This is a genomic window from Exiguobacterium aurantiacum, from assembly GCF_001766415.1.
GTDB lineage: Bacteria > Bacillota > Bacilli > Exiguobacteriales > Exiguobacteriaceae > Exiguobacterium > Exiguobacterium aurantiacum_A.
The window spans coordinates 171,345-284,472 of the sequence record NZ_MKXO01000001.1 but is presented as its reverse complement, the minus strand read 5'-3'; the positions used below and the strand labels follow the sequence as shown (position 1 = coordinate 284,472).

121 protein-coding genes and 1 pseudogene (2 of these 122 only partly in view) are annotated in these 113,128 nt (G+C 53.6%); 25 read left to right on the top strand and 97 right to left on the bottom strand.

Annotation, left to right across the window (positions count from 1 at the left end; translation table 11 throughout):
* The 3 genes in view from BJU60_RS01465 to BJU60_RS01455 are tightly spaced (at most 57 nt apart) and all read left to right on the top strand, a layout consistent with a single transcriptional unit that may run on beyond the window.
* Window positions 1-1,121, top strand: the 3' portion of a protein-coding gene (locus tag BJU60_RS01465; RefSeq protein ID WP_070327166.1) for an ABC transporter ATP-binding protein. It extends 613 nt beyond the left edge of the window; the window shows 1,121 of its 1,734 coding nt (coding positions 614-1,734); its start codon lies beyond the left edge, outside the window; it ends in the stop codon at window positions 1,119-1,121.
* Complete coding sequence (locus BJU60_RS01460; protein ID WP_070327165.1) at window positions 1,118-1,990, top strand: NAD(P)-dependent oxidoreductase; 873 nt, start codon at window positions 1,118-1,120, stop codon at window positions 1,988-1,990. Before BJU60_RS01465 ends, BJU60_RS01460 begins: the two co-directional genes overlap by 4 nt.
* Before the next feature lie 57 nt (window positions 1,991-2,047).
* On the top strand, window positions 2,048-2,269 hold the full coding sequence (locus tag BJU60_RS01455; RefSeq protein WP_370250775.1) for a hypothetical protein: 222 nt from the start codon (window positions 2,048-2,050) through the stop codon (window positions 2,267-2,269).
* Window positions 2,270-2,291: 22 nt separating this feature from the next.
* Here the strand turns inward: BJU60_RS01455 and BJU60_RS01450 are convergent, their stop codons facing one another.
* From BJU60_RS01450 to BJU60_RS01395, 12 genes are all read right to left on the bottom strand, one after another.
* The gene (locus BJU60_RS01450; protein ID WP_070327163.1) at window positions 2,292-2,939 is read right to left on the bottom strand and encodes a DUF975 family protein; all 648 of its coding nucleotides are present in this window, start codon (window positions 2,937-2,939) and stop codon (window positions 2,292-2,294) included.
* A 59-nt stretch (window positions 2,940-2,998) separates the two neighbouring features.
* Window positions 2,999-3,661, bottom strand: coding sequence for a copper homeostasis protein CutC (locus BJU60_RS01445; RefSeq protein WP_070327162.1), 663 nt, complete (start codon window positions 3,659-3,661; stop codon window positions 2,999-3,001).
* A gap of 18 nt (window positions 3,662-3,679) precedes the next feature.
* Window positions 3,680-4,450 carry a DeoR/GlpR family DNA-binding transcription regulator gene (locus tag BJU60_RS01440; RefSeq protein WP_070327161.1) on the bottom strand — a complete coding sequence of 257 codons (771 nt, stop codon included), beginning with the start codon at window positions 4,448-4,450 and terminating at the stop codon, window positions 3,680-3,682.
* A 225-nt stretch (window positions 4,451-4,675) separates the two neighbouring features.
* Window positions 4,676-5,290 carry a glycerol-3-phosphate 1-O-acyltransferase PlsY gene (gene plsY, locus BJU60_RS01435; RefSeq protein ID WP_370251742.1) on the bottom strand — a complete coding sequence of 205 codons (615 nt, stop codon included), beginning with the start codon at window positions 5,288-5,290 and terminating at the stop codon, window positions 4,676-4,678.
* Window positions 5,291-5,301: 11 nt separating this feature from the next.
* Window positions 5,302-6,186, bottom strand: coding sequence for a M15 family metallopeptidase (locus BJU60_RS01430; RefSeq protein WP_254281615.1), 885 nt, complete (start codon window positions 6,184-6,186; stop codon window positions 5,302-5,304).
* Window positions 6,187-6,262: 76 nt separating this feature from the next.
* Window positions 6,263-6,682: an acyl-CoA thioesterase gene (locus BJU60_RS01425; protein WP_070327159.1), complete on the bottom strand. Its 420-nt coding sequence runs from the start codon at window positions 6,680-6,682 to the stop codon at window positions 6,263-6,265.
* Between the two features lie 30 nt (window positions 6,683-6,712).
* Complete coding sequence (locus BJU60_RS01420; RefSeq protein ID WP_070327158.1) at window positions 6,713-8,974, bottom strand: AAA family ATPase; 2,262 nt, start codon at window positions 8,972-8,974, stop codon at window positions 6,713-6,715.
* A 57-nt stretch (window positions 8,975-9,031) separates the two neighbouring features.
* Window positions 9,032-9,718, bottom strand: coding sequence for a hypothetical protein (locus BJU60_RS01415; RefSeq protein ID WP_070327157.1), 687 nt, complete (start codon window positions 9,716-9,718; stop codon window positions 9,032-9,034).
* Window positions 9,719-9,821: 103 nt separating this feature from the next.
* A complete protein-coding gene (locus tag BJU60_RS01410; RefSeq protein ID WP_070327156.1) occupies window positions 9,822-11,387 on the bottom strand; it encodes a BCCT family transporter in 1,566 nt (521 codons plus the stop codon).
* 127 nt (window positions 11,388-11,514) lie between these two features.
* Window positions 11,515-12,003, bottom strand: a complete 489-nt coding sequence (locus tag BJU60_RS01405; RefSeq protein ID WP_083273944.1) for a DUF3939 domain-containing protein — start codon at window positions 12,001-12,003, stop codon at window positions 11,515-11,517.
* A gap of 106 nt (window positions 12,004-12,109) precedes the next feature.
* Window positions 12,110-14,824 carry an aconitate hydratase AcnA gene (acnA, locus tag BJU60_RS01400; protein WP_070327155.1) on the bottom strand — a complete coding sequence of 905 codons (2,715 nt, stop codon included), beginning with the start codon at window positions 14,822-14,824 and terminating at the stop codon, window positions 12,110-12,112.
* A gap of 200 nt (window positions 14,825-15,024) precedes the next feature.
* On the bottom strand, window positions 15,025-16,620 hold the full coding sequence (locus tag BJU60_RS01395) for a peptide chain release factor 3 (protein ID WP_070327154.1): 1,596 nt from the start codon (window positions 16,618-16,620) through the stop codon (window positions 15,025-15,027).
* 180 nt (window positions 16,621-16,800) lie between these two features.
* On the opposite strand from BJU60_RS01395, the gene BJU60_RS01390 reads away from it, so the two are divergent.
* The 3 genes from BJU60_RS01390 to BJU60_RS01380 all read left to right on the top strand — a co-directional run bounded on the left by BJU60_RS01390 (window position 16,801) and on the right by BJU60_RS01380 (window position 19,388).
* A complete protein-coding gene (locus BJU60_RS01390) occupies window positions 16,801-17,232 on the top strand; it encodes a DUF2621 family protein (protein ID WP_070327153.1) in 432 nt (143 codons plus the stop codon).
* 264 nt (window positions 17,233-17,496) lie between these two features.
* Window positions 17,497-17,829, top strand: a complete 333-nt coding sequence (locus BJU60_RS01385; RefSeq protein WP_070327152.1) for a DUF485 domain-containing protein — start codon at window positions 17,497-17,499, stop codon at window positions 17,827-17,829.
* Window positions 17,826-19,388 carry a solute symporter family protein gene (locus BJU60_RS01380; RefSeq protein ID WP_070327151.1) on the top strand — a complete coding sequence of 521 codons (1,563 nt, stop codon included), beginning with the start codon at window positions 17,826-17,828 and terminating at the stop codon, window positions 19,386-19,388. Before BJU60_RS01385 ends, BJU60_RS01380 begins: the two co-directional genes overlap by 4 nt.
* Window positions 19,389-19,424: 36 nt before the next feature.
* Here the strand turns inward: BJU60_RS01380 and BJU60_RS01375 are convergent, their stop codons facing one another.
* Together BJU60_RS01375 and BJU60_RS01370 are read right to left on the bottom strand one after the other, a co-directional pair.
* Entirely contained in the window at window positions 19,425-19,883 is a 459-nt protein-coding gene (locus tag BJU60_RS01375; protein WP_174545499.1) for a CcdC family protein, read from the bottom strand.
* A gap of 13 nt (window positions 19,884-19,896) precedes the next feature.
* Window positions 19,897-20,595, bottom strand: a complete 699-nt coding sequence (locus tag BJU60_RS01370) for a cytochrome c biogenesis CcdA family protein (RefSeq protein ID WP_016510637.1) — start codon at window positions 20,593-20,595, stop codon at window positions 19,897-19,899.
* A 189-nt stretch (window positions 20,596-20,784) separates the two neighbouring features.
* On the opposite strand from BJU60_RS01370, the gene BJU60_RS01365 reads away from it, so the two are divergent.
* Window positions 20,785-20,964 carry an aspartyl-phosphate phosphatase Spo0E family protein gene (locus BJU60_RS01365; protein ID WP_070327150.1) on the top strand — a complete coding sequence of 60 codons (180 nt, stop codon included), beginning with the start codon at window positions 20,785-20,787 and terminating at the stop codon, window positions 20,962-20,964.
* An 80-nt stretch (window positions 20,965-21,044) separates the two neighbouring features.
* Here BJU60_RS01365 and BJU60_RS01360 read toward each other — a convergent pair whose 3' ends face one another.
* The 7 genes from BJU60_RS01360 to BJU60_RS01330 form a co-directional block, all read right to left on the bottom strand.
* Window positions 21,045-22,808 (bottom strand): ABC transporter ATP-binding protein, encoded by a 1,764-nt coding sequence (locus tag BJU60_RS01360; protein ID WP_070327149.1) that lies wholly within the window; start codon window positions 22,806-22,808, stop codon window positions 21,045-21,047.
* Entirely contained in the window at window positions 22,798-24,552 is a 1,755-nt protein-coding gene (locus BJU60_RS01355; RefSeq protein WP_070327148.1) for an ABC transporter transmembrane domain-containing protein, read from the bottom strand. The genes BJU60_RS01360 and BJU60_RS01355 overlap by 11 nt, the downstream gene beginning before the upstream one ends.
* Window positions 24,553-24,675: 123 nt before the next feature.
* Entirely contained in the window at window positions 24,676-24,909 is a 234-nt protein-coding gene (locus tag BJU60_RS01350) for a YneF family protein (RefSeq protein ID WP_070327147.1), read from the bottom strand.
* Between the two features lie 129 nt (window positions 24,910-25,038).
* Complete coding sequence (tkt, locus tag BJU60_RS01345) at window positions 25,039-27,030, bottom strand: transketolase (RefSeq protein WP_070327146.1); 1,992 nt, start codon at window positions 27,028-27,030, stop codon at window positions 25,039-25,041.
* Window positions 27,031-27,229: 199 nt separating this feature from the next.
* Complete coding sequence (locus tag BJU60_RS01340) at window positions 27,230-27,463, bottom strand: DUF896 domain-containing protein (protein ID WP_070327145.1); 234 nt, start codon at window positions 27,461-27,463, stop codon at window positions 27,230-27,232.
* Between the two features lie 60 nt (window positions 27,464-27,523).
* The gene (locus BJU60_RS01335; RefSeq protein ID WP_035386380.1) at window positions 27,524-28,168 is read right to left on the bottom strand and encodes a YneB family resolvase-like protein; all 645 of its coding nucleotides are present in this window, start codon (window positions 28,166-28,168) and stop codon (window positions 27,524-27,526) included.
* A gap of 73 nt (window positions 28,169-28,241) precedes the next feature.
* Window positions 28,242-28,478, bottom strand: a complete 237-nt coding sequence (locus BJU60_RS01330) for a hypothetical protein (protein ID WP_070327144.1) — start codon at window positions 28,476-28,478, stop codon at window positions 28,242-28,244.
* 200 nt (window positions 28,479-28,678) lie between these two features.
* On the opposite strand from BJU60_RS01330, the gene lexA reads away from it, so the two are divergent.
* Window positions 28,679-29,299 (top strand): transcriptional repressor LexA, encoded by a 621-nt coding sequence (gene lexA, locus BJU60_RS01325; protein ID WP_070327143.1) that lies wholly within the window; start codon window positions 28,679-28,681, stop codon window positions 29,297-29,299.
* Complete coding sequence (locus BJU60_RS01320; protein ID WP_070327142.1) at window positions 29,299-29,739, top strand: metal-binding protein; 441 nt, start codon at window positions 29,299-29,301, stop codon at window positions 29,737-29,739. Before lexA ends, BJU60_RS01320 begins: the two co-directional genes overlap by 1 nt.
* 103 nt (window positions 29,740-29,842) lie before the next feature.
* Here BJU60_RS01320 and glnA read toward each other — a convergent pair whose 3' ends face one another.
* The 4 genes from glnA to hflX form a co-directional block, all read right to left on the bottom strand.
* Window positions 29,843-31,183, bottom strand: coding sequence for a type I glutamate--ammonia ligase (gene glnA / locus BJU60_RS01315; protein WP_016509758.1), 1,341 nt, complete (start codon window positions 31,181-31,183; stop codon window positions 29,843-29,845).
* Window positions 31,184-31,228: 45 nt separating this feature from the next.
* A complete protein-coding gene (locus tag BJU60_RS01310) occupies window positions 31,229-31,633 on the bottom strand; it encodes a MerR family transcriptional regulator (RefSeq protein ID WP_070327141.1) in 405 nt (134 codons plus the stop codon).
* Window positions 31,634-31,726: 93 nt separating this feature from the next.
* Window positions 31,727-33,022 (bottom strand): aminotransferase class I/II-fold pyridoxal phosphate-dependent enzyme, encoded by a 1,296-nt coding sequence (locus tag BJU60_RS01305; RefSeq protein WP_070327912.1) that lies wholly within the window; start codon window positions 33,020-33,022, stop codon window positions 31,727-31,729.
* A gap of 3 nt (window positions 33,023-33,025) precedes the next feature.
* A complete protein-coding gene (gene hflX / locus BJU60_RS01300) occupies window positions 33,026-34,270 on the bottom strand; it encodes a GTPase HflX (protein ID WP_070327140.1) in 1,245 nt (414 codons plus the stop codon).
* Window positions 34,271-34,374: 104 nt separating this feature from the next.
* On the opposite strand from hflX, the gene BJU60_RS01295 reads away from it, so the two are divergent.
* On the top strand, window positions 34,375-35,370 hold the full coding sequence (locus BJU60_RS01295; protein WP_070327139.1) for a tyrosine-type recombinase/integrase: 996 nt from the start codon (window positions 34,375-34,377) through the stop codon (window positions 35,368-35,370).
* Between the two features lie 38 nt (window positions 35,371-35,408).
* Here the strand turns inward: BJU60_RS01295 and BJU60_RS01290 are convergent, their stop codons facing one another.
* Entirely contained in the window at window positions 35,409-35,957 is a 549-nt protein-coding gene (locus tag BJU60_RS01290) for a GNAT family N-acetyltransferase (RefSeq protein ID WP_070327138.1), read from the bottom strand.
* Between the two features lie 147 nt (window positions 35,958-36,104).
* Here BJU60_RS01290 and BJU60_RS01285 point away from each other — a divergent pair, with 147 nt between their 5' ends.
* On the top strand, window positions 36,105-37,262 hold the full coding sequence (locus tag BJU60_RS01285) for an MFS transporter (protein ID WP_070327137.1): 1,158 nt from the start codon (window positions 36,105-36,107) through the stop codon (window positions 37,260-37,262).
* A 64-nt stretch (window positions 37,263-37,326) separates the two neighbouring features.
* Here the strand turns inward: BJU60_RS01285 and BJU60_RS01280 are convergent, their stop codons facing one another.
* Complete coding sequence (locus BJU60_RS01280) at window positions 37,327-37,854, bottom strand: hypothetical protein (RefSeq protein ID WP_070327136.1); 528 nt, start codon at window positions 37,852-37,854, stop codon at window positions 37,327-37,329.
* On the bottom strand, window positions 37,844-38,659 hold the full coding sequence (locus tag BJU60_RS01275) for a hypothetical protein (protein WP_070327135.1): 816 nt from the start codon (window positions 38,657-38,659) through the stop codon (window positions 37,844-37,846). The genes BJU60_RS01280 and BJU60_RS01275 overlap by 11 nt, the downstream gene beginning before the upstream one ends.
* Window positions 38,660-38,746: 87 nt before the next feature.
* On the opposite strand from BJU60_RS01275, the pseudogene BJU60_RS01270 reads away from it, so the two are divergent.
* Window positions 38,747-39,292 (top strand): annotated as a pseudogene (locus tag BJU60_RS01270) (DUF4256 domain-containing protein); the annotation flags it as partial.
* 508 nt (window positions 39,293-39,800) lie between these two features.
* Here BJU60_RS01270 and BJU60_RS01265 read toward each other — a convergent pair.
* The 23 genes from BJU60_RS01265 to BJU60_RS01155 form a co-directional block, all read right to left on the bottom strand.
* Window positions 39,801-40,082, bottom strand: a complete 282-nt coding sequence (locus tag BJU60_RS01265; RefSeq protein WP_070327134.1) for a hypothetical protein — start codon at window positions 40,080-40,082, stop codon at window positions 39,801-39,803.
* Window positions 40,083-40,333: 251 nt separating this feature from the next.
* Window positions 40,334-41,515 (bottom strand): glycine C-acetyltransferase, encoded by a 1,182-nt coding sequence (locus BJU60_RS01260; RefSeq protein WP_070327133.1) that lies wholly within the window; start codon window positions 41,513-41,515, stop codon window positions 40,334-40,336.
* Window positions 41,516-41,530: 15 nt separating this feature from the next.
* Complete coding sequence (gene tdh, locus BJU60_RS01255) at window positions 41,531-42,607, bottom strand: L-threonine 3-dehydrogenase (protein ID WP_070327132.1); 1,077 nt, start codon at window positions 42,605-42,607, stop codon at window positions 41,531-41,533.
* A gap of 169 nt (window positions 42,608-42,776) precedes the next feature.
* Window positions 42,777-43,037: a stage V sporulation protein S gene (locus BJU60_RS01250; protein ID WP_016509762.1), complete on the bottom strand. Its 261-nt coding sequence runs from the start codon at window positions 43,035-43,037 to the stop codon at window positions 42,777-42,779.
* Between the two features lie 26 nt (window positions 43,038-43,063).
* Window positions 43,064-43,858, bottom strand: a complete 795-nt coding sequence (locus tag BJU60_RS01245; RefSeq protein ID WP_035386387.1) for a TIGR00282 family metallophosphoesterase — start codon at window positions 43,856-43,858, stop codon at window positions 43,064-43,066.
* Between the two features lie 48 nt (window positions 43,859-43,906).
* Complete coding sequence (gene rny / locus BJU60_RS01240; protein ID WP_370246299.1) at window positions 43,907-45,469, bottom strand: ribonuclease Y; 1,563 nt, start codon at window positions 45,467-45,469, stop codon at window positions 43,907-43,909.
* Between the two features lie 188 nt (window positions 45,470-45,657).
* On the bottom strand, window positions 45,658-46,707 hold the full coding sequence (gene recA / locus BJU60_RS01235) for a recombinase RecA (RefSeq protein WP_070327130.1): 1,050 nt from the start codon (window positions 46,705-46,707) through the stop codon (window positions 45,658-45,660).
* Between the two features lie 76 nt (window positions 46,708-46,783).
* The gene (locus BJU60_RS01230) at window positions 46,784-48,010 is read right to left on the bottom strand and encodes a competence/damage-inducible protein A (protein ID WP_070327129.1); all 1,227 of its coding nucleotides are present in this window, start codon (window positions 48,008-48,010) and stop codon (window positions 46,784-46,786) included.
* Between the two features lie 63 nt (window positions 48,011-48,073).
* The gene (pgsA, locus tag BJU60_RS01225) at window positions 48,074-48,652 is read right to left on the bottom strand and encodes a CDP-diacylglycerol--glycerol-3-phosphate 3-phosphatidyltransferase (protein ID WP_070327128.1); all 579 of its coding nucleotides are present in this window, start codon (window positions 48,650-48,652) and stop codon (window positions 48,074-48,076) included.
* Between the two features lie 29 nt (window positions 48,653-48,681).
* The gene (locus BJU60_RS01220; protein ID WP_233589550.1) at window positions 48,682-49,536 is read right to left on the bottom strand and encodes a helix-turn-helix domain-containing protein; all 855 of its coding nucleotides are present in this window, start codon (window positions 49,534-49,536) and stop codon (window positions 48,682-48,684) included.
* A gap of 48 nt (window positions 49,537-49,584) precedes the next feature.
* A complete protein-coding gene (locus tag BJU60_RS01215) occupies window positions 49,585-50,361 on the bottom strand; it encodes a DUF3388 domain-containing protein (protein ID WP_070327126.1) in 777 nt (258 codons plus the stop codon).
* A gap of 99 nt (window positions 50,362-50,460) precedes the next feature.
* Complete coding sequence (gene ymfI / locus BJU60_RS01210; protein ID WP_070327125.1) at window positions 50,461-51,156, bottom strand: elongation factor P 5-aminopentanone reductase; 696 nt, start codon at window positions 51,154-51,156, stop codon at window positions 50,461-50,463.
* The gene (yfmH, locus tag BJU60_RS01205) at window positions 51,153-52,412 is read right to left on the bottom strand and encodes an EF-P 5-aminopentanol modification-associated protein YfmH (RefSeq protein ID WP_070327124.1); all 1,260 of its coding nucleotides are present in this window, start codon (window positions 52,410-52,412) and stop codon (window positions 51,153-51,155) included. The genes ymfI and yfmH overlap by 4 nt, the downstream gene beginning before the upstream one ends.
* Complete coding sequence (gene yfmF, locus BJU60_RS01200) at window positions 52,409-53,647, bottom strand: EF-P 5-aminopentanol modification-associated protein YfmF (RefSeq protein ID WP_070327123.1); 1,239 nt, start codon at window positions 53,645-53,647, stop codon at window positions 52,409-52,411. Before yfmF ends, yfmH begins: the two co-directional genes overlap by 4 nt.
* 7 nt (window positions 53,648-53,654) lie before the next feature.
* A complete protein-coding gene (locus BJU60_RS01195) occupies window positions 53,655-54,206 on the bottom strand; it encodes a cob(I)yrinic acid a,c-diamide adenosyltransferase (protein WP_070327122.1) in 552 nt (183 codons plus the stop codon).
* A gap of 53 nt (window positions 54,207-54,259) precedes the next feature.
* On the bottom strand, window positions 54,260-55,963 hold the full coding sequence (locus BJU60_RS01190) for a HAMP domain-containing sensor histidine kinase (protein ID WP_070327121.1): 1,704 nt from the start codon (window positions 55,961-55,963) through the stop codon (window positions 54,260-54,262).
* Window positions 55,963-56,679, bottom strand: coding sequence for a response regulator transcription factor (locus tag BJU60_RS01185; protein WP_070327120.1), 717 nt, complete (start codon window positions 56,677-56,679; stop codon window positions 55,963-55,965). Before BJU60_RS01185 ends, BJU60_RS01190 begins: the two co-directional genes overlap by 1 nt.
* A gap of 160 nt (window positions 56,680-56,839) precedes the next feature.
* Window positions 56,840-58,024, bottom strand: coding sequence for a c-type cytochrome biogenesis protein CcsB (gene ccsB / locus BJU60_RS01180; RefSeq protein ID WP_070327119.1), 1,185 nt, complete (start codon window positions 58,022-58,024; stop codon window positions 56,840-56,842).
* Complete coding sequence (gene resB / locus BJU60_RS01175) at window positions 58,024-59,571, bottom strand: cytochrome c biogenesis protein ResB (RefSeq protein WP_070327118.1); 1,548 nt, start codon at window positions 59,569-59,571, stop codon at window positions 58,024-58,026. The genes ccsB and resB overlap by 1 nt, the downstream gene beginning before the upstream one ends.
* A 19-nt stretch (window positions 59,572-59,590) precedes the next feature.
* Window positions 59,591-60,172 carry a redoxin domain-containing protein gene (locus BJU60_RS01170; protein ID WP_070327117.1) on the bottom strand — a complete coding sequence of 194 codons (582 nt, stop codon included), beginning with the start codon at window positions 60,170-60,172 and terminating at the stop codon, window positions 59,591-59,593.
* A gap of 136 nt (window positions 60,173-60,308) precedes the next feature.
* The gene (locus BJU60_RS01165) at window positions 60,309-61,067 is read right to left on the bottom strand and encodes a pseudouridine synthase (RefSeq protein WP_070327116.1); all 759 of its coding nucleotides are present in this window, start codon (window positions 61,065-61,067) and stop codon (window positions 60,309-60,311) included.
* Window positions 61,068-61,661 carry an SMC-Scp complex subunit ScpB gene (scpB, locus tag BJU60_RS01160; RefSeq protein ID WP_016509366.1) on the bottom strand — a complete coding sequence of 198 codons (594 nt, stop codon included), beginning with the start codon at window positions 61,659-61,661 and terminating at the stop codon, window positions 61,068-61,070.
* On the bottom strand, window positions 61,639-62,406 hold the full coding sequence (locus tag BJU60_RS01155; protein WP_070327115.1) for a segregation and condensation protein A: 768 nt from the start codon (window positions 62,404-62,406) through the stop codon (window positions 61,639-61,641). The genes scpB and BJU60_RS01155 overlap by 23 nt, the downstream gene beginning before the upstream one ends.
* 79 nt (window positions 62,407-62,485) lie before the next feature.
* Here BJU60_RS01155 and BJU60_RS01150 point away from each other — a divergent pair, with 79 nt between their 5' ends.
* Window positions 62,486-62,956, top strand: coding sequence for a DUF309 domain-containing protein (locus BJU60_RS01150; RefSeq protein WP_070327114.1), 471 nt, complete (start codon window positions 62,486-62,488; stop codon window positions 62,954-62,956).
* A gap of 10 nt (window positions 62,957-62,966) precedes the next feature.
* Here BJU60_RS01150 and BJU60_RS01145 read toward each other — a convergent pair whose 3' ends face one another.
* The 6 genes from BJU60_RS01145 to xerD all read right to left on the bottom strand — a co-directional run bounded on the left by BJU60_RS01145 (window position 62,967) and on the right by xerD (window position 68,185).
* Window positions 62,967-63,323, bottom strand: a complete 357-nt coding sequence (locus tag BJU60_RS01145) for a GCN5 family acetyltransferase (RefSeq protein ID WP_070327113.1) — start codon at window positions 63,321-63,323, stop codon at window positions 62,967-62,969.
* Between the two features lie 89 nt (window positions 63,324-63,412).
* Window positions 63,413-63,853 carry a peptidylprolyl isomerase gene (locus tag BJU60_RS01140; RefSeq protein ID WP_035386247.1) on the bottom strand — a complete coding sequence of 147 codons (441 nt, stop codon included), beginning with the start codon at window positions 63,851-63,853 and terminating at the stop codon, window positions 63,413-63,415.
* Window positions 63,854-63,959: 106 nt separating this feature from the next.
* On the bottom strand, window positions 63,960-65,261 hold the full coding sequence (locus BJU60_RS01135) for a pyrimidine-nucleoside phosphorylase (RefSeq protein WP_070327112.1): 1,302 nt from the start codon (window positions 65,259-65,261) through the stop codon (window positions 63,960-63,962).
* A gap of 28 nt (window positions 65,262-65,289) precedes the next feature.
* On the bottom strand, window positions 65,290-66,099 hold the full coding sequence (locus BJU60_RS01130) for a purine-nucleoside phosphorylase (protein WP_016509380.1): 810 nt from the start codon (window positions 66,097-66,099) through the stop codon (window positions 65,290-65,292).
* A 13-nt stretch (window positions 66,100-66,112) separates the two neighbouring features.
* Window positions 66,113-67,279, bottom strand: a complete 1,167-nt coding sequence (deoB, locus tag BJU60_RS01125; protein ID WP_070327111.1) for a phosphopentomutase — start codon at window positions 67,277-67,279, stop codon at window positions 66,113-66,115.
* Window positions 67,280-67,300: 21 nt separating this feature from the next.
* Entirely contained in the window at window positions 67,301-68,185 is an 885-nt protein-coding gene (gene xerD, locus BJU60_RS01120; RefSeq protein WP_070327110.1) for a site-specific tyrosine recombinase XerD, read from the bottom strand.
* Window positions 68,186-68,392: 207 nt separating this feature from the next.
* Between xerD and BJU60_RS01115 the strand changes: the two genes are divergently transcribed.
* On the top strand, window positions 68,393-68,773 hold the full coding sequence (locus BJU60_RS01115; RefSeq protein ID WP_070327109.1) for a VOC family protein: 381 nt from the start codon (window positions 68,393-68,395) through the stop codon (window positions 68,771-68,773).
* 55 nt (window positions 68,774-68,828) lie between these two features.
* On the opposite strand, the gene fur is transcribed toward BJU60_RS01115, so the two are convergent.
* A complete protein-coding gene (fur, locus tag BJU60_RS01110) occupies window positions 68,829-69,308 on the bottom strand; it encodes a ferric iron uptake transcriptional regulator (RefSeq protein ID WP_016509373.1) in 480 nt (159 codons plus the stop codon).
* Window positions 69,309-69,420: 112 nt separating this feature from the next.
* Window positions 69,421-69,951, bottom strand: a complete 531-nt coding sequence (locus BJU60_RS01105) for an NUDIX domain-containing protein (RefSeq protein ID WP_070327108.1) — start codon at window positions 69,949-69,951, stop codon at window positions 69,421-69,423.
* A 77-nt stretch (window positions 69,952-70,028) separates the two neighbouring features.
* Here BJU60_RS01105 and BJU60_RS01100 point away from each other — a divergent pair, with 77 nt between their 5' ends.
* Window positions 70,029-70,859 carry an aldo/keto reductase gene (locus tag BJU60_RS01100; RefSeq protein ID WP_254281614.1) on the top strand — a complete coding sequence of 277 codons (831 nt, stop codon included), beginning with the start codon at window positions 70,029-70,031 and terminating at the stop codon, window positions 70,857-70,859.
* A 3-nt stretch (window positions 70,860-70,862) separates the two neighbouring features.
* On the opposite strand, the gene BJU60_RS01095 is transcribed toward BJU60_RS01100, so the two are convergent.
* Complete coding sequence (locus BJU60_RS01095) at window positions 70,863-71,402, bottom strand: PadR family transcriptional regulator (protein WP_070327911.1); 540 nt, start codon at window positions 71,400-71,402, stop codon at window positions 70,863-70,865.
* Window positions 71,403-71,528: 126 nt separating this feature from the next.
* Here BJU60_RS01095 and BJU60_RS01090 point away from each other — a divergent pair, with 126 nt between their 5' ends.
* Window positions 71,529-71,843 (top strand): thioredoxin family protein, encoded by a 315-nt coding sequence (locus BJU60_RS01090; protein ID WP_070327106.1) that lies wholly within the window; start codon window positions 71,529-71,531, stop codon window positions 71,841-71,843.
* Window positions 71,844-71,868: 25 nt separating this feature from the next.
* On the opposite strand, the gene BJU60_RS01085 is transcribed toward BJU60_RS01090, so the two are convergent.
* The 9 genes from BJU60_RS01085 to BJU60_RS01045 all read right to left on the bottom strand — a co-directional run bounded on the left by BJU60_RS01085 (window position 71,869) and on the right by BJU60_RS01045 (window position 80,174).
* The gene (locus BJU60_RS01085) at window positions 71,869-72,804 is read right to left on the bottom strand and encodes an FAD-dependent oxidoreductase (protein ID WP_070327105.1); all 936 of its coding nucleotides are present in this window, start codon (window positions 72,802-72,804) and stop codon (window positions 71,869-71,871) included.
* Window positions 72,801-73,382, bottom strand: coding sequence for a CDP-alcohol phosphatidyltransferase family protein (locus BJU60_RS01080; RefSeq protein ID WP_070327104.1), 582 nt, complete (start codon window positions 73,380-73,382; stop codon window positions 72,801-72,803). Before BJU60_RS01080 ends, BJU60_RS01085 begins: the two co-directional genes overlap by 4 nt.
* Entirely contained in the window at window positions 73,382-74,266 is an 885-nt protein-coding gene (locus tag BJU60_RS01075; RefSeq protein ID WP_070327103.1) for an ABC transporter ATP-binding protein, read from the bottom strand. Before BJU60_RS01075 ends, BJU60_RS01080 begins: the two co-directional genes overlap by 1 nt.
* On the bottom strand, window positions 74,263-74,964 hold the full coding sequence (locus BJU60_RS01070) for an ABC transporter permease (protein ID WP_070327102.1): 702 nt from the start codon (window positions 74,962-74,964) through the stop codon (window positions 74,263-74,265). Before BJU60_RS01070 ends, BJU60_RS01075 begins: the two co-directional genes overlap by 4 nt.
* Window positions 74,961-75,737: an ABC transporter permease gene (locus tag BJU60_RS01065; RefSeq protein WP_070327101.1), complete on the bottom strand. Its 777-nt coding sequence runs from the start codon at window positions 75,735-75,737 to the stop codon at window positions 74,961-74,963. Before BJU60_RS01065 ends, BJU60_RS01070 begins: the two co-directional genes overlap by 4 nt.
* A complete protein-coding gene (locus tag BJU60_RS01060) occupies window positions 75,724-76,896 on the bottom strand; it encodes an ABC transporter substrate-binding protein (protein WP_070327100.1) in 1,173 nt (390 codons plus the stop codon). The genes BJU60_RS01065 and BJU60_RS01060 overlap by 14 nt, the downstream gene beginning before the upstream one ends.
* A gap of 19 nt (window positions 76,897-76,915) precedes the next feature.
* On the bottom strand, window positions 76,916-77,662 hold the full coding sequence (locus BJU60_RS01055) for an SDR family NAD(P)-dependent oxidoreductase (protein ID WP_070327099.1): 747 nt from the start codon (window positions 77,660-77,662) through the stop codon (window positions 76,916-76,918).
* The gene (locus BJU60_RS01050) at window positions 77,659-78,636 is read right to left on the bottom strand and encodes an MBL fold metallo-hydrolase (protein WP_236637548.1); all 978 of its coding nucleotides are present in this window, start codon (window positions 78,634-78,636) and stop codon (window positions 77,659-77,661) included. Before BJU60_RS01050 ends, BJU60_RS01055 begins: the two co-directional genes overlap by 4 nt.
* 101 nt (window positions 78,637-78,737) lie before the next feature.
* Window positions 78,738-80,174, bottom strand: coding sequence for an NADP-dependent glyceraldehyde-3-phosphate dehydrogenase (locus BJU60_RS01045; RefSeq protein WP_070327910.1), 1,437 nt, complete (start codon window positions 80,172-80,174; stop codon window positions 78,738-78,740).
* A gap of 228 nt (window positions 80,175-80,402) precedes the next feature.
* Here BJU60_RS01045 and BJU60_RS01040 point away from each other — a divergent pair, with 228 nt between their 5' ends.
* Window positions 80,403-81,281: a chemotaxis protein gene (locus tag BJU60_RS01040; RefSeq protein WP_083273941.1), complete on the top strand. Its 879-nt coding sequence runs from the start codon at window positions 80,403-80,405 to the stop codon at window positions 81,279-81,281.
* Window positions 81,282-81,318: 37 nt separating this feature from the next.
* On the opposite strand, the gene BJU60_RS01035 is transcribed toward BJU60_RS01040, so the two are convergent.
* On the bottom strand, window positions 81,319-81,723 hold the full coding sequence (locus BJU60_RS01035; RefSeq protein WP_254281613.1) for an Hpt domain-containing protein: 405 nt from the start codon (window positions 81,721-81,723) through the stop codon (window positions 81,319-81,321).
* Between the two features lie 112 nt (window positions 81,724-81,835).
* On the opposite strand from BJU60_RS01035, the gene BJU60_RS01030 reads away from it, so the two are divergent.
* Window positions 81,836-82,771, top strand: coding sequence for a magnesium transporter CorA family protein (locus tag BJU60_RS01030; RefSeq protein ID WP_070327095.1), 936 nt, complete (start codon window positions 81,836-81,838; stop codon window positions 82,769-82,771).
* Between the two features lie 47 nt (window positions 82,772-82,818).
* Here the strand turns inward: BJU60_RS01030 and BJU60_RS01025 are convergent, their stop codons facing one another.
* Window positions 82,819-83,931 (bottom strand): PP2C family protein-serine/threonine phosphatase, encoded by a 1,113-nt coding sequence (locus BJU60_RS01025; RefSeq protein WP_070327094.1) that lies wholly within the window; start codon window positions 83,929-83,931, stop codon window positions 82,819-82,821.
* A gap of 161 nt (window positions 83,932-84,092) precedes the next feature.
* On the opposite strand from BJU60_RS01025, the gene ytzI reads away from it, so the two are divergent.
* Window positions 84,093-84,263, top strand: coding sequence for a YtzI protein (gene ytzI / locus BJU60_RS15130; RefSeq protein WP_141737204.1), 171 nt, complete (start codon window positions 84,093-84,095; stop codon window positions 84,261-84,263).
* Between the two features lie 27 nt (window positions 84,264-84,290).
* On the opposite strand, the gene BJU60_RS01020 is transcribed toward ytzI, so the two are convergent.
* A complete protein-coding gene (locus BJU60_RS01020; RefSeq protein WP_070327093.1) occupies window positions 84,291-86,417 on the bottom strand; it encodes a DNA topoisomerase III in 2,127 nt (708 codons plus the stop codon).
* 127 nt (window positions 86,418-86,544) lie between these two features.
* Here BJU60_RS01020 and BJU60_RS01015 point away from each other — a divergent pair, with 127 nt between their 5' ends.
* Window positions 86,545-87,414, top strand: coding sequence for a DMT family transporter (locus tag BJU60_RS01015; RefSeq protein WP_236633681.1), 870 nt, complete (start codon window positions 86,545-86,547; stop codon window positions 87,412-87,414).
* Here BJU60_RS01015 and BJU60_RS01010 read toward each other — a convergent pair.
* From BJU60_RS01010 to BJU60_RS01000, 3 genes are all read right to left on the bottom strand, one after another.
* Window positions 87,409-88,791, bottom strand: coding sequence for an MATE family efflux transporter (locus BJU60_RS01010; RefSeq protein ID WP_070327091.1), 1,383 nt, complete (start codon window positions 88,789-88,791; stop codon window positions 87,409-87,411). The two genes, BJU60_RS01015 and BJU60_RS01010, sit on opposite strands and share 6 nt — an antisense overlap.
* Before the next feature lie 81 nt (window positions 88,792-88,872).
* The gene (locus BJU60_RS01005; protein WP_070327090.1) at window positions 88,873-90,126 is read right to left on the bottom strand and encodes a peptidase U32 family protein; all 1,254 of its coding nucleotides are present in this window, start codon (window positions 90,124-90,126) and stop codon (window positions 88,873-88,875) included.
* A 10-nt stretch (window positions 90,127-90,136) separates the two neighbouring features.
* Window positions 90,137-91,039: a peptidase U32 family protein gene (locus tag BJU60_RS01000; protein WP_083273940.1), complete on the bottom strand. Its 903-nt coding sequence runs from the start codon at window positions 91,037-91,039 to the stop codon at window positions 90,137-90,139.
* Window positions 91,040-91,187: 148 nt separating this feature from the next.
* On the opposite strand from BJU60_RS01000, the gene BJU60_RS00995 reads away from it, so the two are divergent.
* The gene (locus tag BJU60_RS00995; protein WP_236633370.1) at window positions 91,188-91,982 is read left to right on the top strand and encodes an SDR family NAD(P)-dependent oxidoreductase; all 795 of its coding nucleotides are present in this window, start codon (window positions 91,188-91,190) and stop codon (window positions 91,980-91,982) included.
* Between the two features lie 60 nt (window positions 91,983-92,042).
* Here BJU60_RS00995 and BJU60_RS00990 read toward each other — a convergent pair whose 3' ends face one another.
* Genes BJU60_RS00990 through rnz form a run of 7 tightly spaced genes read right to left on the bottom strand, consistent with a single transcriptional unit; the run spans window position 92,043 to window position 96,704 of the window.
* A complete protein-coding gene (locus BJU60_RS00990) occupies window positions 92,043-92,384 on the bottom strand; it encodes a hypothetical protein (protein WP_254281612.1) in 342 nt (113 codons plus the stop codon).
* Window positions 92,385-92,401: 17 nt separating this feature from the next.
* Window positions 92,402-92,947 carry a hypothetical protein gene (locus tag BJU60_RS00985; protein WP_070327088.1) on the bottom strand — a complete coding sequence of 182 codons (546 nt, stop codon included), beginning with the start codon at window positions 92,945-92,947 and terminating at the stop codon, window positions 92,402-92,404.
* Window positions 92,920-93,882 (bottom strand): ATP-binding cassette domain-containing protein, encoded by a 963-nt coding sequence (locus tag BJU60_RS00980; protein WP_070327087.1) that lies wholly within the window; start codon window positions 93,880-93,882, stop codon window positions 92,920-92,922. Before BJU60_RS00980 ends, BJU60_RS00985 begins: the two co-directional genes overlap by 28 nt.
* Window positions 93,842-94,519, bottom strand: a complete 678-nt coding sequence (locus BJU60_RS00975; RefSeq protein ID WP_070327086.1) for a hypothetical protein — start codon at window positions 94,517-94,519, stop codon at window positions 93,842-93,844. Before BJU60_RS00975 ends, BJU60_RS00980 begins: the two co-directional genes overlap by 41 nt.
* Window positions 94,497-94,910, bottom strand: coding sequence for a DUF4430 domain-containing protein (locus tag BJU60_RS00970; protein ID WP_070327085.1), 414 nt, complete (start codon window positions 94,908-94,910; stop codon window positions 94,497-94,499). The genes BJU60_RS00975 and BJU60_RS00970 overlap by 23 nt, the downstream gene beginning before the upstream one ends.
* On the bottom strand, window positions 94,907-95,797 hold the full coding sequence (locus tag BJU60_RS00965; RefSeq protein WP_070327084.1) for a hypothetical protein: 891 nt from the start codon (window positions 95,795-95,797) through the stop codon (window positions 94,907-94,909). Before BJU60_RS00965 ends, BJU60_RS00970 begins: the two co-directional genes overlap by 4 nt.
* 1 nt (window position 95,798) lies before the next feature.
* Complete coding sequence (gene rnz, locus BJU60_RS00960; protein WP_070327083.1) at window positions 95,799-96,704, bottom strand: ribonuclease Z; 906 nt, start codon at window positions 96,702-96,704, stop codon at window positions 95,799-95,801.
* Between the two features lie 74 nt (window positions 96,705-96,778).
* Here rnz and BJU60_RS15200 point away from each other — a divergent pair, with 74 nt between their 5' ends.
* The gene (locus BJU60_RS15200) at window positions 96,779-96,952 is read left to right on the top strand and encodes a hypothetical protein (RefSeq protein WP_167615642.1); all 174 of its coding nucleotides are present in this window, start codon (window positions 96,779-96,781) and stop codon (window positions 96,950-96,952) included.
* Between the two features lie 46 nt (window positions 96,953-96,998).
* Here the strand turns inward: BJU60_RS15200 and BJU60_RS00955 are convergent, their stop codons facing one another.
* Window positions 96,999-98,129, bottom strand: coding sequence for a M20/M25/M40 family metallo-hydrolase (locus BJU60_RS00955; protein ID WP_070327082.1), 1,131 nt, complete (start codon window positions 98,127-98,129; stop codon window positions 96,999-97,001).
* A gap of 171 nt (window positions 98,130-98,300) precedes the next feature.
* Complete coding sequence (locus BJU60_RS00950; RefSeq protein ID WP_070327081.1) at window positions 98,301-99,299, bottom strand: aromatic acid exporter family protein; 999 nt, start codon at window positions 99,297-99,299, stop codon at window positions 98,301-98,303.
* 67 nt (window positions 99,300-99,366) lie between these two features.
* On the opposite strand from BJU60_RS00950, the gene BJU60_RS00945 reads away from it, so the two are divergent.
* Both BJU60_RS00945 and fadH read left to right on the top strand, forming a co-directional pair.
* Window positions 99,367-100,449, top strand: a complete 1,083-nt coding sequence (locus BJU60_RS00945; protein ID WP_236633717.1) for an N-acetylglucosaminidase — start codon at window positions 99,367-99,369, stop codon at window positions 100,447-100,449.
* Between the two features lie 88 nt (window positions 100,450-100,537).
* Complete coding sequence (fadH, locus tag BJU60_RS00940) at window positions 100,538-101,308, top strand: 2,4-dienoyl-CoA reductase (RefSeq protein WP_174545509.1); 771 nt, start codon at window positions 100,538-100,540, stop codon at window positions 101,306-101,308.
* A gap of 33 nt (window positions 101,309-101,341) precedes the next feature.
* Here fadH and BJU60_RS00935 read toward each other — a convergent pair whose 3' ends face one another.
* The 8 genes from BJU60_RS00935 to BJU60_RS00900 all read right to left on the bottom strand — a co-directional run bounded on the left by BJU60_RS00935 (window position 101,342) and on the right by BJU60_RS00900 (window position 107,104).
* Window positions 101,342-101,935, bottom strand: coding sequence for an HD domain-containing protein (locus tag BJU60_RS00935; RefSeq protein ID WP_070327078.1), 594 nt, complete (start codon window positions 101,933-101,935; stop codon window positions 101,342-101,344).
* Window positions 101,935-102,609, bottom strand: a complete 675-nt coding sequence (locus tag BJU60_RS00930) for a metal-dependent hydrolase (protein WP_070327077.1) — start codon at window positions 102,607-102,609, stop codon at window positions 101,935-101,937. Before BJU60_RS00930 ends, BJU60_RS00935 begins: the two co-directional genes overlap by 1 nt.
* Window positions 102,610-102,647: 38 nt before the next feature.
* Window positions 102,648-103,370: an amino acid ABC transporter ATP-binding protein gene (locus tag BJU60_RS00925; RefSeq protein ID WP_070327076.1), complete on the bottom strand. Its 723-nt coding sequence runs from the start codon at window positions 103,368-103,370 to the stop codon at window positions 102,648-102,650.
* Entirely contained in the window at window positions 103,367-104,026 is a 660-nt protein-coding gene (locus BJU60_RS00920) for an amino acid ABC transporter permease (RefSeq protein ID WP_070327075.1), read from the bottom strand. The genes BJU60_RS00925 and BJU60_RS00920 overlap by 4 nt, the downstream gene beginning before the upstream one ends.
* A 56-nt stretch (window positions 104,027-104,082) precedes the next feature.
* Window positions 104,083-104,874: a transporter substrate-binding domain-containing protein gene (locus BJU60_RS00915; protein ID WP_070327074.1), complete on the bottom strand. Its 792-nt coding sequence runs from the start codon at window positions 104,872-104,874 to the stop codon at window positions 104,083-104,085.
* Between the two features lie 181 nt (window positions 104,875-105,055).
* Window positions 105,056-105,397, bottom strand: coding sequence for a DUF952 domain-containing protein (locus tag BJU60_RS00910; RefSeq protein WP_070327073.1), 342 nt, complete (start codon window positions 105,395-105,397; stop codon window positions 105,056-105,058).
* 59 nt (window positions 105,398-105,456) lie between these two features.
* Window positions 105,457-105,885, bottom strand: coding sequence for a BrxA/BrxB family bacilliredoxin (locus BJU60_RS00905; RefSeq protein WP_070327072.1), 429 nt, complete (start codon window positions 105,883-105,885; stop codon window positions 105,457-105,459).
* Between the two features lie 34 nt (window positions 105,886-105,919).
* Window positions 105,920-107,104 carry a class I SAM-dependent methyltransferase gene (locus BJU60_RS00900; protein ID WP_070327071.1) on the bottom strand — a complete coding sequence of 395 codons (1,185 nt, stop codon included), beginning with the start codon at window positions 107,102-107,104 and terminating at the stop codon, window positions 105,920-105,922.
* 99 nt (window positions 107,105-107,203) lie between these two features.
* Between BJU60_RS00900 and BJU60_RS00895 the strand changes: the two genes are divergently transcribed.
* Window positions 107,204-107,980 (top strand): sporulation protein, encoded by a 777-nt coding sequence (locus BJU60_RS00895; RefSeq protein WP_070327070.1) that lies wholly within the window; start codon window positions 107,204-107,206, stop codon window positions 107,978-107,980.
* Between the two features lie 41 nt (window positions 107,981-108,021).
* Here BJU60_RS00895 and BJU60_RS00890 read toward each other — a convergent pair whose 3' ends face one another.
* The 5 genes in view from BJU60_RS00890 to buk are tightly spaced (at most 23 nt apart) and all read right to left on the bottom strand, a layout consistent with a single transcriptional unit that may run on beyond the window.
* A complete protein-coding gene (locus tag BJU60_RS00890) occupies window positions 108,022-109,335 on the bottom strand; it encodes a dihydrolipoamide acetyltransferase family protein (RefSeq protein WP_070327069.1) in 1,314 nt (437 codons plus the stop codon).
* A gap of 11 nt (window positions 109,336-109,346) precedes the next feature.
* Window positions 109,347-110,324: an alpha-ketoacid dehydrogenase subunit beta gene (locus tag BJU60_RS00885; RefSeq protein ID WP_070327068.1), complete on the bottom strand. Its 978-nt coding sequence runs from the start codon at window positions 110,322-110,324 to the stop codon at window positions 109,347-109,349.
* On the bottom strand, window positions 110,324-111,322 hold the full coding sequence (locus tag BJU60_RS00880) for a thiamine pyrophosphate-dependent dehydrogenase E1 component subunit alpha (RefSeq protein ID WP_070327907.1): 999 nt from the start codon (window positions 111,320-111,322) through the stop codon (window positions 110,324-110,326). The genes BJU60_RS00885 and BJU60_RS00880 overlap by 1 nt, the downstream gene beginning before the upstream one ends.
* A 23-nt stretch (window positions 111,323-111,345) precedes the next feature.
* Window positions 111,346-112,755 (bottom strand): dihydrolipoyl dehydrogenase, encoded by a 1,410-nt coding sequence (gene lpdA, locus BJU60_RS00875; RefSeq protein WP_070327067.1) that lies wholly within the window; start codon window positions 112,753-112,755, stop codon window positions 111,346-111,348.
* Window positions 112,739-113,128: the end of a butyrate kinase gene (gene buk / locus BJU60_RS00870; RefSeq protein WP_070327066.1), read on the bottom strand. Its footprint extends 702 nt past the window's final position; only the last 390 of its 1,092 coding nucleotides appear in the window; its start codon lies beyond the right edge, outside the window; the stop codon is at window positions 112,739-112,741. The genes lpdA and buk overlap by 17 nt, the downstream gene beginning before the upstream one ends.

Sequence of the window (113,128 nt, the reverse complement as noted above, 5' to 3'; positions counted from 1 at the left end):
TCGGTGAGATCCGGCTCGTCAAATCACAGGCGACCGAACGTGAGGAAGTCGCCGAAGGGAGCCGGCGGATTGAACGCTTGTTCGATTACGGTGTGAAAGAAGGACGGATCCAAGCGATCTTGATCCCGCTCTTGAACGTCACACTGACGGCGATGCTGATCGCCATCCTCGGTTTCGGGGCGTACCGTGTCTCGACAGGGGCGTTATCGACCGGGGCGCTGCTCGCTTTCATGCTCTACTTGTTCCAAATCATCACCCCGCTCATCACGATGACAGAATTTATCACCCGCCTGCAAAAGGCTCGCGGCGCGACCGAGCGCATCTCTGAACTGCTCGCGGTCGAACCGGAACGTTACGCCGCTGCCACGGAACACATCCAACAGTCGACACTGACGTTCGAGGACGTCACGTTCTGCTATGATGAGCAACCAGTCATCGACGCCATCTCGATGACCGTTCCGTTCGGGGCGACGACCGCGATCGTCGGACGGAGCGGTGCCGGCAAGACGACGCTGTTCGCGCTCGTCGAACAGTTTTACGTTCCATCGTCGGGGCGCATCCTTTATGGCGACCGCGACATCGATTCGTACGGTCGCGACAATTGGCGGCAAGTCATCGGCTACGTCGCCCAAGACTCGCCCGTCCTCTCGGGAACGGTCCGCCAGAACATCTTGTACGGCCTGAAGCGTGACGCGACCGAGACCGAGATTAAAAACGCCTGTGAGATGGCGAACGCTTGGTCGTTCATCGAGGTGATGCCGAACGGGCTCGAGACCGAGATCGGTGAACGCGGTGTCCGTTTATCGGGTGGCCAACGGCAACGGCTCGCCATCGCCCGGGCGCTGCTCCGCGACCCCCAAATCTTGTTGCTCGATGAAGCGACGTCGAGCCTTGATTCAGAGTCCGAGCGTGTCGTCCAAGAGGCGCTCGACCGGCTCATGCGAGGACGGACGACGCTCGTCATCGCCCACCGCCTCTCGACCGTCCAACACGCCGATCAAATTATCGTCCTCGAGAACGGAGGAATCAGCGGACTCGGTACGCACAAGACGCTGCTTCAAGACAACGAATTATATGAACGGCTCGTTAAACAGCAGCTACTAGGAGGAAATCAACCATGAAGACAATCGGATTTATCGGACTCGGCGTCATGGGTCAATCGATGGTCAGAAACTTAATGAAGGCAGGCTATACCGTCCAAGCGTACACGCGGACGAAAGACAAGGCCGCCGACCTGCTCGCGGAAGGTGTGACGTGGTGTGACTCCATCGAAGCGGCGTGTCAAAACGCCGATGCGGTCATCACGATCGTCGGCTATCCGTCAGACGTCGAAAGCATCTATTTCGGTAAAGGGATGATTCTCGACTCCGCCGAACCCGGCACACTCGTCATCGACATGACGACGTCGTCACCGAAGCTCGCCGAACGAATCGCTGAGGCCGCGATCGACCGCAGCCTACTCCCGCTCGACGCCCCGGTCACGGGCGGCGATGTCGGCGCCAAGAACGGGACGCTATCGATTCTCGTCGGTGGTGGCGAATTCGCGTTCACGAAAGCAATGCCGCTGTTTGAAGCGATGGGGCAAGCGATCGAGCGGATGGGATACGCCGGGAGCGGCCAGTACGCCAAACTCGCCAACCAGATCGCGATCGCCGGCATCATGATGGGCAACGCCGAACTGCTCGCCTTCACGAAGCGTGCCGGGCTCGACCCCGATCAATTGCGCCAGACGATCCGTGGCGGCGCGGCCGGCAGTTGGACGCTCGAAAACCTGGTACCTCGCATGATCGTCGAAGATTATTCCCCAGGCTTCTTCATCAAACACTTCATCAAGGACATGGCGCTCGCCCTCGAGAGCGCGCAAGAGTTAGGTGTCAAACTGCCGAGCCTCGAGCTCGCATACCGACTCTATTCGATTTTAGAAGAGAACGGATATGGTGAGAACGGGACGCAGGCGCTCATCGAATACTACATGCACCAGGACGTTTGAATCGACGTTGTTGTGGAATTAGTAGTACAGAAGGGAGTGATCATGATGCCTTGGAATATGAAAGATTATCCAGAGTCACTGAAAAACTTCGACCCGCTCGTCAAAAAGAAAGCGATCGATATCGCCAATGCCCTCATAGCTCAAGGGTATTCCGATCAAAAAGCGATACCGATCGCGACAGAACAGGCTAAAAAGTGGCATGAACATGCGACGAATGAAGAGAGACAAGACTTTAAGGACGCGCCCGATCCACAGAAGTCGGATCGGCACGGATCATAAAAAAACCACGGCCGGCTGAGATTCAGCCGGCCGTGGTTTCGTTTGCTTGTCTTTCTGCTTTGATTTCGAGGTAGAGCCCGCCGAGCGCCGTATGAAGATACGGCTGGACGAAGATATAGGCGATCCCGCCTGTCATGAGGACAAGCACGTACCAACCGATAAAGCTTGCATACAGCCTGAGCATGATCTGTTTTTTCCCGCGCATGAGGCGTCGGCTCTCACGCATCGCCGTGAACGCCGTCAGTTCGGGCTGATCGCGCAGGATGAACGGGACCATTCGATACGTCAAGTAAAACCAAACGCCCGGGACGATCAAGAAGAGCATGAGCACGTTCAGTCCAAGATAGAACACGGCGTAATACGTGACGGCACGGACGTAGTCTTTAACGGACCCGAACGACTCGAGCAAAAGACCGAACCTTGGTTTTTCCGCTTTGGCGATGTCGAGGAAGATCCAGTTTCGTCCCATCTCGAGCGGGGCGAGCAAGACGGTCGCACCGTACAAGAGACCGATCGAGACGAGCATGACGGACGGGTCCGTCGATGACAAATCGAGTTGCGTCGTGATCATCGCTTGAACGAGCATCGTCGAGAGCACGGCAAGGAGTGAGATTCCCCAGTTTCCGGACAACATCCGGAGCGCAAATTGTTTATAGACTGCTGATTGCATGACGTCACCTTCATTATCGTTTTTTTCATTATAGCAAAAAAACAGTCATCCGACTGTTTTTAGCGTTTCATTTGCTCGAGCAGGTTTTGAAATTTCGCCTCGTCGAGTCTCCCGTCCGTCCGAACACCGTTGCCGACATGGACGAAAGGAACATCGAGCCGGGCGACGATTTGAGCGACGTTGTCCGCCGTGATCCCGGCTCCAGGCAGTATCGTCATCGTCGCCGCGTCCCGCATCGCTTCGAGACGTTCGATCCCTTCAACGGCCGTCACCGCTCCCCCGGACGTCAAAATTTGATCGACTTCCGGAAATCCGTTCAACACGTCCACCGCTTGAATGAGATCAGCCGCCTCGTCGATCGCCCGGTGGAACGTGAGCGCCATGTCACCTTTATGCTTGATGACCTCGCCGAGCAGCCGTTCATCGATTCGTCCGTCTTCCGTCAATGCGCCGAAGACGATCCCGTCGGCCCCGAGCTCACGGCACAGCCCGACATCCGCCAAAATCGTCTCACTATCATCTTCGCTGTAGACGAACGAGTCGGTATGCGGCCGGATCATGACGTGGACAGGGATCGTGACGTGCTCCAATACGTTACGGATCGTCCCGAAGCTCGGGGTCGTTCCACCGGCGCGCATATCGGCAATCAGTTCGAGCCGATTCGCCCCGTACCGTGCCGCCGCTTTCGCTTCGTTTAACGTCGTGACGATGACTTCGATCATAAATGATTCCTCCTTGATTTATGGTGCGAAACGCCATTCGACCTCGTGTTCGGCCAGCGCCCGCTTCCAATCGGTCGGTTCCGGAAAATCCGAGATGATCGTCGTCACCGTCGAGAAGTCGGAGACACGATATCGTTTCTGTTGATTGAACTGGGTGTGGTCGGCGAGTAGATAACACATACGGCTCTGCGTCATGACGGCTTGCGTCACAGTCGACAGCCCATGGGCGTCACACGTCAGCCCGAGCGTCGCGTCGACCCCTTCGACAGACAAAATCGCCATATCGAACACGTACGCTTTCAGTTGTTGAAGCACTTGTTCGCCGACGGTAACGAGATGTTTCGGGTCAATCGTACCTCCGAGCAATTGAATATCGCCCGTGAACACACCTTTGGCCCGCTGCTCGAATAGCGCTTTCGCGACCATGAGTGAAGGCGTGACGACCGTCAAGTTTCGCCCGCGGAGCCTTGACGCGACTTGCTCGGGGGCGACACCATGCCCGATGTAGAGTAGCATGTCGTCTTCGACAAGTTGAAACGCCGTATAGGCGATGCGACGAATCCCGTCCATGTTCGAAATCGTCATCGGTTGGAACGAGACGCTTTGATGCAAGACGGCCCCCCCGTATACCCGTTTGATGCGATGTTCTTTCTCAAGCTCTTCTAAGTAGCGGCGAATCGACTCCCCCGAGACGTTCAACCGTTCAATCAGTTCACTCGTCTTCACTTTACCTTCCCGCTCGATCCACTCGACAATCTTTTGTTTACGTTCTTCTCCAATTAACGACACAAGCCTGCCTCCTCCGCAAAAATCGCTTCCTTTCCCATTTTAGCGAACGGATGTAAATTTAACGTAAACTGAAAGTAAAGAACGGGCAAATCCAACACTTTTTTCATTCTTTTTAGCAAAAATCCACGGAAATCCACAACAATTGGTCGGTCGTTCGAAATCGTTTCGTCGCAAACGACAAAAACCGAACGGAACCTGATAGACAGGTCCCGTTCGGCAACATCTTTATTTTTTCTTTTGGAACAGCGGCACTTTCGGTTCGGTGCCCGCGCGGATCCGTTGCCAGTTCGTACGGTGCTTGATGATGATGAACAAGGCGAGCGGCACGATGACGATGAGCGGCAACCAATCTTTCGTGATGACGCTATACGTCACGACCGTCACGAGTCCGACGGCTGACGCCGCCATCGACGAGAGCGACACCATCTTCGAGATGAGGAGCGCCACGATAAACGTCCCGACGACGACGAAGAAGAACCATGGGAACGCCGCGAGTAAGATCCCGGCGCTCGTCGCGACCGATTTTCCGCCTTTGAACTTGGCGAAGATCGGGTACGAGTGGCCGATGATGGCTGGAATCCCTGCGAGCAAGAGACTCATGTCGCTCCCGAACAGGAGCGGCAACAGCGCCGCGACCAACCCTTTCCCCATATCTCCTAACAATACGAGCGTCCCCGCTTTTTTTCCGAGCACGCGGAACGTGTTTGTCGTCCCTAAGTTCCCGCTCCCATGCTCCCGCACATCGACTCGATAGCCGAGCTTTCCGACGATGAGCGCGAACGGGATCGAGCCGAGCAAATAGCTGACGATGATGATCATTACTTCTGTCATGTAAGGCATCGCAATTCCCCTTAGTCCATTAATTGCTCGAGGTAGCGCTCGAACGGAACGTTCGCTTTATGAACGTTCGTCGCATGGTCTACCCCGATATATCGTAAGTGCCACGGTTCATACATATAACCGGTTTCCGCTTCGTAAGCACGTTGGTAACGGACGATAAACCCGTACTTGTGTGCATTGTCGGCAAGCCACTTGCCCTCTGTCGTCTGTTCAAGCTCTTGCGTCAGTTGATAGCCGACTGATGCGCTCGAGACGTCGATCGCGAGCCCTGTCTGATGCTCTGAGTGTCCCGGAGGCGCCGAGTACTTCATGGCCTGCTCCTTGCCGTCACGCGCGACGTAGGCGTTGAACAACTGCACTTGATACGCATACGTCCGAAACGCGCTCGTCCCTTTCAAATCAATCCCGGTCGCTTTCGCGTCCTTCATGAGTGACTCGATGGCACGGGCCGCTTCTTTACGCAACATTCTACGCTCACCGGTCGCCGAATCGACGAAATCGATGTTCGCCGGCACCAAATCGGCCGGTTGATAATCACTTGGCAAGGCAATCTGTTTATTGACGAGGACGAGTGCGTCCAACTCAAGGTTTGCTTGCCCGTTCAATTCGATCGGTTGACTCGGGTCGTCCGGTTCGGACACTGGTTCTTCCTCGACCGACGGCTCTGGTTCGGTCGCCGGTTGTTCGTCCTTGTCCGTTTCGGCCGGTTCCTCTGCTTCCGGAGCTGGCTCTGCCGGTGCCGTCTCGTTATCAGTCGGCGTTTCCGCCGGCTTCTCCGTGTCAGACACGGTCGGTTGTTCTATCGGTTCGTTCGGATCAGCTTGTTCGCTTGTCGTACATCCCACTAACGTGAGCGTCAAGGCGCAGCACACCATCAACATAGATGGTTTTCGCATGCAATCTTCCCCTTTCTTCATACAAAAAAATACCGTCAAGATATGATACCACACTGACGGTACAAAGGAACGACTGTTATTGAACCGGGCTCAGGACTTTCAAATACATATCGTGCCATGCCGGAAATTCCCGGTCGAGCCGGATCGGCTTGAAATCGCCGCGCTTCACGACGACATGCGTCGTCTTCGCCGTCCCGACCAAATCATTGTTTTGGTCGGTCAACTCGTACCCGTAGACGGTACGGATCTTCGAATAACTGTCGACCCAGACGCGCACGTTGACCGTGTCCCCGAACGTGACGCTCTTCTTATAGTCGACCGTCACGTTCGTCACCGGCGACACGAATCCGGCCTGTTCCATGTCTTTATATTCCACTCCGAGTTGTCGTAACAACTCGGTTCTCGCGATCTCAAGGTAGACTAAATAATTCGCATGATAGACGATCCCCATCATGTCCGTCTCTTGGTATCGTACAGGAATCTGAATCGTATGCATCAAATCGCCCTCTTTTCAGTCTACAGTATATTATAACTTACTCTTAATATCTACTACTAAAATCTGATTTAACTCGCTATTCTCGGCGTTCTCGGCGATGAGCCGGTACGATTGCCGGGCGATCGCCTCATCGATGAGCGACAGCGCCGTCCGTGCGTTCGGTTTATCTGCATGCTTCAGTCGTTCGGCCAGTGCCGCTTCGACACCTTCCCCGAACGCATAACCGAACTTCTCGGCATAGCTGTTCGCGATTTGGGAAAGTTGGGCGAGTGAATAGTCGTCGAACTGAATCGTTCGTTTGATCCTACTGCTCAGTCCTGGGTTCGAATCGATCAACCGGCGCATCGGCGCCTCATAGCCCGCCAAAATGACGACGAGGTTCTCCCCGTGCTTCGGCATCTCGTCGACGAGCGTATCGATCGCTTCGCGTCCGTAGTCGTTCGGACCGCCGTTCAAACTGTACGCCTCATCGATCAGCAATACCCCGCCGAGCGCGTCGCGGATGGCTGCTTTCGTCTTTTGAGCCGTCTGTCCGACGTAGCCGCTGACGAGGTCGGCACGGCTGACGACTTTCAAATGTCCCCGTTTCAAGTAGCCAGTCTTCTTCAACAACTGAGCGTACACGTGCGCAAACGTCGTCTTGCCGGTACCGCTGTTGCCGACAAGCGCGGCGTGAAGTTGGACCGGAGCCGTCTTCAGCCCGAGCTCGCGCCGCCGTCTTTGAATCGTGATCAACGCCTCGATCTCCTGAAGCTGTCGTTTCGCTTCTTCCATCCCGATCATGTCATCAAGCGTCGGAGCCGTGCCATCTTCGCTCGTTGCCTCTTCAAAGTCGAGCTCTGTCAACAAAGCCATCTCATCGAGCGGGGCGTCGGCACCGAAACGAGATCCTTTTTTGAACATCGCATCGAGCAAGATGTTATGGACGGTCCGGGCGTTCCCGAACGTCGCATCGACTCGTTCCCGGTCAATCCGGGCGATGAGGGCGCGCTTGGCATCGGTCGTCAGCACATAGTTGTTCTCCTCGGCCACTTTCTCACCGATCGCGACGAGCTCTTCGTCGCTGTAGTTCGGCAGCTCGTAATGGTTCGATTCAGGGAACCGCGACCTGAGTCCTGGATTCGCGAGTAAGAAGTGGCGCATCTCTTCCGGATAACCGGCCAGGATGACGACGAACTTTCCGGCATATTCCCCGCTCGTCATAGCGGCGACGAGTGTGTCGATTGCCGCTTGTCCATAATCGCTCCCGCTCGCATCTTGCCGTTTGAGCGCGTATGCCTCATCGATGAACAAGACGCCCCCTTCGGCTTCCTTGACTTTATTCATGACTTGTTCTTCCGTCTGGCCGACGAAAGCACCGACAAGGCTCGAACGGTCTGCCTCGATAACATCGGGCCGTCCGAGAAGACCGAGCTCGAAATAGATCTCGGCCATGAGCCGGGCGAGCGTCGTTTTGCCGGTACCGGGGTTCCCTGTGAAGACGAGATGGAGCGATGGTTGATGTTTCGACGAGAAACCGGCCTTGTCCCGTTCTTTTTGGAACAACAAGAACCGATACCACGCTTTTACCCGCTGCTTCACTTCCGTTAGACCGATCATCGACTCGAGCGACTCGATCGCACTCGAACGGACCTCCCGTGGGCGTTCCGGCAACAGCTCGCAAATCGCATCGATCCGTTGTTTGACGAGACCGACCCGCTCACCGAAACGACGGAACGCCTCCCGGCTGAAGTAGTTGCCTTGCATCGACGCGAGCAGTGACGCGGTGTCATCTTCGAGTGACGCGACTTCTTGCATCGCTTCGATGACGACCTCGAACAAACGCTCCAATTGATCTTTGAACTCGGAGTCCCGCAGATCTGACTTGGCTCGTTCGATTTCGTCGTGTAACCGATCGAGCTGATCGAGCAGTTCGGACGTCTTCGCTTCGTACTCGGTCAAAATTTGGACTTTCATCGAGGCGTAGTCGGCTTCGCGAAGAGTCGGCCAGTCGACATGGAGCGATTGTCTGAAGCGGCGCAACTTCTCATTCAGTTGGCTGACCCTCAGTTCGGCCGGTAAAGCGCCGAGCGACTCGAGTTCCTTCACCCAGCGATTGAGGAGCGGATCGATCGTTTGGTTGTGCTGCAACCGTCTCGTCGAAAGCAGTGTCAACGTCCGGATCAACTCGTCGTTATGCTCTGTCGCACGCGACCAGTGGGCATAGGACAAGAGCGCCGCTTCATCGACCTTGTCGCCTTGTTCCCACCGTTCCAAGTCATGTTGAACTTGTTCCAAATGGATCTGTTTCATAAAGTTCTCCCTTTCAGACGACAAAGGAGCCGACGTCTCAGTCTGCTCCTCGTCGGGTTATAGTGCTTCAAAAGAAGTCATGCGAATTGAGTGGAACAAGTTCCCGTTGTTGCGTGACTCAGCAGCGAGCAGGATCCGTTCGTTCACATCGACGTAATACGTCACCGCTTCCTCATTTTCGTCTTCGTCGAAGATCGATGGGTATTTCTCGACCCACTCCGCAGGTACCGCCTCGGCGGATTCCGTTTTGACGAACGCCTGAGCTGTCCGACCGATGATATTGACGTCACCTTCACCCGTACCTAGCGTCCCGTCATCAAGCCACTTGCGAATCTGTTCGTTCGTCGCCCGCGACAAGAACGGATGGGGGGCAACTGCACCCGAACTCGTCTCTTGACTGTTCGTTTCGTCGCCTTCCGGATTGAACTCACGGTACATCGTGCCATCCCATTCGGCCCGGGCACCGGCGTTCGGTCCCGATACGACCTCGGATACGAAATGTCCGTTCTCATCGTACGTGACGAGGTAGTTGCGAACTTCGAGTGTCTCCCCGGCTGCCGGCAACTTCTTCTCTTCATAGCCGATTTCGACGGACGTGTAGAACGGTTCGGTCCGATTCTCACGACTGTTGTCGTCATCATTCAAGTTGGTGACCAAATAAAAATTATAAGCGAGCAGAGCGCCGACGATGAGGATGCCGGCAAAAATGATCCAACTGAGCCGCTTTTTCACTTCTCGTTTCATAACATGCCCTCCCAATATTCTTCACTTACTATCCTACACTAGCGAGGGTGCCATGCAAAACATTTACAACTAAAAAAAGGGCCTCGACTGAGACCCCTTAATTTTATCCAAGTTTATCTTCATCACGCTTATAGCTTTCAATCCACTTATCCCGTTCGTCCGGTTCATCGGCCAAGTCCTTGAACAAGGCGACAATCATCAGAATCAGCACGAAGATGAACGGGAAGGCGACAAGGATCGCGACGGCTTGAAGCGCGCCGAGACCACCCGCATACAAGAGCACGGCTGCGATCGATGATTGGATGAAGCCCCAAATCAACTTGATCCGCATCGGCGGGATGAGTTTCCCTCCCGTCGTCAGCATCCCGAGCACATATGTCGCCGAGTCGGCTGAAGTGATGAAGAACGTCGAGATCAAGAAGATGGCGACGATGCTGAGCACCGTCCCGAATCCACCGAACGTCTCGAACAAGGCAAACAGTCCGACTTCCGTTCCGATCTCGTTGACCGTGTCGATCAAGTTCGCTCCACCGAACAAGTCAGCCCAAATGGCCGATCCGCCGAAGACAGAGAACCAAAGCAGTCCGAACGACGTTGGCACGAGCAAGATTCCGATGATGAACTCGCGGATCGTCCGACCTTTTGAGACACGGGCGATAAACGTCCCGACGAACGGTGACCATGAGATCCACCACGCCCAGTAGAAGATCGTCCAGCCGTTGATCCACTCGCGCTCGACCGGTTCAAAAGCACCCGTACGGAAGCTCGTCGTCGGCAATTGTTGCAAGTACGTCCCGATCGTCTGCGTGAACAAGTCGAGAATGAACGCGCTCGGTCCGGCGATGAGCGTCGCGACGAGCAAGACAATGGCTAGGAAGATGTTCGTGTTACTGAGAATGCGAATCCCTTTATCTAATCCGGTCGAGGCACTGAACATATACAGCACCGTCACGACGGCGATGATGATCAACTGCGTCGAGAACGCGTTCGGTACGCCGGGAATTAAGTAGTGAAGCCCACCGGCAATCTGCTGGGCACCGAATCCGAGCGACGTCGCGACCCCGAACGCTGTTGCGACGACGGCCAAAATGTCGACCGTCTGTTTGACCGGACGTTCATAGCGGTTGTTGACGAGTGAACCGATCGTCTCCCCGATCGTCGCCGGACGCCCTTTACGGAACGTCGAGTAGGCGATGGCGAGAGCGATCATCGCGTAAATCGCCCACGGGTGGAAGCCCCAATGGAAGAAGGCGTAACGCATCGCCGTGCGCGCGTCCCCTTCCGGCGTCGGCGATTCGAATGGTGGCGCGTGGAAGTGAAGCAACGGTTCCGCCGCTCCCCAGAAGATGAGACCAATTCCCATCCCGGCACTGAACAGCATGGCGAACCATGTCAAATATCCGAAATCCGGTCGGTCTGTATCTTTTCCGAGTCGGATCGACCCGAAGCGCGAAAAGATTAAAAAAATCGCGACGAGTAAAATGCCGGTCGCGCTGAGCAGGTAGAACCAGCCCATCCCGTTCGAGAGCAAACCTTGCAGTTTCGTCGTCACGTTGATCAAGCTTGCGTTTCCGAGCAAGCGTTCAGGGAAGATTCCCCAAATCGTAAAGAGGACCGTAATGATGGCTGATACGATAAATACGGTCGTCACTCGACTTTCTCTTTCCATAATCTCACTCCTATTTAATTCTCTTATTTTCATATACGTTTTCCACCCTAACACAGTTTACAATCTCGGCACAACCCGAAAACGCGTTCGCTCGTGTCACGATGAAAAAAGTGACGATGCAATCTCGTCACTCAGTCGGCTTCGGTTCTAACGATACGATCAACGTCTCATCGACGACATAATAGGGGCGTTTAGGCAACACTTTCAAATAGCCGCCTTCACGCAGACGCGTCAAATCAAGTTGCGCCGACTGTTGGAATTTGCGTAACGGCAACTTTTTTTCTTGCTCGAAATATAAGTCGAGCGCCCGCTGCACCTGGTCCATCTCATAGACGACGTCGCGCTCGTCCTCTGGGGCGATGTGGAACGTCTCTTTTGACATGTAAAACCGCTGTCTTGGCTTGCCTGGCAAGTGACGTTTCAAGCGTCCGAGATCGATTTCTTGAGACTCGTCCAACAGCACCGTCCGGTTGACCCCTTTCGGCAATGTCTGTTCGTACTCATGGATGGCTTCCCGCAGTTGCGGCAACGTGATATCGACTTCTTGCTCCACTACTTCTTCTTTTTGCGTCAGACGCTGCCACCAATTTTTTCCTGACCGTGTTTGTCGTTCCATACACTCCCCCCTCTCCCCGTTCCTTTCCCGTTATCTGTGACCATCTCACCTTATATTCGCATATTCACGAAAAAAACCTTCCTTTTTTCAAAGGAAGGTCTGACGCTTACTTCAATTTGTTACGGAGGACCATCTGGAGGATCCCGCCGTGACGGTAGTAGTCGATCTCAATTTCCGAGTCGAAGCGGGCGACGACTTTGAACGATGTCACCGTGCCGTTTTCATGCGTGGCCGTGACGTTCAAGATGTCGCGCGGACGTACCGACTCATCGACTTGGATGTCGAGTGCCTCTTCGCCTGTCAGTCCGAGTGATTCCGCAGACTCACCGTCCATGAACTGGAGCGGTAACACACCCATCATGACGAGGTTTGAACGGTGAATCCGTTCGAAACTTTGGGCGATGACGGCACGAATACCGAGCAGGTTCGTACCTTTGGCTGCCCAGTCACGCGACGAGCCCATGCCATAGTCGTTTCCGGCGAGCACGATCAAGCCTGTGCCTTGCTCTTTATATTTCATAGCCGCATCATACATCGGCATGATCTCACCTGTCGGCCAGTACGTCGTGTATCCGCCTTCTGTGCCAGGCGCGACTTGGTTACGGATACGGATGTTCGCGAACGTACCGCGCATCATCACTTCGTGGTTACCACGACGCGACCCGTATGAGTTGAAGTCGAGCGGCGCGACGCCTTTCGACTGCAGGTATTGCCCAGCTGGTGTCGTCTTCGAGAACGCTCCTGCCGGCGAGATGTGGTCAGTCGTAACCGAATCGGCGAACTTACCGATGACACGAAGACCATTAAGTGGGAGCACAACGCCCGCTTCCGGTTCGAGGTTTTCGAAGAACGGCGGGTTTTGGATGTACGTCGAGTCGTCCGAGAAGTCGTACAAGTTACCTTCTGGGACGGCGAGTGCGTTCCAACGTTCGTTGCCCGTGAACACCGTATCGTACTCTTTGCGGAACGCTTCCGGCGAGACGACGTCTTGGACGACCATCTTGATCTCATCGTTTGACGGCCAGATGTCTTTGAAGAAGACTTCGTTGCCGTCTTTATCCGTCCCGAATGATTCGTTCATGATGTCGAAGTTGACCGACCCTGCGAGCGCGTAAGCGACGACGAGTGGCGGTGACGCCAAGAAGTTCGCTTTGACGAGCGGATGGACGCGGCCCTCGAAGTTACGGTTACCCGAGAGCACGGACGACACGAGAAGATCGTTCGACGTGATCGTCTCTTCGACTTCGCGGTCGAGCGGCCCAGAGTTCCCGATACATGTCGTACAGCCGTAACCGACCGTGTTGAACCCGAGCTGGTCGAGGTACGTCGTGAGTCCGGCTTTATCGAGGTAGTCAGTAACGACTTTCGAGCCCGGGGCGAGCGACGTCTTCACGTATTTCGGTACCGTGAGTCCACGTTCGACGGCTTTCTTGGCCACGAGGCCAGCGCCGACCATGACGTAAGGGTTCGACGTGTTCGTACAGCTCGTGATCGCCGCGATCGCGACGTCACCCGTCTGCATGTCGACCGATCCATCCTCATAATGGATGGCAGCTTTCTTGTCGAGCTCGGCACGGTCGAGACCGAAGCCGCTGTGTCCGGCCGGTGCGCTCAAGCTGTCGATGAACGCCGTATGCAAGTCAGACAAGTTGATGCGGTCTTGCGGACGTTTCGGGCCTGCGAGTGAAGGTTCTACTTTAGACAAGTCGAGTGTGAGCGTCTTTGTGAACGCCGGATCGGCTTGATCAGGTGTGTAGAACATGTCGTTCGCTTTCGAGTACGCCTCGACGAGGTCGATCAACTCTTCAGAGCGACCTGTCGTACGCATGTAGTTCAACGTTTCCGTATCGACCGGGAAGAAGCCACATGTCGCCCCGTACTCAGGCGCCATGTTGGCGATCGTCGCCCGGTCAGAGAGCGGCATCGTGTGGAGCGACGGTCCGAAGAACTCGACGAACTTGCCGACGACTTTCTCGTTACGAAGCATCTCGGTCACGACGAGCGCGACGTCTGTCGCTGTGACACCTGGGTTGACCTCACCGATGATCTTGACGCCGACGACGTCTGGTACCGGGAAGTATGACGGTTGGCCGAGCATGCTCGCTTCGGCTTCGATTCCGCCGACGCCCCAGCCGAGGACACCGAGTCCGTTGATCATGGTTGTGTGCGAATCCGTTCCGACGAGTGAATCTGGATACGCGACATTACCTATCCCATCATTCTTTTCAAGCACGACCGACGCCAAGTACTCGAGGTTGACTTGGTGGACGATTCCCGTTGCCGGTGGTACGGCACGGTAGTTGTCAAACGCAGTCTGAGCCCAACGCAAGAATTTGTAACGCTCTTCGTTCCGCTCGAACTCGATGTCCATGTTTTTCATGAGCGCGCCGGCGAATCCGTAGGCATCGACTTGGACCGAGTGGTCGACGACGAGATCGACCGGGATTTCCGGGTTGATCTTGTTCGGGTCGCCACCAAGGTCAGCCATCGCTTTACGAAGTGAAGCGAGGTCGACGACCGTCGGGACACCCGTGAAATCTTGCAAGACGACGCGAGCCGGTTTGAACGGTACGTCAATGTCTTTCGAGACGCCGGCAGTACCCCATTTTGCCAAGTTCTCGACATGTTCTTTCGTGATGGCACGGCCGTCTTGTTGACGCAAAACCGACTCGAGCAAGACACGAATCGAGTACGGGAGGCGACTGAGTTCCGTCACCCCTTCTTCCTCTAACTTTTTAAGCCGGTAATAATCGTACGCTTGTCCGTTGACCTCGAACTGTGTCCGAGATGAAAAAGCGTCTACTACGTTCGTCTGTTCCATACAATTTCCCCCTTTTTGAAAGCGACGACCACAGCAGTTGCCGTAATCGCTTACTTATCACATGTTTATCATAATACAACTATAGCGTGACGTAAAATACATTCCGTCACAAATTAGTCATAAGTAAAACTTATCAATTGCCCCGATCGTCTCAAAACACGAAAAAAGACGGCCATCTAAGGCCGTCTTTACAATCTAGCTTATTCGGCACCGATCTCGACATTGACATCGAGTGCGTCGACGAGCGTCAACTCATCTTCATAGCGTTCTTTGAAACGGTCAAACGTGAACTCGTTGGCGAACAAGAACACAGGGCGTTCCCAACGGTCGGTCACGAGCATGTTTCGTGAGTCTTGGAACGGCTTGAGCGCCTTCAATTCTTTGTCTTTCACCCAGCGAGCGACACTGTACGATACCGGCTCCATCCGGATGTCGACCCCGTACTCGTTATTGAGACGATATTCGAACACCTCGAACTGGAGTTGACCGACCGCGCCGAGATAAATCTCGTTATACTCGTTGCGGTACACTTGGATCGCTCCTTCTTGGGCGAGTTGCTCGACACCTTTGTGGAAGTGTTTCGACTTGAGCGAGTTGATCGGCGAGACGCGCATGAACAATTCCGGCGGGAACGTCGGCAACGCCTCGAACGCGATCTTTTGCTTCGACGTCGTGATCGTGTCACCGATCTGGTACGTCCCAGAATCGTAGATCCCGATGACGTCACCGGCAAACGCCTTATCGACAGTCTCCCGGTCGTTGGCCATCAACTGCGTCGATTGACTCAGTTTGATTTTCTTGCCGGTCCGCGTCAACGTGACGTCCATTCCCCGTTCGAACACACCCGAACAGATGCGGACGAAGGCGATGCGGTCACGGTGGGCCGGGTTCATGTTCGCTTGAATCTTGAAGACGAAACCACTGAAGTCTTCAGACGTCGGGTCGATCGGACCGACGTTCGATTTACGGGCCTCTGGGGCCGGCGACATATCGAGGTAGTGGTCTAAGAATGACGTCACCCCGAAGTCGACGAGCGCCGTACCGAAGAAGACAGGTGTCAGCTTACCTGATTGGATCGTCTCGACGTCGATGTCGTTGCCGGCACCGTCTAACAGGTCGATCTCGTCGCGCAAGTTCGTCAAGTTTTCTTCTGTCAAGTAGTCGGCGAGCACAGGATCGTTGACCCCGTCCTCGTTCAACGTGAGCTTGCCTTTCTCGCCACGGAACAAGTGGATCTCGTTCTTGATACGATCGAACACACCTTCGAACTGCATCCCACTGCCGATTGGCCATGTGACGGCGACCGAAGGCATACCGAGCACTTCTTCAAGTTCTTCCATGAGCTCGAGCGGATCTTTCGCCTGACGGTCCAACTTGTTCATGAACGTGAAGATCGGGATACCACGCATACGACAGACTTGGAATAATTTCTTCGTCTGTGTCTCGATCCCTTTGGCGGCATCGATGACCATGACCGCACTGTCGACAGACGTCAAGACGCGGTACGTGTCTTCTCCGAAGTCGTTGTGACCCGGCGTGTCCATGATCGAGACGACCTTGTCGCGATAGACGAACTGCATGACAGACGACGTGACAGAGATGCCCCGTTGCTTCTCGATCTCCATCCAATCGGACTTGGCGTGTTTTGAGTTTTTGCGGGCTTTGACCGTCCCCGCCTCGCGGATCGCTCCCCCGTGTAAGAGCAATTTCTCCGTGAGTGTCGTCTTACCGGCATCCGGGTGGGAGATGATGCCGAAAATGCGGCGTTTCTCTACTTCTTGTTTTAATTGATTCATATAGAGTCCTTTCCTTTCCAGACTTTCAAATTCATTCTCATTTCTGACTGCAACGCTCTCTATTCTAACGAAACGGCGTCGTTTCGTCCATCATTATGGGATGCTCATGCTTTTGTATTCGCGGTCTTTTTTGTATACTAAGCTTGAATGATTGTGAAATGAAAGAACGGGGGAAAGACGATGCCAGAAAACTTGATGATGTATTTCATTGTCTTCTGGGGATTTGTGATGATCGGGTTGATGACGATCGGCGGATACTTCATGTTCCGTAAGTTTTTAAAACGGATGCCGAAAGAAGACGGCCGCTCTCTCCTAGATATCGAGGACGATTACATCGCGAAGACACGCCACCTGTGGACACCCGAGACACGGACGCTACTCGATCGGCTCGTCACGCCAGTGCCTGAGCTGTTCCGCGATGTCGCCATTCGCAAGATCGCCGGCAAGATCGGACAGTTCGCGCTCGAATCGAGAGCGAAAGTGATGACGACAGAACTCGTCGTCAAAGGATATATCGCCGCCACACCGAAGCGGGACCACAAGTTTTTGAAGAAAGCGCTCGAAGAAGAGCAGATTGATTGGATGACTTATAAACGTTATTTCCAACAGTGAGCCCCTGGATTCCACGGGGCTCATTTTTTGATGCACGTTCGCCAATATGTGACATACGGTTACTAGGTCTAAAGTACCTTTTTGTCTTCTTTTTAGTATTCTTGTATAGAGTTCAAATTATAGACAATATTGAAAACGCTTACATTTAATTGGTATGACCAATATTAGTATAATAAATGGATAATAACGAATAAAAAATGGATAGCTTTTCCTTTAGTACCGTTTCTATAATGTAGCTATCTTGATTACCGAGGAGGTCCACCGATGCATGACGTCACGCAAGCCACGCGTACGGAAAGTACACGTTCTGCCGAATCAATCGTCGAAAGTGCCACATTCCACCAACTGATGCGAGAAAAAAACCGTTTCATTCTTCCGTCCATCATCTTTTCCCTTATCTTCTATTTCACGCTCCCCATCTCTACGAGCTATTTCACGTTCCTCAACATCCCTGTGGCTGGGGATATCACTTGGGCCTGGGTCCTTGCTTTCGCCCAGTTCTTCATGACGTGGACGTTTTGCGTTTTGTATAGCCGCCGTGCTCGTCGCTTTGACAAGTTCGTCGAGAAAATCAAGCAAGAGGAGGACGGACGATGAACTGGACAGCCATTCTCTTGTTCCTCGCCATTGTCGGCTTGACGCTCGTGATCACGTTCTTCGCCGCCCGCAAGACGAAGACGGCGAGTGACTTCTATACGGCCGACGGCGGCTTGACCGGTTTTCAAAACGGGCTCGCCATTGCCGGGGACTACATGTCGGCCGCCTCATTCCTCGGCATCGCCGGGATGATCGCACTCGCCGGGTTTGACGGTTTCTTTTATTCGATCGGTTTCCTCGTCGCTTATCTGGTCGTCTTATACCTCGTCGCCGAACCGCTTCGTAACCTCGGCAAGTACACGATGGCCGACATGATCGCTGCCCGATTCAACAAGCCGCGGGTCCGCGGGGTCGCGGCGATGAACGCGATCGTCATTTCGATTTTCTACATGATTGCCCAGCTCGTTGGCGCCGGTGCGCTCATCGAGCTCCTGCTCGGCATCCCTTACACGACGAGTGTCGTCGTTGTCGGCTTGTTGATGACCGTTTACGTCGTCTTCGGCGGCATGACGGCGACGTCTTGGGTCCAGATAACGAAAGCGGTGCTCTTGATGATCGGGACGGCGATCATCTCGTTTCTCGTGTTCGCGAGATTTGATTTCTCAGTGCTCAACATGTTCTCCGAAGTCAGCAAAGCGACACCCCTCGGGGAAAGCTTCTTGAATCCGGGTAACAAGTTCAAACTTCCGCTCGATACGATCTCGTTGAACTTGGCGCTCGTCCTCGGGACGGCCGGGCTGCCGCATATTCTCATCCGTTTCTTCACGGTCAAGGACGCACCGACCGCGCGTCAATCCGTCGTCTACGCGACTTGGATCATCGGAGCGTTTTACATCCTCACGATCTTCCTCGGTTTCGGCGCTGCCGCCTTCGTCGGGTCAGACGCCATCATCGCGGCGAACCCAGCTGGTAACATGGCCGCACCGCTCCTCGCGCAAGTACTCGGCGGCGACTTATTGTTTGCCTTCGTGGCAGCGATCGCATTCGCGACGATTCTTGCCGTCGTCGCCGGACTCGTCTTGTCGGCGGCATCGGCTTTTGCCCACGACTTTTACGGGCAGATCGTCAGAAAAGGTGAAGCAACGGAGCAAGAACAAGTCTTGGCCGCACGGATCGCCTCGATCGCCGTCGCGATCGTCTCGATGGGACTCGCTTTCTTCGCCCAATCGATGAACGTCGCGTTTCTCGTCTCGCTCGCTTTCGCGGTCGCGGCGAGCGCGAACTTGCCGGTCATTTTGTTCACGATCTACTGGCGACGCTTCAATACGGGCGGAGCCATCTTCGGGATGGTCGTCGGGTTGTTCTCGTCGCTCTTCCTCGTCGCAATCAGTCCGAACCTATGGGCACCGGACGGCTCAGCCATCTTCGTCGGCGAAGCGTTGTTCCCGCTGACGAACCCGGGCATCGTGTCGATCCCGCTCGGTTTCCTTGCCGCCATCGTCGGGACATATTTGACGAAGTCGGACGAGGCCGCCGGAAACTTCGAACGGATTCTTGTGAAAGCGAACACCGGGATCGATGCCAAGACCGAAGTCGCCATGGCCAAACGCTCCAACTGAAAATAACGGCGTACCTCGCTCGAGGTACGCCGTTGTTTATGTCGTCGCGATGCGCTTATATTTTTGATACATGGCGATCCGCCACGGCACGATCATGCCCCAGGCGATCAAATAGAACAAGCCGCCCGTCGCGAAAATGTTGACCTCATCGCCGAGGAACGCTTTCATGACCGTCCTGATCGCGAGTAAGGCGAAGACGACGATGAAAAACGCTTTCGAGCGGGATAAATAAACCTCACCATCACGTTTTTCAAAATTGGACGTCTTGATCAAAAAGATACTAAAAATCAAGCCTACGACAAGCGCCTCACCGACTTCGAGCCATGTCAGACGAAAAGCCGGCACTAAAAATTGAAGCATGCCCGTCGACATCGCTAGCGGTGGAATCAAGATTTTTTTCGCATTCGTCGGTCGGGCTGATGCCTTCACGCGAACGAAACTCGCGATGACCCCCATCAGCAGTGCGACGAGAGTCGATCCCCAAAATATCGACATATGGTCAGCCCCTTTAGAATCCGGTGAATCCCACTAGTTCGCTCATCCAGGCAGCGAAGCGGTTCATTCCATCAAAATATAATACGACTCCGAAAGCCATCATCAAATAGCCTCCGAACTTTGTTACTTTCGCGCTGTTGCGCGCCAAATATTTGATTTTGCCGACGAAACCGGCCATGACGAGAAATGGGATCGAGAACCCGATGACGTAAGCGAGCATATACCCCATGCCTTGGCTCGGGTTAGACGCAGCCAGTGCGATCACCCCGGCGAGAATCGGTCCTGTGCACGGCGTCCATCCGGCTGCGAACCCGATTCCGATCAACACGGTCCCAAAATACCCGCTCTTCCGTTCTCCAAGTGCGAGTTTCTTTTCGCGCATCATGAAGCGCGGTTGCCACAGCCCCGCTAAAAAGACCCCGAACACAAAAATAAGGATTGCCCCGAACATGCGTAGACTATCTTTAAATTGAATGAAGAAGTCGGCGATCAACGAAGTTGATAAACCGAGGACGAGAAAGACGATCGAGAATCCGAATAAGAATGAGAACGTATGAAACCAAGCCGTCCGTTGCCGGAGCCCTTCGCTTTTCAAGTCAGAGACAGATACCCCTGTGATATACGACAAAAAGACCGGATAGAGCGGCAGCGTACACGGTGATAAAAAAGACAAGACGCCCGCCCCAAAAGCGAGCCATAAAGTGACTTCCATGCGTTTTTCCACCTTTCAGCCCCATTATAGCGAAAACCATTTCAAAATGCTCGCATCTTTTCTCCGTCCACTTCTTCCGATTTTGTAATCATTGAAATGGAAATGTAACTTGTGATGTGTAGTGTTGAATGCTAAGATTTGGATATTCTACTTCACCAGGTTCTATTTTAATATGATGGGGGAAATACCGTGGCGGTCATCACAGCTGAAACCTTACACTATGCCATTGAACAAAAACGCGATGAACTGTATGAAATCGCCTCGCAGTACAGTTGGACGTCTCCAGAAGTGATTCATGTCAGCCAAGAGCTAGACACGTTAATCACGTCTCACGTCCTCTCGAAACACCTAGCAGACAACTTAAATTGATCATCAACTCCAGCTCGTCACTTTCTAGTGACGAGCTTTTTCCATGGAAAAAGGACACCCCCACGGGTGTCCTTTGTAAATTATGACATCAGACGTTGTCCTGATTGTAACTCGTACATTTTTTTGTACAATCCATCATGCTTCAATAAGGCCTGATGATTGCCCCGTTCGACGATCTCGCCGCGATGTAAGACAAGAATCAAGTCGGCATCCTGTATCGTCGACAAGCGGTGGGCGATTGCGATCGTCGTTCGTCCACGACGCATCCGGTCGAGGGCGAACTGTACCCGCTCCTCCGTCTCCGTGTCGATCGAGCTCGTCGCCTCGTCCAAGATCAGGATTTTCGGATCACGGGCGACCGTTCGGGCGAAGGCGAGCAACTGCCGTTCCCCGCTCGAGAACGTCGCTCCCCGTTCGCCGACTGTGTGACCATACCCCGTCTCGAGTTTTTCGATGAACGTATTGGCTTGGACAAACTCCGCCGACTGGCGTACTTTATCGGAATCAACTGTCGGGTTGAACAATTTTAAATTATCTTCGATCGTGCCACTGAACAGGAACGGGTCTTGTAAGACGAGACCGATCTTATCGCGAAGTTCCACTTCTTCGAACTGTTCGAGTGGGTGTCCGTCGATGGTGATCTGTCCCCCTTCATACGGATAAAACCGAGTGAGCAAGTTGATGATCGAGCTTTTTCCGCTCCCCGTGTGACCGACGAGCGCGACCGTCTCACCCGGCTTGGCGACGAATGAGATGTTCTTCAAAACATCGACTTCCCCGTCATAACTGAACGTGACATCGTCAAACCGAACTTCTCCTGCCCCGATTGTTGCCTCGCCAGAGAGACTTTTTCCTGGCGCCGGTTCATCGGTGTCGAGCACTTTGAAGACGCGGTCTGCCGAGACGACCGCTTGTTGGAACTCACTCAGCCGTTGCATGATATCGAGCACGGGGCGGAAAATGCGCTCGATGTAACTGATGAACGCATAGACGACCCCGACTTGAACTTGTTCCGTCATCGACAGGAAGCCATAGTAGCCGAGCAAACCGATGATCGAGAACGCAAGCAACAGCTCGATGATCGGGCGGAGCAACATACTATCGAGCTTCAAGTTCTTGAAGCGTGCTTCTTGATGCGCCTCGTTCGTCGCTTCGAATTGACGGACGAGACGCTCTTCTTGACGGAATTGTTGAACGATACCCATCCCGTTGATCGACTCGCTCAACTGCGCGTTCAGTTGCGATAACAAATCACGGACTTGGGCAAAGTATTTAGTCGAGTACCGGCGATACGCCCAAATGATGAGCCAAAACAACGGGAGGAGGACGAGCCCGATCGTGGCGAGCGTCGGCTCTAAAATGTACAGGAAGATGTACGTCCCGAGCAATTGAACGCCCGACTGGACGAACGTGCTCATCACGCCGACGTACAACTCTTTCACCGCTTCCGTGTCGTTCGTGATCCGGGAGACGAGCACACCCGCCGGCGTCCGGTCGAAATAGGCGAGACGCAGCCCCATCACATGACGGAAGATGTCCATTCGAATATTTTGGACGATTTTAAGGGCGATCTTCTGAAACGCAATCGATTGTAAATAGTCGAAGATGACGGCCGAGATGTGTAACACCATATAGACGACGAGCAGCGTGACGACCCAATTCGTCGGATAGACGCCCGGTGTCACGAACTCATCGATGAACACTTTGATTAAAAACGGTCCGGCAAGCTTCGCTCCCGTCGCAAGAAGCAAAAAGACGAAGGCGAGGCTGAGCGGACGGCCGTATCGTTTCGTATAGGCCAATAACCGCTTGATGACCGCCCATTCTTGAATATCATGCTTCATGGTGGCCCCCTCCTTCCACGATCGCCTCAAGTTGTTGGCGGTCGTACGTTTCTTTGTACCAGCCCGGTTCTCGGATGAGATCGTTGTGTCGGCCTCGCTGAATGACTTGGCCATCAGCGAGTACGAGAATCTCATCGGCATGCTCCACTGCCGACAGACGGTGGGCGACGATCAATCGAGATTGCTCCGGATTGCCGACACGGAAATGTTCGATGATGGCTTCTTCCGTCTTCGCATCGACGGCGGACAACGCGTCATCAAGGATTAATAGATCGGCCTCGATCATAAGCGCCCGGGCAATCGAGATACGTTGCTTCTGCCCCCCCGAGAGCGTTACGCCGCGTTCACCGACGAGCGTGGCATACCCTTCCGGCAACCGTAAGATGTCGTCATGCACTTCGGCGATCTTGGCAGCCTCCATGATCTCATCCATTTTTGCTTCCGGTTTTCCGAAGGCGATATTGCTCGCAATCGAATCCGAGAACAGGAAGTGGTCTTGCGGGACGAGGGCGACTTTATCTAGTAGAAGTGATTTTTTGACTTGACGAACATTGACGCCGCCGATTTTGATTTTACCGTCGGTCACGTCATATTCCCGGGTCAACAATCGAACGATCGTCGTCTTACCAGAACCGGTCCGACCGACAATCCCGAGTGTCTTGCCACGCTCGATCCGGAACGTGACATCACGCAGCACGGTCGTATCGTCATAACGGAACGAACCGATATCCGCCTCGAGCTCGGAATGATCCAGTTTCGTCGCCGCCATCGGATCGTCTTGGATCTCCGGCTTGATGGCGAGCATGCGCTCGATCCGGTCGTACGAAGCCCGACCACGTTCGACGATATTGAACAACCAACCGAAGGCGAGCATCGGCCAAGTGAGCAGACTAAGATAAGCGGTAAAACTGACGATTTGACCGATCGTGAGCTCGCCTTGTTCAATCAAGTAGGCCCCGTAGCCAATCGACAATATGTAAGATAATCCGACGATCCCGAAGATTGTCGGGTCGTACAAGGCGTCAATTTTAGCGACACGGACGTTTTTTGCCATGACTTCATCTGACAACTTCTCGAACGATTCGACGTCGTGGTCGACTTCCCCGGTCGATTTCAAGACGCGAACCCCACTCACACTCTCCTGAACCTTGTCATTCAATTCGGAAAATGCCGCTTGGGCGACACCGAACCGGCTATGGAGCATCTTTCCATATCGTGTCGTCAAAATGACCATGATCGGCAGCGGTAGTAAAGCGACGACCGTCAGCTTCCAGCTGATCGTCGTCACCATCGTGATGATGACGAACGTACCCATCGTCACACTGTCGACGAGCGTCAAAATACCCGCCCCCGCCGTCGTCGAGACAGCCTGGACATCGTTCGTCGCGTGCGCCATCAAATCGCCGACACGCGACTTTTTATAAAACCGTTGATCCAAATCCGTGAAGTGACGATACAGTTGGCTCCGGAGCAGGCGTCCGAGCCGGATCGAGGCCCCGAAAATGAAATAGCGCCAAAAAAAGCGCGCCACATAGTTTCCGATCCCGACAGCCGCAAGGCCTCCTAACAGCATCCACAGCAAGTCCGCTTCGAGCGAACCTTGGTTCATCCCATCGATGACTCGGCCGATGATGCGCGGCGGTATGAGCTCGAGTGCGGCGACAAACATGAGCAAGACGATACCGACTGCATACGTCCGCCATTCGAGCCTGAAGAACCAAGCTAATTGTTTAAATACACGAATCTGAAACGCCCCCTATATCTTGAAATAAGACTATTCATTTATGGTAGCGAAAGTTTGTTCGATTGTCGAACAAAAGATGAATAAAAAAAGCACTTCGCGGGTGCGAAGTGCTTCGGTGACTCATTATGATTTTTTTTCGTTCTTCGCTTGAACGTTCATGGCACGCATCACTTGGTTGACTTTTTTCTGTGACGGCTTTTGACCCATCTGCATCATTAACGTACGAATCATGTCTTCGTTGATTGGTGGGTTCTGTTCAAGGTAGTTCATCATGTATTTACGAGCGATGAAGAACCCGATCGCGATACCCCCGATAAGTGCTGCCACGACAAGAAGAATCCAAATAAATGTACTCAAGGTTTTACCTCCTCTACCATATGAAACATCGTTTTTTACTATACACTATATTGCGCTAATTCGCTAGTCGTCAGAAAAAAAAGTGATGACCTAGACATCGTCTAGGCCATCACACGTTTTTAATGAAAATTATAGTGATTTGACAGCGTCGACGACGTTCTCGACCGACATGCCGTACTCTTTCATGAGGAGGTCCCCAGGAGCCGAGGCACCGAACTTGTCGATTCCAAGCACTTTACCGCCGAATCCGACGTATTTGTACCATCCGAGCGTCGAACCTGCTTCAAGCGAGACGCGTTTCGTGATCGACGAAGGAAGAACTGATTCCTTGTACTCTGCCGATTGGGCTTCGAACAGTTCCCATGACGGCATTGAGACGACAGCAGCGTTCACGCCTTCAGCAGCGAGTTGCTCGCGTGCTTCGACGAGGACGTGGACTTCTGAGCCTGTACCGAGAAGAAGGACGTCCGCTTCGCTAGACTTACCTGCGACGACGTAGGCACCTTTCGCCGCGTCTTCGACAGATGTTCCTACGAGTTCTGGCAACGCTTGACGTGTCAAGACGAGAAGTGACGGAGCTGACGTCGTCGTGATCGCTTGTTTCCAAGCGGCGATCGTCTCTTTACCGTCTGCCGGACGGAGAACTGACAAGTTCGGCATCGCCCGGAAGCTCATCAAGTGCTCGACCGGTTCGTGCGTCGGACCGTCTTCACCGACTGCGATCGAGTCATGCGTCAAAACGAATGTCGACGGAATTCCCATGAGTGCAGCGAGACGGACCGCTGGACGGAGGTAATCCGAGAAGACGAAGAACGTCGCGCCGTAAGGAAGTACGCCACCGTGAAGTGCCATCCCGTTGACAGCTGCCGCCATTGCGAATTCACGGACACCGAACCAGATGTTACGGCCAGCCGGATCTTCGTCGAAGTCAGCCGCGCCTTTAATCATCGTGTTGTTCGAGCCGGCGAGGTCAGCCGATCCACCGAACAATGTCGGTACCGCTTTCGCGATCGCGTTCAAGACTTCTCCGCTCGTTTGGCGCGTCGCTTTTTTCGAACCGACTTCAAACGTCGGCAACTCGCTATCCCAACCTTCAGGAAGTTCGTTGTTCATCGCACGTTCGAACTGAGCACCGAGTTCAGGATGAGCCGATTTGTAGGCTGCGACGAGCTCGTTCCAATCCGACTCAGCTTTAGCGCCCGGCTCAACGACTTTATCGTTGAACAAGTCGTACACTTCGTTCGGGACGTAGAAGTTCTCGCCTTCCCATTTATAGAACTGTTTCGTGAGCTCGATCTCTGCTTCTCCAAGTGGAGCGCCGTGTGATGCCGATTTACCTGATTTATTCGGTGAACCGAAACCAATGACCGTCTTCACTTCAATCATCGTCGGTTTAGACGTCTCAGCTTTCGCCTCGTCGATCGCTTTGGCGATCGTATCGATGTCCGTTCCATCCTCGACGCGAATGACTTGCCATCCGTAAGCGTTGAATCGATCTTCTACGCTTTCAGAGAACGACTTATGAAGGTCGCCATCAAGCGAGATGTCGTTTGAATCATACAAGACGACGAGTTTCCCGAGTTTCAAGTGACCGGCGAGTGAGGCAGCCTCAGCCGACACACCTTCCATCAAGTCACCGTCTCCACAAATTCCGAACGTATAGTGGTCAACCACGTTGAACTCATCGCGGTTGTATGTTGCTTCCAAATGTTTTTCAGCCATCGCCATACCTACAGCCATCGCAATCCCTTGGCCGAGTGGTCCCGTCGTCGCGTCTACACCTGCAGTGTGACGATACTCAGGGTGTCCTGGTGTCTTCGAGTCTTTTTGACGGAACGACTTGAGGTCGTCAAGTGAAAGGTCGTAACCAGACAAGTGAAGCAGCGAGTACAACAGCATCGAACCGTGTCCCGCTGAAAGGACGAACCGATCGCGGTTGAACCAGTTCGGGTTTTTCGGGTTGTGACGCATTTTGTCCGTCCAAAGCGTGAACGCCATCGGGGCCGCACCCATCGGCATACCTGGGTGACCTGAGTTCGCTTGCTGGACAGCATCAATCGAGAGCGTCCGAATCGAGTTAATCGCTAATAATTCTTTAGTAGTTGTTTCCACTAATTTCATCCTCTCTGTTGTTAAGAAAGTTTCTACCCGTCATATTTTAGCACACTCAATCGTGTGTCACAACTAATTAAATAGTATGTCACATTGATTGGAATCGTTTACTTCCATACGTCTGTTTTCGAGGGAATGGTCGAACCTTATCGAGCTTCGTGTATAACAAACATGCACATCCTATACGAAATAGGATGTGCATTCGAGTTCATTCAGAACGGTGTCGGTTCTGTTCGTCTTTTAGTTTTTCTGGTGTCACGTCGTTGCCTTCCGGATCGACGACTTTCATGCCCATCATCTGGGATTTGAACGATTGACGGAACGCTTTCAAATATTGTTGACGCAATGCTTGTTGCTCATCCATCTCTTGTTGTGACAAGCCGTCTGTCTTTGCCTTGTTGGCGAGGAAGTTAATCCGCTCCAATTGTTCGGGTGCTAACATGAGGTTCGCCCCCTCTCTACTGAATTTGTAGTTCTACTGTACAAAATCAGGGCGCAGGAATCAAGTTTCTGGCACTGCCACATGTTCCAAATAGCGACGGTTCACAGTCGCTTTCGAGACTTCGTAGCCGAATCCGCGGAGCGTGGCCGCGATTTCAGCGAAGGTGAGCCCCCGCTCCCGAAGTTGGACGATCTCCTCGATCGGCACTTCGATCCGGCTCCTCCCACCTTGGTCATGGTGCTGAATGTTGCGTTGCGGGTTGAAGCCGTTCGCGACCGCCCGGCGCATACCGCGCGATATCTTGGCGTTATGAATCTTCCGTTGATACTCCTCGACGACGCTGACAATCTCAAGCACCATCTTCTCGGCGTCAGAGACGACGTATTCGTCGGACGACTGCATCGTCAACAGCCGGACGTTATGCTTCATGAGCGTATGCAAGATGGCGATTTTTGCATTCCCTCGGCCGAGGCGACTGTCATCGCTCACGAGCACGGCATCGAGCTTTGACGCCGACACATGCTCTAACAGATCGAGCAGACCCGTCCGATTGACCTCGAAACCGCTCTCTTGTTCGGTGATCACATCGATCACTTCCGCATCGAGACGTTTGGCCATCTGTAACAATTCCGCTTCTTGCCTCGTGAGCGAGGTTTCCTGAGTTGACTTGTTCGTCGATACGCGACAATAAATGACGACTCGCATCTCGTCACTCCCTTTCTTTCCAGTCATCCTTTTACGATACACAGGATGAGCGGGTGTTCGCAATCCAAATCGATCATTCAGCGGCGAACCACGTCGTTTTCCGTTCTTCTTTTTCCGCACGTTCCGCTAACAGCTGGGCTTCGAGCGTTTCCGCTTCGTTGAACGCAACTTCTTGTTCGATACTTCTTTCGACCGTCATCACTGTCGGCTCGACAACTTCGCCTTGGCGAAACTCGCCGACTAAGTAAAAGGCGAACATCCCGAGCACTACCATTCCGACCAATATGAATCCGTTGATTGTATCTTTCATTTGAACCGCCTCCAAATATGAGAATATGCGTTCTTAGGAACGTCTGTTCGTTTATCTGTTCTCATCATAAAACAAGAACTTCTGTTCGGTCAAGAAAAAACGAACGAATGTTTGTACGCTCATATGTTCTTGTGTTAAAATAAATCCATAAAGAATAGGATGCGTTCGCAGGTTATTCGACATAAACGAGGTGAAATCCATTGAAAAAAATGTCAGCAAGACAGCAACAGATTCTTGATTTTATAAAAGCTGAAGTTCGGACGAAAGGTTATCCGCCGTCAGTCCGAGAAATTGGTGAAGCCGTCGGTCTCGCATCGAGCTCGACCGTGCACGGTCACTTGGACCGTCTTGAAAAACGTGGATTGATTCGGCGCGATAAGACAAAACCGCGTGCGCTCGAAGTGTTGAGCGAGGACGCCCCGTCTATCGAGGAGCGTGAGACGGTCATGTACGTCCCGGTCATCGGGAAAGTTACGGCCGGAACACCGATCACGGCGATCGAGAACGTGGAAGAACACTTCCCGCTCCCGGCCCATATCGTCGGTTCGGATAACGTGTATATGCTCTCCGTCTCTGGCGATTCGATGATCAACGCCGGAATCCTCGACGGAGACCGCGTACTCGTGAGACAACAGAACACGGCAGACAATGGAGAGATTGTCGTCGCGATGACGGACGAGGGTGAGGCGACCGTCAAACGGATCTACAAAGAGGCGTCGAAAGTCCGACTCCAGCCGGAGAACGATGAACTTGAGGCGATGTATTTCGATAACGTATCCATTTTAGGGAAGGTCATCGGTGTATACCGGACGATCCATTAATGGCTAGCGGCAAGACACATACGCGTACGAACCTCGTGGCAATCGGTGCTTTAGCGATTGCCACGCCTTTTATTGATGTCGATATCCCGACTACCCTTTTCCTCGGTGCGCTTATCGGGACGTTCTGGCTCTCCCCGGACCTCGATTTGAAATCGGATGCATACTATCGGTGGGGACCGCTGCGTGGCTTTTGGCTCCCTTACGTGAAGCTGATGCCGCACCGGTCTCCGCTGTCGCACTTGCCGGTGTTGAGCGATCTCATTCGTGTCATCTACCTTGGCTTCCCGCTCGCGCTCATCCTTACGTTCACTCCGTATGAAGCGGCTGTGAAGACGTGGCTCGACTTGAACGGCATCCCGTTCTTCCTCGGTCTCGTGTTCGCGACGACGCTCCATACGGCGCTCGACTACGCGTCCACATTTTTCAAGCGTGCGTTCTAATCGCAAAACAAGCGACCACTCAATTTCGAGTGGTCGCTTGTTTTGACTAAAAAAACGCCCGATCCAAGAAACTGGATCGAGCGTTTTTTCAAGTTCATTCGACTTAGTAGAGCGTCATGTACTGATCGCGTTCCCACTCCGTCACTTGCGTGCGGAACATGTCCCACTCGATCTCTTTCAACTCGAGGAAGTGTTCGCCGATGTGGTCACCGAGCGAATCCATGACGATTTTGTCGGCGCGGAGTACTTCGAGTGCGTCGAAGAGTGTCGCCGGAAGATCGTCGATGCCGTTCGCAACACGCTCTGGCTTGTCCATCACGTAGATGTTGCTGTCGATCGGTTTCGGTGCTTTCAAATCTTTCTCGATGCCGTCAAGACCAGAAGCCAAGAGGGCCGAGAGCGCGAGGTACGGGTTCGCCGCCGGGTCGACCGAACGTACTTCGATACGTGTCGAGAGGCCGCGGGCAGCCGGTACACGGACGAGCGGTGAACGGTTACGAGCGCTCCATGCGACGTAGCATGGTGCTTCGTATCCAGGCACGAGACGCTTGTACGAGTTGACCGTTGGGTTACAGATCGCCGTGAACGCACGTGCGTGCTCGAGGATACCAGCTGTGAAGGCGCGTGCCGTATCCGAGAGCTCCATGTCACCGTTCGGGTCGTAGAACACGTTCGTGTCGCCTTTAAAGAGTGACATGTTCGCATGCATCCCTGAACCGTTGACACCATAGAGTGGTTTCGGCATGAACGTCGCGTGAAGACCATACTTCGCCGCGATCGTCTTGACGACGAGTTTGAACGTTTGGATGTTGTCGGCAGTCGTTACCGCATCCGCGTATTTGAAGTCGATCTCATGCTGTCCTGGTGCGACTTCGTGGTGTGACGCTTCGATCTCGAAGCCCATGTTTTCGAGCTCGATGACGATTTCTTTACGGCAGTTCTCACCAGAATCGACCGGTGCCAAGTCGAAGTAACCGCCTTGGTCGTTCAATTCGAGTGTCGGCTGTCCGTTCAAGTCTTTCTTGAAGAGGAAGAATTCTGGCTCTGGTCCGACGTTGAACGCTGTGAAGCCGAGCTTTTGCATGTGCTCGAGGTTGCGTTTCAAAATACCGCGCGGGTCACCGCTGAACGGCGTGCCGTCCGGATTATAAATATCACAAATTAAGCGAGCGACTTTACCGCTGCCGTCTGTCCATGGGAAGACAACCCACGTGTTAAGGTCTGGATAGAGGTACATGTCTGATTCCTCGATGCGTACGAACCCTTCGATTGAAGAGCCATCGAACATCATCTTGTTATCAAGTGCTTTGTCCAATTGGCTGATCGGCACCTCGACGTTTTTAATCGTACCGAGGATATCCGTGAATTGAAGACGAATAAAGCGTACGTCCTCTTCTTGTGCGATCCGTTTGATGTCTTCTTTTGTGAACGTTTTTCTGGCCATGGTAAAAGTCCCCTCTCACATTGTGTAATGGTTTGTGTACTGGCGTCATCGATAAAAACGTGACAACTCTCCTTGGATGAGCGACGTTTTATTGAAACGACCAGCTTCTTGAAGCTGTGTTTTCAATAATTGATGTAACTCTTTCTCGGAAATCTTTGGCGGTTCGCTTGGCGGAGCCGCAGAAGCAGATTGTTCTGTCTCTTTGGCACCGTCGTTGTCGAGCATATGGCGAATCGCCGCCAAGTTGAAGCCTTGGTCAATGAAATCTTTGATTGCGAGCAAACGTTCGACATCATTAAAGGAATAAAGTCGTCGTTTCGATTCCGTCCGACTAGGCGAAACCAGACCCTGTTCTTCGTAATATCGAATCTGCCTGCCTGTCAGTTGCGTCAGATCTTGGACGATCCCAATCGGAAACAACGGGTTGGAGCGACGAAATTGATCGGCCATCCCTTACCCCTCCTTTTCTGTCTCACAATGTGAGAATAATACATGACAACTTTCCTGTCAATAGATGTTAAGAAAGTTAACATGACATTTCGGTTACAACGTTTGAGTTGAATTTTCACGGTCAAATGTGACGAGCCCTTTCGTCCGCAATTGGCTCAAGGCGAGCATTAACGCGACTTTCACGTGTGCATAGGTCAAGCCACCTTGGACGTATGCCGTGTACGGCGCCCGGAGTGGTCCGTCCGCTGAAAGTTCGATCGACGAGCCTTGGATGAACGTCCCGGCCGCCATGATGACGTCGTCCTCATAGCCTGGCATATAGGCCGGTACCGGCAGCGCGTGGGCGTTGACCGGGGACGCCATCTGGATGCTCTGACAGAACGCGATCATCTTGTCGCGGTCGCGGAACGTGACCGATTGAATCAAATCGGTCCGCCGTGACGTATAATGCGGATCGGTCTCGAAGCCGAGCAAGCCGAGCAGGCTCGCCGTCAAATGGGCCCCTTTCAACGCTTGGGCGACCGTGTGCGGCGCCATATAAAAGCCTTGATACATCTCCTGCAGCGAATAGAGCGACGGACCGGCCTCGCTGCCGATGCCTGGCGTCGTCATCCGGAACGAGCATCGTTCGATCAATGCTTTCGTCCCGGCGATATAGCCACCCGTCTTCGCCAAGCCACCGCCCGGGTTTTTAATGAGCGAACCGGCCATGAGGTCGGCCCCGACATGTGTCGGCTCAATCGTCTCGACAAATTCGCCGTAGCAGTTGTCGACGAAGACGAACACGTGCGGGTGCGCTGCTTTGATCGCCGCGATCGCCTCGCCGATTTCACGCACCGGGATGCTGCGTCGATTGGCGTACCCTTTCGAACGTTGGATGCCGACGAGCTTCGTCTCGGGGCGGATCCGTTCGATCGCAGCCGCGACATCGATTTGATCGTCTTTCAACTCGACCGTATCGTAGCCGACACCGAGTTCTTTCAATGAACCGCGGCCGTCGCCACGGATGCCGACGATCTCTTCGAGCGTATCGTACGGTTTACCCGTGATATACAAGAGTTCATCTCCCGGTAACAACACACCGAACAAGGCAATCCCGATCGCGTGTGTCCCCGAGATGATTTGCGGACGACAGAGGGCGAGTTCGGCCCCGAACACGTCCGCATAGATCGACTCGAGCGTGTCGCGCCCGATATCGTCATAGCCGTACCCGGTCGTCGGATTGAAATGAAAGTCCGACACTTTATGCTTCTTGAACGATTCGAGGACACGGTATTGGTTGAACTCCGCCGTTTCCTCGATCGCTTCAAAATAAGGTTTCACCCGTTGTTCCGCTTGCTTGACGAACGGGGCGAGTTCATCGTAATGCTCAATCTTTTCTTGCCACATCATTCACACCTCAAATGGTTTCAGCGTCGCATATAGACGCGTGTCTTCTCTCATATAACCGACAAGTTCGACCGAGCCGTCGTCAAGGAAGTTCTCCTCGAGCCGGTACATCGAATCTTTGGCCGGATGGTAATGTTCGAACGAGCTGACCGGCAAGACGACGTGCACTTTCGTCAACACGTCCGAAATCTTGTCCTCGATCGCGCCGATGAGCGTCTCGATATCGGCCGAGTCGAGCGCCGAGATGACGAGCGGTCCACCGACGAAGTCAGCCGTCAAGCGATCTTTCTTGTTGTACACTTCGAGCTGCGGCAACTCACTCGCACCGAGATCAGACAAGACCGAATTGGTCGTATCGATTTGGTTCATGTAGTGCGGGTTCGACGCGTCGATGACATGAAGCACGAGATCGGCTCCGAGCACTTCTTCAAGCGTCGAGCGGAACGCGGCGACGAGTTTCGTTGGCAAGTCGCGGATGAACCCGACCGTGTCGGTGATCAGCACTTTCCCGCCGCGCGGCAGTTCGAGCTCACGCGTGAGCGGGTCGAGCGTCGCGAACAGTTCGTCCTGTTCGTACGTGTCAGCATCGGTCAGACGGTTGAAAATCGTCGACTTGCCGGCGTTCGTGTAACCGACGAGCGCGACTTGGAACACACGGTTCTCTTTCCGGCGCACACGGTAGCGGTCACGGTGCGCGACCGTGCCTTCAAGTTGCTTCTTGATCTCATCGATGCGGCGCTTGATATGACGACGGTCACTTTCAAGTTTCGTCTCACCCGGTCCACGCGTCCCGATCCCGCCTCCGAGTCGTGACAACTGTGTGCCTTGCCCGATCAGGCGTGGGAGCAAGTAGTTCATCTGGGCGAGCTCGACTTGGAGCTTCCCTTCCTTCGACTGGGCCCGTCCGGCGAAGATGTCCAAGATGAGTTGCGTCCGGTCGATCAATTTCATCTCGTCCGGGTCGTTCAACGAGATCCGAATGTTTTTCGATTGGGCCGGTGACAGCTCAGCGTTGAAGATGACAATATCCGGCTCGAACTGTTCGATGAGCACGGCGAGCTCCTCGACTTTCCCTTTCCCGATAAACGTCCGGCGGTCGACTTGTTGCCGTTTCTGGTCGAGTCTTGCGACGACCTCACCTTTTGCTGTATCGACCAACTCGACGAGTTCACCCATCGATTGTTCATATGTCCAATCGTCGACGGTCGGTAGCTGACACCCGACGATAATCACTTTCTCTCGTTCCATATACATCCCTCATTCCTAATAAGTCTCATCCTTCATCTTACCACGAATCCATGAATGGAGAACGTCCGTTTGTGGTACGATATGAAGAGAAGGAGGGACGTCCCATGACGAAACGCAGAAAAGAGTACTCGCTCCCCGAGTATATCGAAACGTATTTATATCATCTCGGTGCGAGCGGCCGCCAGCCATCGACGCTGAAACGCTATCGCTACGACTTGATCGACGTGCACAAATACTTCAGCGACCATAACGTCGAACTCGTCACCCCCGAGGAATGGCTCGCCGTCCCGCTCGAGTCATGGAAGACGTTCATCAACGATTTTTTGATCGAAGAGAAACAGTACCAACAGGCGACGGTCGCCCGCATCGTCACCGTGATCAACAGCTTGACCCAGTTTTTGAACCCGCTCCGCAAAAAGATGCTCGCCTATTCGCAACCGGCGCACACGCTCACCATCGACCAAATCGCGTTACAGTCCGAGTTCGACAAGCTCGTCCGGACGATCCGGTCGCCGCGGGGATTGAGCGAGAACCAGCTTCAGGCCCATCCGTACCTCGTCAACCGCAACGCGCTCATCGTCACACTGTTCTACAAATACGGTTTGCGCGTCCATCATATCATCCGTCTGAAAATGAACGACCTACACTTGGCGAGCTACGAGTTCGATGTCTATGACCGGCTCGGTAACAAATTCACGCTGAAGCTGACGCCTGAGGACCAATCACTCCTCATGAACTATCTCGCTGACATCCCGACACCGGTGCGCCCGCGCTGGTACTCGGAAGATCCCGTCTTCGTCTCGTTCGACTTTGCCCGGATGACGTTCCGCTGGGTGTACGCCAAGAATCAGCCGAAACAGCTGACGATCGTCATGATCACGAAGATGATGCGCCAGTTGAACGAGCGCAGCGGCGTCACCCGCTCGGTCACCCCGTCGATGCTCCGGAACGCCCATGTCTTGAAGACGTATGCGACCGACATGACCTCTCTCGAGCGGATGAACGTGACGTGCATGCATAAAGAGTCGTCGCTCCGCCGTTATGAGCAGGCGTATGCCGAGTTCGGTGCCGAGCTGTTCGGTGAAAATGTGACGAACTAAAACCCGCCCTTTTCCGAGGACGGGTTTTGCTTTGTCGATCAATGGGCCCATTCATCTTCTAGTAACCCGTAGACGACATGGTCGACGTACCGGTCGTACAGCCATTCGGCGTCTCGAAGCACGCCTTCTTGTTTGAAGCCGAGCCGTTCCGGCAGCGCCCGGCTCTTCACGTTCCCGGTCGCGACACGGATCTCAATCTTATGTAAGCGGAGTTCCTTAAATCCGTACTCGATGATCGTTTCAAGTGCTTGGCTCATGATGCCATGCCCTTGAAAGTCTTGGCCGAGCCAATAGCCGACCGTCCCGCACTTGATGCCACGATCGATATCGTTGAAGCCGATCGTCCCGGCGAGCTTGCCTTGATACAGAATCGCGAACGATTTCGGATACCCACCCGTCTCAATCAATCCTTTGATTCGCCCTTCGATGTTTTGCCGCGAATCCTCGACCGTCTCCGTATAATCGAGCCAACCGAGCCACTCGCGAAGATACGGCTTCGATGCCATCGTCAGTTCGAACAACGCCTCTGCGTCGTCAACGGTGAACATCCGTAGCTGTAATTTTTCATCGATGTTATAAGCCAACATGTTACCGTCCCCCCATCCATCTCCCATTTATTGTGTTCACTGATGATTTATTGTAAGCTATCTGTAAATAATTTGAAAGCGGTGAAAATATGTAATCTGGCTTCATCCATCCCATCCAAAATTGAATAGTCCTGGGGGAGATTTGTGATGAAGTCATTTTACAAGCTCTTGGTCAGTCAATGGCTGGCCAACATCGGTGACGTGCTCTATATCGTCGCCTTGATCGCCTTATTGTATCAACAGAGCGGTTCCGCCCTCGCAGCGGCTAGTTTCCCGATTGCCGTCACGATCGGCATGACCGTGAGCAGTCTGTTCTTTGCCCGCGTCCTATCTCGGTTCACGCTCGGTCAGACGCTACTCGTCACGCAATTACTGAAAACAATCCTACTTCTTGCGGTGATTCAGACGGAATCGGTCTACGTCCTCGGTCTTGTCGTACTAATCGCTTTCTTAGACGGGTTCGCCCGTCCGGTCCAGGCGTCGTTCATTCCCCGGCTGACGACAAATCGCCAACAAGCAAACAGTCTCGTCCAAGGGTCGAACCAGTTCATCCAGCTGGCGATGTGGCCGCTTGGGACGATTCTTGTCGCTTCGTTTTCAAGCGAGGTGGCTCTAACCGTCGCTTTGATTTTGTTCACGCTGTCAACGCTCGTCACGTTTCAATTCGTCCATTCGCTCGACCACGATGTGACGGAAACAGAGCTTGAATCGGACATTTCCCTAAAGGACAGCCTCGCCTTCGTGCGAACAGCACCTTATGCTCGACTGATCACGGTGTTCGTCACGTTCGAATCGTTCGTCAGCACACTTTGGATTTCAGCGCTCCTGCTCGTCTATTTGGAGCGCCATCTCCACATCGATACGAGCTGGTGGGGAACGATGAACGCGAGCTTCTTGGTCAGTATGATCATAGCGAGCGCTTACCTGTACCGTGCAAAGCGCAACAGTTCGCTCGCCATCAGCTCCGTCTTGTCTGTAGGGGCCGCCCTGTTGTTCGGGCTGACGTCTCACATCGTGTTCGCACTCATCGCGCTCGCGATTCAAGGATACGCCACCCAACTCCTCATCATCCAGACGAACACAGCGCTCCAAGAGACGACACCGGCCGCACAACTCCCGTACGTCTACAGCGTCCAACAGACGACCTACACGTTCGCCTTCAGCATCGGCAGCCTGACGTTCGGTATGCTCGCGGACGGATTGCCGATTGCGGTCGTCTACTTGATTGGCGCAGGTTTGACCATCCCACTCGTCTGGCTCGGCCGACAAATCGACCAGATGGACGACTTGGTCCAATCCGTGTAATAGTAAGGCGCCTTCTCAGTAGGAGATGGCGCCTATTTGTATTTTCGAATGTTCTACATATCGCTTACGACTTCTCGTAGTAATGCTCCCCGCCAAAATAGATGGTCGGGCTGCCGCGACGGATACAATTCAACCCAATCGCCGTCTCGACAGTCGGGTCCGACATCGTGATGATTTCGAGGACCGTATCCAATCCGCAAATCCGATAGTGGCAAAATGTAACAACATCCGGTTTGATGTCTTCCCACAACTGGAAACGCGTTTCTTGTAGCTGTTCGAGATATCCCGACCTTGTATAACGAACGATTTGATTTCCGTCATATTGGTCGTGAGGCGTCATCACCACCCCATCGGCATACGATTCATCGATAACTTCCATGTAGATGATGTCTTCAAAGCAGAGCTTCACGTTCACCACCTCGCTTTGCGGAGAAATTTCATTCGCCTCGAGCCGCTCACGGAAGGAGGCGTTCCGCTTCCTAGTATGGTCGTACAGCTGTAGATTGAACGTCAGGCTTTTGGGGCCGATGTCATAATTGAAAGCGAACACCTCAATCGTCCCGTTATACAGGAACAAATCTTCAAATCTCATTTGAAACCACCTCTCCAGGATGTTCATACTGAAACACACCGTAGCCATATCCTTGCGTCAAATCGCCTCCGATGAACAATGAGACGGTTTCTGTCTCGGTTGGGATTAGGAATCGAACACCTTCCCACTCTTCATAGTGATCCAGAATTGACACAAGTTGATGGATAGCTTGTTCCGATTGTTGAGAGACATCACAGCTCACCTTATACGTTTTCGGCCACACCCATTTTCTACTAGATTCAACTGTATAATTGCTTCCCGTCCGCTTCGCCCATGACTCAATATCTGATAATAATTTATTTTTGTATAAGACGACTTGGAATGAGATAACACCGAATGTGGTTAATAAGTTCGCAATGAATGCCGCAGGGGCCTTCACTTTCGGTAAACCGAACTGTCTCCAATGGCTATCCGGTGACAAACCATAAGCATCCTCCATTTTCAAAGAATATGTATCCGGATCATGAAACGTTTGCCCGTGCGCGATTAAAAAATCGACAATCGATACGTTAGGGTGGTTTTGCTCGAGTATACCCCCTTCTTCCGTATGTAGCTCGCGAGCGTACGGATCATACAAAAAAACTAGTTTTTCATTTGAATAGATGCCGAACGGTAACGTCAAATCGATCCATCGAAGCTGAATCAATTGTGGCTTCGTCACATGTAAGTTCAGCTCTGAAAAGTCTGTCACCCGGTAAGACGCATGCGGCAGACAACCTGACCAAATCGTTTTGAGTTGAAATAAATCAATTGTCTGGAACGTCTTTGTGTGTAGTTGCTGAACATTTATGTTATCGAAGTTCATCGTGCGTTCTCCTTTCGCTCAATGAATTATAAATGATGACGAAAAATATCTTATACTAAGAGAAACTGCTGAAATGGAGTGAGAAACATGCCCAACCTCTCAAACGAAGAAACAATCGACTTGTTAAACACGCTCAAATCGCGCTTTCAAACCCACATGGAGCGACACCCGGATGTCGTCTGGTCAGACGTGTTAACGAAGCTTGAGACGAATCCGGACCAGCTCCTTACACTCTCTGAAATGGAACGGACCGGCGGCGAACCTGACGTGATTCGACTTCCGAACGGTGACCTCGCCTTTTGCGACTGCTCACCGGAAAGTCCGAGCGGACGACGGAGCCTCTGCTACGATGAGCAGGCGTTAGCCACACGGAAGAAGAACAAACCGGAGGGGAGCGCCGTCGCCTTGGCTGAACAGATGGGACTTGAGCTACTCGACGAAGCGATGTTTCGTCATTTGCAAACGCTCGGCGCGTTCGACTTGAAGACGTCGAGTTGGATTGTAACGCCAGAAACGATTCGCCAAAAAGGCGGCGCCTTGTTCTGCGACCGCCGCTATGACCATATCTTCGTCTATCATAACGGTGCCGACTCGTATTACGCGGCCCGTGGATTCCGCGGGATCTTCAAGATTTGGGCAAGACTTAGCGGCTTACTTTTTTACGTGAAGAGCCACTGGAAAACGACCGGAATATATTTGATAAAGAAGAGGCTTACGAAAAAGAGCGAGGGTACTTTCAGCAACCACATATACCAGGCATTGTCTTTACGCATCCAGAACAGAAAGATGGCGTGAAGCAGCGCATTCTGTGCGACGTTTGCCCCATGCATCATTTGACTGAAGAAAACTCCCCATCCAGGGAATGAATCCAGTCCAAACGATGCCGTGAAATCCGGCGATGTATCATATTTGATGCGTACGTACCACGCCATGGCATAAACTGATACGAACATCGAGGCCCAAATCGTCAACCATAAAAATAAGAAAAATTCTTTCCACGACTCCACGTCGATGATACAGATGACAATTAAAATTCCAATCCCAATCACAACATTAATAATAAACAGCGGGGAAATCGTCAGAATCGAGAATTCTTCCGCTGTCATGAACGAACCTACCACTAAGCTTGAAAGCTGGCCCATCATCGCATCCTCATCGCTTTCACGTGTGGGACCAATGTGTCATATAATCCGACATACATGACAATTCCTAGCCCGATGCCGATGAGTAGCAAGATTGCGCCGAGATGTTTTGTCGTCATGAAGAGAAGCACCATATGAATCACAATCGTAGCGATGATGCCATCCACGCTCCCCGAACTATCCGTGATCGCTTTTTTCGGTTTAATTAGTAGATAAATGCCCAATGTCGAAAATAGTATGCTCAAGCAGGCGATTCCGATAAGATCAATCCATAATGACATTCCTTGAACTCCTTGATTTCAAATTCGGTATTTGAAATAAATATGAATTTTAATTATTCCTTTTCAAATTTTAGAGTTTCTCCTTTTAAATGTCTACCAAAATTTTCAAGACTAAACGATCTGCCTTGTTCAAAACTGTCATTGCTCATTCCTCAGTGAATAGTTCGGTCTGATATTTCTATAAATGAAAGACGCCAGTACAGTCGTTTCGACACAAAAAAACTGCAGACGATTCGTCTGCAGTTTCAAGCTTATGCGTGAAGCGTGACGTTCAATTCTTCGGCGACCGCCTTGAAGGCCGCGAGCGCTCGTTCGAGGTCGTCACGGGTATGTTCCGCCGTCACGATCGTCCGGATACGAGCCTTGCCCTTCTCGACCGTCGGGAAAGCGATACTCTGTGCGAACACGCCGTGGTCTTTCAACTTGTCCGAGAACGTGTGCGCGAGCGTCTCTTCGCCGAGCATGACCGGCGTGATCGGCGTCGTCGCGTGGCCGATGTCGAAGCCGAGGTCACGGAGACCCGATTTGAAGAACTCGGTGTTCGCCCATAGCTTGTCGAACAGTTCCTCTTCTTCTTTCATGACCCGGATCGCCTCACGGTTCGCCGCGACGACCGCTGGCGGGTGTGACGTCGAGAACAAGAACGGACGCCCTTTTTGGATCAAGAAGTCACGGACGTCGTTCGAGCAGGCGACGTAGCCGCCGAGGACCCCGATCGCTTTCGACAACGTCCCGACTTGGAGGGCGACGCGGCCGTCGAGACCGAAATGGTTGACCGTCCCGCGGCCGTTCTGACCGAGGACGCCCGACGCGTGCGCGTCGTCGACCATGACCGCCGCATCATACTTCTCGGCGAGCTCGACGATCTCCGGGAGCGGTGCGATGTTGCCGTCCATCGAGAAGACGCCGTCCGTGACGACAAGACGCGTCCGGTAGTCTTGCGTCTCTTTCAAGGCCGCCTCTAAGTCTTCAAGGTCGGTATGCTTGTAGATGCGACGGGCCGCTTTCGTCAGACGGATTCCGTCGATGATCGAGGCGTGGTTGAGCGCGTCACTGATGACGACGTCTTCCGGTCCGAGCAGCGCTGATAAGACGCCGAGGTTCGTCGCGAATCCCGATTGGAACACGAGTGCCGCTTCCGTATGCTTGAACTCGGCGAGCTCGCGCTCGAACGCTTCATGCATCTCGAACGTTCCGGCGATCGTCCGGACCGATCCCGTCCCGGCCCCGAACGCTTCGACCGCTTCAATCGCGGCTTGTTTTAAGCGTGGGTGGTTGGCGAGTCCGAGGTAGTTGTTCGACGATAATTGGACGAGCGACTTACCGTTGATCATGACTTCGTTCCCTTGCGCCGATTCGAGCGGCACGAGCGAGCGGAACGTGCCCGCTTGCTTCATTTCATTGACTGCTTCTGTAATATGTTCAAATGCCATATCGATTCCCCCTGTTTATGGTAGTAAGACGACTTTCCCGCATTTCCCGGCCCGCATGAGCTCGAAACCTTGCTCGAACTCCTCGAGCTTGAAGACGTGGGTGATGATCGGTTCGACGTTCAATTGGCCGGACGCGAGCATTGTCGACACTTGGCCCCACGTCTCGTACATTTTACGACCGGTTATGCCTTGGACCCGGATTCCTTTGAAGACGACGTCACGCGTCAAATCGAGCGCGACCGGTCGTGCCGGAAGTGACAAGACGTTGACGTCACCGCCCGCCGTCACCATCTTGAACGCCTGGTCGATCGCGACCGGATGCCCGCTCATCTCACAGACGACGTCGATCCCGTCCCCGTCCGTCTCAGCCATGATCAGGTCGAGCGGATTTTGGTCCATGCTGTTGATGACGACGTCCGCTCCCATCTGTTCTGCGAGCTTCAACCGGTACGGATTGATGTCAATCGCATACACGCGGCTCGCACCGGCCGCCTTGGCGACGCCGACGGCCATGAGACCGATCGGGCCGCAGCCGACGATGGCGACAGATTGTGCCGTTACGTCACTTGCGAGCACGGTATGGACCGCGTTCCCGAGCGGTTCTTGAATCGACGCGAGCTTCGACGGCATCGTCTCCGGGTTGACCCATAAGTTCTCTTCCGGCATGACGACATACTCGGCGAAACAGCCTTGTGTGTCGACCCCGATGATTTTCGTATTTTTACAGATATGATACTGGCCACGCAAACATTGTTTACACTGATGGCAGACGATGTGCGTCTCAGCCGACACGGTCTGACCGACTTTGATGCGCTTCGCGCCTTCCCCGAGCGCCACGACTTCCCCTGAAAACTCATGCCCGAACACGTAAGGCGGTTTGACCCGGCTCTTCGCCCAGTCGTCCCATTCATAAATATGGACGTCGGTCCCGCAAATCGATGTCGCTTTCACTTTGATCAATACTTCACCGGCACCCGGTGTCGGAATCGGCACCTCGACCAGCTTTGCCCCAAATCCGGCCGTGTGTTTTTGAATCGCTTTCATAACAGGTGTCGTTGCTTCCTTCTCTGTCGTTGACACGAGCTGTTCCATCGAAAACGTCCCCCTCTTGTCTGTTTGTCGAACTTCACGTTCTCTTTCATCTTGTCATAAAATGACGAAACTGAGAAGATAGAACCTCATTTTTCAACAAAAAAGAGAAGCCATCCGCTCCGATGGCTTCTCTTCACAAGAATAGGACCTATGTCCCGACCGCACAAGCTCATCTAGGTTCGATGATGAGCTTGATGGCAGTTCGTTCTTCCCCGTCAATTAGAATATCCGTGAACGCTGGAATACAGATCAAATCAAGACCGCTCGGCGCGACGAAACCGCGGGCGATGGCGACAGCTTTGATGGATTGATTGAGCGCACCGGCGCCGATCGCTTGAATCTCACACGTTCCTTTTTCACGAAGAACGCCAGCTAATGCACCCGCAACGGAGTTGGGATTCGATTTTGCTGAAACTCTGAGTACGTCCATTCTTGTTTCCCCCTCGGGTAGGTTGTTCAATCAAACCAGACGGTCTGATCATCTAGGTGTATGCGTTCGATCTTGGTCGCTCGTTTCGACTGGTCGTCGATCGTGATTAAAACTCCATTAAGTTGTTCCCGTCCCTCGGCAACTTCAAACCGGACCGGGAGTTGTGTCACAAACTTTTTCAACACGACAGACGCGTCCATGCCGAGGACACCGTCGAGCGGACCGGTCATCCCGACATCAGTGATATACGCCGTCCCGTTTTTGAGCACACGCTCATCAGCGGTTTGGACATGGGTGTGCGTCCCGACGACGGCTTGGACACGGCCGTCTAGGTGATACCCCATCGCGATCTTCTCACTCGTCGCCTCGGCGTGCATGTCGACGAAGATAGCATCGACGTCGTCCCGCACCTCATCGACGAGGGCGTCGACTTTGCGGAACGGACAATCGAGCGACGGCAAGAACACCGTCCCCATGACGTTGATGACGGCAAGCTTCTTCCCGTTCTGCTTGAGCACCATCATGCCGACACCGGGCGTGCCGTCCGGATAGTTGGCCGGACGGACGATGCGCTCGGCGTCGTCGATCCAATCAAAGATTTCACGGTTGTCCCATGTATGGTTCCCCATCGTCACGCCGTGGAATCCAAGTTCGAGAAATTGTTGGTATATTTTTTTTGTGATACCGCGCCCGTTGGCTGCGTTCTCACCGTTGACGAGCATGAACGTCGGACTGTATTTGCTTTTCAAGCGCCCGATTTGTGCTGCCAAGATGTCACGACCCGGTTTCCCGACGACGTCACCGATAAATAAAATCTTCATAAATATTTCCTCCTTCAAAACAGAAAAAGCGGAGAATGTCTCCGCTTTTTACTTCGCATAATCGACGGCACGCGTTTCACGAATGACCGTCACTTTAATTTGTCCTGGATAATCCAGTTCATCTTCGATTCGTTTGCAAATATCGCGGGCCATCTTGTTCGCCACGACGTCGTCGACGACGTCTGGGCGGACGATGATGCGGACTTCGCGTCCTGCTTGGATCGCATATGATTTCTCGACACCTTCGAACGACTCACAAATTGACTCGAGGCGTTCTAAGCGGCGAATGTAACTCTCGAGCGTCTCTTGACGAGCGCCCGGCCGTGCCGCAGACAGCGCGTCTGCCGCTGCGACGAGAACAGCGATCGTCGATGTCGCTTCGACGTCTCCATGGTGCGAGGCAATCGAGTTGATGACGACCGGATGTTCTTTATACTTCGTGGCCAGCTCAACGCCAATTTCGACGTGGCTGCCCTCGACTTCATGGTCGATCGCTTTCCCGATATCGTGGAGGAGTCCCGCTCGCTTGGCGAGCGTCACGTCTTCCCCGAGCTCGGCGGCCATCATGCCGGCGAGGTGGGCCACTTCGACCGAATGGGCGAGTACGTTTTGACCGTAACTCGTCCGGTAACGCATGCGCCCGAGTGTTTTGATAAGGTCAGGATGTACCCCGTGGATACCAGCCTCGAACGTCGCTTCCTCACCGTATTCACGGATGCGCTCATCGACTTCGCGGCGTGACTTCTCGACCATCTCTTCGATCCGGGCCGGATGGATCCGTCCGTCTTGCACGAGTTTTTCTAGCGTCATCTTGGCGATCTCACGACGGACCGGGTCAAATCCGGACAAGATGACCGCCTCAGGCGTGTCATCGATAATGAGATCGATCCCAGTGAGCGTCTCGAGCGTGCGGATGTTACGTCCTTCACGACCGATGATGCGCCCTTTCATCTCGTCACTCGGCAAGTTGACGACGGATACCGTCGTCTCAGCGACATGTTCAGCCGCATAACGTTGCATCGTGAGAGACAACAAGTGTTTCGCTTTTTTATCAGCTTCAAGTTTTGCTTTTTGCTCGATGTCTTTTTGAAGGAGAGCAGCATCGTGAAGCGCTTCCTGCTTCGCTTCGTCCATGATGATGGTTCGTGCTTCTTCTTTCGACAAGGCCGCCACGCGTACAAGTTCTTGACGGGCTTCCTCGTATAATTCCTCCACTTTGCTTTCGAGCGTCTCTGCTTCACGTTTCCGTTTCGCAATGCCCGCCTCGCGTTCATCCAAAGCATCTTCTTTCCGTTCGAGCATGTCTGCTTTCCGGTCAAGAAGCTCTTCTTTTTGAACGAAGCGATTCTCTTTCACTTTCTGCTCTTCGCGACGTTCACGTAACTCTTGTTCCGTCTCATTGCGAAGTTGAATCATCTCTTCTTTTACTTCAAGCCGTGCCTCTTTTTGCATCGCTTCCGATTGTTGTTTCGCTTGCTCCACAATCTTGGTCGCTTCCGTCTCAGCACCTTGAATCTTCGCTTCGGCGATCGATTTACGCACAAAAAAACCTGCAACAAAAGCTATCGGCAAAAGGAGGATCAGAATAAGCCAATTTAGCCATTCCATCATGTTCACCTCCCTTTCGCAAGGTTATTTTATTTTTTTAAGATTGAATGACACGGGTGGACCCGCGCATAGCTTTATTGTACTTATTTACTTGTTAGAATGCAATGCAAGGACAGGATAGAACTCCCAATTCCTTAAAAAATATTGTGATATACAAAAACCCGCTCGGACGCATCCGGCGGGTCGCTTGCTTAATCTTCTTCGATGAGTGAGAGCACTTCATCACTGTCGGCTTCGACCGTGACCGTCTTCTCACCGTTGAGACCGTAGTGATCACGAATTTGTTGTTCGATCGCTGCGGCGATTTGTGGATTTTCTTTCATGAACTGCTTCGCATTTTCACGACCTTGTCCAACGCGTTCTTCGTTGTACGAATACCAAGCACCGCTTTTTTGAACGATATCAAGATCGGCACCGATATCGATGAGTTCACCTTCACGTGAGATCCCTAGACCGTACATGATGTCGACTTCAGCTGTTTTAAATGGTGGGGCGACCTTGTTCTTGACGACTTTGATCTTCGTCCGGTTACCGACCATTTCTTGGCCTTGCTTCAACGTCTCTGCACGACGAACTTCTAAACGAACCGACGAATAGAATTTCAAGGCACGTCCACCTGGAGTTGTTTCCGGGTTCCCGAACATGACACCGATTTTTTCACGAATCTGGTTGATGAAGATGACGATCGTCTTCGATTTGTTCGTCGCACCCGACAACTTACGGAGCGCTTGGCTCATGAGACGAGCTTGAAGTCCCATGTGTGAGTCACCCATCTCACCTTCGATTTCAGCTTTTGGTACGAGTGCCGCTACCGAGTCGACGACGAGGATGTCGACGGCACCAGAACGAACGAGCGCTTCTGCGATTTCGAGCGCTTGCTCCCCTGTGTCCGGCTGTGACAAGAGCAGTTCATCGATGTTGACACCGAGGTTGTGCGCGTACTTCGGATCGAGCGCGTGCTCCGCATCGACGAACGCTGCTTGGCCACCGCGTTTTTGGACTTCAGCGATCGCATGGAGCGCCACTGTCGTCTTACCTGAAGATTCCGGTCCGTACACTTCGATGACACGACCACGTGGATAGCCGCCTGCGCCGAGCGCGATGTCGAGGGCGATCGATCCTGACGGAGTGACGGATACTTGTTGATCTGTATTTTCACCGAGGCGCATGATTGAGCCTTTACCGAATTGTTTCTCAATTTGGCGTAATGCCATTTCTAACGCTTGTTTACGATCACTCATAGATTAATGAGCCTCCTTTGATTTGTATCTTCATTATAAACGAACCCAACCTTTTACACAAGGTTTTTACGAACGTTTATTCGCCTTTTTTCATTCGTTGCCACAATGCCCATAACCCATCCTTGGCCGCGCGCGCCTGGATGACGTTCCGCTGTTGGTGCGGATAGACGCGTTCGATCACTTCCATGCCTGATGGCGTCTTCACCCCGATGAACACGGTGCCGACCGGTCGACCCGAATTTGAGACGGGTCCGGCCTCACCGGTGAAGGACAATCCGTAATCCGAATTCGTCTGATCAGCGAGCCCTTGGATCATTTCTAAAGCAACTTGTTTTGAGACGACCGACTGTGACTCAATTGTAGCAAGGGATACCCCTAAAAACCTATTTTTTAGCTTGTCCGAGTATGTGACGACGCCTCCTAGAAAGACTTCTGACGCCCCTGGGACCGCCGTCAGCATCGCTTGGACTTGTCCCCCGGTCAACGATTCGGCGATCGATAGCGTCGCGTGGCGCCGTCTTAGCTCGCGAATCAAATGCGCAGCCAGCGTATCCTCGTCCGAACCGAAATAATAGGCGCCGACACGGGACAGAATGTCTCGTTTGACGCGGTCGATCATCTCCCGGGCCGCGTCCTCGGTCTCCGCTTTCGCGCTGACACGCAGTCGCGCTTCCCCTGATTCCGCGTACGGGGCGACTGTCGGGTTCACCCCGTCCATTAGATCGGATACCGCCTCGTCGAGCGCCGACTCACCGATCTCATAAAAACGTAGTGATTCAGAAACGATCGTCGCACCCGAAAACTTGCTCGGAAACGTCGCTTCGACAATCGCTGTCATCTCGCGTGGCACCCCGGGCAAGAGCAGCCACGTCGTCTCGTCCTCGACCCACATGCCGGGAGCGAGACCGGCCGGATTGTGGAGCACTTCAGCTCCTGATAAAACATCTGCTTGTCTGGCGTCCCCGTCGTTCATGGCTCGTCCCCGCGAGGCGACAAAGCGTCGGATCGTGTCTAAAGACGCTTCGTCCCGAACGAGCGGACGGCCGAGCAAGTCAGCGAGCACTTGTTTCGTGATGTCGTCATTCGTCGGACCGAGTCCCCCGGTGACGATTACGAGTTCGCTCCGTCGCTTCGCTTGCTCGAACGTTTCTCTCAGACGTTCGAAGTTATCCCCGACCACTACATGATACAGCACGGACAGTCCATATTTCGACAACTGTTCTGATAAGTAACGGGCGTTCGTGTTCGAGATTTCCCCTAAGAGTAGTTCAGAACCTACCGCAATGATTTCGGTCCGTTTCATCGAAGTTCCTCCTTTGATTCAAAAAAAAAGACGAGTTGCTCCCACAACTCGCCTGTCGTCGATTTACATCGATTTTACAATGATCTTATAGTTTTGTGCGAAATACTCGGCCCCAGAATAAATCGTTAAGACGAGTGCGAGCCACATCGCCCACTCCCCGAACGGGATGCCGATATAGTTGAAAATCGGGTTGCCGAACAATAAGAAGATGATGGCAAAGAGCTGGATCCATGTCTTCGCTTTACCCGACTTACCGGCCGCCACGACGATTCCTTCATCAGCCGCGACGAGACGAAGCCCCGTCACCGCGAACTCACGTGACAAGATGACGACGACGACCCATGCCGCGACGAGGTCCATCTCGACGAGCAAGACGAGCGCCGCCGTGACGAGTAACTTGTCAGCGAGCGGATCCATGAACTTGCCGAAGTTCGTGACCAAGTTGTGCTTACGGGCCAAGTGCCCGTCAAGCCAATCCGTAATCGCTGCGATCGTAAACACGACCGCGGCGATGAATTGATGGAGCGGTACTTCCGCCCCGAGGAAAGCGATGTCTCCCCAGTTAAAATCTACAGCGAGCAAGACGACGAATACGGGGATGAGCAAAACCCGCAACATCGTCAGGCGGTTAGGTAGGTTCATCGAGAACTCCTCCTCTAGAAGACGTCGACTTATTCAGCGTCGACTCTCTTCACAAATATATTTTGTGTGACCGGAGAATCAGCAAGCTCAAGCTCACGGCCGTTGACGACAATCTTCTCGACGCCACCGATCAAACCGATCCGAATCCGAAGCGTATCTGTTTCGGCACCTTCGATGACGATCGGGTTTTGTTTCGATTGGTTCGGATATTCCGGTGCAAGGAACGCTCCTTCAAGCGATGTATCGCGAACGCCGACATAAGTCGCCGGTGATTCTTTGACGTGAATCTCGGTCGTCAGCTTGTCAGCTGTTGCGATCTCATACGTGAGGTCGGCCCCGTTCGTTTCCGTCACCGCGATCGGTCCGGTTTCTTCTGGCGGCTCTTCCTCGGCCGGTGTTTCTTCGACCGGCGCTTCTTCCGTCGGCTCTTCTTCAGGAACGTCTTCATTTTGATTGATCGTCACGCCTGAAGCCGGTGGTTCAGCCGGTGTCGCGTCCTGTCCGCCTCCAAAATCGAGATTTCTAACGACGTAGTAGACCGCTGTCACAAGCAAGAAGGCGACAAGCACGAGCATGATTTTCGGCACCCATCTCGAGACGCGGCTCGACGTCTCGGAAGCTTTTGAATAAGTTTGCTTACGTGATAATTGAGCGGTCGGTTGCGGTTCGATTTTCGGTAAATCTTTTGCATATGTCTCGTAAAGCTCATCGACATCAAGCCCGAGCGATTCCGCATACGTTTTGATGAACGCCCGTGCATAAAACGAACCAGGGAGATTTTTATAATCACCTTCCTCGATCGCGATGATATAGCGTTTTTGAATCTTCGTCGTCTGCTGAATTTGGTCAAGCGTCAGACCGCTCGCCTCACGCCTTTGTTTCAAAAAAGTCCCTAGTTCTGTCAAAGGGGTCCACACCTTCCATTCAATTAATTATTCAAACCATTCTGCTTCACGATTCGTTTCTTGCGGAATGATGATGATTTCATCTTGGTTGTTTCGCAGTTCGATAATATAGTCAAAGTCCTCAAACACGCAATCGGTATTGCGGACGTATAGATCGGGATGCTCGATCACTTTGACGGCAGGCAGACGCATGACTTCCCGGATCAACTGACGATGACGTTCGTCCATCGTCCGCGTCGAAACGGCGCCGTCGATTATGTAGACGTGATCGCCTTCTCGTTCTTCTTCAAACAGTGACGTCCGGACCGTCTGTTTCATGAGTGTCGACGAGAGAAACAGCCAACGCTTGTTTGCGCAGACGCTCGCCGCGACGATCGACTCCGTTTTGCCGACGCGCGGGTTGCCCCGGACACCGATCAACAGATGTCGTTCTTCTTTCATCAGTTCAGCGACAAAATCGACGAGTACCCCTAAATCTTCGCGCACGAAGCGAAACGTCTTTTTGTCGTCGTTGTCGTGTTCGATATAGCGGCCGTGACGGATCGCAATCCGGTCCCTCAGTTTCGGGCGGCGGAGTTTGATGACGACGATCGCTTCCATCTTCCGCAAAATATGCTCGAGCCGATGGACGTGATCGGCGGCCGGTGCCTTGAGCAACATCCCGCGACGTTGAAGATCGACCCCGTTGATGGTCACGATCGAGATTTGGAGCATCCCCATCAGCGAGGCGATATCGCCGAGGATACCGGGGCGATTTTGGCAAAGTTCATATTCGAGATACCATTCTTCGAACTTATGATCCATCTCGTCCACCCTTTCCGAATGTAGGCTCGCTACCTTGTTCATTCTAAATTATTTTAGAAGAATTGAAAAGAACTCGTTTCAACCGAGGCGACAAAGTTTTCACTGCCAACCGCCATCGACCCGTAACACCGTGCCGGTCACGTAGGACGCGGACGGTGAACAGAGGAAACGGATCGTCTCGGCAACTTCTGTGACATGACCGAGACGGCCGAGCGGAATCTCATCTCTAACGTCTTGTTTCGTCTCTTCTACCGTATCATTCATCGGCGTCTCAATCCACCCCGGCGTGATGGCATTGATGCGAACATTGAACGGGCCGGCCTCGCGCGCGAACGCTTTGACGAAGCCGAGCTGTGCCGCTTTGACGGTCGAGTACATCACTTCTCCGGCCGCTCCGACTTCCCCCCAGACGCTCGAGACGATGACGATGTCGAGCGGGCGATCGTAAGCTTTTTGCCCGACGACGTGTTGAACGAGTCGAACCATCGCGCGCACATGAACGCGATAGAGACGATCGAGTTCAGTGATGTCCGCGTCGACGAGCAGCCCGTAGGCGTGGTTACCGGCGACGTGAATAATCCGATCGACCGCGCCGACCGTAGCGAGCCAGGCGTCTAGCTCCTGGTCGTCGCCGAGGTCGCACGTGACGACTTGGCCTGACAAACCTTCTGTCTTCACGAACGCTTCGAGCGCTTCCGTGTTCGCGTGCGCATGTAAGATGAGCTCATCATCGCGAAAGGAAAGGGCGACGGCACGACCGATCGCCCCACTCGCCCCGGTGATGAGTGTCGTCATGGTTTTTTGACGACACAGACGGTCCGTTGATCCGGTTTGAACAATCGGTCATACGTGTCGTATAGCTCTTCAAGCGTGACCGCGTCTAGCAGCTCAGGCAAATCGAACATGTTCCCGCCCGTTAGCGCGTAGCGTGAAAATTGGTTGGCGATGAACTCGGGTGAGTTGAGCGCCTTCAAAAACTGCCCTTTCATCATCCGCTTCTTACGGTCGAGTGTCTCATTTCCGATGTCGAGCGGACGCTCGAGCACCTCGGTGATGCGGGCGACGAACGCATCGACATGCGGTGTCTCCATCGACAGCACGGCGAAGGCGAACGATTCTTCCGACGTATAGTCGAACGAGAAGGCATCATCGATCAACCCTTCGGCGTAAAGCTCTGCATAGAGCGGCGCCGTCGTGTCAAACAAGGCGTGCATGAGCAGTTCGACGGCCAGTTCTTGTTTCATCCCGTCTTCCCCGGCGCGTGGCGTGTCCTTGTAGCCGATCATGACTTTCGGGACTGATACGTCCATCTCGATGACACGCGTGGCTAAGCGGACCGTTCTCGGCTCTTGCACGTGTTCGCGTTCAGTGAGTACAGGCGGTTCGAACGTTTTCGCGGCCTGATTCGAACTGATCTGTTCGAGCACGATGTCAGGGTCGATGTTGCCGACGACGAACAGCGTCATGTTACTCGGATGATAGAACGCTTGATGACATGCATAAAGGTCAGCGGCCGTGATCGCGCTGATCGACTCGATTGTTCCGGCGATATCGATTTTGACCGGATGCGCTTCATACATCGCCTCGATCAAACCGAAATAAAGACGCCACCCTGCGTTGTCTTGATACATTTGAATCTCCTGGCCGATGATGCCTTTCTCTTTCTCGACCGAAGCCTCCGTAAAGTACGGATCTTGGACGAAATCAATCAACGTCTTTAAGTTTGCCTCGACGTTTGACGTGGCACCGAACAAATAAGCGGTCCGGGTGAATGATGTGAAAGCGTTCGCCGACGCCCCGAGCTGTCCGAACTTCTGGAACACATCGCCGTCCTCTTTTTCGAACATTTTATGTTCAAGGAAATGGGCGATGCCGTCGGGTACTTCGATCCAGTCGTCCGTTTTGAAGCGGCGGTCGATCGAACCGTATTTTGTCGTGAATGTGGCGTACGTTTTTTCATATCCAGCTTTCTTCAGCAAGTAGACCGTCAGCCCGTTATCGAGAACGACGTGATGAATCGTCTCACCGACGTTTGGAAAATCTAGTTTCATGCTGTCCCCCCCTTTAAACAATAAATCGCCTTCAGTTTGATTTGACTCGAGAGCGCGGCCACGTCTTCTCGCGTGGTCCGGGCAAGGATGGCCATCTCTTCTTCGAGTGAGAACGGACGGATGTCCGAGCCACTCATCCAAGCGATCAGTTGACGCGGACTGTCACCGAGTTGGCGCCGTTGATGGAACAACATCTCTTTCGTCTGCTCAAGCGTCATGTCATCGAACTCTCCTGCTTGCAGGTCGGCAAGTTGGTCGGCAATGATTTGTTCTGTTTTCACTTGGTTCAAGGCATCGATCCCGGCGTAAACGAACAACATCCGGCTAAGCGAACTGTATTGCGACGCCGCATAGTACGCCAAGCTCTCCTTTTCACGGACGTTCATGAACAGTTTCGAGTGTGGGAACCCACCGAACAAGCCGTTGACGACTTGCATCTTGATCGCGTCCTCGCTGCGCGGGTCAATGTTGGCCTCATAGGCGAGGTGAAGTTTACTCTGCTTCACGTCCTGCTGTTCCTCAAGTCGTTGAAACTCTCGGTCGACCGGTTCAGGATACTCTCGGACGAGCGGCGAGCCGAGCGTTTCGAGTGGCAAAAATGCCTCGGTCACTTGGTCGCGCGTGACGTCCCCGACGACGTAGACGTCGATGCGGTCGTGTTTGATCATGGACGTGTACGCCTCATAGAGCGATCGCGGCGTCACCTGGTCAAGTTGTTCGAGTGTCCCGAGCGACGGGATCGCGAGTTCTCCGCCGAGCAGTTCTTGCAATCGCTGCTGGGCGAAGCGCATTTTATCATCGTATACCGACTCGATGCGTTGACGCTGCAGACGGGATTCTTGTTCGACGATGAGCGGTTGAAACGCGCCGTCGTAAACGTTCGGGCGGAGCAACACTTCTTCTAATAGCTTGATCGCCTGAGACAGGACCGGTTCCCCGACGAGCCGGTCGTTCACGACTTCCAGTTGGAACTGGATGACATGCTCTTTCCCGACTTTTGACGCACCGGCGAATAGGCTGGCATCATATAATTGTTCGAGCGGTGTATGAAACAGTTCAATCGACGGATACGCCGCCGTCGCTTTTTCCATGACGTACGGCAGTAGCGCCCGGTCGGCAATCGTCTCTGCAGACAACGGCGCCGCGAACGAGACGAGGCACGTCGTCGTTTTAAATTTATCGGTCGGATAGACCGAGTAGTGGAGCTGGTTACGGAATTGTTCGATCCCTTTCATGAATCATCTACTCCTTTTTCGTTTTCGGTTGGAACACGGACGCACCGCGCGCATACTCTTGATCGGGTACGCCCGCCACCACGTTGGCATAACGGGCGGCCGTGAACAAGTAATCGCTTAAGCGGTTATAGTAAGACAATTGACGAACGGCCGCATCGATGTTGACGAGCTCGCGTTCGACGCGGCGACAGACCGTCCGGGCGACGTGCAGACTCGCCGAGGCCACGCTGCCCCCCGGCAGAATGAAGCGGACGAGTTCTGGACACTTCGTCTCTAGTTCATCGATCCACGTCTCGAGCTCGGTGACGATCGCTAAGTCGACTTGCTGCGGCGGATCTTGTTTGTACATCAGTTCTGAACCGAGGTCGAACAGATCGTGCTGGATTTTCGTCAGTTGATGCCGTAACGTCGCGTCCGTCTGGTGCGCGAGCGCGAGACCGATGTGACTGTTCAATTCATCTAACAACCCCATCGCCTCGATTTGCGGATGTACTTTCAAGACGCGTCCGCCGATCAATGACGTTTCACCCTTGTCGCCTCCACGTGTATATCGCTTCATGTCATTTCCTCCTCTATGCCACAAATGGTGACCCATAGGAGTCACCATTGTCGTTATGATTGCGGTTGGTCGTAAGGGAGCCGAATCGTGAACGTCGTCCCTTCGCCGTACACGCTCGTGACGTCGACCGTGCCATGATGGGCGTCGATGACGTTCTTGACGATGGCGAGTCCGATGCCTGTTCCGGTCTTCCCGCCGCTCGTCCGGGCCTTGTCCGCTTTATAGAACCGCTCGAAAACAAACGGCAAGTCCTCTTTCGGGATCCCGCTGCCGGTATCGGTCAAACAGATCAAGAAGCTGTCCGCTTCTTCGGTCGCCTCGAGCCGAATCGCTCCGCTCTCGGTGTGGGCGATGGCGTTGCCGATCAAGTTCGTGAACACTTGTTCTAACCGGTCCCCATCCGCTTCAATCATCCGCTTCGGAGCCACGGTCGACAACGTGATCCCTTTCTCGTTCGCCATCTGGTTAAACTTGCGCATCACCCGAGGTAAAAATTCGCCGAAATCGAACGCCGCGAACTGCATCGTCTCTTTCCCTGATTCGATTCTCGCCAAATCGAGTAAATCGTTGACGAGCCGGGCAAGCCGTAACGACTCGTCGTAAATGATCGAAGCGAATTCTTTCGTCGCCTCGTCACTCTCGGTCATGCCGTCGATGATCGCCTCGGAATAGCCTTGGAGCGTCACGAGCGGTGTTCGCAGCTCGTGGCTGATGTTGGCGACGAAGTCGGTCCGCATCTTGTCGAGGCGGTGACTTTCGGTCGTATCACGGATGACGACGACCGCTCCCTCGAAATCTTCCTCCCCGAGGAGCGGTGTGACCGTCAACGTGTAGTAGTGATCGTCTTGCTTCACTTCAATCGTCTTCTCAGGCGCACCGCCGACGACGTCTTCGTAGAGCGCGAGCACGACTTCGTGCGGTTGATCGTCGTGCAATAACGGCTGTGCCTGCGGGTTCGTCACGATCACGTTCGCATGGCGATCGAGCGTGATGACACCGTCTGCCATCGAACGTAGAATCGAAGCGAGCTGCAGCCGTTCGCGGTCGAGCGCGTTCACGTATGTCGACAGCTGGCTGCTCATCGCATTGAATGAGCCGGCAAGTTCACCGATTTCGTCATTCGTCTTCTGGACGAGCCGCAGATCGAACTGTCCTTCACCCGTCTTATTGACGGCATCCCTCATCTCACGCAGCGGGGCCGTGATCCGGGTCGATAAGAAGAAAGCGAACACGGTCGTGACGATGATCGCCGAGGCGACCGTCCAAAAGATGATTGTCCGCGCCCCTTCATTCGCGCTTGAGATCGCATTGAGCGGCTCAATCAAATAGAGTGTATACTCGCCCGTCTCAAGAGAGAACGTCGTCCGATACGCCAAGGCAGCCTGGTCATCGAACGACGAGAAGTTCCCGATCGCCGTCTCCCCTACAGCTTGATAAGGACCCCATGACTGACGTCCGAGTTCGGTCATCAAGCCATCGACTTCCGTGCCGAAGTTCGAACGGACCGACCCGTTCTCTAAAATATAGTTCGCTCCGTACACTTCGATGATTTGGTCGACCGTCCGTGACGAATCGCCTTCCTCTAGCAAGACTGACTGGACTTGCCCACCGAGTTTCGCTAAATGCCCACGTTCCTGATCAATATGGAACGAGTTGAAGAACTCGAGCATTAGGACGGATACGATGAACAAAATCAGGCTGACCAACACGAGGATCGTCAGCCACAGCTTCGTGACAATACTATTGCGGCGGATCATCACTCACTGACGACTTCAAACTTGTATCCGACACCCCATACCGTCGTGATCATTTGGGCCGCGGATGGAGAGACACGGTTCAATTTCTCACGAAGCCGTTTCACGTGCGTGTCGACCGTTCGAAGGTCTCCGAAAAATTCATAGTTCCATACTTCTTTTAACAGTTGCTCCCGCGAGAACACTTTATCGACTTGTTTGGCCAGGAAGAATAATAGCTCATACTCTTTCGGCGTGAGGGCGATTTCTTCTCCGTCGACCGTGACGCGGTGTGCGTCATTGTCGATCGTCAAATGCGGGAACACGATCAAGTCTTTCGACTTTTCGGCCGTTTGCAAAAACTTTGTCGAACCTGAGCGACGGAGTAGCGCTTTGACGCGTAAGACGACTTCACGAGGACTGAACGGTTTGACGATGTAGTCGTCCGCGCCGACCTCGAACCCTTGAACCCGGTCGATCTCCTCACCTTTCGCCGTCAGCATGATGACAGGTGTCGCTTTCGTTTTACGGAGTTCGGTACACACCTCGACCCCGTCCATCTTCGGCATCATCAAGTCGAGCAAGATGACGTCAAAGTCGCCTTCAAGTGCGAGTTGAAGCGCTTCTTCACCGTTCGTCGCTTCTTCGATCACGTATTGCTCCCGTTCTAGATACATTTTTAACAGTCGGCGAATTCTTTCTTCGTCGTCGACTACTAGAATTTTTGTTTTATCAGCCATCAACTAAACCTCCCAGAGAACCATTACAAGATGTAGCGAATGTTGCACAATTGTGAACATTTCGCTCTCTTTCATAACTATACCACTCTATTATTTCGCTTAACAACGGTGAGTTGTATGCCCTTACGAAAAAGAAGCCACCGAAGTGACTTCTTTTTCATCAAGCGTATGAATGTAATCCGGCGATGACGAGGTTGACGAACACTAAGTTGAACATGATGACGGCGAATCCGCCGACACAGAGCCATGCTGCTTTCGTCCCCGTCCAGCCCCGCTGGATGCGCATATGCAAGTAATAAATATAGATGAGCATCGTGATGAGCGCCCATACTTCTTTCGGGTCCCAGCCCCAGAAACGGTTCCAGGCAATCTGCGCCCAAATCATGGCGAAGATGAGCCCCCCGAGGATGAAGACCGGCAATCCGATCGCGATCGAACGGTAACTGATCTCGTCCGCGAGGTCAAGATCGACTTTCTTCGCGAGCGGTTGCAACGCTTCCGCAATGCGTTTGCGTAAGACGACGAACCGGAGCACGAGGTAAATGACGGCGCCAGCGATAATCGACCAGAGCAACGTGTTCAACTTCAACGTGTTGATGAACGTCGGCAATTCGAGCGATAGTCCACTCGCACCTGATAACAGTTGTGCGCCTTCCGGTACGAACAAGATCGGCATGAAGTATTCGTACGACTCTTGCGTACCGCGGTCATTCGTAAATTCGACGACTCCACCGGCACCGATTGCTTTAAACAGCATCGATACGAGGATGAAGCCGAGCGTGCACATGAGGACGAACATCGTCACTTCTAGCCATGTGCGCGATTTCGATTGTTCGCGCATCGACGTCTCGTTGAGCAAGAAGATCAAGCCCGAGGCGAAACTGATGGCGAGAATCCCTTGACCGAGCGCGGCCGTCGTGACGTGAATTTTCAACCAGACACTGTTCAGTGCCGGAATGAGCGGTGCCACTTCGCTTGAGAACATCGATGCGAACGCGATGACGAGAAGCGCCACCGGCATGGCGAACAAGCCGAGCACATCGTTTTTATAAATCCCATAGACGACGAGAAAACCGAGTACCATCATCATTCCGAAGAATGTCGTGTACTCATAAAGGTTAGAGACCGGCGCGTAGCCGACCCCGATCCAACGCATAATAAAATATCCCGTTTGGGCGACAAAGCCGATGACGGCTAGCGTGAACGCGTACTTACCGTAAGCGATCCGGTTGACGTTTCGGTCTTTGCGCATGCCACTGACCGCGATTGTGAACAACACGGTCGCCACGGCGTAAAGAATGAACGCGATCAAGAGCAGGCGGCTGCTCCACTGAATCCACTCCATTATGATTCCCCTCTTTCTTTAGTTGAGTCGATGTCTGCCTTTTGTTCGAACCGAGCCTGGTCTTCCCAAATCGGCAGCCCATTTTTTTCTAGGAGCGGTGTGATCTCGCGGTGAAGCGACGACGGGTTCTTGTTCGTGAATCCAGCCACGAGCACGTCCGTCTCGTTATGACGTCGTATCCAGACCCGGCGGTGCGGCCAATACATCCCCATAATGATCCCGATCATGAAGATCGTCCCACCGACAATTAAAATCGGATACGTCGAATCGCTCTTGACCCGAAGTCCGCTCGTACTCGCCATTTCCGTTCCTGCGAACTGGATCGCGTAACGATTGTCTTCATCGGCAACGTTCAGTCGAATCCCGATCAAGTTCGATTCGGTCGTCCCATCCGGGTTCTCGACCGCTAAGAAGAAAGCAGGGTTCAACGCCCGTGGTGACTTCGTATCCGGCTGTCCGTTTCGAACTTCAAAGTCCGGATACAAGTCGTTGAGCGTCACCGTGACCTCGCCGAGATCGTATGTCGTCTCAGGGTCCGTCAAGTCAACCGTGAACGGTCCGTACACGTCACCTGTCTGTTTGTCACCGACGTTAAACGACATCGACAAAAACTCCGGTCGGCTTGAATACTGCTCCTGATACACTTCGTACTTATCGAATTTGAACGGATGGTTCACTTTCGTCGAACCGGTTTCAACTTCCTCGAGTTGCGGCGATCCGTCCTCGTTCGTTCCGGTCTTCTTGAACAGTGTCAGTTCCGTCTCATAGTTTTTCGGGACAGCCCCGGCTTTTTCAATCGCTTCGGCAAACTTGGCGTCCTCCGCATTATTTTCTGGATCATACATCTCGAGGATGAACTGATCGTTACGAATGTAATACGTATCGTCTGTCGCCTCGAGCGCTACCGTCTCGCCTTCCCGTACCCATTCGAGCGTATCGGTGTGAAACGCCGGGAAGACGCGGAGCATCGCCCCCATAAAGAAGATGACAAGCCCGATGTGGTTGATGTATGGACCCCAACGACCAAACCGATACTTCTCGGCGAGTAGCGCATCGCCGTCGCGTTTTACATGATAACGCTTAGACTTTAATGCCTCACCGAGCGCGTCGATCTGTTCGTCCGTCCCTTTACCTTCACCGATCAGGCGTTGCCCGCGCATGAAGCGGTCGGTGCGTCGGACCGGTTGATATTTCAACGCTTTATACAACGGAAAGAATCGATCGATCGAGACGACGATCAGTGACAACGTCAGCATCACGATCAACGTGATGTACCACCACGACGTATATAAGTTATGGAATCCTAACGTGTAATAAATCGTTCCTGGCGTACCATATTCTTCGGTATAGTATTGACTCGCCGGCAATTGTTGCGGAATATACATCTCTTGCGGAAAAATCGTCCCGACCGCAGAGCCGACGATAATGAGTCCAATCAACCAAAGACCGACTTTGACCGATGCAAAGAAACTCCAGGCACGGTCAATCCAAGATCTCGGACGACGCTTCGACCGTAAATCGGCGCCGTCGTACTTCATATCTAGCATGTGTGCGCCCCCCGTTCGCTTACAATGACTTCTCGGCTAACTCTAACAGTTTCTCTTTCGTGAGTTCACCTTCATACTTTTCAATGACTTTTCCGTCGGCATCGATGACAAACGTCACCGGTAAGTTATAAATGCCGTACGCCTTCTCGACTTCGCTACGTGTATCCATCAAGATCGGATAGTCGAGCTCGACGCCGAGGTCATTGATAAAGTTGTCGACCCGCAGCGGCGTCTCACCGACGTTCACGGCCCAAAAGTCCACACCCATATTTTGAAGCGTGGCATAGTTGTCTTGTACGACCGGCATCTCTTTCTCGCACGGTTCACAGAACGTACCCCAGAAATTTAACAGCATCCCTTTCCCATCATACGTTTCGCGCTCGACCATCGTCGCACCGTCAAGACTGACGAGTTTAAAGTTCGGCGCGTCGTCTCCGGCCTCGACCCGGCCATCGTTCCCGGCCTGCTCGATCAATTGCATGATGACGACCGCACCGGCAAACAGCACCATCGTCATAATCATGAGGCGCCAAAATGACCGCTTTTTCTTATGGGCCATCGCTTGATTCAGCCGATCGCCTTGTTTCGTCTCTTTCGTCATGATTTCACACCATCCTTCAGTTGCTATTGTACTGAAAAAACAACGATAACGCACATTAACAGACTTTTTTCATCTTTTTGTCACAGAATCTCCACAAAAGAAAAAATCATCCTGTGTAAGGACGATTTTTAGCTTGTTATTTTTTCTTTTTCTTGCCTCGTGGTTCATTCGGCACGACCGGGTTCGCGAGCTCACGGAGCTTGCTCACTTCCTTGCGTGACAATTCGCGCCAGTCGCCTGTCGTGAGTCCGTCGAGCGTCAAGAAACCGAACTGTTCGCGCTTCAGTTTGATGACTTCCGAACCGACTGCTTCGAGCATGCGTCGAATTTGACGGTTGTGCCCTTCCGAAATGACGATTTCGAGAATCGCCGAGTTCTTCTTATGGTCGACTGTCTTCATTCTGACTTTCGCGCTGCCCGTCTTATAACCGTCATCGAGCTCTAAGCCTGACTCGAGCTGCTTGATGGCGATATACGAAGGGATGTTTTTCACTTTCGCGACGTAACGTTTCGGGATTTTGAACTTCGGATGAGTCATCATGTTCGAGAACTCTCCGTCGTTCGTCAAGATGATGAGTCCCGTCGTATTGTAATCGAGACGACCGACCGGGAAGACGCGTGACCCTGGTGGGACGAGATCGGTAATGACTTTGCGTCCTTTATCATCGTCGACCGTCGACACGTAGCCGCTCGGTTTGTAGAGCACGTAGTAGACGTGTTCTTCCTGTTCGATTTTGACGCCGTCGACTTCAATCTCCGACTTCGGTCCGACTTTCGTCCCGAGTTCACGAACGACTTTGCCGTTAATGCGAACCCGTCCGTCTAAAATCATTTCTTCGGCTTTACGCCGTGAGGCGATACCCGCTTGGGCAATCACTTTTTGTAAACGTTCCATTTAATCATTCTCCAATCTATCTTCCGTAATCGAAGCTGGCTGGCCGAAGAACAGATCGCCTTCGTCTGCCAGCTCGTCAACAAACGTTAATGGTGGCAACTCCTCGAGTGAATTGAATCCGAAATGGTCAAGGAAATGCTCGGTCGTCCGGTACAGTTTCGCGCGCCCGATCGTCTTCGCCCGGCCGGCTGATTCAATCAGCCCTTTTGACAACAACGTATGAATGACGCGTTCGACTTTGACACCGCGGACTTCCTCGATATCGGCCCGTGTGACCGGCTGCTTGTAGGCGATGATGACGAGCGTCTCCATGGCCGCACGAGACAGCGCCTGTTCGGCCATCGTCCCGACATACCGTTGAATGTACTCGGACACGTCCGGGATCGTCACGAGCTTGTACACGCCGCCCGATTCGATCAATTGAAACGGACGCCCCGAGTCCGTGAACGACGCCCCTAGCTTATTCAATTGTTCGCGGGCAGCGGCCTCAGAAATATCGAGCGTATCTGCTAGCGCCCGGACTTCCATGCCTTCTTCTCCGACGACAAACAATAGGCTTTCAATGATCGTTTCATAAGACAACAACGGCTTCATCCCTTTCCTTTGACGCTTCGACAAACGAAATGTGAATATCTCGGTCGACTTGCTTTGTCGTGACGACTCGTAACTTAATCAACTCAAGCAGCGCCATGAACGTGACGACGAGGTCGGACACGTCCGGCCGTTCTTCGAAGAATGCAAAGAACGACGTGTTCCGGTTCGCCGACACATGTTCATGCAGACGGGTCATTTGCTGTTCGAGCGTCCGCTCTTCCCGCTTGATCGTCTTTTTACGCCGTTCTTTCCAACGCTTCCGCTCGACCATCTTTGAATAGGCGTGCAACAAATCTGAAAAGTTGAGCGGTCCATCGTAAGGTTGGACCAGTTCAGACATGTACCGTGTCAAGTCTTCGCCGGGACGGCTATATAGTTCGAGCCGTTGCTCTTCTTGCTCGCGCATGAAGACGACCGCTTCTTTATAAGCTTTGTATTCAATCAACTGTCGAATCAACCCTTCCCGAGTCGGCTCTTCGCCGAAATCCGGAATCTCATCGTCCTCGATCGGGACCGGTGGCAACAGTTGTTTGCTCTTTAATTGGAGCAACGTCGCCGCCATGACCAAATATTCACTGGCCACATCGAGCTCAAACTTTTGCATCGTCCGGATAAAGGCGACATACTGGTCCGTGACTTCCGAAACAGAGATGTCGGCGATATCGAGCTCCATCTTGCCGATCAAGTGGAGCAACAAGTCGAGCGGGCCTTCGAACGTATCGATTTTGACGTTATACGCTTCCATAGAGACACCTGCCATTTAACATTTTTGCGCTTTAGTATAACATGTTTTGTAGTACAGTGACCACGAAAGGAGAAAATTGATGCTTACCCCTTTTTATCAGTATACGTTGCTGTTTGAATGTCATGCCGATTATTTCGAGTGCCACGAGGTGCTCGAAGAGGCGTGGCAGGATGGGAACCGTGAACATCTCGGCTATGCCGTCTTGATCCAGTACGCCGTCGCCCACTACCACTTCCGCCGGGGCAATACGGCCGGGGCCGTCAAGAGCGTCGCTGCATTGAAGCAAAAGCTTCCTTTGGCCAAAAGCGCTCTTGAACCGCTCGGCATCGACATGGAGGCGTTCACACGCGACTTGGAACGTTGGCCGCTCTCGGACACACTCCCGCTAGACGAGCCGACACGCCGACAAATCGACCGGTTGAAACCCACGTTCGAACCGACCTCCCTGACTTTCGACGAGCTCGTCCATAAACATATCCACCGTGACCGGACGCCCGTCGTTGAAGAGCGTCTGCTCGCGCTAGAACAACGACAAAAAGCTAGGCGCTGAGCCTAGCTTTTTATATCGAGACTTGATTCCATTTATCGAGCAAGTCACTCGTCTTCCCGTGACCGACAAGCGTCAAATCGAGCGGTAACAAGTTCCGCGTCTCATCGAGCAGTTCATATGAACGTTTTTCGCCACGGAACGAAGGCGACAAGGCGATATGATGGATGCACATCGTCGTCTCAAGCTGTTCCATCCCGATGATCCCGACGAAGTCTTCTTCGACTTTCCACAAGTAGAGGAACTTCGAAGCATCTTCCTCGTAAGACCGTACGAGTTCGAGAAGGGCGAGCGGAGACTTGTCGCTACATGAAAATGCGAGCAGCCCCATCGCCGTCTTCTCGTGCGATTGTTTATACTTCACCAGCATGGCTGGTCTCACCACCTTTAGTCAGACATGTTTCACGAAGTGATCACGTGAGAGACATGGCTCATTGTGCCATAACGTTTAGGCAGAAATCAATTCTCATCCCAAACTTTGACTTCAGCCATCTTCGTGCCTTGGCGAAGTTTGACCGCGTGTTCAAGGCCTGACGTCACTTTACCGAACACAGTATGAACCCCATCAAGGTGCGGTTGTGGCGCATGGACGATGAAGAACTGTGATGAGCCCGTGTTGCGCCCAGCGTGTGCCATCGAAAGCGAGCCGGCTTCATGTTTGTACGGGAACGAAGTCGACGTCTCGCAAGGGATCGTTTTACCTGAACCGCCCATACCTGTTCCGTCCGGGCATCCGCCTTGACTGACGAAGCCTGGGATGACACGGTGGAACGTCAATCCGTCGTAGAAGCCTCGGTTCGCGAGCTCTTCGAAGTTGTCGACCGTGATCGGTGCTGCGTCATGGAATAAATCAAATTCAATCATTTCACCGTTCTCTAATTTCATTGATCCTTTTTTCATATGGAAATACCCCTTTATGTTCATATAGTCAATAATCACTCACATTACCCATCTTATCAAAAAAAGACGTCTGCCTCCACTGTTTTGTGGAAACAGACGTTCTGACTTACTGGATGACCGCGTGGACGAGCGGACGTGCCTCTGGTTGAGTGGCGCCGATCGTGTAAGCATGATCCATGCGTTCAAGTGCCGAAGACATGTCTTCGATGTTTGAACGAAGGATCGCGATGACGTCACCTGCCTCGACTTTGTCGCCGACTTTCTTCTCGAGCGTGATACCGGCCGCGAAGTCGATCAAGTCGTCCTTCGTTGCCCGTCCCGCTCCGAGGAGCATCGCTGCGACACCGACCTCGTCCGCGATGATCGATTCGACGTAACCGGCTGTCTTCGCGACGAACGTCGTCTCAAATTTCGCTTGCGGGAATTTAGTCACATCATCGACGAGTGAGGCGTCCCCACCTTGTGCCGCGACGAACTGACGGAATACTTCAAGCGCGTGACCGTCGGCCATCCGGCGTTCAAGGTCGGCGTATGCTTCGTCAAACGTCTTATAAAATTCACCGAGGACGGCCATATGACCGGCGATCGTGAGTGCGATCGTTTTCAAGTCTTTGACGTCTTTCCCAGACAATACTTCAATCGCCTCTTTCACTTCGTTCGCGTTCCCGATCTCAAACCCGAGCGGTTGGTCCATATCGGTGATGACGGCGATCGTCTTGCGACCGACATTTTTCCCGATGGCGACCATCTCTTCAGCGAGTGCTTTCGCGTCGTCGAACGACTTCATGAACGCACCAGACCCTGTCTTGACGTCGAGGACGATGCTGTCGGCACCGGCAGCGATCTTCTTCGACATGATCGAGCTCGCGATGAGCGGGATCGACTCGACCGTCGCCGTCACGTCGCGGAGCGCGTAAAGACGTTTGTCGGCCGGCGTCAAGTTGCCCGTCTGCCCGATGATCGACATCTTGATGTCGTTCACTTGCTTCGTGAACTGCGCTTCTGTCAGCTCGACGTTGAACCCTGGGAATGATTCGAGCTTGTCGATCGTCCCACCTGTATGACCGAGCCCGCGCCCGCTCATTTTAGCGACCGGGATACCGATCGAGGCGACGAGTGGGGCGACGATCAAACTGATCTTGTCGCCGACGCCACCTGTTGAGTGCTTATCGACTTTTTTCCCTTTAATTTTAGAAAGGTCGATGACGTCACCTGACTTGACCATTTCCATCGTCAACGCCGCCGTCTCTTTCTCGGTCATGCCGTTGAAATAAATCGCCATCGACAAAGCAGACATTTGATAGTCTGGAATCGTCTCATTCGTGAAGCCTTCCACGACGTAGCGGATCTCCTGTTCGTTTAATTCTCCACCGTTACGTTTTTTCAAAATCAAATCGACCATACGCATAAGTTTCGTCCTCCTAGAATTGTTTTAGTCACATGCTTTTAATCGTGCCACGTACGAGTGAAAGGAAGTCTTGGCGGACGCGCTCTGTCGTCTCGATGACTTCTTCGTGGTTGAGCGGTTGGTCAAGGATACCTGCGGCCATGTTCGAGACGCACGAAATTCCGAGGACACGCATGTCTGAGTGACGAGCCACGATGACTTCTGGTACGGTCGACATGCCGACGACGTCGCCGCCGAGCAGACGGGCCATCTTGACTTCGGCCGGTGTCTCGTATGTCGGACCGGTGTTCCCGAAGTAGACGCCTTTTTGAATCTTGAGACCGAGGTCTGACGCGACCCGCTCTGTCAACGCGACGAGTTGTTTGTCGTACGCCTCTGACATATCCGGGAAGCGTGTCCCGAAGTCGCTCGCGTTCTTGCCGATGAGCGGGCTCGTGCCGAAGAAATTGATATGGTCCGTGATGACCATCAAGTCGCCCGGGTTGAACGCCTCGTTGCAAGCACCAGCGGCGTTCGTGACGATGAGCGTCTCGACACCGATCAATTTGAGGACACGGACTGGGAACGTGACTTGTTCCATCGAATATCCTTCATAGAAATGGAACCGTCCTTGCATCGCAACGACACGTTTCCCTTCAAGGTCACCAAAGACGAGCTGTCCGGCATGACCTTCGACTGTCGAGACCGGGAAGTGCGGAATATCTTCGTAAGGAATCGCGACCGGATTCTCGATCTCGTCGGCGAGCACGCCAAGACCCGATCCGAGAATGAGTCCGATTTCTGGTGTTCCGTTCATGCGTTCCTGTAAAAATGCTTTTGTTTCGTTCCAATTTACCATGTGTAGTGCCTCCTCAAATTTCGTTTAAGAAACTGTTTCCGATTGTTGGTGCGTCGACGTCAAAGTTATCCGCCACCGTGGCGCCGATATCTGCGAACGTAGCGCGAACGCCGAGGTCGACCGCAGTCGAACCGTGGTGATGGACGATGAGCGGGACATATTCCCGCGTATGGTCCGTCCCTGGTGCCGTCGGATCGTTACCGTGGTCGGCCGTGATGATCAGCAAGTCGTCTTCACGCAAGCGAGCAAACACTTCAGGAAGACGGGCGTCATACTCTTCGAGCGCGACCGCATATCCTTCCGGATCCCGGCGATGGCCGAACAATGCGTCAAAGTCGACGAGGTTCAAGAAGCAGAGCCCTTCGAACTCCTCATCAAGCGAAGCGACGAGTTTGTCCATCCCGTCCATGTTCGACTTCGTACGGACCGCTTTCGTCACGCCTTCTCCGTCATAGATATCACTGATCTTCCCGAGGGCAATCACGTCTTTACCAGCTGTTTCGAGCGTGTTCATGACCGTCTTGCCGAACGGTTTGAGCGCATAGTCGTGACGGTTTGACGTCCGGACCCAAGCACCAGGCGTTCCGAGGAACGGCCGGGCGATGATCCGTCCGAGCATGTACGGATCTTCGCGCGTGATGTCGCGCGCGTATTCGCAGATGCGGTACAGTTCTTCGAGCGGGACGACTTCTTCGTGGGCCGCGATTTGAAGCACCGAGTCGGCCGACGTATAGACGATCAACGCACCTGTCGCGACATGCTCTTCACCGAGCTCGTCTAAAATTTCCGTTCCTGATGCCGGCTTGTTGCCGATGATGTCGCGTCCACTGAACTCTTTAAGCCGGTTGATCAAATCGTCCGGGAATTCCTCGAACACACGGAACGGCGTATCGATGTGGAGACCCATGATTTCCCAATGACCAGTCATCGTATCTTTCCCGGCCGAAATTTCTTCCATCCGGCCGAACGCGCTCGGCGCGCTTGACGGTTCGATGCCTTCGATCGGTTTAATGTTCGCTAATCCGAGCTTGCCCATGTTCGGCATGTTCAGGCCGCCATGCTCACGAGCGATGTGACCTAACGTGTCTGAACCGACGTCTCCGAACTGGTCGGCATCTGGGGCTTCCCCAATCCCGACTGAGTCCATGACGACTAAGAATATACGTTTAAATTTCTTCACAAAAGTTCCTCCTTTAAGTGTCTAGGCCCGCGGGTGATGCTTACGGTACACATCGTGGAGCCGCGCCTTGTTTACATGTGTGTAGATTTGAGTGGTGGAGAGATCGGCATGGCCGAGCATTTGCTGGATGGCGCGCAGATCGGCACCATTCTCGAGCAAGTGCGTCGCGAACGAGTGACGCAGCACGTGCGGTGTGATCTCTTTCGGGATACCGGCGTCTTTCGCCCGTCGCTTGATGATCTTCCAAAACCCTTGGCGGCTAAGCCGACCGCCACGTCCGTTCAAGAACAACGCCTCGGTCTCCCGACCACCGAGGCCGTTTCGCGCTTGCTGGATGTAACGTTCGACAAAATTTTGGGCGACCGACGACACCGGAATGATCCGGGCGCTCTCGCCTTTGCCTTCACACTGTAAATACCCCAGTTCAAACTGTAAATCATCCAAATCAAGACCGAGAAGTTCGCTGACGCGCATGCCTGTCCCGTAGAGCAGTTCGAGCATGGCACGATCTCGAAGCGCGAGCGGATCGTTCGTCGGGACGCTATCGAGCAACCGCTCGACTTCGTCTTGCGACCACGTGTCCGGCAGATGTCGCTCCGCTTTCGGCGTCTCTAAGTAAAGTGCCGGATCGGTCGAGGCGCCGCCGCTCATCTTCAGATGGTGATGAAACGTGCGAATCGAACTGACGGCTCGCCGCAGTGACGAGGCGGCCCGACCCGCTTGCGACAGTTCCTCTAAATGCTTGACGATATGTGAGCGCGTGACTTCATTCCACTCGGTCACCCCAAGTTGGATTAGTGTCGATAAGTACTGGGTCAAATCGCTCGCATAGGCTTGTCTCGTGTTGGTGGACATTCTTTTCTCAACCGTCATATATTGTAAAAACGACTCGACTTGCGAACGCATGACATCCCCCTCCTTCCTCGCTACACCTGAATACGCTTACATCATATCACTTATGTAAACCGTTGTGAAGACGTCTGACCTCATTTTTTTGTAAGTTTTTTTTACAGTTTTTTGTCATCGATTTCACGCCCTTTTTCTCCAGGAAATCGACTGACAATCCCGCTGCATCACTGGTAAGATGAACGTAGTTGAAAAGGAGTGATGACGATGAACATCGAACACGTTGCCGTATGGGTCCACGACCTCGAACGGATGCGCCGCTTTTATGAGACGTATTTTGGTGCCAGCGCCAACGACAAATATACGAACCGGCACAAACAGTTCACATCGTATTTTTTAACGTTTCCGGAATCAGCGTGCCGACTCGAGCTGATGTGCCGACCCGACATCCAAGGCGAAGCGATGCCGACACTCGGCTTGGCGCATGTGGCGTTCGCGCTAGGCAGCGCCGAGGCCGTCGACGAATTGACGGCGCGCTTGCAGGCTGATGGCTATGAACTCGTCGATGGACCGCGTCTGACCGGGGACGGCTATTATGAGAGCGTCGTCCACGATCCAGAACGAAACAAAATCGAACTGACGATTTGATCTGATGATCAACATAAAGGAGGACAAGCCGAGCGGCTTGTCCTCCTTTGTTTCGTCAACCGTTAATGACGGCTTTATGCCCTTCGAGCGTGACGCCTTTCGCTTGGCACACTTTACAGATGCCATGGAACGTCAAACGATGGTCTTTGATTAAAAATTCATACTTGCTCTCGACTTTCTTCTCGACGTCGACGAGCAGGTCTTCCATGATCTCTTCGACTGATCCACACTCGACACAGACGAGGTGATGGTGCGAATGGTTCGCCCCTTCTGGTCTGAGGTCGAACCGGGCGACGCCGTCACCGAAGTTGACTTTGTCGACGACGCCGAGCTCGGTCAACAGTTCGAGTGTCCGGTAAACGGTCGCGAGACCGATTTCAGGTGCGATGCTCTTGACGAGCATGAACACGTTCTCTGCACTTAGATGGTCCGTCTCGTTCTCAAGCAAGATACGGACCGTTGATTCTCGTTGCGGTGTCAATTTATATCCTTTGGCGCTCAATTGCTGTTTGATCCGTTCAATTCGCGTTTCCATAAGGCGCCCCCTCTTTACATAATTCACTATTCAAAGCATACCGAAATTCCGTCGTTTTTTCAAATTAAAATTATTACTATCTAAGTTTATCACAACCTACTTCAGATTAGAATTATTTCAATTTAGACAATTGCCACCACTGAATCGCCATGATCGTCTTGGCATCGGTGATCCGCCCGCTCGCTAAAAGCTCGCCCGCTTCTTCGAACGTATAACGTTCGACTTGTAAAAATTCGTCCTCGTCTAGGTTCATCGCTCCCGCCGTCAAACCTTTGGCGACGAACACGTCGACGCGCTCGCTGCAAAATCCAGGTGCCCCGTAAAACGAGAACATCTTTTCAAGCGACTCGGCTTTATAACCGGTCTCTTCCTCAAGTTCACGCTTCGCGCTCGCGAGCGGCTCTTCTCCGATCTCGAGTTTACCGGCCGGAATCTCGAGTGACATCGATTCGAACGCTTTCCGGTATTGCTCGACGAGAACGATCTTGTCGTCCTCATCGATCAACAATACCGCGACGGCCCCATTATGATACACAAGCTCTCGGACCGACGTTCCTCCGTTCGGGAGCGCGACGACATGCTTCTCGACATCGAAAATCTTCCCTTGATAGATGACTTCCCGTTCAATCGTTTTCTCTTCCATGGTTATGTACTCCTCACGTTTTCTTATATACTGTAATTATGAGTCAAATCAATGGACGGAACAAGGAGGAATTATCGATGGCAGAACTTGGACTAGGAACGATGTCGATTTTAAAACAAGGTGACGATGAGGGCCGACGGATTCTCGAGGCGGCTTATGCGTCAGGGATCCGTCATTTTGACACGGCTGACGTCTATGACCGTCACGACGTCGAACGGCTCGTTGGTGAGACGTTCGACGGTCGGCGGGACGATTTGTTTTTGACGAGCAAAGGCGGAAATGAATGGACCGAAGACGGAATGCGCTGGAACCCAACCCCTTCTTATTTAGAACAGGCGCTTCATGGTTCTCTCGAACGACTACAGACGGATTACTTAGACTTATATTACGTACACGGTGGAACGATGGAAGACGACCTTGACGCGACGATCGATTTCATGCGTCGACAAAAGCAGGCCGGGGTCATCCGTCAAATCGGGCTCTCCTCGATTCGTCCGAACGTGATCCGCTACTGGCTTGAGCACGGGGAGCTCGATGTCTTGATGACACCGTACTCACTGCTCGACCGCCGCATCGAATCGCTCGGGCAAGACGTTCCGCTCGTCGGTCGAGGACCGCTCGCTAAAGGGCTGTTGACCGATGAATGGTCCGAGCGCTTGAGCGCTAAGGGCTTCGAGTCGTGGAGCGAACCCGAGTTACGCAACCTCCTGTCGACGTTGCCACACCCGATTCAAGCGTATGCGCTCGCTGCCGCGAAACGGACGTGTGCCGTCGTCTTGCCTGGCGCTTCTTCTGTCGAGCAGTTGCAGCAGACGATTGACGCATATCATGACGACATCAATGAGCGTGCACTCGATAAACTGCTGGCTCGTCTGCCGATTCATCCGTATACAAAACATACGACCTGAACGTCAGGTCGTATGTGTACCGCGCTGTTTCATTTGTTCGATCGCCCAATCGGCCCAATCGGCATAGTTTTCCATCATGCGGATCGCATATTCACTCGTCAATAAGTACCCGAGCGTGTCCGCTTCCGATTGATGGGCTGCTTGGAACGCACGAATTTGGTGTGCGACTTGTTCATGATGCGTTTTCGTCTCCTCGACGTAACGGATCGCCTCGTCGAGCGGAAGCAGTTGCAACAGGCTGACGCGCAGCAGGTTCTCATCTTTCATCTTCGGCTGAAACGACGTCGGTTGTCTGAGCCAGTCAATCAACTCTTGACGTCCCGTCGCTGTGATCGAATAGATCTTCTTATCGGGAAGATCATGTTGGGTCACATGCTCTGACGAAACGAGGTGCTCGTCTTCCATCTTTAACAGTTCCCGATAAATCTGTGTATGATGGGCGTGCCAAAAGTGGATCATTTGCGCTTTGAACGTCGCGTTCAAGGCGTAGCCGGTCGCAGGCTGATGGGTCAACAACCCGAGTAGTGCATGACGTAACGCCATAACCATCACCATTCCCTTGCAGTTCAGTTTTTTTAAGTGTAGCACAATCTCTTGTAAGTCCGAGAATGTCAATCGGTTGACGGGCGCACCGAAGACACAGACAATGAGAGAAAGGAGTGATCAATCATGAAACCAATACAATCTGAACAACAATTCCAAACTGCCATTCAAGATAAAGGAATGGTCATCTTCACGACGTCTTGGTGCCCGGACTGCCGCCGCCTCGACATGTACGTCGACGAACTCGTCAAAGACTACCCGCAATTCAACTGGTACGTCGTCGATCGCGACGAACTGCCTGAACTGTCTGACACGCAGGAAGTCCGGGGCATCCCGTCACTGCTCTTCTATCAAGAAGGCGTCAAACAAGAACACCTTCATTCGGCGCATGCGAAGACGGAAATGCAAATTCGGTCGTTCCTCGACACGTTGAACGCCTAAAAAAAGACGACCGCGGTCGTCTTTTTTAGTGCGTGAATTTCTGCATGTAGCGCCTGTCGATTTGGCGCTTGATCCAATACGAACACCGGCCGTGCCACGTCAAGCGCCCAAACGTGAGTAAGGCGTGTCCCGGGGTCGTCAATAAAATATTGAGCGACGTCCGCTGTTTATATGGCTTTTGGTCACCGAGGAGCGCCGACGCGACATGACGACCCGACCGGACCGCGTCGACGCCTCCGTTCAAGCCCATTGCCATATCCCCGGTGATGTAAATATCTTGATACGTCGCGTGACGCAAATAAGCGTCGGTCGGAATAAACGACCCCTCCTCGGCAAGGCCTGAGCGGTGCCACCACTCGACCGGCACGACTCCAGTCGCGTCAAGGACAAGACCGTCTGGCGCGTCCCCACCCTCATACTGTTGCGCGATCAGCGTCACTCCGCTTGCAACGAGACGACGGGCAATGTGACGGCCGACCCGGTTCGGCAAATCCGGCAAAATCTGCTTCGCATAGAGCGTGACGTGTTGCTTCGACCTCACGCAAGCGAAAGCGAGCTCGACGCCAGCTTTGCCCCCTCCGACGATCGTGACCGCACGGCTCGCTTGAATGTGTTCGATCACTACGTCCGTCATCGGTTTCAAGCCCGTTCCGATCCCTCGGCTCTTCGCACCTGTCGCGAGCACGAGGTGATCATAAGCGATCATACCTCGATCGGTCTCGATGATTCGCTTGACCGGGTCGAGCGAGATGAGTCTGCTCGCGACCGGTGTGACGTCCGGTCGCAAGTTGACGACTGCCGAAGCCATCTCATTTGCGATCACTTGGGGGAACGCCCCGGTATAAATCGTTTCCTCAAGTCCGACATAACTGACCTCGTACCGTTCACGCAACTGTTCGATCCGCGCTAAAATTTCGAGTTGCCCGTGACCGAGCCCGACTAGGACGAGCCGCGGCTTCATCGTAAAATCCGCCGTGCTTCCAACAGGCGTTGGCTGATCGTGAACACTTCAAGGATGAGGAACAGCGTCGCGACGACCCCGATCCACGACGGGAATAAAATCATGAGCGTGAACAAGATGAAGCACTCCGTCCGTTCAAGGAGGCCCGGTTGATAATAAAATGATTTCTCAGAACGTTTTGAACTGCTGGCTCCGACGGCGAGAAACAGCGTCATCGCAACGACGAAGGATCCGAGCAAGAAGAGAAAGACCGGCATGTGCTCAGGATAACGAAGCGCCAGCGCGACGACGACCGAGATCTCGACGATGCGATCGAAGACGAGGTCGAGCACTGTGCCAAACCCCGTCTTCCGAGAGCGGCGCGCCATCGTCCCGTCAATGACATCGAGAAGACCCGATAACCAAAGCAGGGCGACCGCTGTCCAAAGCATGTCATTATAAATAAAGAACCCGACCGAGATCCCGATGATCCCTCCAAGGATTGTCACTTCGTTCGGTGTGAAATTCCATTTTAGAAGCCGATCGGCCCCTCGTTCAACGATGGGACGAACCCAGCGGCTTCCGTACGTGTCTAGCATCAAACCACTCCTTTTTTCTTCCGCAAATAGTAGGTCTCCCCGACCTGAAACGATTCATCCCGGGGGAGAATGACGTACGTACCGGTCGCGAGGCGATACTCGCCTAGGCGATTGCCGAAGCGATTCAACTGTCGGACGAGTACGACCGGTTCGCCTGCTTCTTCCGTCACTTCCATCATCGTCGCCGGATAAGACGAACCTGAAAGCTCGATAAAGTCTCCAAACGCCGGCTCAGTCTCGTAAAGTTCGCCTGGCGTCCCCGTCGCTAGGACTTCTCCGTCCTCGAGCAACGTCACCCGATCGGCGACGAGCATCGCTTCTTCCCGGTCGTGGGTCACGAGCAACGCCGTCAACTCGAGTTGTTGGACGAGGTCCCGGATCAGCCGCTGCAACTCGTACTTCAAATCCGGATCGAGATTCGTGAACGGCTCATCTAACAAAATGAGCCGCGGCTCGGCCGCAAGGGCACGGGCAAAACTGACACGCTGTTGCTCGCCTCCGGAAAGTTCGTGGATGTCATCATCATATCGGCCCGGAAGGCGGACACGGTCAAGCCACGCCTCCGCCTGCTCCCGGGACCGGTTTTGAGTCGCGAGCGTCACGTTCTCCCCGACGGACAGATGCGGGAACAGAAGCGGTGATTGTGACAGCATCGTGATGCGCCGCTTGTGAGGAGGCGTCCCGAGGAGCGGCTCTCCGTCCCACGTCACCGTCCCCGTGTCTGCCGTCTCAAGTCCGGCGATAATCCGTAGCAACGTCGACTTCCCGGACCCGCTCACCCCGACAAGCGCATGGATCTCTTTCTTGTCAACGATCAGGTCGACCCCGTTCAACACGTCGCGTTGTTTAAAGTTTTTTTGTATTTTCGTAACGACTAAACTCATCTTAACCGCTCCTTCATAATTCTTACCGCTGCGCGGAACAATCCTCCGAGACCGATATACAACAAGACCGGCAACAAGATGAGGACCCACGTGTTTTGTAGTGCCAATGAAACGTCATTTCCCGCATACGATTGATACAGTTGTGTCGTGACGGTCGGGATGAGCCCTGCACCGATCAATTGCACGAGCACGAACTGACCGAGAACGATGACCGTCGAGAACAAGACGATCGTCCGCATCGTCGCCGCCAACAAAGGAAACAGCACCATGCTAAATCGAGGCAGCGGCGGCAGTGTCATCGTCTGCTCAAGGAGCGGGCGTCCGATCACATACATCGCATTGTAGGCGAGCCGGATCGAGTACGGGAGCGTCGAGACGAGCAAGACGAGCAAGACACCGGCATACGTCCCGACGAGCCCGACGTTCGCGAGCACGATGTACATACCGAACATACTCGCCATGACCGGAATGAACAACGGGATAAAGACGAGCCACTCGACGAGTGTCCGCCATCTCGACTCTGTAAAAATCAGCCACCACGCTGTCCCGAGACCGAGCCAGACATTGATGACGGCCAAACTGATGACGTAGAACACCGTGTTCATGAGCACTTCATCCAATCGGATCGGAGAAGGCAAACCGAAGAGTAAGCCGAGAAACGGGAACAAGATGAAACTGATGATAAGGACCCGACTCATCGCCTCACCCCTTTTTCAATCCGGCGTCTTCGTTTGGCCGTAACGAGATACGATACAAAAGCCCCGACTGAGATCAATAGTGTCCAAACGAGTGCGACCGCGTAGGATTCATTCGCGTTTAAAAACAACCCTGTCGTCAGCCGTTCGTATGCGAGCACCCCGAGCAGCTCCGGGAATGTGACCCCGAGCAGGGCCGGTACCTCGTAAGCGAACGAGATGAACGCCACTAAAATCCAAAACGAGTCCAAGAGCGGCTTCAGTAAAAACGGCCACTCCGCGACTTTGAACTGCTCGAACCGTGTGAGTTGGAGCGTCTTCGCCATATCGAGATAGCCGCGATTCAGTTGCCCGTATGTGCCGAGCATCATCAAAAAGACGAACGGCACTTCTTTCCACACATACGTCAATATGACGACAAAGTGATGGCGCTCGTTCGCTTCCACAAGCCCGTAAAACGGAAAACCGCCCGAGAACAACAACAAAAATAAATACGCACCTGCGACATGCGGCACGAACATCGGCAATTTGAGCAGCGCTGAAAGCCAAACCGCCTCTCGAATCCGGACCGTTCGTGCCAACCACGTCCCGATGAGTAGCGAAATCGTCGTCGAGACGAGCGTCACGTAAAGCGTGACGGCTAAACTCGCCCGCCACGCCGCATCGCGCCAAAGTGACGTCCATTCGAACGAAGCGGTCTCACCGGCTAGAAACGCCAGACCGGCGAGCGGTAGCAATAAGACGATGACGCTCAAGCCGACGCTACCTCGCGACACGGGACCATCCCTCACGAACTTGATCGATCACGCTCGGCCCGAAGTCGGCAATCGAACGTTCGGCAAGTTGTTCAGGGTCTGGATACGTGACGCCCGTGTCCAGCTTGAGGAAGGCTTCCCGGTCCGCTCGTTCAAGCTTCGTCAAATCGAGCGACGTCCCGTCCCCCCAATACGTCGCATCTTGTTTGGCGAGTTGGGCTTCCGGTGACAACAATTCATTGATCACGACGATGGCACCGTTCGGATTGCTTGCGTTGAACGGGACCGCGAGAAAATGCGTCGAGGCGATTGAATGATCGAGGACGAGTGCACGCGTCCCGTCTGGAAACACGCCGTCGTTTCGCTCGGCCTCAGCACGACGCTCATTGAATCCCATCGTCATCCACACGTCACCTTTCGCATAAAGTTGGTCGAGTTGAGCGAGTGACTTCGGATACGTCGCTCCTTGTTTCCACAGATTCGGTGACCACGTCGCGAGTTCATCCCAAAATGCATCCGGGATCGTTTGATCGCTCCGGATCGTTTCCCCGTACTCGGCATAGAGCAGATGGCGGACGAACGCGTTACCGGTGAAGTCTGTCACTTCAGGATACGTGAAACGACCCGGATTTGCTTCGGTCCAACGATGTAATTCTTCGAACGTCGCCGGAGGATTCGTCACTTTGTCGGCATCATAGTGCAGCACGAACTGAACGTTGCCCCACGCCACCTCGAGTCCGTCGGTCGGCGTCCCGGCGTCGGTCGCTTGCGCGGTCTCGTTCAAAAGTGCTGCGTTCGGGATTTTATCGAGCAGGTCGCCTTGTAGAAGCTCCGCCTCGGCCGCGTTTCTAAAATTATCACCATTGATCCACATGAGGTCGATCGTGCCCGCCTCTCGGTTCGAACGTTTATCGAGTGACAGTTGGCGAATGAATTCGGCCGTGTCCATCGGGACGCGATTCAACTCGATATCGTATGTCTCTTTCAGGCGTGGTGCGACGTAGTCATCGATGTAACGGTTGATGCCGTCGTCCCCACCCCACAAGTAAAAGTTGACCGTCGTTTGCTCAGCCTCTTGAACCGCCTCGTCAAACGTCGGGGCCAAGTCTGCTCCCGTCGTCCCGCAGGCGCTGAGAAAAACAAGCGCAAACAGCAGCCCAAATTGTCGTATTCGTCGCATCGTACTTCCCCTCTCTCTACTACTTTTTGTCAAATCCCCGTTTTGCCAACCGTTCGAACCAAATCGGGCACATTGCGTACAGTTTTCCGCCTAAGTCCATCCACCACGGGGCGTTGACTTCACGTTTCGATTGTTCAAACGCTGAGACGACCCGCTGTGCCAACTGATCTGGGTCGAGCATGATACGACGCACACTCTGTTCATAGCGACCCGTCTTATCAGCACGATCAAAGAACGGCGTGTTGATCGGACCAGGATTGACTGTCAGTACATGGACACCTGCCGGCTTCAGCTCGAGCCGGAGCGCGTTTGAAAACTGGAGCAACGCCGCTTTCGATCCGGCGTACACGGCCGACTTCGGGGTCGGCACTTTGGCAGCTTGCGAGCAAACGTTTATGATCGTCCCGCCTCGCTTCATCCGGCGCCCACAGTCACGCGACATCACCATCGGCGCGATCGCGTTCAAGCGCATCGTCTCTTCGATGACGTCCGTCGTTTGATCAACGACCCGGTCAAACTCACCGACGCCGGCGTTGTTGACCCAACCGTCGATCGGTCCATATTTCCGTACGACATCGTCGACGAGCGTCTCATAACTTGTCAAAACATCCGCGACCATCCAGTCTGCAGATAGTTTCGTCCCGAGCTCTCGAAGGCGCGTCTCGTTTCTGGCAATTAACGTCAGCTTATAGCCCGCTGCCGAAAAAGAATGCGCCAAAGCGGCACCAAAGCCGCTCGACGCACCCGTGATCACAATATGTCTCATTCCATTGCTTCCTCCACTCTCACATAAATCCATTTGCCATCGGCTAACTGCTTGACGACATGACCGCGCTCCTCGAGCAATGTCAACCGCGCGAACACTTCGCTGAAGACAAGCGGCATCGCCCGGCGCATCTTCCGCCCGTACAGCCGCATCGACCAATCGAACACACTCAAGCCGTCGGCCCAGTCGTTCAGCAGCTGTTCGCTCCGTTCATAGCGTTGACTAATCCTTGATTCGATGAGCACCCGCGGATGCTGAATCGGATTACCGTGTCCGCTCACGACGAGCTTAATATCAAGCTCCTGTAACTTTCTAAGCGAGTCGAGATACAGTAAGACCGGTGACGCAAACCCTTCGTCCTCATACGGTTGTTCGATCAACGGGTTCGGTTCGACCGCATCGATCAAATGATCACCGGCGATCAAGACGCCGCCCGGTCCGAGCAGTCCGAGTTGATCGCTCGCGTGTCCCGGCAGATGAATCGTCTTCCATGCCCCGTCGCTCGTCACGTCTTGTCCTTCTTCGAACGTCATCGTGACGGTCGTCGGACCGATCCAACGTAGCGCCTCCCGGTAGTCCGGCAACTTGGTGATGATCGACTCCGGTGCCCCGAACCAATGAGCCAGTTCATATAAGAAGTGATTGCCTTTTTTAATAAAGTTCGGTGTCTGTTCCAAATAACGAACGAGCTTCTCGTGACCGTAGACTGGAATCGAGGCATCCCGTAGCCGCCAAGCTTGACCGGCATGGTCGGCATGATGGTGCGTTAAAAATAGAAAATCGATATCCGCTAGCGTCAGTTCGAGTTCAGCCAATTCGCCGTTCAAGGATGCCCATGCCTCTTCCGTATCCGGGCCACAGTCGACCATGAAAAACCGGCCCCCATGCTCTACGATGTATACGTTCACGTTACCGACCTCAAACGGTGTCGGAATATCGAGTCTTGCCAGTTGGCTTGAAATCCAGTTCGCCACGTCCACACAACCCCTTCCACCTATCTTCATTCATTATACCTGTCAGAAAGAAGGGATTTCAATGGCACAAAAAAAGGAGGGGATTTCTCCCCTCCAATCGTTTATAAGTTAATGACTGTCACTTTATCGCGTGTCATCGTTTCAAGACTGCGTCCGATCCCTTGGACACCGAGACCTGATTGTTTCACACCGATGAACGGGAAGTGGTCAGGACCGCGTTCCGTTCGACCGTTGACTTGGACCGTACCGACTTCAAGCTTGTCGGCGACCGTGAACGCACTGTTCACGTTTTGCGTGAACACGCTCGCTTGAAGACCGAACTCTGACTCGTTCGTCAGTTCGATCATCTCGTCGAGCGAGCTGACACGGATGATCGGAAGAACAGGTCCGAACGGCTCTTCCCAAGCGACACGCATCTCACGCGTGACGTGATCGAGCAGCGTCGGGTGAAGCAGGTTGCCGTCGCGTTCGTTACCGTGGACGACCGTCGCACGCTTGTTGACGGCGTCGTCGATCAAGCCTTGAACGTAGTCAGCCGACTTCTTGTCGATGAGCGGGACGATGAAGCTGTTGTCGACTGGCGAACCGACCGTGAGTTTCTCGACACGCTGTTTCAACATGGCGACGAGTTCGTCCGCTTGATCTTCGAGCACGAAGACGCGTTTGATCGCCGTGCAACGCTGACCCGAGTAAGAGAACGCACCGCTGACGATTTGATCCGCCGCAAGCGTCATGTCCGCGTCTTCTAAGACGAGCGCCGGGTCTTTGCCGCCGAGCTCTAAGACGACCGGGACCATCGATGCCTGTTGTGACAAATGTTGACCGGTTCCTGTACCGCCAGTGAATGTGATCATGTCGACACCTGGGTGCGACGTCAAGTAGTCGCCGATGACCGAACCGCGACCCGTCACGAGGTTCAACAATCCGCTCGGAAGACCGGCGTCTTGCAGGGCCTCGACCATTTTGACGCCACTGATCGCACCTTGCGTCGCCGGTTTGAAGACGACCGCGTTCCCCGTAATAAGGGCCGGGGCGATTTTAGCAGCGGCTAAGTTAACCGGATAGTTGAATGGTGAGATCGCGAGAACGACACCGAGTGCCTCTTTTTTGATGATCGCCATTTTATTCTTTGATCCGCCCGGGAACGAATCGCCTTGCATGAATCCACCTGTGAAACGAAGTCCTTCCTCAGCCGTATAACGAATAATCTCAGCTGTGCGGACGACTTCTTTCTTCGCGTCGCTCAAGTTCTTCCCGACTTCGCGCATGATGATTTGACCGATCTCATCGACGCGTTCTTCGAGTTTGTCCGCCCATGCGTACAACAGCTCGGCGCGCTTGTTGACCGGAAGCGCCGCCCACTCTTGTTGTGCACGTTTAGCACCGTGAATCGCCTCGTCGACTTCGTCGCGCGACATCGCTTGGACGTGTCCGACGATTTCTTCTGTATAAGGTGAAACGAGTTCAATCGTCTCATTTGTTGTTGATTCTTGCCATTGCCCGTTAATTAAATATGGATACGTGTTCATACTCATAATCTCTATCTGCCTCCTGAGTAAGCTGTGATATCTCGTTGCCACCCTCATTGTATGCAAAATCAATTCCGTTGAACAACTATAAAGATTCAGTTTATGTAATGTAAACGGTTACTCAATGACTTTTCGTGATTTTTGACCCGACTTTGACACTTTTCAACTGAAGACTTTGGTCGATTTGACCGATAGAAAGGAAGAGAGAACGCGATATAGGAGGGACCACCATTGAGCATGGATCATAATATTTTACTTGAAGCAGGTACGAACGAGTTAGAAATCGTCATTTTCCAGTCAGGCCCGTTTATTTTCGGGATTAACGTCATGAAGGTTCGCGAGATCATCACGATGCTTCCACTTACCCCGTTACCCGGGACGCCTGAGGCGATCATGGGGTTGATCGAATTGCGCGGTGAAGTCATGACGGTCATCGATCTCCCGATGGTCATCGGTCATCCTCGTGAAGCCGGAGACGGGGATCGCTTGATCGTCTGTGAGTTTAACGGCGAGAAATCGGTGCTCCGAGTCGACCAAGTGACAGAGATCAAGCGCATCTCATGGGAACAGATCGATACACCGTCAGATCTTGCCCGCGGTGTTCAAGGCATCACGAACGGCGTCGTCAAAACAGGAGACCAAATGATCATTCTTCTCGACTATGAGCGCATCGCTCTCGAGTTGTCACGAAAAGACATCATGGCTCGTGAATCCGTCAAACGACTCGGTGCAAGGGAACGCTCGAACAAACAAGTGTGGATCGCAGAAGATTCGGAGATGCTCCGCACCTTGATCATCGACACGCTCGACGATGCAGGCTACTTCAACACGACAATCTTCAACAACGGGAAAGAAGCGCTTGATGCGTTCGAGCAAGATGGTGTCGAATGCGATCTGCTCATCACCGACATCGAGATGCCGCAAATGGACGGGTTGCATTTGACGAGACGGCTACGCGAAATGGACCGCTACGCGACGTTACCGATCGTAATTTTCTCGTCACTCATCTCAGATGACTTGAAACATAAAGGCGACGCCGTCGGCGCGAACGCACAAATCACGAAGCCTGAAATCGGCATGTTGATTGCGACGCTCGATGAGTTTTTAGCCAAATGACAAACCGAGGGGCCGCAAAATTGCGGCCCCTCTTTGATTACACCAATCGATTGAAATAGGCGTCCCACTCGACAGCGAACCGTTGCATTTGACGCTCGATGTCCTCAAGCACCGGTTCAAGATTCTCGACTTCGTTCGTCTCACCGGCGAGTTCAAGTTGTTGGAAACGCGACGCCGTCTCGTCGAGTCCGACCGAATAAGAGGCTCCCTTTAACAAGTGGGCGAGTTGTTCGATTTGTTCATGATCTTTCGTCTCGACCACGCGCTTTAATTCAGGAAACTTCGCCTCGAACTGCGCGACGTACGTCTCTGCAATCTTTTTCAGAAAATCTTTATTTCCACTAGCGATTTGATGGAGCTCTGCTAATTTCTCTTCGTTAAACAGAGCGTTTTGAGGTTTTGAGTCATCTCCATCCCTCCTTCTACTCATTCCTTCTGACATTCTAACTCACTGTAGTATGTTTTCGAGAGAAAACAAAAAATCTCCTTCTTTGCGATTGCACTCTCCTACTCGCCTACCTATAATAAAGTTGAGCTAAGGTAGGAGGAAGATTATGCTAACGATTTACCGTACCGACGCATCTGGTCGTGTGCACGAGATCGAAGACTTTGACAAAGGAAGCTGGATCCAACTCGTCAATCCGACGAAAGACGAGGCCGATCAAGTCATTGCCGCCTCCGGCATTCCTGAAGACTTCGTGTACGACCCACTTGATATTGAAGAAAAGCCGCGCTTTGAGAAAGATGACGAAGGCCTGCTCATGATCATTGACGTTCCATACGTCGAAGAAGACGATACGGGACGTGCCTATAATACGATCCCACTCGGTATCATCGTCACGGGACGACATTTCATCACCGTCTGTTCGCGTGACCTCGATGTACTCAACTTGTTCGCTAACGGCAAAGCCCGCTTGTTCCGGACAAACTATCGCAGCCGGTTCGTCTTCCAGATTTTGCACCGAGTCAGCATGACGTACTTGCGGTTCCTTCGCCAGATCGACCGGCGAATGGAAGAGCTAGAGCAAGAACTTCAACGTTCGATGCGAAATCAGGAAATTTTCCAGTTGATGAACTTACAGAAGTCGCTCGTCTACTTCATGACATCGCTCAAAGCGAATGACAGCGTCCTCGACCGCATCGTCAAGACGCCGAGTCTTGAGAAGCATGAAGAAGACGAAGACTTGTTAGAAGACGTATTCGTCGAGCATCGTCAGGCGATGGAGATGGCCTCGATTTATAACGACATCATCAGCATTAAGATGGATGCGTTCGGGTCGATCATCTCGAACAACGTCAACTTCGTCATGAAGTTCTTGGCGTCGATCACGATCGTGCTCAGCATTCCGACGATGATTTCCGGGATCTTTGGGATGAACGTCCAAGTCCCGTTCGAAGGTCAATCAATCGGTTTCGTGTTCGCACTTGCCATGATGGTCGGTTTTTCGAGTCTCGCCTTTTATATTTTATGGCGGAAACGTTATTTCTAGACAAAAGGATGAAATCGTCATGAGCGACGGTCTCATCCTTTTGTCGTTTAAGTTAGCTTTACCGTGACGAGGCACAAGTCGTCGTCAATCTCGATTTTCGGGACGAGCCGTTCGGCAACGTGACGGGCATAATCTAAGCCGTACGTGGCGATGTCTTTTTCAAGCCAACGGATGCCGTCATCGATGTCTTTGCTATAACATTCCATCAGTCCGTCCGTGTACATATGCAGGACCATACCTGGCGTGATCTTGATTTCTTTCGATTCATAATTCGGTTCCTCGAACATGCCGACCGGCACCCCAGTCGTCTCGAGACGAGTCATCCCTTCCGGAGACGTCACGATCACGGGCGGATGGCCGGCATTGACATACTCGATGCGTTGATTCGTCGTATCGATGTAACAATAGACGGCCGTGAAATAACTTTGCATATCGTCGCCTGAAAACAGGAACGTCATCTGTCGGTTCAGTTCGGTCATGACGTCGACCGGGTACTGGACGTTGGCGACAAGGCCTGGCAAGATTGAGCGGATTCCCATCGTGATCAAGGCTGAAGACACGCCGTGACCCATCACGTCGAAGATGATGACACCGTAACGATCAGGCGCGACTTGGAACCAGGCGTACATGTCACCCGCCAATTTTTTAGATGGCAGGTACAGCGCCCGCATATCGATTTCCGCGCTACTGATTGGTGGGGTCAGTGCGCTCTGCTGAATCTTTTGGGCCAAATCCAGGTCATATTGGAGACGAGCCTCATATTTTTTCCGTTCATCGACGGCCGCTTTGTAACGGAGCGCCGAGCGAATCCGAGCGAGGAGTTCGGTGATTTTGATCGGCTTCGTCGTATAGTCGGACGCTTCAGCATCTAGCCCTTCGGCAATTTGCTTCTCTTCGGTCCGGCCCGACACCATGATTACCGGCAGTTCTTCATATCCTGTCATTTGTCGAATCCGTTTGCACGTTTCAATCCCTGAGATGCCGGGCATCTCGACATCGAGCAGGACGAGGTCATACAGCGACGGGGCTTGCGGGTCCATGAGGAGCGCGAGAGCATCTTCACCACTTGAGACCGAGACCGTCTCATAATCGTGTTGATGCAATAATTGTTCGAGAACCATCGTATTGACCGGTTCGTCGTCGACAATCAAAATCGCCATAGTCATCCCTACCTTCTCTGTCAGTGTTCTTCTATATGTTATTGTATCATATCTAATCAAGAGACCAACCATTTCAAACCTGTAACAGTTGTGAGAGACTCAAACATGGAGAACGTCTCAGATTTTTGTCATACTAAGAGAAAGAAAGCGAGGAATGCGCTATGGGATGGATATTTGCCGTGAGCGGATTGATTATTTTACTCGTCTTGGTCGCCTCTGTCGTCGTCATCCAAAAAGGATACGCCTACAAAGACAACAAAGACGACATCGTCCTCGATTACGATGAGATCAATCGTCGAATCTCTGAAAACGATCAGACCGATAAAAAATAGAGCCGTCCAGCCGGGCGACTCTATTTTTTATTTGAACTCGAAGCGTAACGCCCCTTTTTCAAGATAGAGCGTGGCATCAAACGTCTTGTCGCCTTTTTTGAACGCATGAACATTCGACTGCCCACCGTTGATCATCTGTTTCAGTTCGTCTTTCGCGAGTCCGACGCCGAGCACTTGTTTCGACATCGTAAACTTGCAGCCCTCACGATACCCGCTGCACCCGATGAACTTCGGATGCTCGACAAGTCCTTTGCCACAGCTCGGGCAGACGCCGAACGACTCCTTCGGCCGCGAGGCAGCTTTCTTCCCAAAGCGTCTCGGTTCGATCGTATAGCCTTCCGGGTTCGCCGCCTCGACTCTCGCTTTCGCTTCCTCCACAAGATGGATCGACATCTTTTTCGCTTGGTCGATGAATTCGGCCGCAGACGCAGACGCCTGCCCGATCTCATGGAGCCGCTTCTCCCATTTCGCGGTCATGGCCGGCGAGGCGAGGATGCTGTCGCCGAGCACATCGATCAAAAGACGGCCTTTATCGGTCGGGACGAGATCTTTCTTTTGAAGTTCGACATAACCTCGCTTCTTCAAGCCATCGATGATGTTCGCCCGGGTCGCCTCGGTGCCGAGCCCCTCGACTTCTTTCATGATATGGATCAGTTCTTCATCATCGAGCTGTTTCCCGGCGACTTTCATCGCCATGATGAGCGCCCCTTCTGTATACCGTTTTGGCGGCTCGGTCTGTTTCGATAACACTTCGACTTTCTTTTCAGTCAACGGCTCACCGAGCGTTAGCGCCGGTAGCTCGACGTCTTTTGATTTCATCTCGACGACTTGACGGTACCCCGGGCTGACGACGACCGTCCCTTTCGCCCGGTACAAGTCGTCCCCGTCCATGAGGTCGACCGTCGTCTTCTCGAGTTTCGCCGGGGGGGCGAACGCCGCCAGAAAGCGGCGGTTGATCAAATCATACAGTTTCGCTTCATCCCCGCTGAGCCGGGCCACGTCCCCGCAAGCCTCGGTCGGGATGATCGCATAGTGGTCGCTCACTTTTTTCGCGTTGACGTAGCGGCTGTTCCGGGACGGATTTTCGGTCAAGACGGCCGCAAGCCCGGCGTAAGCGGCGGACTTCAACAGTCTGGCTTTCGTCTGCGGGAACAGCGTCGCCTCGTCGGGCGTGACGAAACTAGAATCTGTCCGCGGATAACTGACCCACCCTTTCGTATACAGCTTTTGGGCGATATCGAGCGTCTTCTTCGCCCCGAAGCCGAACCGTTTGCCGGCCTCGGCCTGGAGACCCGATAAGCTGAACCAGAACGGTGGGTGTTCCGTCTTGTCTTCCTTATCAATCGACCGCACGACCGCCGTTCCGGTCGATCGGTCGACGACGGCGTCAGCTTGTTCACGCGTCTTCAGTTTCGTCGTCTTTCCGAGTGTGTATTTCGCTTTGAACGTGCCCCGTCCTTTTTGGAGCGTCGCTTCGACCTCGAAGTACGGCTCCGGGACGAACTGTTTGATCTCGCGCTCTCGATTGACGATCAAGGCGAGCGTCGGTGTCTGGACGCGGCCGAGTGAGAACACGTCTTCGATGCCAATCGTCTTCAAGAGCGTCGTATATGCGCGCGATGCGTTCATACCGACGAGCCAGTCGGCACAGGCACGACTCATCGCCTCATGGTAATACGGAATCGTCTGCTCTCCCGGTAACAGCTGCGCGAAGCCGCGGTCGACCGCCTGCTCGGTCAAACTCGAGATCCATAAGCGCTCGAGCGGTTTTTTGTTGCCGGCAAGGCGCAAGATGAGACGAACGATCGCCTCTCCTTCCCGCTCGGCGTCAGAAGCGATGATGACGTCCGTGATCGAGCGGTCGTGGAGCCATTTTTTGATTGTCTGGAACGGCTTCGACTTGCCCTTCGAGATGCGATAGTCGAACCGGTCTGGGACAATCGGAAGTGATTCATACTTCCAAGACTTCCACTCCGGGCGGTAGTGGGACGGCTCTTGGAGTTCACATAAGTGGCCGACTGCCCAGACGACGATGGCACCTTCCGGGAAACGAGGGCATGCCGCGATTTCAATCTCGTCTTTTCTCTTTTTTGATGGATACGGCGCCGCCAGCTTTTGTGCCTGCGACGGTTTCTCCGCAATGATTAATCTCATGTGATCCCTACTTTCGTTGTCGTTCGGACGATCTCGTCGGAACGACACTTTCGAAAAAGAATGTTTTTTCTCGTATGTTTCATTATATCATTAGAGGAATATGTACAAAACCAAAGGGGGATGCCTGTTGTCTTATTTAATTTTATTTGCCGCCGTCTTTTTCCTGTCGACGAGCGTCTTGTTCGTCAAATGGACGTCCGCTCCGGCGGAGACGGCCGCATTCTACCGTATGCTGTTCTCGAGCCTCATGTTGTTGCCGTTTCTCGATTACCGCTCGCTCTTCTCGTTACGCTCGAACACCCGCTACGCGATCTTGCTCAGCGGGACGCTCCTCGCCTTCCATTTCTGGCTCTGGTTTTTATCGCTCGACTACACGACCGTCGCGAGTTCGACGTTGTTCGTGACATCGAGCCCGATTTTCGTCCTCATCGGGAACGCCCTGTTCTTTAAAAAACATCCGACCCGAAAAGGTTTGGCGTTTGCGCTCGTCGCCGTCCTCGGCGGCATGCTCGTCGCGGCCGGTGATATCCAAATCGGTCGCGACGCGCTCTACGGGGATTTGCTCGCGCTTCTCGCCGCCTTGTTGATCGCCGGCTACTGGCTCGTCGGTCAACACATTCGGACCGAGATGAAGACGAACGACTACTCGTTCAGCGTCTATCTCGTCGCCACGTTCGTTCTCGGTTTCATGTTGCTCGTTCGGGACACGACATTCGTCGGCTTCGAAGCGGTGAATTGGTGGTATTTCATCGCCCTCGCCTTCTTCCCGACGCTCCTCGGCCATAACTTGTTCAACTACGCCCTCGCCCGCGTCAGTGCGACCGTCGTCAGCATCACCATCCTCGGCGAGGCGCTCTGGGGCATGCTGTTCGGGTTCGTTTTCTTCGAGGAACGGCTCGGCGTGATGCAATGGATCGGCGCGGCCGTCTTGCTCGGTGGGATTTACTTGTTCCTAAAAGAAGACGCCCGTTCAACAAGAACGGACGTCGTTTCATAAATTGGTCGCTTTCGCTTCTACCTCATCTTCTGACGGACGGAACAGCAGTTTCCGGTCCCAAATCGCCATGCCGACCGCTGTCAGGAAGGTCAAGCCGTCGGCGATCGGGAAGGCGAGCCAAACACCGAACACACCGAAGAAGTTCGGTAAGATAAACACGAGCGGAATCGTAAAGAGCGTCTGTCGAGACAACGACAAGAACATCGCGACCCGGGCTTTCCCGAGTGATTGATAGATGCCGTTGACGAGCATTTGGACGCTCGTTAAAAACGAGACAGCGAACAGGACATGAATCGCCGTCACCCCGCCAGCAATCAAGTTCGCGTCGGACGTGAACATGCGCATGAGCGGTTCCGGGAACAGCTGGAGCGTCAGCCAGATGAAGACCGCAATCGCGATTCCGGCCCGTAGCGCCGTCCAAATCGTCTCGCGCATCCGCTCGAACTGTCGCGCCCCGAAGTTATAGCCGACTATCGGTTGCATGCCTTGGACGATGCCCATGATCGGCATCCCGACGAGCGCCATGAACTTATTCAAAATGGCGAACGTGGCCAATTCTTGGGTCCCCCCATACGTCCCGAGCATGATGTTGACGAAGACGAACAAGATCGATTGCGACACCATCATGACGAACGAGGATGACCCGATTGCCATAATCTCCTTCAACTCGCCGAACCGCAGCCGAAACTTCCGCCATTGGAAGTTGAGCTCGGTCCGGCGATTTTTTGCGAAGAAGAAGCGTAACATGAGCACCGATCCGACGACTTGAGCGAGCGCCGTCGACCAGGCCGCCCCGTAAATACCCCATCCGAACGTGAAGATGAACAGCGGCGTCGTCACCAAGTTGACGACGACGGTCGTGAGCATCACTTTCATCTGATAAGGTGCTTGTCCTTCGGCCCGCACCATCGCGCTCGCCGCGAGCGTGAACATGAAGAACGGCGAACTGATCAGCGTGACCGATAAGTATTGACGACTCAATTCCATGATCTCCGACGTCGCTCCGAACACGGTCAAGATCGAGTCGAGCATGAAGATGGCCGAACTGACCGCGAACGCGGCGAACACGCCTACGAGCACGAGCACGTTCATGAACGTGACGGCGGCACCGGCGTCATCTCCTTTGCCGAGTTTCCGCGAACTGATCGAGGCCCCGCCGAGACCGACCGCACTCGAGACGGCCATTAGAATCATTTGAATCGGGAACGCGATCCCGATCGCGGCCACGGCAGCAGGGCCGATGCCACGCGAGACAAAAATCGTGTCAATTATATTATAGAGCGCCGTCACCAGCATACCGATCATCGCCGGCAGCGACAGCTTGAACAGCAGGCGTCCGATCGGATCGGTCCGGAGTTGCTCCGTGTTCTGATTCATCCTTCCATCCCCTTTTTCGTATATGTTAATAGGGTAGCAAGATTGGATGGAACGGTCGACTATGTTGCCTTGACGGATGTGTCAACGGGCACTCGAAGCGGGAACTTTCACTGCTGCCACTTTTCGTTTTCGCATGATGAAGTCGGTCGCGACAGGTTGGTCGACTTTGACGCGTACCGTCATCATCGCCTGGTTCGCCGTCTCGAGCGGCATCCCAGTCTCATCGAACAACTCGTCGATCCGTTGCGTGAAGCGGACGAACCCGGGGCCGAAGAATTCGACTTCTTCTCCGCGGCGGAAATGGTTACGCTGCTCGAGCGTCGCCATGCCTGTCGACGCTTCATACGAGATGACGCGCGCTGCGAACGCATATTGCGGGATGGAACGCGGTTTGCCGAACAGTTGCTCTTTCTCGGTCGGGATGCCGTAATAGAACCCGCTCGCGAGCTCACGTTGCGCCGCTTTCCAAATCTCTTCTTCCCATGCCGGGTCGAAGACGAATCCTTCAGGATCCGCGCAGTAGGCGTCGATGACTTGACGATAGACGTTACAGACGGTCGCTACGTAATGGATCGACTTCATCCGTCCCTCGACTTTCAAGCTATCGACGCCGGCATCGACCAAATCGGGTATGTGCCGGACCATCGCAAGATCGACCGAACTCATCGAGAACGGTTCCTCATCGCGCGCTGCCATGTCGTCTGTCAACAGCTCATCCGCCTCGAAGAAGCCGTATTTCCAGCGGCACGACTGGGCACAGCCGCCGCGGTTCGCATCGCGGAGCGCCATATGGTTCGACAGCGTGCAACGCCCCGAGTAGGAGATACACATCGCGCCATGGACGAACGCCTCGATCTCGACGTCGACTTGACGCTTCATCTCTTTGATCTCTTCCATCGATACTTCACGGGCGAGGACGATTCGCTCTAGCCCTTCCTCTTGCCAAAAACGGAGCGTCTCGTAGTTCGTCGCCGACGCCTGGGTCGACAAATGGACCGGAAGACCGGGCGCGTCCGTGAGACAGACCTCGATCATGGCCGGGTCCGAGACGATGACGGCGTCGATGCCGATGTCACGGAGTCGACAGAAGAAATCGCCCGCGCCATCGATATCCCCTTCATGGGTCACCATGTTCGCGGCGACATACACTTTCGCCCCGCGCTCGTGCGCGAATGCGACGCCTTCAGTCATCTCCTCGTATCCGAAGTTGCCGGCCCGCGAGCGGAGCCCGAACTGTTGACCACCGATAAAGACCGCATCGGCCCCGTAGAGAATCGCCATCTTTAATTTTTCTAAGTTTCCTGCCGGAGCTAGTAGTTCTGGACGTTTTTTCATCTTGATCCCCTCACTTGATCTCTTCTGGATTTCGTAACAACAGTCCGGTCCCAAGCCGGAATTGTTCAGGTTGGAGTTCGGCGAGACGCCGTTCCATGAGCGTGCGGTCGAACTGGCCATTCAACAAATCCGATCGGGCTTTGTCGAACAGACGGACGATGTCGACGAACACGTCCCCGGCATGCCACCCTTCGAGTTTCCACGTATGCAGTCCGCCTTTTAAGAGCACAGGCAATTGACCCATGAGTGTCAAATCTTCTGAGAAGACGTGCGTCCCATTGTCGTCTTGGTAGACGGGATAGCGACTGTCCGCATCAGACGGTTCGCTCATATAGTACTCGCGCGCTTCCGCGTCCTCTCTCGACCGACCGATCTCATTGAAATAGTTCGTCAATAGCGGTCGTTTCGAGTGATGGATACATGTTGGTCCGTACACTTGAACCTCGACGGGGAGCCCAATCTGCTGTTGAATCATTCCGAGTTCGGTCAGTGTCACTTCACGGGCCGCGACCGCCCCGATGGCGTCGCGCTTACCCCAAAATTGAATGTGTCGCGCCGACGTGACGAGCGTTTGAGCATCGTACCAATAGGGGATATTGGCATTACGGATCAAGCGGATGGCACCTGGATCGCCCGCCGTCACACTGTCGATCCCGATTTGCTTGAGCGCGTGTAAATAATCCGGCAACGCCTCGATTTGATCATTATGCATCAAATTGTTGACGGCAACCGTCACTTCTTTGCCGTAACGATGGGCGAGCGCTGTGACTTCTCTCACAGCCGGAAGCGACCAGTCACCTTTATGGCGTAAACCAAACGTCGACTCTCCGATATATAGACGGTCTGTCCCCGCCATGATCAGCGCCTCTGCTTGTTCGACGCTTTGTGCTGTAGTAACTAGCTGAATCATCATCTGTTTTTTCTCCTGACTTTGTGAGTCTAATCACATATTCTTGATATACTTTAGCACACGTTCAAGCGTGTCGACGAAGCAGGAATTTAACAACTGGTGAAGAAATCAGTAACAATGTATGACTTTTTAATTGAAGGAGTGGACGATTTTGACAAAAACAGCCTTGATTACCGGTGCCTCGACTGGCATCGGCCTAGATCTCGCCGTCTTAGCGGCCCGAGATGGATTTGACTGTATTCTCGTAGCTCGTAGCGAGCCACGGTTACATGAACTCAAAAAAGTGCTTGAAAAACGATACACGATTAACGTGCACGTATTCGCACTCGACCTGTCTGAACACAACGCCGTGAAACGGTTGACGAACGCGATTGACGACGCCGGGCTCACGGTCGATTTTTTAATCAACAACGCTGGTTTCGGTACGGCCGGCGAGTTTATCGAGCTCGATGCGGAAACTGAGGCCGAAGAGGTCCGGTTGAACGTCAACGCCTTGACCGAGTTGACGAAAGCGTACTTGCCTGACATGGTCGCCCGCAATCACGGCTACGTCTTAAACGTCGCATCTGTCGCCGCATTCCAGCCGGGACCGTATATGGCCGTCTATTACGCGACGAAAGCGTATGTCTTATCACTCACAGAAGCGCTCCATGCCGAGACGAAAGGCACAGGCGTAAACGTCAGCGTCCTTTGCCCGGGTCCGACCGACACCGGTTTCTTTAACCGGGCCGGCAGTGAAATGATGGTATCGAAAATGCCGTCTCATCTCGTCGCTTTCTTCGGTTATAAGGGCGTCATGAAAAATAAACGGGTCATCATCCCAGGCTTGTCGAACCAAGCGCTCGTCGGACTCGCGAAAATTATGCCGCGAGCGGTCAGTCTCGAAATTTTACGTCGATTCCAAAAACCGACAGATGCCTCGGTCGAACAGCTCCCGACATCTTAAATCTAAAACAAGCAGAGCGACTCAAACGTTTGAGTCGCTCTGCTTGTTTAGGTTGAGGAATCAGTCGCCATGGCGTGACAGCTGAATCAGACGTCGAATAAAGATAAAAGCTGGTATCACCGTCATGAGCGCCGTCGTGACGACGAGAGACCAGGCGAACACGGCTTCAAGTGTGACCGTTCGGGCTCGTAGCTCCTCGAGAAGATTGACGTTTTGAACGGACAAGACGATCATCAGTGCCGGCCAGACGCTAGAAGCGAGGATGCTCAACATCGCGTATCGTGTCCGAATGAGCCGACGCGACATCAAGAAGATATTGACGGCCATAAACAATAGTCCGATGAAGAGAAGCAAACCGATCTCATACATATTGACGTATCCGCCCATGCTCAACCACCTCACTCGAGTAGTACTCATGTTTACCCGTCTTCTCGGACAAATATGCGAACGAATAAATCATGTAGGACGATCAAAAAGAAGACGTTTGCGATTCCATGCGCCAGATCGAACGGCAAGCTAAGAATGAGCAATTTGATAAAGTCGGCTCCAATCACTTCCGCGAACGACAAGTTCGTCGTCCAGCCGAATAAAAAACCAGAGCCGAGCCCGATTGACCAAAGTAACATGCGCGACCGCAACAAGACCGGTCGTAACAAGTAAACGAGCGTGATCACGAGCAGCCAACCGAGAAACTGATACAAAACGAACGGACCGAGGCCGAGTAAAAGTCCCGATAAAATCGGGACGAATAAAGCGAGCATGCCTGCACTCGTCCATCCAAAATAGAGCGCGGTCAGTATCAATAGTGCGGTCGTCGGTTGCACGTTCGGGATGGCCATGAAAAGCCACCGTCCGATGACGGCGAGCGCAAGAAGCTGCGTCAATACAGAAATAGGTGACTTCGTCCGCTCAAACTTCGACAAAAGTGCGAACGCGGTTATGAGGGCGAGGACGTAAGTGACCATAACGTACTCCGATCCACGTACTGTTCGCGCGTGCCGTCAAACACGACCGCTCCGCTCGCCATACATAAGACATGACCTGCCGCCGCAATCAAGCGTTCATCGTGGGTCGCACATAAAACACGCGCCGTCTCGGCTTTTTGTACGATTGCCGCAACGAAGGCGTCGCGTTCGTTCTCCGACAGTCCGACCGTCGGCTCGTCGAGGACGATGAGTGACGACGTGGACGCGAGTACCGCCTGCAACTGTTCGACCCGTCGATTCAACGATTTTGGGAACGGCCCGTACTCGGGGTCTGCCGGAAGATAGAGCGGCCGCTCTGATAACTTCACTTTCCCGTATAGCGGACGCAGACTCTTCGCCATCAGTTCTAGGAGTGTCGACTTGCCACTGCCGTTCGTCCCGATGCACACCGTTAACCCTGGTCCGTCAGACCGGTACGACACGTGTTCGACCGCGTAGGCGGGTTGCAACGGATGACGATAGGACACGTCTTTGACGTTAATCGATGCTTCACTAGACGACTTTACGACCGTGAACGCATGTGTTGCACCGCCTTCACGCGACCGGTCCGTATAAGCGACGCTAATCCCGAGCTGTCCTAGCCGCCGAAGCAGCATCGACAAGTGTTCGCTTCGGAATCGATCGAGATAACGGAACGGCTCGATGAGAACGAGCGCATCGGGATTTTCGCCGAGCACGTGAGCGATTCGAACGAGTTGTTGTTCTCCGCTCGAGCATTCATCAAATCGTTTTTTGGACAGATGATCGATTTGCAAGAGCGCTGCCAGTTCGGCGCCGCGCATCGCATCATCACCGGCGAGCAGTGAGGCGACCGAACCGGCGAGCGGGTCATCGAGATTGACGATATGGGCCCGCTCTGAAGCGACCCACTCCTCAATTTGCTGACGTCCGTGCTCTGAGGATAACCAACGCATCTCGCACACCTCCTTTCGTCAAATACGGGTAAAGCAACCAGATGAGTGGTGACCACTTAAGCGCCGCCACAAAGCAACTAAACAGGATGAACAGATGAACGAGATCATCGCCTTGGAATGAACGTAGGCGCGGCAACGCGTAAACGGGTTCACGGCGCTGGCTGTCAATCCCGACGACGATCGCTTCTCGCCAGTCTTGTCGCTGGTGACTGCGGAGCGACAAACGGATGGCCCGTTCCATGGACGGGACGAGCGCCCAAGCACCGTATAGCAACCGGGTCGATTGCGGAAAGCGTCGCAAGAGCGGCAATAGCCGTTCTAATCGCATGAAACGGCTCGCCCAAACCATTCCGAATAAAAACGTCGCCAAGCGGACAATTTGGTCGCTGAGCGCACGGATGGAGACGTCCCACTGGAGCAAAATCGGTGCGAGCGAGATCAGCGCGAACGCGACAAGCAGACCGAGCATCGCGACGGGAAAGCGCCGCTCCAACAGTAACAACAAGACCAGCCCGGCGAGCAGACTTAACGAACCGTTCACATGGATCAAGACGTACAGATGGACGAGTAGAAAGAAAAGGAGCGTGACAGCATGTCTACGCTCCCAATCCGCCTCATTCGAAGAAAGAAATCGCATCTTCTTCAAACCGCCATTGGATAATATCGGTGGACTCGACTTCTTTTGCAGCCGCCCCTTCATCGCCAGGGCTGCCGTTAAAGGCATACACCCAGCCAGATGACTGACCGGCTGATTTTTCTTGTATCCCGTCGATTGCCGTGACGTAGGTCATCTCCCCGCTTCCGACCGAATCAATCGGCAATTCTGTCGCCTTGAGGGCATCGAGCACCGTCGCCCCATCCTCTAGGCAGACACTTTTCTCATGGTACAACGTCTCTTCCGTCGACGCGTCGTAAACGGAAATCGTCGGTTCGACGTCACAAGACTCACTTTGTCCGTTCGACGTCTCTTCTCCAGCACAAGCTGCCAATAAAGGTATCATCACACTCATGATGAGCAATTTTTTCATTGATCCGTCAAATCCTCTCGTTGGTGAATGGAGTAGTTGTAAAGAATCGTATATTTTTCGCCTGTCGTTCTGCCTTCACGGGTCAAACCGGTCAATTGAATACTGTTGGCGAGCACGGGTTCGCGCTGGAGCCAGAATTTGACGATTCGTCCGTCCCGGTTGATCATGAGCATCGCTTCGTTCTCGAACGTGTACATGTCGTACAGTCCATCAAATGAGAGCTGCAAGAGCGGTGCCTCGACTTGTTTGGCAAAGTCTTCCCACGCTGTCCCTCGTACGGCTTCGATCACGTGTTCGAAGTCGACGAGCTTCTCGAAAAAGGCTCGGCCGGAACCTTTGTTCATCTCATCGACTTGACGATATTCAAGTTCCCCTGAGTCGTCATAGTTGATGCGGATTTGCTGGAACGAGCTGCTGCGTTCGACCATGAGCAAATACTCGAGTGATTGCAGTTCACCGTCCCGGTCGACAATCATCTTGCTACGATCGAGCTTGATCACCTCGCCGTTGATCCGGCGTAAAATCGTATCTGTCATCCGGTCGAACGACTCGTCTTGCACCGACACCGGCCCGATTTGTTGAGATTCGGCCCGGAATTCGGATTGGTCGAACAAAGGTACGAACAGTAAAACGATGAAGAAGAAGAAGCCGACGAGTGCCCCGTACCATTTATACCGGCTGTTTCGTTTTGGAAAGAACAAGAATGACATCAAAAATCCGATTGGGATATGAAACCCGCCGATCGGAAACGAAACGATTCCGAGCAACGAGTAGAATAAGAACTTGGCGAAAAAGTTCGGTTCTGGTTCTTTCAACTGATTCAATCTTACACCTAGCAACAGGCTGATGACGATGAAACCTAGCCAAACGTATAGTTGTATTGTCACATCAATCCCCCACTATAAACTCGGAAAAGTCGGTTGCCACATGGCTATCCGCAAACCCAGACACGACCTCGGCCTCAAATTCTGCTTCCCGGCCTTGATAGCGGGCCGAGATATGGGTGACGATCAATCGGCCCGCGCCCGCCTTGTTCGCGAGCCTTGCGGCTTCGACCGTCGTCGAGTGACCGTACTGTCTCGCAAGTTTTGACTCCCCTTGCATAAACGTCGCCTCGTGGACAAGAACGTCGGCAGCTTGTGCGAGCACGAATGCATTCTCGCACGGAGTCGTATCCCCTAAGATGGCGACAATCGCTCCACGGACCGATTCTGTGACATATTCTTTAGACGCGTATGTTTTCCCTGCAAATTCAAACGTGTCTGCTTGTTTGATTGTCCGATAGATTGGACCGCTCGGAATACCGAGTGCTCTCACTTTGTCGACGAGGAGCGTCCCCGGACGCGCCGGTGCCTCGATGCGAAACCCGTAAGATGGAAAGCGATGCGCGAGCTTCCGCACCGTGACGAGGTGACCGTCTTGCTCAAACGTGTCCCCGTCCTCATATTCGACAATCGTCAGGTCATAGCCTAAATATGAACCGGTCAGTTTCAACGTCAGCTCGAGCCATTGCTTGATGCCACGCGGTCCGTACAGCGTGAGCGGATCCTTTCCGTCGAGGGCGGAACGCGTCGATAAGAAACCTGGCAACCCGAAGACATGGTCCCCGTGTAGATGCGTGATCCAAACAGCCGATACTTTTCGCGGTTTGATCGTGGTATGGAGAATCTGGTGCTGGGTCGCCTCCCCGCAATCGATCAGCCACGTCTGTTTAGGCAATGTGAGTGCGAGCCCGGAAACGTTCCGTTGTTTCGAAGGCATGCCTGAACCAGTTCCTAAAAAATGTAACTTCATAAATATATTTGTCCTTTCTGCTAGCCTAATCCATGCTATACTTGAGTCACTCGTTGAAAAGGATGTGATCCGTGATGAATAAAGTTGAACATTCCGATGCTTTGTATGAAGTGATTCGGGAACGAGCGACTTCAATGAATCGCAAACACCAACAAGATGCAGGCACCTCGATCCGAATTCACGACATAGCGACCGAACTTCACTGCTCAGACGAACTCGTCTTAGAATCGTTGGAGTTCGCCGCATAAACACACGAACACATAGGAAGAGCCGACTTAGCGTCGGCTCTTTTTTTTAGTTTGTTTCCCGTGTTGCGACTTGCTCGACAATTTCAACAACGAGTTCAATCAACTTATACAGTTCGACGAGTGGCATGCGTTCGTTCGTCGTATGGATTTCTTCATACCCGACCGCAAGGTTAACCGTCGGAATGCCTCCACCGGCGATCACGTTCGCATCTGAGCCCCCGCCCGAATGAAGGATACGAATCGGACGTCCAATCGCTGTCGCGGCTGACTTCGCCACTTCGACGACCTCGTCGCCTTCTTCGAACTTGAAGCCCGGGTACATGATGTCAATCTCGACTTCAGCACGACCACCGTGCGTCTCAGCCGCTTCGATATACGCTTGCTTCATCGCTTCGGCTTGCGCTTCCATCTTATCGTGGATAAGCGAACGGGCCTCGGCGAGCACTTCGACGTAATCACAGACGATATTCGTCGCGCGGCCGCCTTCGAAGCGTCCGATGTTAGCCGTCGTCTCTTCATCGATCCGGCCGAGCTTCATTTTTGCGATCGCTTTCGCTGCGATTTGAATCGCCGAGACGCCTTTTTCTGGGGCGACACCGGCGTGGGCCGTCTTCCCGTAAATTTTCGCGTTCACTTTTGCTTGGGTTGGAGCTGCCACGATAATATCGCCGACCGGTCCGTCCGAGTCGAGTGCGAAACCGAATTTCGCATCGATTTTCGAGAGGTCGAGCACTTTCGCACCGACGAGACCCGATTCTTCACCGACCGTGATGACGAACTGGATCTGACCGTGTGGAATTGCCTCCTCTTTCAAGACCCGAACGAGTTCGATCATCGCTGTAAGACCCGTCTTGTCGTCGGCACCGAGAATCGTCGTCCCATCCGTGACGATATAACCGTCTTTAATACTCGTTTTGATGCCTTTACCTGGTGTGACCGTATCCATGTGGGCCGTGAAGTAAATCGGGTCAACGCCCTGTTTCGTCGCAGCCAACGTGACGATAAGATTGTTTCCTGAATGCGCAGTTTTTGTCGATGCGTCGTCTTCGTAGACGTCACATCCGAGTTCTGTGAAGACCGACTTTAAATGCTCACAGATGACCGCTTCTTCTTTTGTCTCTGAATCGATGCTGACCAACTGTAAAAATGTGTCCAGCACACGTGTCTCGTTTACCATAAAAACATCCCTCCATCCAAACATTTCTTGGTCATTATAACAAACTCATGTCGTTTGCACGAACCTTTTCCATTCTGTACAATAAGGTCAAACACGTTTTGGAGGATCCTCATGAGAAAAAAACAACAAAAACGACAACGCATCATTCAAATCGGCGTCGTCGTCATCGTATCAATCTTCTTGCTTAGCACGTTTTTGTCGGGGATGGCCATGTTCCTGTAACAGGAGAATGTACCGTTCTTTCAAGATCAAGTAACTCTTCACATCTGACAAAATATTGAGCAGCGACGAGCGTACCTCAAATTCCTCACGCGATGTGGGGAGAGGTACGTTTTTTCGATAATGGTCGATGATCTCCTCGAGCTCGCGAAGAAACGCCGAGGCGTCAGCCTGCTCGTTGACGTTGTCGCCGACGCGGCGTAAAAACGCGGCGACGGGTTTCGCCTCATTGACGACCATCGTGATTTCCCGCGCATTATCAGCAATCCGCTTCAAAATATCGTACTGGCGCTCGCGCATCCGAAAGTATAGATAGTCCATGTCTTCGTTGCGCTTCCCGATCGAGTTTCCCATCCGGCGGAGCGCCAAGTCTTTCCCGTTCTTTAAATAGTCACGCGTCTTCAACAGCATCATCGAATGGTTATTGTACACACCGGTCTCGACACAGGCTGCGACGTCATAGAAGTGGACCGCGAGCGCCCGGTTGATACTCTCTTTAATGCGCTCGATGTCTTTATCGAGCGTCGGCATATACATGTTAACGACGAGCCCGACGCCAACCCCGATCGCGATCAACAGGAGTTCGTTCAAGAACAAGTCGAGCGAGAACCGTCCTTCGGTGTACAGATGGGTCAAGATGACGACACTCGTGATCATGCCGTCCTGCAGTTTGAGCTGTTGAACGAGCGGGATGAACATGACAAAATAAAGTGTGAGCGTCGCCGGCGAATAGCCGAGCAGCGTGAACATCAACGCGCCCATCCCGATGGCGAGCAAGCTTGCCATGACACGTTCATATGAGGCCCGAAATGACTTCTTGCGCGTCTCTTGGATACTGAGGATGGCGATGATGGCCGCGAAGACGTAATAATCGAGATGGATCGTCTCAGCGATGAGCATCGCGATCCCAGCCGCGACCGCCGTCTTTAACGTACGTGTACCAATTTTCATATCATTCCCTCCTCTCATACAAAATTGTTTACTAGTTTTCTCTGTTTGGCAATCCTCAAGTTTGGAAGTGATCCTATTGAAGAAAAAACAACGACGCCGGCTCTTGCCCGCCCTGCTCAGCTTAGCACTTGCCATCTTCGGCTTTCTTTGGTTACAAGAGCGAGGCAACGGGACGTACACCGTCGAGACGTTCGCAGATGGTGACGTCTCGTCCCGTCACTTCGAGTCGCTCGCTGAAGCCCGCACCTATATGGAACGCGGCGGCAATCGCGCCTTGCTTGGCCCGTCCGGCGAAGTCATCGACTTTACCGGCACCGGCATCGCCGTCACGCCGACTGACCGGGTCACGAACCTGTATAAAGATGCCGCGTTCAAGGAGCAGCAGTCGTACGTCGCCGGCGGCACCCGGCTTAGGCTCGTCGGAAAGGGTTCTGACCATTTGCGAGTCACCATCTCCGGTGCCGACGTGTACGTACCGCTGGCCGACATGACGCTATACCCGGACGCCGTCGTCGAGAAACGCGGCTATTACGAGATGCGGGACGGACAAGTGCTCCATACCGTTGAAGCGAACGGGAACTTGGCTGGGACGTTTTTGGTCGGACCCGCCCCGCAGGAAACGTCGGACCGGTTTTATACCGAAAACGTCCGGGACGTCTTCGATTCACCGTACCAATTCGCCTCGATTCAGTCCAAATCGCCGTACTCGGCCCGCGAACTCGATCAATTTCTCGCCACGCTCGGTGACAGTCCGCTCACCGGAAAAGGTGATGCCTTCAAGGACGCCGAAGCCGAGTTCGGTATTAACGCCCTGTTCTTACTCGCCGTCGCCGGTCACGAGTCGGGATACGGGACGTCCGCGATCGCCCGCGATAAAAATAATCTCTTCGGGTTCAAAGCGACAGATGACGACCCGAGCGGCAACGCCTCGACGTTCGCTTCAATCGAGGCGAGTGTCGATGCTGCGGCCCGCTTGTTCGCCGAGAAGTATGTGACCGGATCGTACGACCGCGGCCCGTTCCCCGGCAACAAGCAGGAAGGTGTCAACGTCTTCTACGCCTCGGACCCGTATTGGGGCGAGAAAGTCGCCGGGACGATGTATCGCATCGACCGCGAGCTTGGATTAAACTATTTGGAACAGCTCCAGTGACGGCCAAACGGTCGTCGCTTTTTTTGCAGGAATCCCTAGAGTCAAACCCGAATACTAAAAATGAACGATCATTCATTCAAAGGGGGAGATTCATTTGAAAACGATTTGGATTACCGGCGGCTCGTCCGGCATGGGGAAAGCGATGGCGCTAAAATTTAAAACCGAAGGCTGGAACGTCGCCATCAGCGGCCGTAACGAGGAGCGCCTGCAAGAAACGATGGGTGAACTCGAGGCGATCGGTGCGGGTCAAGCGTTACCCGTCCAACACGACGTCCGCGATTACGAGGCGTGCGCCCAAGCGCTCGATCAGATTGTCGAACGATTCGGTCCGGTGCATGCGCTCGTCAATAACGCCGCCGGCAATTTCGTCTGCCCGATGCTCGATTTGACACCTAACGGTTGGACGAGTGTCATCGACATCGTCTTGAACGGCACGTTCAACTGTACGCACGTCCTCGGAAAGCACTGGGAGCGCGAACAACTCCGTGACGGCTCGATCATCAACATGGTCGCGTCGTACGCGTGGCAGGCGGGTGCTGGTGTCGCACCAAGCGCCGCCGCTAAAGCAGGCGTCCTGAACTTGACCCGGACGCTCGCCGTCGAATGGGGCTATCAGTTCGGGGCCCGCGTGAACGCGATCAGCCCGGGGCCAATCGAACGGACCGGCGGGGCCGACAAACTCGCCGTCCACGTCAAAGAAGTCGAGCGCATCCGCCGCAACGTCCCGCTCGGCCGCTTCGGGACACCGGAAGAGATCGCCGACCTCGCTTTCTGGATGACGTCGGATGAGATGCGTTACTTGAACGGTGAATGCATCTCGCTCGACGGCGGGCATTGGCTCAATAAACATCCATTTTAACGCCAAACGGCCGAGGATCCCTCCTCGGCCGTTTTACATATCTTCGCCAACCCATTCCGCCTCGAACCGCTCCAAGAAAGACGTCATGAACGCGTGACGGTCGCGGGCGATCGCTTTCGCCCGGTCCGTATGCATCCCGTCTGCGAGCAAGAGCAGTTTGTCACTAAAATGCGCGATGGCGCTCGACGGGTCGTCCGGATCATAGAGCGGTGTGCCACGTGATCCGGCATACTGGAACGTCCTGGCGATGCCGATCGCACCGACCGCATCGAGCCGGTCTGCGTCTTGAATGATCGCACTCTCGAGCGTCGTCGGCAGTCTGCCTTGCGAGAACGACGTCTCCGCGATGACGGCGAGTACGTGATCCGTCTGGCTTGTACTGAGGGCGATCGTCTCGAGATGATGCCGGACGAGCCCTTTGGCTCGACCGAGTTTCGCGTCCTCGACGTCATGAAGCAGTGCCGCGAGTGTGACGACGAGCGGGTCGACCGCCATCCCTTCAGCTTCAGCGAGATGTTCGGCGAGCCGACGCACCCGTTCGAGATGACTCACGTCATGCCCGGTATGATCCCCGGTATGAAGCTTCGTCACGAAACGTTCGGTCGCTTGAATCGCTTGACGCGTCATCAAATCTCGATCGTCGTGTTCGGTTCGATCAACAGACCGCGCTGATGTAACTGGTCACAGAAGGCACGTGCATCTTGTTTGATCGGTGGGAACGTATCGAAATGGATTGGGACGATTCGTTTCGCCTGCAGCCAATGGGCGGCATCGAGCGCGTCAACCGGCCCCATCGTGAAGTTGTCCCCGATCGGCAGGAAGGCGACGTCGATCTCGAACCGTTCACCGTACAGTTTCATGTCCGAGAACAATGCCGTATCACCCGCATGGTAAAGCGTCAGCGAGTTCGTCTCGATGATGAAGCCCCCCGGCATCCCCATATAGACCGGGACGTCGCCCATGTCAAGGCTCGAGCTGTGGAACGCCTGCGTCATCGTCACACGGCCGAACGGGAAGGAATACCCGCCCCCGATGTTCATGCCGTGGACCGAATAGCCTTTTTTCTCGTAATAGGTCGCGAGTTCATGTGTCGCGACGATCGTCGCGCCCGTTTCTTTCGCGATCAGTTCGACGTCCTCGATATGGTCGAAATGCGCATGCGTCAACAAGATGTAGTCGGCTTTCAATGTCGCCGGGTCGACGTCTGTATGCGGGTTACTCGTCAAAAACGGATCGATCAAGACGCTCATTCCGTCGATATCGAGCTGGACTGTCGCATGGCCATAGTAAGTGATCTTCATTCGAATCCTCCCTTTCTGGTGTCAGATGGAACGTGTCATCACAAGACTTTTTCTAAGAACCGTTTGGCCCGGTCCGTCTGCGGGTTGAGGAGCAGGTCGGCCGGTTTGCCTTCCTCCATCAAGATGCCTTCATCAAGGAACAGGACACGGTCAGCCACTTCACGGGCAAAGCCCATCTCGTGCGTGACGACGACCATCGTCATCCCTGAATCGGCGAGTCCTTTCATGACGTCGAGCACTTCATTGACCATCTCCGGGTCGAGCGCCGACGTCGGCTCGTCAAACAGCATGACGTTCGGCTCCATGGCAAGCGCCCGGGCGATCGCGACACGTTGTTTTTGTCCGCCTGACAACTGACTCGGATAAGCATCGATCTTCTCCGATAATCCGACACGCTCGAGCAACGTCTTCGCTCGTTCGATCGCTTCAGCCTTGCTGACTTTCAACACGTTGATCGGTGCGTACGTCAAGTTGTCGAGCACGTTCATATGCGGAAACAAGTTGAACTGTTGGAACACCATCCCGATATTTTGCCGTGCCTTCGAGACGTTGGCCCCTTTTTTCGTCAACTCGTATCCGGCGACGCTGACCGTTCCGCTTGTCGGCACTTCGAGCATGTTCAAGCAACGTAAGAACGTCGACTTACCGGAACCCGACGGACCGATGACAGCGACGACTTCTCCTTTTTCAATCGAAGTCGTAATGCCTTTCAACACTTCAAGGTCACCGAACTGTTTGTATAAATCCTTTACTTGTATCATCTGCCATCACTCTTTCTTAACCGTTTTTCAAGACGTTGACCAAAGTATGTCAACACCATTACTATCGTAAAGTATATCACACCGGCGAACAGGAGCGGTTCGAAGTAGATCGCCTTCTGTCCTCCGACGATTTGGGCCCGGCGCATAATATCGAGGACGCTGACCGTCGAGACGAGTGCCGACTCTTTCGTGAGCGTGATCATCTCGTTGACGAGTGCAGGCAAGATGTTTTTAAACGCCTGCGGCAAGATGATCGAGCGCAGCTGTTTGACATAAGGGACACCGAGTGCGTCAGACGCTTCCCACTGGCCTTTGTCGACCGCTTGAATCCCGGCCCGAATGATCTCCGAGATGTACGCCGCCGAGTTGAGCGAGAAGGCGATGACGGCCGATTGATAAGGTGTCGTGATAAAGCCCGTCAACTGCGGCAAGCCGAAGTGGATGATGGCGAGTTGCAAGATGAGCGGCGTTCCCCGGAACACGGCCGTGTAGGCGTGTCCGATGAAGTTGACGAGACGGTTCGGCACGATCTTGAACGTGGCCACGACGACACCAAACGTGATCCCGAACAGCGCCGAGACGAGCACGACTTGGAACATGACCGGGATCCCTTCAAGAATATACGGCATAGAATCATAAATCCGACTAAAATCCATTATAAGTTCCTCCTAAAAAAGGCTGACTGATGTTTTCAGTCAGCCTTGATCCATAATTATTCAGCTGGTGCTGCTTCTTCTTCGAACCATTTTTGAGCTAACTTCTCGATTTCTCCTGATTCGATCAATTTGTTCAACTCTTCGTTGAATTGATCGCGGAGCTCATCGTCTTTACGGAAAGCCGCGGCCGAGCCGGCTTCTTCTTCGTCAACGATTTCAAACGTCGATAGCCCGCTGTCTTGGTCGAGGTACTTCTTCGCGACCGTGTCTTCGATGACCATTGCGTCGATGCGGCCTGTCTTGATCTCTTGAATGATCTCAGGGATTTTGTTCAAGGCGACGATTTCCGCGCCAGGGATCTGGTCTTTGGCGATCCCTTCTTGGATCGAACCGAGTTGGACGCCGACTTGTTTCCCGTCTAGGTCTTCAAGCGTTTGAATCGCGTCGCCTTTTGATAGAATCAAGTTTTTCGCCGTGAAGTAAATATCTGTGAAATCAGCGTTCTCTTTCCGCTCTTCAGTCGGCGTCATGCCCGCCATGACGAAATCGACACGTCCAGCGTTCAATGCCCCGAGCAAGCTACCGAAATCCATATCTTCAATTTTCAATTCATAGCCCATGTTGTCGGCCACTTGTTTGGCGATGTCGATATCGAATCCGACGATCTCGTCACCGCTCGCCGTATCGACGAACTCATAAGGGAAGTAATCCGCGCTCGTCCCCATGACGAGGACTTTGTCGTCTTCCTCATTCGTCGACGATGACCCATCTTCATTGACGTCGGCGCCACAGGCGACCGAAAATGCAGCCAGTGCTGCGATACATAATGCTAGAAAACTTTTTTTCATGTTCATTTTCCCCTTTTCAATAAGATGGAATTGTCAGAACTTTAACAAAATTATGACATATTTGTTTTTCTGTCTCAATAGTTCTTCCGCTCTTCATATGTCTGACTTGTTCTTCAACCACTATATACACATAATTATTAATTGTAAAGTATATTCATGCATAAAAATCAAAAAAATACGGTCACATCCGCTCGTAAGCGAAATACGTGACCGTACCGTTATCTGTCGACCCATAAGGTTGAACCCGTTTTACCGACGTGATCGGGATGGCGCTATATACGTGCGGATAGCGGTCTCCGTCCTCATCTAGCTCGTAGTGGAGCAAGCTGCCGAGGCGGTTAATATGGAATGAGACGAGCACGACCCGCTCCCCGTGGTAGTGGCGCCTCGCGACTTTACTGATCTGTTGCGGGGTGCAGCAACGAACGTATCCTTCCGTTTGGAGCGATTCTTCGTTGATTTCACCTCGCGACAAGGCGATCGCATATTCCGCCTCACTCATGATTTTAACGACTGGTTCCATTCGATCGATCCCTTCTTAAGGAAAAGCGCAAAGGCAAAGCCTTTGCGCCCACACATTGATTACGCGTAATAAATATCGAACAACGTCTGTAACTGTTCGACGAGCTCTTCAGCCGTCGACGACTCAATCGTGCTCCGTTCGACCATCGTGACGATGTTTCCATCTTCGAGTAGCGCGATCGATGGTGACGACGGGGCGTACCCTTCGAAATACTCACGAGCCCGGTCCGTCGCTTCCCGGTCTTGTCCGGCGAAGACGGTGACGAACTGATCCGGTTTCGTGCCTTCCATCTTGTTCACATAGGCCGCGGCCGGACGAGCGATCCCACCGGCGCAACCACATACCGAGTTGACGAGCACGAGCGTCTTGCCTTCTTTTTTCAGTGCCGCATCGACTTCTTCCGGTGTCGTCAGTTCGGTGTATCCTGCCGCCCGTACTTCATTGCGTGCCTGTTCGACTACATCTTGAAAGTATAATTGAAAATCCATATTGTTTCCCCTTTCGACTTTCGTCTTATCTTTCTTATTTTACGTCTTGTGGATCGGTTAGGACAAGTCTATCGCTCAACTGACCTTCAAGGAACGGGTCCGCACCGAGTAACGACTTGAACGCTTTGTAGCGGACGCGCTGCTCTTCGGTCGCTTCGCGGTTCGTCAAATAGGCGCGAATCAAAATATTTTTTGGTGTATGTTCCATGTCGATAAATTCGAGCAACTGCGCTTCATAGCCGACGAGACCGAGCAGTTCGGCCCGGATCGAATCGGTGGCGAGCGCCGCGAACCGTTCCTTGACGAGGCCGTGTTGAAGCATGACGTCGAGGCTCGGCGCCTCGAGTTGCCGGTTCAGTTCTTTCTGGCAACACGGCACGCTCAAGATGACTTTCGCCCCCCAGCGGACCGCTCGCGCGAGCGCCATGTCGGTCGCGACGTCGCAGGCATGGAGCGTGACGACCATATCGACCGCCGACTCGCCTTCAAATTCATTGATGTCCCCAACGAGAAACTCGAGCCGCTCGTAGCCGAGGTCGCGGGCGATCCCGGCGCACTCCTCGATGACTTCCTTCTTCAAATCGAGCCCGGTGATGTGTACGTCATACCCTTTCATCTCATGCAAGAAATGGTACAAGGCGAACGTCAGATACGATTTGCCCGAACCGAAATCGAGAATCCGGACAGTCCGGTCGGTCGGGAGGTATTTGATCGAATCCTCGATGAACTCGAGGAACCGGTTGATTTGTTTAAACTTATCGTACTTCTGACGCTTCACTTTCCCATCTGCCGACTGGACGCCGAGGCGAATCAGGAACGGGACCGGCTCATCGACCGGCAACACGTACTGCTTTTCGCGGTTGTGCGTCAGTTTCACTTGCTTCACGTCCGTTGGCCGCTCTTTATACGTTACTTTAAACTTTTTCGAGAGTTGGAAATGGAGCTCGGTCGCTTTCAGCTGAAACTGTCCTTGCCGGAAGTTTTCGAGCAGCTGTCCAAGCTCTGCGATCGCTTCTTCCGTACGTAAATTTTTATGTTTCATGACGCGCTCAAATTGGTATTCAAACTGTATGTGGTACTCATCTTTCAACAATACCGGCTTCAGTTTCACCCGGCGTAAATCGCTCGATTTTTGACGTGGTTGACTGATTGTCGCCGTCACAAGCTCCCCATCTTCGATCAGACCGTTGAGCCGTTCCATCAAATCTGTATATTCCACTTGATTCATCCTTTTTTTAAGTAGTTGCGAAACTTTTTAAACGTGCATCCGTACATACTATTACACGAACACGTGCAAACGTCAAAGGAGGATCATTATATGTTTAAAAAGTTACTTTCATCGATTGGAATCGGGGCTGCGACTGTCGATACGCGCCTGGCGGAGAACAGTTGTGTTCCCGGCGGTACGCTCGACGGGGTCGTCCACATCAAAGGCGGCAACGTCGAACAATCGGTCGACCGTATCTACATTTTCTTCAATACGCTCTACAAGCACGAGGTCAACGACAAGACGACGTATTCGACGTTCACAATCGAAAAAATCTTGTTGAACGAGGCGCCGTTCATGATCGGACCGGACGAAGTGAAAGAGATCCCGTTCACGATCGAGGTGCCGTTCAACACACCGATATCCGTCAGCCAATCGAAGACATGGATCGAGACCGGCCTCGATATCGCCCAAGCGGTCGACCCGAAAGACGAGGATTCGATTCTCGTCAAACCGAACCGCGAGCAGCAAGTCATCCTCGACGTGCTCGACGATATCGGTTTCCGCTTGAAAAAAGCCGATACCGAGATGCTGCCGGCCAGACATCGCTCGGGACGACTCCCGATCGCTCAAGAGCTCGAGTATTCGCCGAACGGCACAAGTTTCGGACGTCGGCTCGACGAACTCGAGGTCATCTTGCTGCAAGACGAGACGAGCCTCGACTTGTTGATCCAAGTCGACAAGAGCGTTCATAGTTTAGGCAGTCTATTCGCCGACTTAACCGGGACCGATGAGTCGACACATCGGCTCAGTTACTCACAGGCCGACTTATCTTCACCCGAACGCATTCGCCGCGACATCGAGTCATTGATTGAACGGTCAATTTAACGAAAGGAGCCACGGACATGCGTCCGTGGCTCCTTTTTGGATCAATAAAGTGTGTACGTGTTCGGGTCGATTGATTCGAGCGACTGTTTAATCGCCTGTAAAAACTGTCCGGCGACGAGACCGTCGAGGACGCGGTGATCGACCGACATGCACAAGTTGACCATGTCGCGTGCCGCGAACATACCGTTCACCCAGACGGGACGCTTCACGATCGATTCGACCGAGAGAATCGCCGCTTGCGGGTAGTTCAAGATCGGGGCCGATTGGATCGATCCGAAAGCGCCCGTATTGTTGATCGTGAACGTGCCGCCACGCATCTCGTCGGCTTTCAAGCGGTTCGCGCGGGCACGGCCGGCGACGTCTTGAAGCGCGACGGCGAGCCCTTTGATGTTCTTCTCGTCCGCATGCTTGATGACCGGGACGTAGAGCGCATCGTTCGCCGCGACGGCGACCGATAGATGGATATCTTTATGGACTTTGATATGGTCCCCGGCCCACTCCGAATTCATCATCGGATGTTTCTTCAGACCCTCGACCGCCGCCTTCATGAAGAACGGCATAAACGTCAACTTGACGCCTTCCCGTTCGAAGAACTCATCTTTCAATTTGGCGCGCGCCTCGACGAGGTTCGTCACGTCGACTTCGATCATGAGCCACGCGTGCGGTGCCTCGTGCTTCGAGCGGACCATGTTGCTCGCGATCGCTTGACGGACACCCGCCGTCGGGATCATCTCAATACGGTCTGACGATTCACTCGGTGTCGAAGCGGTCATTGGCGCGACGACAGGCTTCGTGACGGTTTCTGGCACATCGAGCTTCACTTGCGTCATCGTCTCTTGAACCGGTACTTGCGTCGCCGGTTCCGGTTGACGCGGACGACCTTCCGATAAGTAACGAAGGACGTCTTTGCGCGTGATCCGGCCACCGAGTCCTGAGCCGTCGAGTTGATTCAAATCGATATCATTCTCACTCGCGAGACGGATGACGGCCGGTGAGAAACGCCCGTTCGCGCTTCTATTACGCGGCGGCGCGGAAACAGGAACGGTCGCGACGACCGCAGCCTGTTCCGGCTGCTTCGTGTCTTCAGTTGTCACTTCGGCGGGCTCATCGGTAGCGCTTGCGACTTCCATCGTCAAGACCGGCGTGCCGACGCTAACGGTATCGCCTTCACCAATCAACAGCTCTTTAATGATCCCAGCACTCGTCGCCGGGATCTCGGCCGTCACTTTATCGGTCATGACTTCAGCGAGTGGTTCATACTCTTCGACCCGGTCGCCCGGCTTGACGAGGAATGTCGTGATCGTCCCTTCGGTCACACTTTCCCCGAGTTGTGGCATCTTGATCGTCTGTTCCATAAGACCCCTCCTTAAAACGCAGCGAGCTGACGGGCCCGCTCCGCAATTTTTTCAGGGGATACGATGAAATACTTCTCCATCGGTGGCGCGTACGGCATCGCCGGCACGTCCGGCCCTGCCAAGCGCTCGATCGGCGCATCGAGTTCAAACAGCGCTTTCTCGGCGATGATGGCTGCAACTTCCCCGATGATGCTGCCTTCTTTGTTGTCTTCGGTCACGAGCAGGACTTTACCCGTCTTCTTGACGGCTTCGACGATCGCGTCTTGATCGAGCGGATAGACCGTGCGTAAATCCAAAATATGCGTGCTGATCCCTTCTGCCTCGAGCGTCTTCGCGGCTTCTTGGGCCATATGGACACAGAGGCCGTACGTGATGATCGTCACGTCGTCGCCTTCGCGTTTTACGGCGGCCTTGCCGATCTCGACCGTATAGTCGTCAGTCGGTAAGTCCGCCTTTAACAAGCGGTACGCCCGTTTATGCTCAAAGAAGAGGACAGGATCGTTCGAACGGATCGCCGCCTTGAGCAGTCCTTTGGCGTCGACCGGGTCGGACGGGATGACGACTTTCAAACCAGGCGTCGAGTTGAACATGCCCTCGACCGACTGTGAATGATAGAGCGCGCCATGGATCCCGCCCCCGAACGGCGCCCGGATGACCATCGGGCACGTCCAGTCATTGTTCGAGCGATAACGGATTTTCGCCGCCTCGGACACGATTTGGTTGACGGCCGGCATGATGAAGTCGGCGAACTGCATCTCGGCGATCGGCCGCATCCCATACATGGCCGCACCGATCCCAACGCCTGCGATCGCACTTTCAGCGAGCGGAGCATCGATGACACGGTCCTCACCATACTTTTCAATCAAGCCTTGCGTCGCCCGGAAGACACCACCGCGGACGCCGACGTCCTCACCGAGCACGAACACGTTCTCATCGCGTTCCATCTCTTCATGGATTGCTTCGTTGATCGCTTCAATAAACGTTTTCATCAGTTATCCCCCTCGTACACGTGGTCCATCGTCGATTCCGGTGACGCATAAGGCGCCTTGTCGGCGTACGTCGTCGCTTCGTTCACTTCGACGTCGACTTTCGTCTCGATGTCTGTGAGTTCGGCCTCGGTTGCGACGCCATCTTCGAGCAATCGCTTCCGGAACAACTGAATCCCGTCGCGGTTTTTCAGTTCGGCGAGTTCTTCTGACGAGCGGTACGCCTTGTCATCGTCATCTGACGAGTGCGGCACGAGCCGTTCGACTTCCGCCTCGATCAACGTCGGCCCTTCTCCGCGGAGTGCGCGGGCGCGCGCCTCTTTCACGGCGACGTAGACGGCGATCGGGTCTATCCCGTCGACCGTCACTCCTGGCATCCCGTATCCTTTCGCCCGGTCCGAGACGCGCTCGCAGGCGAGTTGCTTCGACAGCGGTACCGAGATCGCGTACTTGTTGTTCTCACAGAACAAAATGACCGGAAGTTTATGCACGCCGGCAAAGTTTGCCCCTTCGTGGAAGTCCCCTTGGTTCGACGAGCCTTCACCGAACGATACGAACGTGACGAGCTCTTCTTTTTTCAGTTTGGCCGCGAGTGCGACACCGACCGCGTGCGGCACTTGCGTCGTCACCGGAGACGACCCCGTCACGATGCGAAGTTGTTTCGAGCCGAAGTGACCTGGCATCTGCCGGCCGCCCGAGTTCGGGTCTTCCGCTTTGGCGAACGCCGACAACATCAAGTCACGCGCCGTCTGACCGAAATGCAAGACGACGGCGACGTCCCGGTAGTATGGGAGGATGTAGTCGGTCCCTTTCTCGAGGGCGAACGCCGCCCCGACTTGGGCCGCTTCTTGTCCTTGACACGAGACGACGAACGGGATTTTCCCGGCTCGGTTCAATTTCCACATCCGTTCATCGATTTTACGGGCCCGGACCATCGTCTCAAACATCGCGGTGAGGTCTTGTTTCGACAAGCCAAGCTCTTCATATGAATTCACAGTCATTTGTTCCATTTCCTGTTTCCTCCTTAGGCGTGAATCGGTAACCCGTCCACGGCGAGCGCCGCTTCTTGGAATGCTTCGCTCAGTGCCGGGTGCGGGTGGACGAGCTGACCCATCTCCCAAGCCGTCGCGTTCAAGACGAGGGCGAGCCCGCCTTCCGTGATCAGTTCTGTCGCTTTCGGTCCGACGATGTGGACTCCGAGCAGGTCGTCAGTGTCCGAATCTGAGATCAGCTTGACGAATCCGTCGGCTTGTCCTTCGATCCGGGCTTTTCCGAGACCGTTGAAACGGTACGTCCCCGTCTTGACAACGTGTCCCGCTGCTTTTGCCGCCTCTTCGGTCAATCCGACCGATGCGACTTCGGGTACACCGTACACACAGCGCGGGATGACGTTGTAGTCGAGCGGTGTCGGTTCTTGACCGAGAATCGCTTCGACCGCTTTGACACCTTCAGCTGACGCGACGTGGGCGAGCTGGAGTTTACCGATGCAGTCGCCGATCGCAAAGATGTGACGTTCTTTCGTCCGATATTGCGAGTCGACTTGGATGACGCCGTTCTCGACGATGATCGACGTGTTCTGCAGCCCGAGGTCTTCCGTATTCGCGATCCGACCGATCGAGACGAGCACACAGTCGACCGTGATCTCTTCGTCACCGACCGCGAGCGCGACATCGTCCGCTGACACGGTCGTGCGTTCCGGGTCGACCGTCACATTTTTCTTCACACGCACGCCGCGTTTCTTGAGCAGTCGCTCGACTTCTCGCGAGATGGCCTTGTCTTCGAGCGGTAACAGACGTTCGCCGACCTCGATCAGCGTCACGTCGACATCGAGGTCGATCAGCATCGACGCCCATTCGACGCCGATGACGCCGCCTCCGATGATGGCGATGGACGTCGGCAACTGCTCGAACTGGAGCAAGTCGTCTGAATTGAGGATGCGCTCATGATCGAACGGCAACCCTGGGAGCTCCCGGGGGATCGATCCCGTCGCGATGATCAACTGGTTCGGCAACAACAGCTCCGACTCGCCGGTTTCATCCTCGACCGCGACCGTTCCCGGTTGGGGCGAGAAGATGCTCGGTCCCAAGATCGAGGCTTTGCCGCGGAACACTTCGATTTTCCCTTGCTTCATCAAGTGCTCGATGCCTTTCTCAAGGCCGGAGACGAGCTCTCGTTTGAACGTTTGTGCCCGTCCCATGTTGAACGTGACCGTCCCGACTTCTACGCCATACGTTTCGCCATGTTTCGCCGTTTGATAGACGTGCGCTGCCTTCAAGAGCGCTTTTGTCGGGATGCAGCCTTTATGTAGACATGTCCCGCCTAGTTTTTCCGCCTCGACGATCGCGACGTGCTTACCGGCCTGCGCCGCTTTGATCGCGGCGACGTAACCACCAGGTCCGCCGCCGATGACGATGACATCAAATTCTCGTGCCATGTGTATCCCCCTCATATGCTTTTACAGCTTCTTCTTGCCGGATGATCCGAAGGGCCCCTTCCGTGAGCGCCTTCAATTCATCCTCACCCGGATAGACGTGGACGGGTGCCAAGTAGCCGACCCGGTCTTTGATCTTCCCGGTCAGCCAATCCGAGTAGGCGATCCCGCCCGTCAAGATGATGGCATCGACGTTCCCTGACAGCGTGGCCCCGTGCTTGGAGATCTCTTGGGCGACTCGGTACGCCATCGTCTCATAGAGAAGTGCGGCCTTATCGTCACCTGCCGTCATCCGGTCTTCGATTTCGATGGCGTCGACCGTTCCGAGGTGCGCATACAGTCCACCGCGACCGACGATTTTCTGTTTCATATCGTT

Excerpts from the sequence above, each read along its gene's own strand:
- BJU60_RS01460 (WP_070327165.1), top strand. The coding sequence starts at position 1,118 with ATGAAGACAATCGGATTTATCGGACTCGGCGTCATGGGTCAATCGATG.
- BJU60_RS01455 (WP_370250775.1), top strand. The coding sequence starts at position 2,048 with ATGAAAGATTATCCAGAGTCACTGAAAAACTTCGACCCGCTCGTCAAA.
- BJU60_RS01450 (WP_070327163.1), bottom strand. The coding sequence starts at position 2,939 with ATGCAATCAGCAGTCTATAAACAATTTGCGCTCCGGATGTTGTCCGGA.
- BJU60_RS01445 (WP_070327162.1), bottom strand. The coding sequence starts at position 3,661 with ATGATCGAAGTCATCGTCACGACGTTAAACGAAGCGAAAGCGGCGGCA.
- plsY (WP_370251742.1), bottom strand. The coding sequence starts at position 5,290 with ATGCCTTACATGACAGAAGTAATGATCATCATCGTCAGCTATTTGCTC.
- BJU60_RS01430 (WP_254281615.1), bottom strand. The coding sequence starts at position 6,186 with ATGCGAAAACCATCTATGTTGATGGTGTGCTGCGCCTTGACGCTCACG.
- BJU60_RS01425 (WP_070327159.1), bottom strand. The coding sequence starts at position 6,682 with ATGCATACGATTCAGATTCCTGTACGATACCAAGAGACGGACATGATG.
- BJU60_RS01420 (WP_070327158.1), bottom strand. The coding sequence starts at position 8,974 with ATGAAACAGATCCATTTGGAACAAGTTCAACATGACTTGGAACGGTGG.
- BJU60_RS01415 (WP_070327157.1), bottom strand. The coding sequence starts at position 9,718 with ATGAAACGAGAAGTGAAAAAGCGGCTCAGTTGGATCATTTTTGCCGGC.
- BJU60_RS01410 (WP_070327156.1), bottom strand. The coding sequence starts at position 11,387 with ATGGAAAGAGAAAGTCGAGTGACGACCGTATTTATCGTATCAGCCATC.
- BJU60_RS01405 (WP_083273944.1), bottom strand. The coding sequence starts at position 12,003 with ATGGAACGACAAACACGGTCAGGAAAAAATTGGTGGCAGCGTCTGACG.
- acnA (WP_070327155.1), bottom strand. The coding sequence starts at position 14,824 with ATGGAACAGACGAACGTAGTAGACGCTTTTTCATCTCGGACACAGTTC.
- BJU60_RS01395 (WP_070327154.1), bottom strand. The coding sequence starts at position 16,620 with ATGAATCAATTAAAACAAGAAGTAGAGAAACGCCGCATTTTCGGCATC.
- BJU60_RS01390 (WP_070327153.1), top strand. The coding sequence starts at position 16,801 with ATGCCAGAAAACTTGATGATGTATTTCATTGTCTTCTGGGGATTTGTG.
- BJU60_RS01385 (WP_070327152.1), top strand. The coding sequence starts at position 17,497 with ATGCATGACGTCACGCAAGCCACGCGTACGGAAAGTACACGTTCTGCC.
- BJU60_RS01380 (WP_070327151.1), top strand. The coding sequence starts at position 17,826 with ATGAACTGGACAGCCATTCTCTTGTTCCTCGCCATTGTCGGCTTGACG.
- BJU60_RS01375 (WP_174545499.1), bottom strand. The coding sequence starts at position 19,883 with ATGTCGATATTTTGGGGATCGACTCTCGTCGCACTGCTGATGGGGGTC.
- BJU60_RS01370 (WP_016510637.1), bottom strand. The coding sequence starts at position 20,595 with ATGGAAGTCACTTTATGGCTCGCTTTTGGGGCGGGCGTCTTGTCTTTT.
- BJU60_RS01360 (WP_070327149.1), bottom strand. The coding sequence starts at position 22,808 with ATGAAGCATGATATTCAAGAATGGGCGGTCATCAAGCGGTTATTGGCC.
- tkt (WP_070327146.1), bottom strand. The coding sequence starts at position 27,030 with ATGAAATTAGTGGAAACAACTACTAAAGAATTATTAGCGATTAACTCG.
- BJU60_RS01340 (WP_070327145.1), bottom strand. The coding sequence starts at position 27,463 with ATGTTAGCACCCGAACAATTGGAGCGGATTAACTTCCTCGCCAACAAG.
- BJU60_RS01335 (WP_035386380.1), bottom strand. The coding sequence starts at position 28,168 with ATGCGAGTCGTCATTTATTGTCGCGTATCGACGAACAAGTCAACTCAG.
- BJU60_RS01330 (WP_070327144.1), bottom strand. The coding sequence starts at position 28,478 with ATGAAAGATACAATCAACGGATTCATATTGGTCGGAATGGTAGTGCTC.
- BJU60_RS01320 (WP_070327142.1), top strand. The coding sequence starts at position 29,299 with ATGGCTAGCGGCAAGACACATACGCGTACGAACCTCGTGGCAATCGGT.
- glnA (WP_016509758.1), bottom strand. The coding sequence starts at position 31,183 with ATGGCCAGAAAAACGTTCACAAAAGAAGACATCAAACGGATCGCACAA.
- BJU60_RS01310 (WP_070327141.1), bottom strand. The coding sequence starts at position 31,633 with ATGGCCGATCAATTTCGTCGCTCCAACCCGTTGTTTCCGATTGGGATC.
- BJU60_RS01305 (WP_070327912.1), bottom strand. The coding sequence starts at position 33,022 with ATGTGGCAAGAAAAGATTGAGCATTACGATGAACTCGCCCCGTTCGTC.
- hflX (WP_070327140.1), bottom strand. The coding sequence starts at position 34,270 with ATGGAACGAGAGAAAGTGATTATCGTCGGGTGTCAGCTACCGACCGTC.
- BJU60_RS01295 (WP_070327139.1), top strand. The coding sequence starts at position 34,375 with ATGACGAAACGCAGAAAAGAGTACTCGCTCCCCGAGTATATCGAAACG.
- BJU60_RS01290 (WP_070327138.1), bottom strand. The coding sequence starts at position 35,957 with ATGTTGGCTTATAACATCGATGAAAAATTACAGCTACGGATGTTCACC.
- BJU60_RS01285 (WP_070327137.1), top strand. The coding sequence starts at position 36,105 with ATGAAGTCATTTTACAAGCTCTTGGTCAGTCAATGGCTGGCCAACATC.
- BJU60_RS01280 (WP_070327136.1), bottom strand. The coding sequence starts at position 37,854 with ATGAGATTTGAAGATTTGTTCCTGTATAACGGGACGATTGAGGTGTTC.
- BJU60_RS01275 (WP_070327135.1), bottom strand. The coding sequence starts at position 38,659 with ATGAACTTCGATAACATAAATGTTCAGCAACTACACACAAAGACGTTC.
- BJU60_RS01265 (WP_070327134.1), bottom strand. The coding sequence starts at position 40,082 with ATGTCATTATGGATTGATCTTATCGGAATCGCCTGCTTGAGCATACTA.
- BJU60_RS01260 (WP_070327133.1), bottom strand. The coding sequence starts at position 41,515 with ATGGCATTTGAACATATTACAGAAGCAGTCAATGAAATGAAGCAAGCG.
- tdh (WP_070327132.1), bottom strand. The coding sequence starts at position 42,607 with ATGGAACAGCTCGTGTCAACGACAGAGAAGGAAGCAACGACACCTGTT.
- BJU60_RS01250 (WP_016509762.1), bottom strand. The coding sequence starts at position 43,037 with ATGGACGTACTCAGAGTTTCAGCAAAATCGAATCCCAACTCCGTTGCG.
- BJU60_RS01245 (WP_035386387.1), bottom strand. The coding sequence starts at position 43,858 with ATGAAGATTTTATTTATCGGTGACGTCGTCGGGAAACCGGGTCGTGAC.
- rny (WP_370246299.1), bottom strand. The coding sequence starts at position 45,469 with ATGATGGAATGGCTAAATTGGCTTATTCTGATCCTCCTTTTGCCGATA.
- recA (WP_070327130.1), bottom strand. The coding sequence starts at position 46,707 with ATGAGTGATCGTAAACAAGCGTTAGAAATGGCATTACGCCAAATTGAG.
- BJU60_RS01230 (WP_070327129.1), bottom strand. The coding sequence starts at position 48,010 with ATGAAACGGACCGAAATCATTGCGGTAGGTTCTGAACTACTCTTAGGG.
- pgsA (WP_070327128.1), bottom strand. The coding sequence starts at position 48,652 with ATGAACCTACCTAACCGCCTGACGATGTTGCGGGTTTTGCTCATCCCC.
- BJU60_RS01215 (WP_070327126.1), bottom strand. The coding sequence starts at position 50,361 with ATGGATCATAAGTTCGAAGAATGGTATCTCGAATATGAACTTTGCCAA.
- ymfI (WP_070327125.1), bottom strand. The coding sequence starts at position 51,156 with ATGACGACACTCATCACCGGGGCGAGTGGGGCGATCGGTCGTGCCGTC.
- yfmH (WP_070327124.1), bottom strand. The coding sequence starts at position 52,412 with ATGAAACTAGATTTTCCAAACGTCGGTGAGACGATTCATCACGTCGTT.
- yfmF (WP_070327123.1), bottom strand. The coding sequence starts at position 53,647 with ATGAAAGGGATCGAACAATTCCGTAACCAGCTCCACTACTCGGTCTAT.
- BJU60_RS01195 (WP_070327122.1), bottom strand. The coding sequence starts at position 54,206 with ATGAAGCGATATACACGTGGAGGCGACAAGGGTGAAACGTCATTGATC.
- BJU60_RS01190 (WP_070327121.1), bottom strand. The coding sequence starts at position 55,963 with ATGATCCGCCGCAATAGTATTGTCACGAAGCTGTGGCTGACGATCCTC.
- BJU60_RS01185 (WP_070327120.1), bottom strand. The coding sequence starts at position 56,679 with ATGGCTGATAAAACAAAAATTCTAGTAGTCGACGACGAAGAAAGAATT.
- ccsB (WP_070327119.1), bottom strand. The coding sequence starts at position 58,024 with ATGGAGTGGATTCAGTGGAGCAGCCGCCTGCTCTTGATCGCGTTCATT.
- resB (WP_070327118.1), bottom strand. The coding sequence starts at position 59,571 with ATGCTAGATATGAAGTACGACGGCGCCGATTTACGGTCGAAGCGTCGT.
- BJU60_RS01170 (WP_070327117.1), bottom strand. The coding sequence starts at position 60,172 with ATGACGAAAGAGACGAAACAAGGCGATCGGCTGAATCAAGCGATGGCC.
- BJU60_RS01165 (WP_070327116.1), bottom strand. The coding sequence starts at position 61,067 with ATGGAACGTTTACAAAAAGTGATTGCCCAAGCGGGTATCGCCTCACGG.
- scpB (WP_016509366.1), bottom strand. The coding sequence starts at position 61,661 with ATGAAGCCGTTGTTGTCTTATGAAACGATCATTGAAAGCCTATTGTTT.
- BJU60_RS01155 (WP_070327115.1), bottom strand. The coding sequence starts at position 62,406 with ATGGAAGCGTATAACGTCAAAATCGATACGTTCGAAGGCCCGCTCGAC.
- BJU60_RS01150 (WP_070327114.1), top strand. The coding sequence starts at position 62,486 with ATGCTTACCCCTTTTTATCAGTATACGTTGCTGTTTGAATGTCATGCC.
- BJU60_RS01145 (WP_070327113.1), bottom strand. The coding sequence starts at position 63,323 with ATGCTGGTGAAGTATAAACAATCGCACGAGAAGACGGCGATGGGGCTG.
- BJU60_RS01140 (WP_035386247.1), bottom strand. The coding sequence starts at position 63,853 with ATGAAAAAAGGATCAATGAAATTAGAGAACGGTGAAATGATTGAATTT.
- BJU60_RS01135 (WP_070327112.1), bottom strand. The coding sequence starts at position 65,261 with ATGCGTATGGTCGATTTGATTTTGAAAAAACGTAACGGTGGAGAATTA.
- BJU60_RS01130 (WP_016509380.1), bottom strand. The coding sequence starts at position 66,099 with ATGGTAAATTGGAACGAAACAAAAGCATTTTTACAGGAACGCATGAAC.
- xerD (WP_070327110.1), bottom strand. The coding sequence starts at position 68,185 with ATGCGTTCGCAAGTCGAGTCGTTTTTACAATATATGACGGTTGAGAAA.
- BJU60_RS01115 (WP_070327109.1), top strand. The coding sequence starts at position 68,393 with ATGAACATCGAACACGTTGCCGTATGGGTCCACGACCTCGAACGGATG.
- fur (WP_016509373.1), bottom strand. The coding sequence starts at position 69,308 with ATGGAAACGCGAATTGAACGGATCAAACAGCAATTGAGCGCCAAAGGA.
- BJU60_RS01105 (WP_070327108.1), bottom strand. The coding sequence starts at position 69,951 with ATGGAAGAGAAAACGATTGAACGGGAAGTCATCTATCAAGGGAAGATT.
- BJU60_RS01100 (WP_254281614.1), top strand. The coding sequence starts at position 70,029 with ATGGCAGAACTTGGACTAGGAACGATGTCGATTTTAAAACAAGGTGAC.
- BJU60_RS01095 (WP_070327911.1), bottom strand. The coding sequence starts at position 71,402 with ATGGCGTTACGTCATGCACTACTCGGGTTGTTGACCCATCAGCCTGCG.
- BJU60_RS01090 (WP_070327106.1), top strand. The coding sequence starts at position 71,529 with ATGAAACCAATACAATCTGAACAACAATTCCAAACTGCCATTCAAGAT.
- BJU60_RS01085 (WP_070327105.1), bottom strand. The coding sequence starts at position 72,804 with ATGAAGCCGCGGCTCGTCCTAGTCGGGCTCGGTCACGGGCAACTCGAA.
- BJU60_RS01080 (WP_070327104.1), bottom strand. The coding sequence starts at position 73,382 with ATGCTAGACACGTACGGAAGCCGCTGGGTTCGTCCCATCGTTGAACGA.
- BJU60_RS01075 (WP_070327103.1), bottom strand. The coding sequence starts at position 74,266 with ATGAGTTTAGTCGTTACGAAAATACAAAAAAACTTTAAACAACGCGAC.
- BJU60_RS01070 (WP_070327102.1), bottom strand. The coding sequence starts at position 74,964 with ATGAGTCGGGTCCTTATCATCAGTTTCATCTTGTTCCCGTTTCTCGGC.
- BJU60_RS01060 (WP_070327100.1), bottom strand. The coding sequence starts at position 76,896 with ATGCGACGAATACGACAATTTGGGCTGCTGTTTGCGCTTGTTTTTCTC.
- BJU60_RS01055 (WP_070327099.1), bottom strand. The coding sequence starts at position 77,662 with ATGAGACATATTGTGATCACGGGTGCGTCGAGCGGCTTTGGTGCCGCT.
- BJU60_RS01040 (WP_083273941.1), top strand. The coding sequence starts at position 80,403 with ATGGATCATAATATTTTACTTGAAGCAGGTACGAACGAGTTAGAAATC.
- BJU60_RS01035 (WP_254281613.1), bottom strand. The coding sequence starts at position 81,723 with ATGTCAGAAGGAATGAGTAGAAGGAGGGATGGAGATGACTCAAAACCT.
- BJU60_RS01030 (WP_070327095.1), top strand. The coding sequence starts at position 81,836 with ATGCTAACGATTTACCGTACCGACGCATCTGGTCGTGTGCACGAGATC.
- BJU60_RS01025 (WP_070327094.1), bottom strand. The coding sequence starts at position 83,931 with ATGGCGATTTTGATTGTCGACGACGAACCGGTCAATACGATGGTTCTC.
- ytzI (WP_141737204.1), top strand. The coding sequence starts at position 84,093 with ATGGGATGGATATTTGCCGTGAGCGGATTGATTATTTTACTCGTCTTG.
- BJU60_RS01020 (WP_070327093.1), bottom strand. The coding sequence starts at position 86,417 with ATGAGATTAATCATTGCGGAGAAACCGTCGCAGGCACAAAAGCTGGCG.
- BJU60_RS01010 (WP_070327091.1), bottom strand. The coding sequence starts at position 88,791 with ATGAATCAGAACACGGAGCAACTCCGGACCGATCCGATCGGACGCCTG.
- BJU60_RS01005 (WP_070327090.1), bottom strand. The coding sequence starts at position 90,126 with ATGAAAAAACGTCCAGAACTACTAGCTCCGGCAGGAAACTTAGAAAAA.
- BJU60_RS01000 (WP_083273940.1), bottom strand. The coding sequence starts at position 91,039 with ATGATGATTCAGCTAGTTACTACAGCACAAAGCGTCGAACAAGCAGAG.
- BJU60_RS00985 (WP_070327088.1), bottom strand. The coding sequence starts at position 92,947 with ATGGTCACTTACGTCCTCGCCCTCATAACCGCGTTCGCACTTTTGTCG.
- BJU60_RS00980 (WP_070327087.1), bottom strand. The coding sequence starts at position 93,882 with ATGCGTTGGTTATCCTCAGAGCACGGACGTCAGCAAATTGAGGAGTGG.
- BJU60_RS00975 (WP_070327086.1), bottom strand. The coding sequence starts at position 94,519 with ATGCGATTTCTTTCTTCGAATGAGGCGGATTGGGAGCGTAGACATGCT.
- BJU60_RS00970 (WP_070327085.1), bottom strand. The coding sequence starts at position 94,910 with ATGAAAAAATTGCTCATCATGAGTGTGATGATACCTTTATTGGCAGCT.
- rnz (WP_070327083.1), bottom strand. The coding sequence starts at position 96,704 with ATGAAGTTACATTTTTTAGGAACTGGTTCAGGCATGCCTTCGAAACAA.
- BJU60_RS15200 (WP_167615642.1), top strand. The coding sequence starts at position 96,779 with ATGAATAAAGTTGAACATTCCGATGCTTTGTATGAAGTGATTCGGGAA.
- BJU60_RS00955 (WP_070327082.1), bottom strand. The coding sequence starts at position 98,129 with ATGGTAAACGAGACACGTGTGCTGGACACATTTTTACAGTTGGTCAGC.
- BJU60_RS00950 (WP_070327081.1), bottom strand. The coding sequence starts at position 99,299 with ATGAAAATTGGTACACGTACGTTAAAGACGGCGGTCGCGGCTGGGATC.
- BJU60_RS00935 (WP_070327078.1), bottom strand. The coding sequence starts at position 101,935 with ATGACGCGTCAAGCGATTCAAGCGACCGAACGTTTCGTGACGAAGCTT.
- BJU60_RS00930 (WP_070327077.1), bottom strand. The coding sequence starts at position 102,609 with ATGAAGATCACTTACTATGGCCATGCGACAGTCCAGCTCGATATCGAC.
- BJU60_RS00925 (WP_070327076.1), bottom strand. The coding sequence starts at position 103,370 with ATGATACAAGTAAAGGATTTATACAAACAGTTCGGTGACCTTGAAGTG.
- BJU60_RS00920 (WP_070327075.1), bottom strand. The coding sequence starts at position 104,026 with ATGGATTTTAGTCGGATTTATGATTCTATGCCGTATATTCTTGAAGGG.
- BJU60_RS00915 (WP_070327074.1), bottom strand. The coding sequence starts at position 104,874 with ATGAAAAAAAGTTTTCTAGCATTATGTATCGCAGCACTGGCTGCATTT.
- BJU60_RS00910 (WP_070327073.1), bottom strand. The coding sequence starts at position 105,397 with ATGGAACCAGTCGTTAAAATCATGAGTGAGGCGGAATATGCGATCGCC.
- BJU60_RS00905 (WP_070327072.1), bottom strand. The coding sequence starts at position 105,885 with ATGGATTTTCAATTATACTTTCAAGATGTAGTCGAACAGGCACGCAAT.
- BJU60_RS00895 (WP_070327070.1), top strand. The coding sequence starts at position 107,204 with ATGTTTAAAAAGTTACTTTCATCGATTGGAATCGGGGCTGCGACTGTC.
- BJU60_RS00890 (WP_070327069.1), bottom strand. The coding sequence starts at position 109,335 with ATGGAACAGACGATCAAGATGCCACAACTCGGGGAAAGTGTGACCGAA.
- BJU60_RS00885 (WP_070327068.1), bottom strand. The coding sequence starts at position 110,324 with ATGAAAACGTTTATTGAAGCGATCAACGAAGCAATCCATGAAGAGATG.
- BJU60_RS00880 (WP_070327907.1), bottom strand. The coding sequence starts at position 111,322 with ATGACTGTGAATTCATATGAAGAGCTTGGCTTGTCGAAACAAGACCTC.
- lpdA (WP_070327067.1), bottom strand. The coding sequence starts at position 112,755 with ATGGCACGAGAATTTGATGTCATCGTCATCGGCGGCGGACCTGGTGGT.